The following is a 112,946-nucleotide window of genomic DNA, read 5'->3' as shown; positions in this document are numbered from 1 at the left end:
GACGGCTCCTTCAACCCGGACCGTCCGGCCATGCTGCTGCCCGTGACCCTCGGGCCGTTCACCCGCGTGGCGAAGATCCTTGAAGCCGACCCCAAGACCGCCGTGCTGATCCTCGGCCACGCCGATACCTCGGGCGCCGCACCTGCGAACCTGAAGCTCAGCCAGGAGCGTGCCCAGTCCGTTGCGGCGATTTTCCGTCTCAGCGGCCTGCAACGTGATCGCCTGATGCTGCGCGGCATGGGCGCAGTGGCGCCACGTGCGGCCAACGACAGTGTGGAAGGGCGTGCCTTGAACCGTCGCGTGGAACTGCTGGTCACGCCGGCCAACACCATGGTTGCGCTGCTGAGCAAATACAACATGCCGGCTCCCGCACCCGTGACGCTGGTGGCGGCCCAGGACGTGAAGCCCGTGGCCCCGGCCCCAGCGCCTGCGGCGAAAAAAGCCGTGACCCCGACCAGCAAAAAAGCACCGGCCAAAAAAGCCGTGGCCAAGGCGCCTGCGAAGAAAGCCCCTGCCAAGGCCACTACCCCGGCGAAGAAAACCCAACCGGCCAAAGCCGCCACCGATACCAAGAAAGTCGCGGCTGCCGATACCCCCAAGCAGTGATGGGCTAACCACAAGGAACGCGCCATGACCCAACCGCTGGCTGATATGCGCCGCGACTACACTCGCGATGGCTTGACCGAGGCACAAGCCCCGGCCGAGCCGTTTGCACTGTTCCACCAATGGTTCGCCGACGCGGTGAAAACCGAGCAGGCGCCGGTGGAGGCCAACGCCATGACCCTGGCGACGGTGGATGCAGAAGGGCGCCCGCACTGCCGGATCCTGCTGCTCAAGGGCCTGGATGCCCTGGGGTTCACGTTCTTCACCAACTACGACAGCGCCAAGGGGCAGCAACTGGCCGCGAATCCATTTGCGGCCATGACGTTTTTCTGGCCGGCCCTGGAGCGCCAGGTGCGCATCGAGGGCAAAGTGGTAAAGGTCACCGCGCAGGAGTCGGACGCCTATTACCAGGTTCGCCCGCTGGGCAGCCGTCTCGGCGCCTGGGCTTCACCCCAGAGCCGGGTAATTGCAGGGCGTGGTGAGCTGGACGACCTGCTCAAGGCCACCGAACAACGTTTCAGCGACAGCCAACCGCATTGCCCGGAGCATTGGGGCGGTTATCGTTTGCTGCCCGAGCGCATCGAGTTCTGGCAGGGGCGTCCGAGCCGCCTGCACGATCGCCTCAACTATCGCCTGCAAGGGGCGAACTGGACGCGCGAGCGTCTGGCGCCTTAGCGTCGGGGTAATATGCCGCAGCGGTTTCAAGCCATTGCGGCAAGTCCCGGCGTTTGACCCCTTGCTCCCGGGCGCGGGCCAATTGTTGCAGCATGTAGGTCTTTTTCTGCTCATCCTGCCCCGCCAGGGACAGCGCCAAGTCGCGGTCCATCCAGCGTTTGATTCGTACGTACAGCCACCAGTGGAAGTACAAACCGGCCACGGTGACCGCGACGATGATGAAATAATCCATGAAAATCCCCGGGTTGATGACGCAGGTTTCGGAAATTGGCGCTACTGTTTGGTGAATTTTTCGGGTGCGCCTGTATCCCACCTGAATGAAAACAATTTTATCCCGGCGAGGCCGTGACAGGCGTCAAGCTGCGGAGTTTAATGAATCCCTGTCTTTTGGAGTTTGATGCTATGCGTAAGTCTGTTTTGCTGGTTGCTTCCTTTTCCACGATGGCGATGTTGCTCACTGGCTGTCAGTCGAGCCTGACCGGTGACTCCTACTCCCGTGACGAAGCGCGTCGCGTGCAGACGATTCGCATGGGCACGATCGAAGCCTTGCGTCCGGTCAAGATCGAAGGCACCAAGACCCCTATCGGCGGTGCGGCCGGTGCTGTGGTCGGTGGTGTAGGCGGCAGTGCCATCGGTGGTGGCCGTGGCAGCATTGTCGCCGCTGTGATCGGCGCGGTGGCCGGTGGCCTGATTGGCTCCGCTACTGAAGAAGGCCTGACTCGTACCCAAGGCGTGGAAATCACTGTTCGTGAGGACGATGGCAGCATGCGTGCCTATGTGCAGCAGGTTCAGGAGAATGAGGTGTTCCGTGTGGGTGAGCGGGTTCGTATTTCTACTGTGGATGGTACGAGTCGCGTATCGCACTAATTTACGGGAGGGATTCTAGAGTTGTGTGTATATCCGTTGCTGGTGTAACGGCTACTTATGGTTCCGCTCTTACAGCGGCTCACTTTTGAAAAGCGCAAAAGTAAGCAAAACGCTCTTGCCCCACCACTCGGTGCCTCGCCTAGGCTCGGCATGCCCGAACGCAGGCATTGCTCCGTGGGCCGCCGCGAAGGGCCATCCATGGCCCTTCGCGGCGGGCCCACGGAGCAATGCCGGAGTGAGGGCACACCGAGCCTACGCGAGGTGCCAAGTGGTGGGGCAGAAGCGTTTGCTTACTTTCGCGCTTTTCGAAAGTGAGTCGCTGTAAAAGCGAAACCATAAGTGGCCGTTACCGCAGAAACGGATATACACACCATTCCTTAACCTCCCATGGCTCTCAAGACGCTAACGCAGAAGTAAGGATCAACCAGGCAATGCGGGCTGCTTGCGACTGGCCGCCGCCGTCACCGCATAACCCAACAACGCCGCCAGTATCGAACCAGTGAGAATCCCCATCCGGTCCATGCCCGCATAGTCGCTGACACCCGGCTCAAACGCGAGGGAGCCAACGAACAGGCTCATGGTGAACCCGATACCGCACAGGATCGCCACCCCCAATACCTGGCCCCAGTTAGCGCCAAGGGGCAGGCTGGCGATGCCGATTTTCACCGCCAGCCAGGTCAGGCCGAAGACGCCGACGGTCTTGCCCAGCAACAGGCCAATGGCGATACCCATTGGCACATGATGGGTGAAGCTTTCGACGGTGACGCCGCTCAGGGACAAGCCGGCGTTGGCGAAGGCGAACAGCGGCAGGATGCCATAGGCCACCCAGGGATGCAGGGCATGTTCCAGGGTTAGCAGCGGCGAAGTCTCGGCGTTTTTCGTGCGCAGCGGGATGCAGAACGCCAGGGTCACCCCGGCCAGGGTGGCATGGACACCGCTCTTGAGCACGCAGACCCACAGAATCAGGCCGACAACCATGTAGGGTCCGAGCTTGACCACGCCCATCCGGTTCATCGCCACCAGGGCGGCGATGCAGGTTGCCGCCAGTATGAGCGACAGGCTGGACAGGGCGCCGGAGTAAAAGATCGCGATGATGATAATGGCGCCCAGGTCGTCGATGATCGCCAGGGTCATCAGGAACAGCTTGAGCGACACCGGCACCCGCTTGCCCAGCAAGGCCAGCACGCCGAGGGCGAACGCGATGTCGGTGGCCGTCGGAATCGCCCAGCCGGCGAGGGCGGCCGGGTTGTCGCGGTTGAGGAACCAGTAGATCAGCGCCGGCACGACCATGCCGCCAATCGCCGCCGCACCCGGCAGGACGATTTGCGAGGGTTTGGACAGTTGCCCATCGAGTACCTCACGTTTGACTTCGAGGCCGATGAGCAGAAAGAACATCGCCATCAGGCCGTCGTTGATCCACAGCAACAGCGGCTTGGCGATCTTTAGCGCCCCGACCTGGGCCACTACCGGCGTGTCCAGCAGGCCGTTGTACAACCAGGAGAGCGGCGAATTATTGATGGCCAGGGCCAACACGGCGGCGGCGATCAACAGCAGGCCGCTGGCCGCTTCCAGTTGGAAGAAACGCGTCAAGGAATTACGTAGAGGCATGATCGCTCTCCCTATCGAATCAAAAAGATGGCACACCCTAACCCGTACTGTTAGTTGTTAAAACAAAAGTTATATTCTTTTTTGTTATATGTCGTTACGACGCGTGCGCCGCACAGTCGGGCAGTTGCGGCGCATATTGGACCTTAGCTGTACCTGTGCGTGATGTCGGTTTTTTCCTAAGCTTGCGCCTGGTTTTTCCGAGACCACGTCGCGCCTGCATGACCGTCAGGTTTCCCCGCGTCGAACCGAGCCAGTGAGAGGACACCATGAACGACCACCGCCAGTGGGCGCGCGAAGCGATTCGCATCATTGAGGCTGACTTCCAGCGCAGTGCCGATACACATCTGATTCCCCTGCCGCTGCCAGGCCTGCCGGGAATCGAGCTGTATTTCAAGGATGAGTCCAGCCATCCCACCGGCAGCCTCAAGCATCGGCTGGCTCGTTCGCTGTTCCTCTACGCATTGTGTAACGGCTGGCTCAAGCCCGGCGCGCCGGTGATCGAGGCTTCCAGCGGCTCGACAGCCATTTCGGAAGCGTACTTTGCAAGGCTGCTCGGCCTGCCCTTTATCGCGGTGATGCCGGCGACCACCTCCCGGGAAAAAATCGCACAGATCGCTTTCTATGGTGGCCAGAGCCACCTGGTGGACGACCCTACGCAGATCTACGCCGAATCCGAGCGTCTGGCCCGTGAGCATGATGGGCACTTCATCGACCAGTTCACCTACGCCGAGCGCGCCACGGACTGGCGGGCCAATAACAACATTGCCGAGTCGATCTTCCAGCAGATGCGCTTCGAGCGACATCCGGAGCCGAGCTGGCTGATTTCCAGCCCCGGCACCGGCGGTACCACAGCCACCTTGGGACGTTATGTTCGCTATCGCCAGCATGGTACCCGCGTGCTGTGTGCCGACGCCGAGCGGTCGGTGTTCTTCGATTACTACCGCAGCGGCGATGCCAGCCTGCGCCTGGATTGCGGCTCGCGAATCGAGGGTATCGGCCGGCCACGGGTCGAGGCGTCGTTCTTGCCGAAAGTCATCGATGCGATGGTCAAGGTGCCGGACGCCTTGTCGCTGGCGGCCATGCATTACCTGGCCGAGCGTCTGGGACGACGCGTCGGTGGGTCCAGCGGCACCAACCTGGTCGGCGCGCTCATGGCGGCCTGGCAGATGGCCGATGCGGGGGAGTCGGGGTCGATCGTGGCGATCTTGTGTGACGGCGGCGAGCGCTACGCCACGACCTATTACGATCCGGCATGGCTCAAGGCCCAAGGCTATGAGTTGAGCGGGTTGATGGACATCGTGGCGGCATGTGTGGAACGGGGCGAGGCGCTGCCGGAGAGTGTGTTGCGGGCCAATATCTGACCTTGAAGGCACTGAGGTCTTTTGTGGGAACGGGCTTGCTCGCGAAGGCGGTGAGTCAGTCAACTTATCGGTGAGTGATGTACCGCATTCGCGAGCAAGCCCGCTCCCACAGGGTCATGCTGTCTACTTAGGCTGAGTCATTAGCCCCTCAGGCCTCGAGGCCAAGGATATCCCGCGCCACGGCCTCGGCAATCCGGATCCCGTCCACCCCCGCCGACAGGATCCCCCCGGCATAACCGGCGCCTTCACCGGCCGGGAACAGGCCCTTGACGTTCAGGCTCTGCAGCGATTCGTTGCGGGTAATGCGCAGGGGCGATGAGGTGCGGGTTTCGATGCCGGTCAGCACGGCGTCGTGCAGCGAGTAACCGCGAATCTGTTTCTCGAACGCTGGCAGGGCCTCGCGGATGGCTTCGATGGCAAAGTCCGGCAGGGCCAGGGCCAAGTCGCCCAGGGATACCCCAGGCTTGTAGGAAGGTTCGACGCTGCCCAGTGCCGTGGACGGCTTGCCGGCGATGAAATCACCCACCAGTTGCGCCGGGGCCTCGTAGTTGCTGCCACCGAGCACAAACGCGTGGGATTCCAGACGTTCCTGCAACTCGATGCCGGCCAGCGGGCCACCGGGATAATCGACTTCCGGCGTGATGCCGACGACGATACCGGAGTTGGCGTTGCGCTCGTTGCGTGAATACTGGCTCATGCCGTTGGTCACGACGCGGTTCGGCTCGGACGTCGCGGCTACCACGGTGCCGCCCGGGCACATGCAGAAGCTGTACACCGAACGACCATTCTTGGCGTGGTGCACCAGTTTGTAGTCGGCGGCGCCAAGTTTCGGGTGACCGGCGTACTTGCCCAGGCGCGCGCTGTCGATCAGCGACTGCGGGTGTTCGATACGGAAACCCACCGAGAACGGCTTGGCTTCCATGTACACGCCGCGGCTGTGGAGCATGCGGAAGGTGTCCCGGGCGCTGTGGCCCAGGGCAAGGATCACATGTTTGGAATGAATCTGTTCGCCGCTGGCCAGTTCGACGCCGACCAGTTGGCCGTCCTCGATCAGCACATCCGTGACCCGCTGCTGGAAACGTACTTCGCCGCCCAGGGCACGAATCTGCTCGCGCATGGTTTCCACCACGCCTGTCAGGCGGAACGTGCCGATGTGCGGCTTGCTGACATAGAGGATTTCTTCCGGAGCCCCGGCCTTGACGAATTCGTGCAGAACCTTGCGGCCAAGGAATTTCGGGTCCTTGATCTGACTGTAGAGCTTGCCGTCGGAAAACGTCCCGGCGCCGCCTTCACCGAACTGCACGTTGGATTCGGGGTTGAGCACGCTTTTGCGCCACAGGCCCCAGGTGTCCTTGGTGCGCTGGCGCACTTCCGGGCCGCGCTCGAGGATGATCGGCTTGAAGCCCATCTGCGCCAGCAACAGGGCGGCGAAGATCCCGCACGGGCCGAAGCCGACCACGATCGGTCGCTCGCTCAGGTCGGCCGGTGCCTGGCCTACCACTTTGTAACTGATATCCGGCGCTTCGTTGACGTTACGGTCATCGGCGAACTTGCGCAGCAGGCTGGCTTCATCGCGCACCGTCAGGTCGATGGTGTAGATGAAGCACAGTTCGGAAGATTTCTTACGTGCGTCATAGCTGCGTTTGAACAGGGTTAAGTCGAGCAGGTCATCGCTGGCGATGCCCAGGCGCTGCACGATGGCAGGGCGCAGGTCTTCTTCGGGGTGGTCGATCGGCAGCTTGAGTTCGGTGATTCGTAACATGGCGGGGTCCGGTTCGCGGGGCGCACAACTGCGCCAAGGCGTTTGAAGCGGGCGATTATAAGCCGCAATCGCCGGTTCCCCTATAACGCTGTTCACTTAAAGCGGCTATGACGCTTTCGTGGCGAGGGAGCGGGGACGGTATGCTGCCGCGGATCGATCATTCCCACGCTCCGCATGGGAATGTCGCCAGGGACGCTCCGCGTTCCGCTTCTGGACGACGTGAAGCTGCGGTGACGCCACGCAGTCAGTCGTCGCGCGCGCCGCCGAAGTAGGCGCAGCCGCGTTGGACCTGGCCGTTGACCCGCAACTCGGCGCTCATGTGTTGCACGCTGTTGCTGACACTGTCGACACAACGCGCAGGTGTGACCCAGAGTTCGACTTTCTGGCCGTTGGCCTCGGTGCCCAGGTTGAAGCGGCCATCGCCCAATTGCTCCTCGACGTAAGGCACCGCCAGCGGCGGCTGGCCTTCGCGGTCCAGCACCAGGCCCTTGCCACTGGCCTTGAGGGTCCATTCCGGGCTGTGTCCTGCGGCGCGCAGGATCACTCGTTTGAAGTCAATGTCTTCGCAAGCCGTTCCCGAGCGTTCCAGGCGATACAGCTGTTCAACGTCCAACTGACTGTCGGTGCCGGCCGCTGCGCTGGAGACGATGCGACCGCGCACATCGGCAAACAGTTTGCCCTGGTCATCGGCCAGGCTGGCGGCCTGCTGCAGCACGCTGGTGCCGCCGCTGTCGTTGACGATGTAGCGGCGCTGTTCCTGGCATGGCTGGAACACCAGTTTGCCATCAGCTGCGGTGAGCTCACCCTGCATGCGAGTCTGGCCCGCATGGGACGCGCTCTGCCGTGGGGCTTCGAGCAATTGGCAGCCGGTGAAGATGGAGAGGAGGGCGACAAGCAACAGGGAACGGGCGGCACGCATCATTGGGTCTCCAGACAAGTGCCGCCACGTTACTCAGACTGATTCTACAGTACAAGCCATCAGGCAAACCTGGCGGGCCAGCAAGGTCTTCGCGGTTACATTGCGAATCATACCGATGGCCTGGGCAGGGGGCGGATGCAGTAGGCTTCGCGGGTTCCTGGCCTAGGGGTGGCATATGAAAAAGACACAGCGATTCATGTTCATAACCTTGGGGATGACCGCGGCGTTGCAATGCATGGCGGCTGATATCCATTTTTCGTCCGCTTCGGATTTCACGGAAATCGATTTGAATCTCAAGCGTGCGGATGGCATCGACCTGAGAAACGTGACGTTGAAGGTGGCGCTTGCCCCCGACGCCCAGCGCCGCATGGCAAGGGTTACTCGAGAGGAAATGAACAAGCCCCTGCGCTTGTACATCAATGGTGTGTTGGTCAGTACCGCGACAATCAAAGGGGTGATTGAAAGTCCCGAGGTCGTGATAGGCGTGCCGCGTGAGGTCGCCTCTTCATTGATACCCACATTGCTCGAGCCGTCGGCGCCCTGATGAAATCAGGCGCGCCTGCGGGCGTCCGTTTCTCAACCCACGTGATAGGTCTGGCCGGTCTGCAGGCCTTCGACGCTCTTGGCGTAGGCCAATGCAACATCGACGGCCGGCACCGGCTTGTAGCCCCGGAAGTAAGGTGCGTACTTGTCCATGGCTTCCAGCAATACGTTCGGGCTCACCGAGTTGACCCGCAAGCCCCGTGGCAACTCGATTGCCGCGGCGCGCACGAAACTGTCCAGGGCGCCGTTGACCAGGGCCGCCGAAGCACCGCTCTTGATCGGGTCGTGGCTGAGTACGCCGGTGGTGAAAGTGAAGGAGGCACCGTCGTTGGCGAATTCACGACCGATCAGCAGCAGGTTGACCTGGCCCATCAGCTTGTCTTTCAAGCCCAGGGCAAAACTGTCTTCGGTCATGTCAGCCAGGGGCGCAAAGGTGACGTTGCCGGCGGCGCAGACCAGGGCATCAAAACGGCCAGTCTTCTCGAACAGGGCGCGAATCGAGGTGCTGTCGCTGATGTCCACCTGCAGTTCACCGCTGTGGCGGCCGATCCGAATGATTTCGTGGCGCGGCGACAGTTCGTTATCGATGGCCGAGCCGATGGTGCCGTTGGCGCCGATCAACAGGATTTTCATGAGCTGTTCCTCAATGGGTTGAATGAGTTTTCAGTCTAGAGGGGTTCTTTCCATGGATAATCATGCTAATAGGCAACCTTTGGTTTTCAATTGGAAACAATCCAATGAGCGAAATGGATGACCTGGCGGCGTTTGCCGTATTGATGGAGGCCGGCAGTTTCACCCTGGCGGCCCAGCAGTTGGGGTGCAGCAAGGGCCAGTTGTCCAAGCGCATCAGCCTGCTGGAGAAGCGGTTTTCGGTGGTGTTGCTGCAACGCACCACGCGGCGCTTGAGCCTGACGGCGGCAGGGGCGGCGTTGCTGCCCCAGGCTCAGGCGTTGCTGGTGCAGGTGGAAAGGGCCCGTCAGGCATTGGCTCGGTTGAAGGACGATATTTCCGGGCCGGTGCGTATGACGGTGCCGGTTTCGTTGGGCGAAACGTTCTTCGAAGGCTTGCTGATGGAGTTCGCTCGTACGTATCCCAACGTGCAGATCGAGCTGGAGCTCAACAACGGTTACCGTGACCTGAGCCGCGATGGCTTCGACCTGGCGATCCGTTCCGACGCCGCCATCGATGAGCGATTGGTGGCCCGGCCACTGCTGGCGTGGCACGAAATGACCTGCGCCAGCCCGGTCTACCTCGAACACTATGGCGAACCCGAGACGCCCCAGACCCTGGCCGAACACCGTTGCCTGCTCAATAGCCATTACAGCGGGCGGGAAGAATGGTTGTATCACCAGCAACACGAACTGCTGCGGGTCCGAGTGTCGGGGCCGTTCGCCAGCAATCACTACAGCCTGCTGAAAAAAGCCGCCCTGGCCGGTGCCGGAATCGCCCGTCTGCCGTCGTATCTGCTGCATGAAGAGTTGGCTGACGGACGCCTGCATTGGCTGCTGCGCGATTACCAGACCCGGCGCATGCCAATGTACCTGGTGCATCCCTACCAGGGCGGCCTGCCCAAGCGCACCCAGGTGCTGGCTGATTATCTGATCGACTGGTTCAAACGCAGTGGCGAGGCTCTGGATCGGCTACAGCGATAAGCCAGCCATGGGACACCCCCTGTGGGAGCTAGCTTGCTCGCTCCTACAGGAGATTTTCAATCTCAGTCAGTGGGCGTAACGCTTGGCAATCAGGTGGTCGATGGACAGTACCCCCGGTCCGCGCGCCATCAGGTAGAGCAATACCGCCGCCCAGGTACCATGGGTCGGGTAGGCGTCCGGGTAGACGAACAGTTGGATGGTCAAGGTCATGCCCAGCAAGGCCAGCGCTGAAAAGCGCGTCGCCAGGCCAAGCAGGATCAGCACCGGAAATACATGCTCGGCAGAGGCCGCCAGGTGCGCAGCCAGTTCCGGCGACAGCAACGGCAGGGCGTATTCGCTTTTGAACAGGGGAATGGTCGAGTCCGCCAGCCGCGGCAGACCGATCTGGAAAGTGCCGTCGACCAGGTCGATGGCCAATCCTTCGATTTTGGTCTGGCCGGATTTCCAGAACACCGCGGCAATCGAGAAGCGTGCGATGAAGGCGATCAGGCTGTGGGGGATTTTCTCCAGCCATTGAATGAAACCGGCAATCAGGGCGTTCATGGGGATACCTGTTCAGCTAGGAGGTGAGTGATAGCGCTGTGACGAATGAGCCCCGCCAGGGTCTGTTCCAGGTCGAGGTCGATTGAGGCTTCAATGGCAGCGGCCAGGGACAGCCCCTGTTGCAGGGCGGTGATGAACCCGTGGGCCGCGTGATTGATCGCGAACACTTGCACCTCGAGGCCGTTGCGCAGCACCAAGGCGTTTTGCGCAGAAAACGCCTCGAACGGCACGGGTGTCTCGTGCTGATGGGCGGCCCAGATCGTCACCACGGCGAAGGGCGAGTGCAGCAGCCGCAGTGACGGGTGCAGACCGATCTTCAGGTGCTTTGTCTGTGTGGCGGACGACAGCACCTCGACGATCCGTTCTGCGGCCATGGGCTCGGCGTCGGCGGCATGCCAGGCCTGCACGTGCAGTCGCTCCAGTCGGGCGACATCCGCCAGGTACGGTACGCAGGCGGCGGGTTCGAAGCGTTCGATGAAGCCGGCGAAATCATCCCCGTAGTCGTTCATCACCGGGCTTCGCGGTGGCGCCGACTGGACGTAGACCCCAGCCATGCCTCGGAAAAATTCCTCGCCCACCAGTTGCGCCACCACCGGGTAATTGTCGGCCAGGGCGTTGATCAATGAGCTGAGCACGTTGTTGCGGTACACCGCGAAGCGACTCTGCGGGTCGGCGCCGTTGGCGCTGAGCAGGCCGGAGGGGCAAGCCTTGCGCGGGTCGAGCAGGGCGGCGGCGAATGTGCACTGGTCGCTCATGATCGGGCTCCAACGGCATTTAAAAGCTGATCGGCCTGGCGCGCTTCGGCCAGCAGCACTTCCCATGGGGGGATGTGGTTGTCGCGCTCGATCAAGGTGGCTACCGGCCCGGTCTGCGCCAGAACCTTGAGGTACAGTTGCCAGACTGCGTTATCGATTGGCGCGCCGTGGTCGTCTATCAACAGGCGCTCGCCAAGGCTGTCGGTGTCTTCGGCAAAACCGGCCAGGTGGATTTCGCCGGTCGCTTGCAGGGGCAGGGCGTCGAGGTAGGCCAGTGGATCGCGGCAGTGGTTGACGCACGAAACGTAGACGTTGTTCACATCCAGCAGCAGGCCGCAGCCGGTACGACGAATGACTTCGCTCATGAAGTGCGGCTCGTCGAGTGTCGAGGCTTCGAACGCCAGATAGGTCGCCGGATTCTCCAGCAGCAGCGTACGTTTGAGGCTGGATTGCACCTGGTCGACGTGTTCGCAGACGCGGTCGAGGGTTGCTTCGTCGTAGGCCAGGGGGAGCAGGTCATTGAGGAACACCGGGCCGTGGCTGGACCAGGCCAGGTGTTCGGAAAAGGATTGGGGCTGATAGCGGTCGATCAATGCAGCCAGGCGCTGCAAATGCGCGATATCCAGCGGCCCCTCCCCACCGATCGACAGGCCGACACCGTGCAGCGACAGCGGGTACTGTTCGCGTATCCGCCCCAGGAAGTGATGAAGCGGCCCGCCGGCCACCATGTAGTTTTCCGCGTGCACTTCGAAAAAGCCCAGGTCCGGTCGGGCCTGGAGTATCTCGCGAAAATGCTCGCTCTTGAGCCCCAGCCCTGCCCTTGGCGGCAGCCGGTTATCAGTGGCGAGGGATGGGGTATTCAACATGGTGGCAGAGGCCTCAGGCAGATGCGATCAGGACTTGGCCTTGAACGCTTCGAGCTGGCCGAAACCAGTCGGGGAGGTTTCGCTTTTGGTGGTGGTGCAAGTGCCTTTGGGGACCGATTTCCAGGCGTTGCCCTGATAGTCCATTTTTGCCGTACCGGCGCAGGTGGTGCCGGCGCCGGCGGCGCAGTCGTTCTTGCCTTTGAGGGCAACGCCGAAGCATTTTTCCATGGTGTCATCGGCTGCGTGGACGGTCGAGACGGCTGTCATGCTCAGGGCAGAACCCAGGGCCAGGATCAGGGCGGTGGCGGACAGGGTGCGGGTCGAAGCAGTCATGATGATTCTCCAGTCATTCAGGGAAATGAACCGGCGTCAGCGCCGGTCTGCTGTACTAGAGAAGGGAGGTGGGGGAGTGTTACAGCGGCTGTAGATTTTTTTTCGGTTGTCCCCAAAACTGTGGCGAGGGAGCTTGCTCCCGCTCGGTTGCGCAGCGACCGTAAAATCTTGGGGCCGCTGCGCGACCCAGCGGGAGCAAGCTCCCTCGCCACAGGGGATTGCGGCTGGCCCGGGCGAAAAAAAACGGCCCGAAGGCCGTTTTTTTACTGCGACAGACTCAACCGCCCAGGTACGCCTCACGCACTTTCGGGTCGGTCAGCAGGGCCTCACCGGTGCCTTGCATCACCACGCGACCGTTTTCCAGCACGTACGCCCGGTCGGCGATTTTCAGCGCCTGGTTGGCGTTCTGCTCCACCAGGAACACCGTTACGCCGTCCTTGCGCAGTTGTTCGATGATGTCGAAGATCTGCTGGATGATGATCGGTGCCAGACCCAGGGACGGTTCGTCGAGCAGCAGCAGCTTGGGTTTGCTCATCAGCGCACGACCGATGGCGAGCATTTGCTGTTCACCGCCGGACATGGTGCCGCCGCGCTGGGTGAAGCGTTCTTTCAGGCGTGGGAAAAGGTGCAGGACCTTGTCCATCTGTTCCTGATAGTCGCCCTTGTCGGTGAAGAATCCGCCCATGGCGAGGTTTTCTTCCACCGTCAGCCGGGCAAATACCCGACGACCTTCCGGCACCACCGCGATGCTCTTGCGCATGATGTGCGACGAGTCCTGGCCCACCAGTTCCTCACCCATGTAGCGGATGCTGCCGCTGTGGGCCTGGGGCGAACCGCAGAGCGTCATCAGCAGGGTGGATTTGCCGGCACCGTTGGCACCGATCAGCGTGACGATTTCGCCCTGGCGGACTTCGACGTTGACGCTGTGCAAGGCCTGGATCTTGCCGTAGAAGGTGGAAACGTTTTCGAATTGCAGCATTTACGCTTCCCCCAGGTAGGCTTTGATCACTTCAGGATTGTCGCGGATCTGTTCCGGCGTACCGTCGGCCAGGGGCGTGCCCTGGTTGATCACGACGATGTGGTCGGAAATGCTCATGACCAGCTTCATGTCGTGCTCGATCAGCAGCACGGTGACGTTGTGCTCTTCACGCAGCACGCCGATCAGGGCTTTCAGGTCTTCGGTTTCCTTGGGGTTCAGGCCGGCGGCCGGCTCGTCGAGCATGAGGATCCGCGGACGGGTCATCATGCAGCGGGCGATTTCCAGGCGCCGTTGCTGACCGTAGGCCAGGGTGCCGGCGGGACGGTTGGCAAACTCGGTGAGGTTGACCTTGTCCAGCCAGTACTCGGCGTACTCCATGGCCTCGCGTTCGCTTTTGCGGAACGCCGGGGTCTTGAACAGGCCGGCAAAGAAGTTGGTGTTCAAATGACGATGTTGGGCGATCAGCAGGTTCTCGACCGCCGTCATGTCCTTGAACAGCCGCACGTTCTGGAAGGTGCGTACCACACCCTTGCGGGCGATGTGGTGGCCGGGCAGGCCCTGGATCGGCTCGCCGTCCAGCAGGATGGTGCCGCCGGTGGGCTGGTAGAAGCCGGTCAGGCAGTTGAACACGGTGGTCTTGCCCGCGCCGTTCGGCCCGATCAGGGCAACCACTTGCTTCTCTTTCACGGTCAGGGCCACGCCGTTGACCGCCAGCAAACCGCCGAAGCGCATGCTCAAGTTTTCGACTTTCAGGATCTCGCGGCTCATTTGCGCAGCTCCATGTGGGGGCGTTGCATAGGCAGCAGACCTTGAGGACGCCAGATCATCATCAGCACCATCAGGGCACCGAACATCAACATGCGGTATTCGCTGAATTCACGCATCATTTCAGGCAGCAGGATCATCACGATGGCCGCCAGGATCACGCCCAACTGCGAGCCCATCCCACCCAGCACCACGATGGCGAGGATGATTGCCGACTCGATGAAGGTGAAGGATTCCGGCGTCACCAGGCCCTGGCGGGCGGCGAAGAAACTGCCGGCAAAACCGGCGAACGCAGCGCCGAGGGTAAACGCCGACAGTTTGATCACGGTTGGGTTGAGACCCAGGGCGCGGCAAGCGATTTCGTCTTCACGCAGTGCCTCCCAGGCGCGACCGATCGGCATGCGCAGCAGCCGGTTGATGACGAACAGCGCGGCCAGGGCCAGCAACAGGGCAACCAGGTAGAGGAAAATCACCTTGTTGATCGAGTTGTATTCCAGGCCGAAGTACTCGTGGAAGGTCTGCAGGCCTTCGGCGGCTTTACGTTCGAAGGTCAGGCCGAAGAACGTCGGTTTCTCGATGTTGCTGATGCCGTTCGGGCCACCGGTGATGTCGGTCAGGTTGCGCAGGAACAGACGGATGATCTCGCCAAAACCCAGGGTCACGATGGCCAGGTAGTCACCGCGCAAGCGCAGGACCGGGAACCCCAGCAGGAAACCGAAGGTGGCGGCCATCATCCCGGCGATCGGCAGGCAGATCCAGAAGCTCAGGCCGAAGTAGTGGGACAGCAGCGCATAGCTGTAGGCACCGACGGCGTAGAAGCCGACATAACCCAGGTCCAGCAGGCCGGCCAGGCCTACCACGATGTTCAGGCCAAGGCCGAGCATCACGTAGATCAGGATCAGCGTGGCGATGTCCACCGCGCCACGGGAGCCGAAGAATGGCCACACCAGTGCGCCAACGATCAGGGCCAGGACGATCCAGCGCTGGGTGGTCGGCAGGGTCAGGAAGTTGCTGGCCTTGGCCGGGATCACCGGCAGGCCGGGCGACGACTTCCACATGGCGCTGATCTGTGTGCTGAACAGCACCCGCAGGAACATCAGCAGCGAACACACGGCGATGGTCGCCAGGATGGCCGGGCTGGTGCCGTGCACTTCCAGGTTGATACCGACGATGGTCAGTTTAAGACCCAGTACCGGGTAGGCCACGGCCCAGACCAGCAGGGCGCTGAAGAGCGCCGATTTGAGATGCCTAGTCATACTTTCTCAACCTCCGGACGGCCCAGGATGCCGGTCGGCCGGAATAACAGAACCAGAACCAACAAGCCGAATGCCACGACGTCCTTGTACTGGTCGCCGAAGATGTCGGCGCCAAAGGCTTCCGCCACGCCCAGTACCAGCCCGCCGAGCATCGCGCCGGGAATGCTGCCGATGCCGCCCAGTACCGCGGCGGTGAAGGCTTTCAGGCCGACGAGGAAGCCGGCGTTGGGGTTGATCACGCCGTATTGCATGCTCAACAGCACCGCGGCGATGGCCGCCAGGGCCGCACCGATGACGAAGGTCAGGGCGATGATGTTGTTGGTGTTGATGCCCAGCAGGTTGGCCATCTTGATGTCCTCGGCACAGGCGCGACAGGCGCGGCCCAGGCGGGAACGGGAGATGAACAGCGTCAGGCCGAGCATGGCGACCAGGGTCACCACGAACACCACGATTTGCATGTAGGAAATCAGCACTTCATGTGCCCCACCTGGCCCGATGGCAAAGTTGCCGGGAATCAGGTTGGGTATGGATTTGTCCTTGGAGTCTTGCGAAAGCAGTACCGTGTTCTGCAGGAAGATCGACATGCCGATGGCAGAAATCAACGGGATCAGACGGTTGCTGCCGCGCAGGGGGCGGTAGGCGATCCGTTCGATGCTGTAGCCATAGGAGCTGGTGACGACGATGCTCGCGATGAAAGCCGCGGTCATCAACAGCGGGACACTGTCGAGTCCCATCATGGCCAGCCCGGCGATGGCGATGAACGCCACGTAGGAGCCGATCATGTACACCTCGCCGTGGGCGAAGTTGATCATTCCAATGATGCCGTAGACCATCGTATAGCCGATGGCGATCAGGGCATACGTGCTGCCAACGGTCAGGCCGTTAACCAGCTGCTGGAAGAAGTGATAGATGTCAGGCATTACAGCGCTCCTAAAAACCTGATACGCATTTCACTGGTGGAGTCATTTTCCCGCCCGGCCCCGTGGATCTGCATCCACTTCGAGCACGAGGTTTGCCAGCGAACCGCTGATGACGGTTTTGAGATTTTCAGGTGGGGAGACTGGCGGATCACGCCAGCGCGGCCCAATACATTTAAAACAAAGCCCACGGCACGCCGTGGGCTTTATTGGCAGTCAGTCAGGCCAGGCCTTACTGAGGCGAAGCTTCGGTTTTAGGTTTGCCGAAATGCCACTCGTAGACCACGAACTTGAAGTCTTTCAGGTCGCCGTTCTTGTCGAAGCTCAAGTCACCGGTAGGGGTCTTGAAGGTGCCGGCGTGGATGGCTTCAGCCACTTTGCCCGCGTCTTCACTCTTGGCAGCCTTGATGGCGTCGGCGATCACGGTCACGGCAGAGTAGGACGGGAACACGAACGGACCGCTCGGGTCTTCTTTCTTGGCCTTGAAGGCGTCAGCCAGGGCGATGTTGGCAGGGTCCTGGTCGAAAGATTTCGGCAGGGTTACCAGCAAGCCTTCGGAAGATTCCTTGGCGATCTGCGAGATGGAGTCGTTACCCACGCCTTCCGGACCCATGAACTTGGCTTTCAGGCCTTTTTCCTGGGATTGACGCAGGATCAGGCCCAGTTCCGGGTGGTAGCCGCCGTAGTAGACGAAGTCGACGTTGGCTTGCTTGAGCTTGGCGATCATCGAGGAGAAGTCTTTGTCGCCGGCGTTCACGCCTTCGAAGACGGCCACTTTCACGCCTTTGTCTTCGAGGGTTTTCTTCACGGCGCTGGCGATGCCTTCACCGTACTGCTGCTTGTCGTGCAGGACCGCAACGATCTTCGGCTTGACGTGGTCGGCGATGTAGTTGCCGGCCGCAGGGCCTTGGGCGCTGTCCAGGCCGATGGTGCGGAAGATCATCTTGTAGCCGCGAGCGGTGATGTCCGGGCTGGTAGCGGCCGGGGTGATCATGACCACGCCTTCGTCTTCATAGATGTCCGAAGCCGGCTGGGTGGAGCTGGAGCACAGGTGGCCGACCACGAACTTGATGCCGTCGTTGACGACTTTGTTCGCGACCGCGACCGCTTGTTTTGGATCGCAGGCGTCATCGTACTCAACGGCGACGAGTTGCTTGCCGTTGACGCCACCCTTGGCGTTGATCTGCTCGATGGCCATTTTGGAGCCACTGAATTGCATGTCGCCGTATTGGGCTACAGGGCCGGTTTTTGGGCCGGCAATGCCGATCTTGATGGTGTCGGCGGCGAACGAATGGCTGGCAACCCCGGCCAGAACCATAGCGGCAAACAGTTTGGAAATCTGCTTAGTAGCCTTAGTCATAGTGCTCCACTCATGCTGTTGTAGTTTTTATAGTCCTGGCGCCGTAGCAGCAGAACCGGGTCAGATATCTTGGATACCCTCGCGGAAAATGCCCCCGGCAACTGTACCGGTACAGTGTAGAGCGCCGATTGTTGGCAAGGGAAGCTGGCGCTTGGGGGCAAAACCTGAGGGTGTCGCTTAATTGAAAGAAAAAGACAGAATGGCGGCGGGGTTTGTCCGGTCATATCGGCAATCCTTGGCTTTCCTGCGCTTTTCAATCGGTACTGCAATTGCTACCGGGTTTTTCTGCCAGACCACCGACGTTATCATTCGCGCCGATTTCTTTTCCGGACAGGTCCCATGAATCAAGAACCTAGCACCCTCTATGCCAAGCTGCTTGGTGAAACCGCATCCATCACCTGGAAAGAGCTGGAGCCGTTCTTTGCCAAGGGTGCCCTATTGTGGGTCGATCCGGCACTGGATTTGATCGCCGCCGCCGAGGCCGTCGCCCAGGACGAAGGCGACAAAGTCGCCGCCTGGCTGGCCGCCGACCAGCTCGCCAAGCTGTCTGAAACGCGGGCGCTGGATTTTCTGGAACGCGATCCGCAACTTTGGGCGGTGGTGGTTTCGCCCTGGATTATGATCCAGGAAAGGGCGTCGAACTGATCAATGCACCAAGTTGGTTCGTGTTCGGGTAAGCAATAAAGTGTGTAGGTGAGTAGCGTGATGGCTTCCTGCCGTGGCGAAACGCCACAAGACAGGGTGACGTATACGTAACGGGAACAGTTCATGGAGCAGCCTTTGGGCTGCTCAATTGTTTCTGGATGTTGTCCCAGTGTGTGTTCAAGGCCGCCTTCGCGAGCAGGCTCGCCCCCACAGTGGGCCGCATTCCTTCTGAAGAAACGCGGTTCCATGTGTGCGAGCCTGCTAGCGAAAGGCGCGACGCAGTGCTGCGCCTGGCCTCAGTAAGTCCTGCCAGTATGGTTATTCAAGGAAATGACCTTGGTCTTGCCAATGCGGTGACGGTAGATCTCGCGCAGGTACTTGATGGCCTTTTTCACGCAGTCGCGGGACAGGCGGATATCGTTGATCGAGACGAACTTGTCCTTGTCACTGATCAGCTCGCGGTACTTCTTCTCGTACATCGGCTTGATCGCGTACCAGTTGGTGTCGAGGATCTTCGCCGGGTTTTCGAATTCGTTGAGCAGGTCGTCGATCCGTTCTTCGTCGAAATCTTCATTGATGATGAAGTCCAGGATCGAGTTGTCCAGGGTGTCGTCGAAGCGGTATGGCGTGCGGGCGAAGCAACGTTTGATGAAGGCCACGATCAGGGTCAGGAAATCATCCGACAGGCACGGGCTCTTGGCGATCAGGGTGGTCAGCGACAGGTTGGCCGACGCGCCGATCACCAACGCGTAACGCTTGAGGGTGGTGTTGGGGAACAGGCTGTTGAGGTGGGTCTTGAGCCGGTTCAGGTCCATGTAGGACAGCTTGTAGTCCTTGGGCAGGGAGACGATGGACACCACCGACGAGCAATTCTTGAAGAAGTGCAGGTCATGCAGGGCCGCGGCGTCGTAGCCGGAATTCTTGTACTGCTCCAGCGAGGCGCGGTAGCGCTTGGATTCGATCGGCAGCAGGCTGATGCCTTCGATGGCCTGGGTGACTTTGTTGAAGTGCGGCAGGTCGATGGAGCGGAAGAACAGGTCGTCGATGTTCAGGCGTGGCGGCTCTTTCTCGAACACTTTGAACTTGTCGCCACTGGGCGCCGGGGTTTCCGGGACGACGGATTCGGCGTAGGCAATCGCCACCGGCCCGGCCAGGCTCATGAACAGGTCGTTGGCGTCCAGGCGAATGGTTTCGCCGATGTCGATGCCGGCACGTCGGAAGTAGTTCTGGTCGTAGTCGGTCGTGACCGCCTGGGCCGTGAGGATGTTGAAGATCTGCTGGGAGATGTACTGGTTGGCGTGCTTCTCCATGGCATTGACGTCAATGTTCTGGATGTTGCCGTCATCGCTTTCTTCAGCGTAGCGCATGATGTCGTTGGAGATCAGCATCATCGCGTTCCAGGGGCGGATACGCCCCATCACGCTGGCTTCGCTGCTGTCTTCGTTGGCGAAGTTGTACGAGAAATCCCATTCTTCCGACAGGTACTTGCACAGCAGGCGTCCGGCGTTGATGTGCAAGGCCTCGGACATTTCGCTACGGTGATCGGAGATGTTCGGCAGCACGCAGATGCCGCTGGTGAAGATCGGCTCGAAGACGAAGGAATGACCGCTTTTGCTGTCGTGTTCGTCCATCGGCTTGGTGTCGAACGTCTTGTTCATGTACGAGTACTGCTGGGCCAGGCCGAATTCCGAGGCCATGCCCGAGCCGGTACCGCCGCCGGCACTGAAGATCGAGAAGTACAGGCGCGACTGGTTGGCCTTGATGCCGCAGCTGTCGATCAGGTACGAGTGGATCATTTTCCAGTCGGGGCTGGAGAAGCGCTGGGTGTCCTTGTTCAGGATGATCTTGGCCAGGTATTGGCCCAGGATCGGCGCGTTACCGGCGCCACCGGCGTGGACTTCCGAGAGGTCCATGATTTTCATCTTGCTGTAGTCGCGCAAAAAGCCGCTTTTCTCACCCTTGCGCGAGAAACGGATGCGCCCGGCGATGTCCTTGTCCAGGTCGCCGAGCATCACCAGCGGTTCCACCAGGAACACCGGTTTGCTGGCCTTGCTGGTGCCCAGGCGCAGATTGTTGCGGATCCACTGCGCGGGGCTGTAGCCCTTGTCGCTGTAGGCCTTGTCTTCAGCATTGAATTCGTTGAGGTAGAACTTGCGGGCGTTGTACACCAGCTCCGCCACGTCGAGGGCGATGTTGGAGCCGCAGCGGCCCAGGCCGATCAGGCAGACCGAGGGGAATTCCTGCTGAGTGCGGTCGCTCTCGTCCTCTACCAGATGGGGCGGTCGTGGGAACACCGCGTCGCGCAGGCCGTCGAGGTTGTCGAGGATGCGGTCGGTGTTGGTTTCGGTGAAATACAGATACTGCTGAGTCGACAGGGGACGCGAGCTGCTCGATGGTTTCGAGGCTTCAGGGCCATTGGCGGCTGGGCTCAGGGTCAGATCGGATACCGCAGTGGCTGTTTTTTTGGAAGTCATTGTGCGCCATTTGCCTGAACTGGTTGGCTCGACGAGCGCTGTCATCGAACCATCGCGGATGGGAGCTCGCGTCCTGGATGGCGCGAAGGTCGGCCCCGAGCGTCCAGGGCTATAGCCTGGGGGGCAGCTCGAGAGATTCTTTCCTGATAGGTTGAATCGGCCATCGGCAGACGATCTTTAATCAAGAATGGGCGAAATGATGGCAATTGTTACAGGAAATTGACCGTTATCAAGAAACGCGCCGCTCGCCATGGGTGGGTATCAGCCTTGCGAATGATTGGAGACAGCCCGCGCGCCGCTGTCTAGATTGCAGATTCCGCTAATGCTCCATAACAATAAAAGAGACGGACCCATGCAGAACTCGACCCAAGCGGCGAATGCCTGGCGCATTCTGCTCCTGTTGTTTTTGGCCAACCTGTTCAACTTCTTCGACCGCACCATCCCGGCGATCATCATCGAGCCGATCCGCATGGAGTGGAGTCTCAGCGACTTCCAGATCGGCATCATCGGCACCGCTTTCACCATCGTCTACGCCATTGCCGGGTTGCCATTGGGACGCTTGGCCGATACCGGTTCGCGCAGCAAGTTGATGGGCTGGGGCCTGGCGACCTGGAGCGCGCTGACGGCGGTCAACGGCCTGGTGGGCAGTTTCTGGGCGTTCCTGGTGGTGCGCATGGGCGTCGGGATCGGCGAGGCGAGTTATGCCCCAGCGGCCAACTCACTGATTGGCGATCTGTTCCCGGCCCATCGCCGGGCGCGGGCCATGGGCATCTTCATGCTGGGCCTGCCGATTGGCTTGCTGCTGGCGTTCTTCACCATCGGGGCGATGGTCAAGGCGTTCGACAGTTGGCGCGCGCCGTTCTTTATCGCGGCTGTGCCAGGCTTGGTGCTGGCGCTATTCATGTTCTTCATCAAGGAACCCAAGCGCGGTGCGGCGGAAACCGTGCAGGTGTCCCAGGAAAAGATCGACCGGCCGATCCGTCGGGTGCTGGCGATTCCCACGTTCCTGTGGTTGGTGTTGGCTGGGTTGTGCTTCAACTTCGCCACCTATGCCTGCAACTCCTTCCTGGTGCCGATGCTGCAACGCTATTTCCTGATGCCGTTGCACGAGGCGGCGGTGGCCACCGGGATCATGGTGGGCGTGACGGGGTTGTTCGGGCTCACCCTGGGCGGCTGGGTCGCGGACAAGATCCACCAGCGCGTGCCCAACGGCCGCCTGCTGTTTGCAGCGTTCAGCCTGGCGATTTCGACGGTCACCACAGCATGGGCCCTGCATGCCGGGCGCATTGAAATCGGCGTGTTCGTGGCGGTGTTCAGCGTGGGTTGGCTGTTTGCCTATAACTTCTACACCTGCGTCTACACCGCGATCCAGGACGTGGTGGAGCCGCGCCTGCGCGCCACGGCGATGGCGTTGTACTTTGCGGGGCTGTATTTGCTTGGCGGCGGCCTGGGGCCGGTGGTGGTGGGCGGCTTGTCCGACTACTTCGCCCGCACGGCCATGGCCGCAGCCGGAGTCGACCAGATGACAGAAGCGTTCAAGGCCATCGGCCTGCATGACGCGATGTACCTGATCCCGGTGGCGCTGTTCCTGACCATGGTGTTCCTGTTCCTGGCGTCACGTTGTTTTGTGCGCGATGCCAAGCGGATGAAGGAGGGGATGAGTGTGGTGGTGGTGCCGGGAAGTGTGGCGGCGACGGTTTGACTAAAGCCATACACCGTTCCCCTGTGGCGAGGGAGCTTGCTCCCGCTGGGGCGCGAAGCGGCCCTCTACTGTACCGGCGGACACTGAATTTTTGGGTCTGCTGCGCAGCCCAGCGGGAGCAAGCTCCCTCGCCACAGGGTTCTGTGTTGAACCACGGGGCTGGTTCGATCACAGGCCTGTGGGGCTGCGGCTCTATCTGCCTAGTGAACCTTATCCTCTCGCCCACGCAGCAGTTGATTGGGCATCACCACCGCCGCCGCCAGCCCCAGCAACGACACCGCCGCGCTGATCACCAGCAAATGGCGGAACGTCGCCTGCAATTCCTGGCGCAAGGCGTTCTGCGCCTCGCCCGGGGCGGCGTTCAGGCCGTCCAGCAAGACGCTGCCGGAATGCCCTTCACCGATCAACGACGAGCTGGCGAGCTGGGCGAAGCTGGAATCCTGCAGCAAGGCCAGCAGCAACGCTGACATCAGTGCCACGCCCACCGCGCCGCCAAGGGCGCGGAACAGGTTGGTGGTGCTGGTGGCGACGCCGATGTCCTGTTGGTGTACGGCGTTCTGCGCACCCACCAGTGACGTGGGAAACTGCATGCCGGAGGCGATGCCGCTGAGCAGCATGAACAGGCTGCTCAGCCAGAGCGCGGCGGGCGGGGTGAAGGCCATGCCGAGGATAGCGAACGGGAAGAGCAGGGCGCCGCCCAGGATCATCGGCTTGTAGCGCCCCGTGACCGAGGTCCGGCGACCGGCGAAATACGCGCCGACCGGCAGCCCTATCGCCAGCGGCAACAAGTGCAACGCCGCACTGTCGGCACCGGCGCCGGTCACGCTCTGGAAGCGCAACGGCACCAGCACCGTCAGGGAAATCGCCTGGAAGCTGGTGAAGAACACCGTACACCAGCACAGCACCGCATCGCGGTTGGCGAACAGGTGCATCGGCAACAACGGCTCCCGCGCCCGGCGCTCGTGCCAGGCGAACACCCCCAGCGCTGCGCCTGCGCAACCCAGCAACCCCAACACTTCACGGCTGTGCCAGGCATGACCCTGGCCGACCTGGGTAATCCCCAGCAGCAGCGCCGTCAGGCCGATGATCAGCAACACGGTGCCCAGGTAATCAATGATCGGCGTGCGTTGCGGCACCGGCAGCCCGACCAGGCTGCGTCGGGCGACCCACCAGGCCACCAGGCCCAGCGGCAGGTTGATCCAGAACACCCAGCGCCACGACAGGTACTCGGTCATGTAGCCGCCGAGCACCGGCCCGGCCACGCTGGCCACCGCGTACATGCTGCTGAAATAACCCTGGTAGCGACCGCGTTCGCGGGGCGGGATGATGTCGCCGATGATCGCCTGGCTCACCGAAATCATCCCGCCGGCGCCGATGCCCTGGAAAATCCGCGCCAGCACCAATTGCTCCATGTCTTGTGCCAGGCCGCAGAACAGCGAGGCCAGGGTGAACAAGCCCATGCCGAACAGCATCAGCGGCCGGCGACCGTAGAGGTCACCGAGCTTGCCGTAGATCGGCACCGCCACGGTCATGGCGACCATGTAGCCGGAAATCACCCAGGCCAGCAGGCTGACGTCGGCAAACTGTGCGGAGATGGCCGGCATCGAGACGGCGACGATGGTCTGGTCCAGCGCCCCCAGGAAAATCGCCAGCATCAGGGCTACCAGCACGCTGCGGATGGCCGGTTTTGGGGCTTGGAGCGTATTGAACCGAGTCAAGGCAGAACCTGCGGGCATCGCGCCGGAGAGGCAAAATGGACGAAACCCGCAGTTTAAGTCGATAGGCGACTATTCGATAGCCTCGTAAGGAAGTCCGACGTAATTTTCCGCGATGGTTTTTCGGCCGGCCTCGGAGTCGACGAAATACTCCAGCTCCGCTTCGCTGATACGCTGGTTGAAGGCGTCGTCGTCAAAGCGGTGCAGCATCGAGGTCATCCACCAGGAGAACCGTTCGGCTTTCCAGACGCGCCGCAGGCAGATGGCCGAATACTTCTGCAGCAGATCCACACGGCCGTCGCGATAGACCTTGAGCAGGATGTTGAACAGCGTGCTGACATCGCTGGCCGCCAGGTTCAGCCCTTTGGCGCCAGTGGGCGGGACGATGTGGGCCGCATCGCCCACCAGGAACATCCGCCCATACTGCATCGGCTCGACCACGAAGCTGCGCAGCGGGGCGATGCTTTTCTCGATGGACGGGCCGGTCACCAGGGCTGCGGCCAGGTCGGCGGGCAGGCGGTTTTTCAGTTCGCCCCAGAAACGCTCGTCCGGCCAGTCGGTCACTTGTTCCTCGGCCGGCACTTGCAGGTAATAACGGGTGCGGGTCTTGGAGCGCATGCTGCACAAGGCAAAACCGCGCGCGTGGCGAGCGTAGACCAGCTCTTCGTGGACCGGCGGGGTATCGGCCAGCACGCCGAGCCAGCCAAACGGGTAGACGCGTTCGAAGACCTTGAGTTTTTCCGCAGGAATGGACTGTCGCGCCACACCGTGGAAACCGTCGCAACCGGCAATGTAATCGCAGTCCAGGCGCCAGGTTTCTCCTTCATGCTCGAAGGTCACGAAAGGGGTTTGGGTTTGCATGTCGTGGGGTTGGGCGTTGCTGGCCAGGTACAGGGTCCGGGCGCCGGCGGCTTCACGGGCGGCCATCAAGTCACGGGTCACTTCGGTCTGACCGTAGACCATGACGTTTTTACCACCGGTCAGGCCCTTGAGATCGATGTGCACCCGTCGATCGTTGAGCACCAGTTCAAAACCATCATGGGGCAGGCCTTCGGCGTCCATGCGCTGGCCAACGCCGGCCTGGCGCAGCAGTTCGACCATGCCTTGCTCCAGCACGCCGGCGCGGATGCGGCTCAGTACGTATTCCGGGGTTTGGCGTTCGAGGATGACAGTGTCGATCCCGGCGTTGTGCAGCAACTGGCCGAGTAGCAGGCCAGAGGGGCCGGCACCGATAATAGCGACTTGGGTCTTGAGGGTTTTCATTGTTGTTATGACTCGCACGAAGCACGCGACCAGGGTCGGTGTTGATTATTAGAAATCGAGTGCCTACATTTTTCGCTTGCGGACCTGTCAGTTGAAGGGGAAAACTGAGCCGATACCTGTTCTTTTTGCCAATTGGTGCGATTATCGCCCGCAACCCCAGGCCCGGATCCACGTTATGAAAAAACCTGACCTGCCTTCGATCCCGGTGTTCAAGCTCTATGGCGAGAGCCAGGAATGGCCGACGCCGGACTTGTTGCACTGCGAGACCATCTCCAAGCGCAGCCGCGAGCATCAATGGGAAATCAAGCCCCATCGCCATGCCGATCTGTGCCAGTTGTTGTTTGTCTTCAAGGGCCAGGCGGAACTGGAAATCGAGGGCCGGCGCACGTTACTCACCGAGCCGGCCGTGCAGATCCTGCCGCCGCTGTCGGTCCATGGTTTTCGTTTTTCCGAGGATGTGGAAGGTTACGTGGTGACCCTGGCAGCGCCGCTGGTCACGCACCTGCAAGCGCAACTGGGGCATTCGGTCAACGTCCTGGCCCAGGCCGAAAGCTACCCCGCCCTCGAGAATGCCGAGTACCTCAACAGCCTGTTCAGCGCCTTGCAGAATGAATACGTGGGGCATCAACCGGCGCGGGAAATGCTGATGCATGCGCTGGTCAGCGTGATCATGGTCTGGGTCAGCCGCCAGGTGATGCAGCGACACACCCAGGCCCAGCGCCCGCAACGGGCCCGGGAATACCTCAATGGCTTCATCCAGTTGGTGGAAGAAACCTATCGCGAGCACGTCAAGGTCGAAGACCTGGCCCACCGCTTGGGCATTTCCGTGTCGCACCTCAACGGCACCTGCCGGGAACTGGCGGGGCAACCGGCGCTGCAGATCATGCATGAGCGCCAGTTGCTGGAAGCCAAGCGCCTGCTGACCTACACCGGCATGACCATCTACGAGATTTCCGAAATGCTCGGGTTTTCCGATCCGACCAACTTCACCCGGCTGTTTCGCCGACGCGTCGGCATCTCGCCCAAGACGTTCCGGGACCGGCTCAAGACCGATCAACAGGACGACTGAGCACGCCTCAGCGCAGGGCGTTCAGGGTTGCGCTGTGGGGGATGCACCGTTCGAAGTTGCAACTGGCGTATTCACGGGGCAGTTGCCTGGCCTGCTCGACCCGGTAGGCCGCAGTGCCGTACAGCGCGAGCGTGGCGGCGCAGGTGACAAAAATGGCGAGGCGTCTTCTTGTTTTAATGTTCATGGCGGTGACCTCTGAACGAATACCCGGGGGTACTACTTTCAGAATAGGTCAGCTGTGGCGAGTTGCCAGTCAGGCAGCGAGTATGTTTAACCCGATATTCAGAGCACTGATAACCCGGTGGGAACCCAGTTCCTTGGGGATCAATGCAGTGCTTTTTTGTGGCTAGGGAGCTTGCTCCCGCTCGGTTGCGCAGCGACCGCAATATTTTGGGGCCGCTGCGCGGGCCCAGCGGGAGCAAGCTCCCTCGCCACAGGTCCACTTCAGCAATGGAAGTGTTCTGAGCCTATTATTCCAGATGCTCTGGCTTCATCGGGTCGCCCGGCTTGACGTCCAGTTGCTTGCGCACGTCTTCGAACATTTTGTCGTAGTACTCGTGCATCGAGCCGATGCTGGCGGTCTTGGGCAAGCCATACTTCTGGGCGATGCGCGTGGCGTGGCGGGCGAAGTCGAAGGCCTGGTCCTTGGCCAGGAAGAATGTCTCGTCCATTGACTTGTCTTCGACGGTGCCATGCACCCGGAACGACATGCCCGTGCCTTCCTTGCCGTCCTGGTCGACCTTGTAGTCGATGCACAGGTTGTAGCTGAAATCATCCTTGTTCAGCGCATGGCGCTCCATGTGCAGGTGTCCGGGTTCGAACATGGCCATAAGCAACTCTCCTTTGAAGGCATGGGGAGTAGGGCAGACCCTGGATCCGCCCCCAAGTTTCCTGTTATCGATAAGCGATGCCAGGTGTCGCCGTGCTGATACGGGTGCCGGCCTTGCCCAGGACGATCGCGTCGATGTCCGAGAGTGAACCGATCACCGCGACCTTGCCAGTGTTGCGCGCGAATTCGCAGGCGGCCTGCACCTTCGGCCCCATGGAGCCGGCGGCGAAGCCGAGCTTTTCCATTTCGTCGGGGTGGGCCTGGGCGATGGCTTTCTGGGTCGGCTTGCCGAAGTCGATGAACGCGGCGTTGACGTCGGTGGCGATCACCAGCAGATCGCTTTCCAGCTGTTCGGCCAGCAGCGCCGAGCACAGGTCCTTGTCGATGACCGCTTCCACGCCTTGCAGCTTGCCGTCGGCGTCGTACATCGTCGGGATGCCGCCACCGCCGGCACAGATCACGATGCTGCCCTTTTCCAGCAGCCATTTGATCGGGCGGATTTCAAAGATGCGCTTGGGCCTGGGGCTTGCGACCACGCGACGGAACTTGTCGCCGTCCGGGGCGATGGCCCAGCCTTTTTCGGCGGCCAGTTTCTGCGCCTCTTCCTGGCTGTAGACCGGGCCGATGGGTTTGGTGGGTTTTTGGAAGGCCGGGTCGTTGCCGTCCACTTCAACCTGGGTCAGGAGCGTGGCGAAGGGGACTTCGAAGTCCAGCAGATTGCCCAGTTCCTGCTCAATGATGTAGCCGATCATGCCTTCGGTTTCGGCGCCGAGCACGTCCAGCGGATACGGCGTCACCGAGGTGTAGGCCGCTGCCTGCAACGACAGCAGGCCGACCTGCGGGCCGTTGCCGTGGGCGATGACCAGTTGGTTGCCGGGGTGGATTTTCGCGATCTGTTCGGTCGCGGTGCGGATGTTGATGCGTTGATTGTCTGCGGTCATGGGTTCACCCCGACGCAGGAGGGCGTTACCGCCCAGGGCAACGACGATACGCATGGTGTTGTCCTTCTAAAAAATGGACGAACAACGCGGTCCCTTGTGTGCGAGCTTGCTCGCGATAGCGGTGTGTCAGTCGACATCAATGTTGCCTGTTCCTGCGCCATCGCGAGCAAGCTCGCTCCCACAAGGGAACTGCGTTGGTTTCAGATATCCGCCAACGCCGAGACCAGGATCGCCTTGATGGTGTGCATGCGGTTTTCCGCTTGCTCGAAGGCGATGTTGGCCGGCGATTCGAAGACCTCCTCGGTCACTTCCACGCCATTGGCCAGGTTCGGGTAACGGGCGGCGATGTCCTTGCCGACCTTGGTTTCGCTGTTATGGAACGCTGGCAGGCAGTGCATGAATTTCACCCGCGGGTTGCCCGAGGCTTTCATCATTTGCGCATTGACCTGGTAGGGCAGCAATTGCTCGATGCGCTCATCCCAGGCTTCCACCGGCTCGCCCATGGACACCCAGATGTCGGTGTGGATGAAGTCCACGCCCTTGACGGCTTCCTTCGGGTCTTCAGTGATGGTGATGCGCGCGCCACTTTCGGCGGCGAAGGCCTGGCACTGGTCGATGAAGTCCTGATGCGGCCACAAGGCTTTCGGCGCGCCGATGCGCACGTCCATGCCCAGTTTGGCGCCGATCATCAGCAGCGAATTGCCCATGTTGTAGCGGGCATCGCCCAGGTAGGCGTAGCTGATGTCATGCAGCGGCTTGTCACTGTGTTCGCGCATGGTCAGGGTGTCGGCGATCATCTGGGTGGGGTGGAATTCGGCGGTCAGGCCGTTGAACACCGGCACGCCGGCGAACTTGGCCAGTTCCTCGACGATCTCTTGTTCGAAGCCCCGGTACTCGATGGCGTCGAACATCCGCCCCAGGACCCGGGCGGTGTCTTTCATGCTTTCCTTGTGACCGATCTGCGATGAAACCGGGTCGATGTAGGTGACGTGGGCGCCCTGGTCATGGGCTGCCACTTCAAAGGCGCAGCGGGTGCGGGTGGAGGTCTTTTCGAAGATCAGCGCGATGTTCTTGCCCTTGAGGTGCGGTTGTTCGGTGCCGGTGTACTTGGCACGCTTGAGGTCGCGGGACAGGTCCAGCAGAAAGTGCAGCTCGCGGTTGGTGTGGTGCATCAAGCTCAGCAGGCTGCGGTTGCGCATGTTGAACGCCATGATGTGGATCTCCTCAGGTGTAGGTTATCCCCTGGGCGGGTATCGGATCGATACCGGCCCAGGCTCAAAGGTCAGTAGTCGATCGGGTCGCGGATGATCGGGCAGGTCATGCAGTGACCACCGCCACGGCCCCGGCCCAGTTCGCTGGCGCTGATGGTGATGACTTCCACACCGGCCTTGCGCAGCAGGGTGTTGGTGTAGGTGTTTCGGTCGTAGCCGATCACTACGCCCGGCTCCACGGCCACTACGTTGTTACCGTCGTCCCATTGTTCGCGTTCGGCGGCGAAGCTGTTGCCGCCGGTTTCCACCACCCGCAGCGCCGGCAGCTTGAGGGCCGCGGCCACGGTATCGAGGAAGCTGCCGTCCTCGCGACGCACATCGATGCCGCCGGGCTTGCTCTCGTCAGGGCGCAGGGAGAAGGCGACGATCTGGCTCACCACTTCGGGGAAAATCGTGACCAGGTCGCGGTCGCAGAAGCTGAACACGGTGTCCAGGTGCATGGCCGCGCGGGATTTCGGCAAGCCGGCGACGATCACCCGCTCCACGGCCTTGTGCTTGAACAGGTTCAGCGCCAGTTGGCCGATGGCCTGGCGGGACGAACGTTCGCCCATGCCGATCAGCACCACGCCGTTGCCGATGGGCATCACGTCGCCGCCTTCAAGGGTGGCGTTGCCGTGCTCCTGGTCCGGGTCGCCGTACCAGACCTGGAAGTCGGCGTTCGTGAACTCGGGATGGAATTTGTAGATGGCGCTGGCCAGCAGGGTTTCCTGGCGCCGCGCCGGCCAATACATCGGGTTCAGGGTCACGCCGCCGTAGATCCAGCAGGTGGTGTCGCGGGTGAACTGGGTGTTGGGCAACGGCGGCAGGATGAAGCTGGAGTGCCCGAGGAAGTCGCGGAACATCTGAATGGTCTTGCCACCGAAGCTGTCCGGCAGGTCATCGGCCGAGACGCCGCCAATCAGGAATTCGGCGATATGGCGTGGCTCCAGGCTGCGCAGCCACGAACCGACTTCATTCACCAGGCCCAGGCCCACCGAGTTGGCGGTGATCTTGCGCTGCAGGATCCAGTCCAGGGCTTCGGGGATGGCGACGATGTCGGTCAGCAGGTTGTGCATTTCCAGCACGTCGATGTCGCGCTCGCGCATCTTGGTGACGAAATCGAAATGATCGCGCTTGGCCTGGTTGACCCAGATCACATCGTCGAACAGCAGCTCGTCGCAGTTGTTCGGGGTCAGCCGCTGGTGGGCCAGGCCTGGGGAACACACCATGACTTTACGTAATTTGCCGGCTTCGGAATGCACGCCGTATTTCACTTTTTCCGTGGTCATTACAAATCCTCCAGTTAGAACAATCAGCCAACTACAAGGTCAGGAAGCCGTCGTAGAGCCCGTAGGCCGCCACCAGGGCGCCTGCGATCACTGCGGCGAAAATCAGCTTCTCGACAGAGGTGAAAATCGGTTTGCCCAACTCGCGCTTGGCCTTGGCGAACAGGATCGCGCCGGGGGCATAGAGCAGGGCAGAGAGCAGCAAGTACTTGATCCCGCCGGCGTACAGCAGCCATACGGCGTAGATCAGGGCGACAGCGCCGATGATCAGGTCCTTGCGCCGCTCGGCCGCGAAGCCTTCGTAGGTCTCGCCGCGCACCGCCAGCAGCACGGCGTAGGCCGCCGACCACAGGTACGGCACCAGGATCATCGAAGTGGCGAGGTAGATCAGTGACAGGTAGGTGCTGGCCGAGAACAGGGTGATGACCAGAAACAGCTGGACCATTGCGTTGGTCAGCCACAGGGCGTTGGCCGGTACGTGGTTGGCGTTTTCCCGGCGCAGGAACTCGGGCATGGTGTGGTCTTTGGCGGCGGCGAACATGATCTCGGCGCACAGCAATACCCAGGACAGCAGGGCGCCGAGCAGCGAGATGATCAGGCCGACGCTGATCAGCACCGCGCCCCAGTGCCCTACGACATGCTCCAGCACGGCGGCCATGGACGGGTTCTGCAACTTCGCCAGTTCAGGCTGGGTCATGATGCCCAGGGACAGCACGTTCACCAGTACCAGGAACAGCAGTACGGTGATGAAGCCGATGACGGTGGCCTTGCCCACGTCGGTACGTTTCTCTGCGCGGGCGGAAAAAATACTCGCGCCCTCGATGCCGATGAACACCCACACGGTGACCAGCATCATGTGCCGCACCTGGTTCATCACGCTGCCCAGGTCCGGATTCTTCAAGCCCCAGATGTCGGCGGTGAAGATATCGAGCTTGAAGGCGAACACCGCGATCAGCACGAACAACACCAGCGGCACGACCTTGGCCACGGTGGTGACGAGGTTGATGAACGCGGCTTCCTTGATGCCGCGCAGCACCAGCCAGTGCACTGCCCACAACAACACCGAGGCGCCGATTACCGCCGCAACGGTGTTGCCTTCACCAAAGATTGGGAAGAAGTAGCCCAGGGTGCTGAACAGCAGCACGAAGTAGCCGACGTTGCCCAGCCAGGCGCTGATCCAGTAACCCCAGGCGGAGGAGAAACCCATGTAGTCGCCGAAGCCGGCCTTGGCGTAGGCATACACGCCGCCGTCCAGATCGGGTTTGCGGTTGGCCAGGGTCTGGAACACGAAGGCCAGGGTCAGCATGCCGACGGCGGTGATGGCCCAGCCGATCAGCACCGCACCGACGTCGGCGCTGGCGGCCATGTTTTGTGGCAGGGAAAAGATCCCGCCGCCGATCATGGAGCCGACAACCAGTGCAACCAACGCACCTAATCGAAGTTTTCCGGGCGTATCAGACATTTGCGAGACTCCAGTGCAGGAGAAGAGAGCCAACAGACTAAGTCGATTTGAAAGTTGAATAGCTGATCTGGATCAGTGCATGGCAACATTCCATTGTTAATGAAGGAGTTAACACCGTCCGTTGGCGTCTTGAAGTTGCTCGAAAGGCCCGTTTCAGGGCCTTTGGCAAAGGCTTTGTGAAGGTTTTCTTGCCGCAGGATTATTCACGCTAGTTGATTTCCACTGAGTCGCAACTATTTTGTAGGCTGCGTTCGTGACAATAATGATGGGGTGTCATGGTCTTTTTAATTAGGGCCTTGGAGAATGGCCGGGTCATAAGTCTTTGGACTTTGTGTGGATGACGTTATTCAAAAACGTTATGTCGCTTTATTTACTTAATTTAATAGTGAGAGAAGATGCCGCAGCCGATTGAAAAGTTGCCACTGGGTGCACTGATCGCACTGGTGGTGGGGTCAATGATCGGCGGCGGGATTTTTTCCCTGCCGCAAAACATGGCGGCCCGGGCCGACGTCGGAGCGGTGCTGATCGGCTGGGCCATCACCGCCATCGGCATGCTGACCCTGGCCTTCGTGTTCCAGACCCTGGCCAATCGCAAGCCGGAATTGAATTCGGGCGTGTACGCCTATGCCAAGGCCGGCTTCGGTGACTATATGGGCTTCTCGTCTGCCTGGGGCTACTGGATCAGTGCCTGGCTGGGCAATGTCGGTTACTTCGTGCTGCTGTTCAGTACCTTGGGCTACTTCTTCCCGGTGTTCGGCCAAGGCAATACGCCGGTGGCCATCGGCTGTGCGTCGTTGTTGCTGTGGGCGGTGCATTTCCTGGTGCTGCGCGGGATCCAGGAGGCGGCCTTCATCAATCTAGTGACCACCGTGGCCAAGGTCGTGCCGCTGTTGATGTTCGTCGTCATGGCCGCCGTGGCCTTCAAGGCCGAGGTTTTCACCCGCGATATCTGGGGCGCGATGAATCCGGACCTGGGCAGTGTGATGGACCAGGTGCGCAACATGATGCTGGTGACGGTGTTCGTGTTTATCGGCATCGAAGGCGCCAGCGTCTATTCGGCACGGGCAGAAAGACGTGCGGACGTAGGGCGTGCGACGGTGATCGGGTTTCTCGGGGTATTGGCGCTGCTGGTGCTGGTGAATGTGTTGTCCCTGGGGGTCATGAGCCAGCGGGAACTGGCACAGTTGCAGAACCCATCCTTGGCCGGTGTGCTGGAGCACATTGTCGGGCCCTGGGGCGCGTTGCTGATCAGCCTGGGGCTGGCGGTTTCACTGCTGGGAGCCCTGCTGTCCTGGGCGCTGTTGTGCGCTGAAATCCTCTACGCCACCGCCCGGGACAAGACCATGCCGGCGTTCCTGACCAAGGAGAATGCCAACCGTGCGCCGGTCAACGCGCTGTGGCTGACCAGTGGCATGATCCAGCTGTTTTTGCTGATCACTCTGTTTTCCGCAGGCACCTACACCAGCCTGATCTACCTCGCCTCGTCGATGATCCTGGTGCCGTACCTGTGGTCGGCGGCTTATGCGGTGCTGCTTTGCGCCCGGGGGGAAACCTACGAACAGGGCTCGGCACGGCGCATGAAAGACCTGTGCATCGGTGGTGTCGCGCTGTGCTACGCGGTGTGGCTGCTGTACGCCGGAGGCGTGAAATACCTGCTGCTGTCGGCGCTGTTGTATGCGCCCGGGGTGATCCTGTTTGCCCAGGCCAAGCGCGAGCAGGGACAGCCCTTGTTCACCCATGTGGAAAAGGGAATATTTGCTTGCGTGATGTCAGGGGCGGGCATCGCGGCTTATGGGTTGTACAGTGGGTTTTTGGAGTTGTGAGGCTACCACGTTGTCGAGGCGGACTCTTGTGGCGAGGGAGCTTGCTCCCGCTGGGGCGCGCAGCGGCCCCGAGGCCCGACGACGCGGTGTTTCAAGCTGATTGTAGTGGCTTTTGGAGGGGGCTGCTGCGCAGCCCAGCGGGAGCAAGCTCCCTCGCCACAAAGGGCATTTTTTAACCGGTAGTGAGCGTCACCACCGTGCCCGATGCGCGCCCAGTTCCGCCGCTGGCAAGGTCCATTGCAGCGGCGTCCCAGTGATTTTCAAGGGCACGTGCAAGCGATGGGCCGGTCCCCATGGCGTCTGTTCGACCACCAGGCCCTGATCATCCTCAGCCTCGGCTCGCAATAGGGTCGAATCCCCTGCGCCACGTTCGATCAACAGCTTCGCCGTGCGTGCCAGTGACAGGCGTGCCGAGCCGCCCTGACCGCTTGCCAGGCGCCGGGACAACAGCACCAGGGCGCTGGCCGCCAGCAGATAGCCGGTGCCATGATCCAGCGCCTGCACCGGCAGCGGTGTCGGTTTGTCGGTGTGTTTCCAGCCCATGGCGGCTTCGGCAATGCCGCTGCTCATTTGCACCAGGCTGTCGAAGCCGCGCCGGTTCTGCCACGGGCCGCTCCAGCCATAGGCATTGAGGCTGACGTCGATCAGGCCCGGGGCCATCTGCCGGCGCTGCTCGGCGCCGTAGCCCAGGCGTTCCAGGGCGTCGGCACGGTAGCCGTGCAAAAGGATGTCGGTGTCCTTGAGCAGTGCCTCGAATGCCGCGCGATCATCGGCCCGATGCAGGTCGAGGCGGGCGCAGCGTTTGCCCAGGGTGACTTCCGGCACCACGCCGGGTTCGTTCCAGGTCGGCGGGTCGATGCGCAGCACGTCGGCCCCCAGGCCGGCGAGGAAGCGGCTGGCGACGGGGCCGGCCAGCACGCGGGTCAAATCCAGCACCTTGAGGCCCGCCAGTGGCTGGGTCACGGAGCCGAGCCAGGGTTTGCGCCGCTCTCCAGTCGTTTCACTCAGGTGCACCAGCGGCTCGGCGTTCACCGCCAGCCCTTGGGGATGGGCCTGCCACGCTTGCCATGAACGCATCTCGGCGGCACAACCGCCTGCGTCGACCACGGCCTGTTCCAGCTCGGCCTTGTTCCATCGGGCCACCCTGGCCGCCATGTCGGCGCGGTCGGTGCAGGTGCCGAGGACTTTTTCCGCCGCAAGGCGATGATGCGGTGCGTTGGTGTGCAGGCGAATCCAGCCGTCGGCGCTGGCGTAGTCGCCGGCCACCGGGTCCCACATCGGCGGCACGCTCCAGCCGATGGGGCGCAGGGAGGTGGAGAACCAGAACGACGCCAGGCGTCGGTCGACCTCGACAGGTGGCAGGCGAGTGGTTTGTTGCTGGATGAGTTCGGCGGTCGCCTGGCCGGCCACGGCGATGCTGGCGCTGGCCAGCTCCGTGACGGCGAAGGCCGAGGGCAGCGCGCCATCGCCAGCGAAGGTGATCGGGGTCGTGGGCAAGTCGAGTGCGGTTTGCATGGACGTGAGCAGATCTGACATCGAAAGCCCTCCAGTACGAGAGGGCGATCATAGATCAAAAATCCGTTGGGGGCCGCTTTGCGGCCCAGCGGGAGCAAGCTCCCTCGCCACAAGAGCCCCGTGCCTGTTCCGGGCGCGACCAGATCCACAGATTGCCCAGGCCCATGCCGGCGAGCGCGAGGTAAAGCGGCCAGGCGTGGTCGAGCAGCACCAGCATCAAGCCTGCGCAGAGCAGCATGCTGGTAGTGGCACCGACCTTGGCCCGGCGCGGGATAACCTTGCCGTTGCGCCAGTTGTGCAGAATCGGCCCGAACAGACGATGGTTCTCCAGCCAGGCGCTCAGGCGCGGCGAACTGCGGGTCGCGGCCCAGGCGGCCAGCAGGATGAACTCGGTCGTCGGCAGGCCAGGCACGACGATGGCGACCAGGCCAATGCCCAGGCTAGCGTAGGCGAGCAGGGCGAAGAGCAGTTGGGTGAGTTTCGAGGGGCGGTTCATCAGCGTTTTTCAGTCATGCACAATCTCTGTGGGAGCGAGCAAGCCCGCTCCCACACTGGTTTCTGGGGGGCTGAAGATAGGCATCCACCCTAAATCTCCTGCGGGAGCTGTATGAGTCAGGCCAGGTCGGCTGCATAAGCTTGTTCCAGCAACACCGTAAACCGGTTGAACGCATCCAGCGCACCTTTGTCCGCCTCGGCTTCCTGCTGTTCGGTAAAGGCCAGGCTGTCGAGGGTGCGGGTGAAGGTTTTCCAGCCTTCGGCGCGCCCACCGGCAGGTTCTGCCAGGTGCCGGGCGCCGAAGGTCTCGCTCAACCCCAGGCCCTCGGCACGCTTGATCAAGAACGCGGCGCCGAGCTTGGAGCCTTCGGAGACGAACAGCCAGCCCAGGGCTTCGGCCCGGGTCGGTTTTTTCACCGCACCGGCCACTGGCGCAGGGATTTCGGTGTCCAGGTCTGCCAGATCCGCCTTGGCCGCTTCCGCCCTGCATCGGGCCGGGAGGTCGGGAATCAGGGCGGACAGTTCGGCGTCGTTGTACAGCGCCACCAGTTCCGACTGGAACAAGTACTGGGCAACGACGAAACGGGCGAAGCTGGCCGGGGTTTCGAACGGGGCGTGGGCCTTGACCAGGGCGTCGAGCTTGCTGTGAGGCTCGTGGGTGATCTGGTTCAGGCGTTGGGAGCGTGAAGTGGGGCGCAGGGTATTCATGAAAAAGTCCTTTGAGTGAGCACATTGTGTGGCGAGGGAGCTTGCTCCCGCTTGAGTGCGAAGCACTCACAAAAATGGGCCTGCTGCGCAGCCCAGCGGGAGCGAGCTCCCTCGCCACAGGGGAAATCCTTGGGCCTGGGTCAGATATCCCAGATCAGGTTCACCGCGAAGTTACGCCCCGGCGCCGTCAGACGATCGAGGTTGGCGGGGCTCAATACCGCCGCTTCGCCGACGCTGTCGTAGCCGCGCACGTCGTCCCACAGCCAGTACTTCTTGTCTGTGAGGTTGTAGAGGCCGCCACTGACGGTGACGTCGTCGGTCACCTTGTAGAAACCGCTCAGGTCGAGGATGCCGAAGCCTGGTGTCTTGAACTGGCTGCTCACGCCATCAGGCGAGTTGAAGTTGCTGTCGTCGACCCGGTCCTTTTTCTTGACCAAAGTCCAACTGAGCAAAGTGCCGTAGCGGTCTTGGTCGTAGCCCAGGCCGAACACTCCGGTCAGCGGGTTGATGCTGTTGAGCGGCTCGCCCGTGTCGTTGTTGCGACCGTACGCGTAGGCCACCGAGCCTTGGGTGTACAAGCCCTTCGGTGCGCCAAACACCTCCAGCTCCAAGCGTCCCCTGGCCTCGGCACCCTTGATGGTGGCGTGCTTGATGTTGTTGCTCCGGAAGGTCAACTGATCGGCGCCAGGGGTGATGGCGTCTTCGTTGATGAAGTCGCGGTACTTGTTGTAGAACACCGCCACGTCGAACGAGCCGGAATCGAAACGGCCGCGCAGGCCGGTCTCGTAGCTCTTGCTTTTTTCCGGTTCCAGATCGGGGTTGGGTTCTACGCTATAGCCGGCGTCGGTGTTCTCGAAACGACCGTACAGGGCCTTGGCGGTCGGGGTGCGGAAACCTTCGGCGTACTGGCCGTACCAGGTGTACTCATCGCTCAGGGCGTAGGTCAGGCCGAACTTCGGTGAGACGCGATGCCAGGTCTTGTTCTTGCCGCTGACTGTACCGCCGCCGGTAGGGTCCACGGTGTTGAGGAATTCCTCGGTCAGGTGCGGCTTGAGCCGGGTGTAGTCGTAGCGCAGGCCTGGCATGAAGGTCCAGCGCTCCCAACTGATCTGGTCCTGGGCGAACAGGCTGTAGGTGTTGATGGTCGGGTCCGGGAAGTCGCTGGCTTTTGCCAACACGTCCCGGGTGCTGATGGCGCCTACCGCGGAGCAACCGACGCCAACCGCCAGGCACACACCATTGCCGCTGCGCGAGCCGGTGACTTTCTGTTGCTTGAGGGTGGTGCCGTAAGTCAGCGCGTGATCGGTGTCGGCGACGCTGAAGGCCTTTTCCAGTTGCGCGTCGAAGACCCACTGTTTCTCTTCATAGAGGGTCTCCCGGGTGCGCAGGACCTGGCGGGTGATGGGGAAGTAGAATTCGGCGGTGCTCTGGTCGGTCTTGGCGACCTGGTGATTCAGGCTCCACTTCATGTGATCGGCCAGCAGGCTGTCGAGGGCGAAGCTGTGTTCCAGGCCGAAACGCTCGCGGCTGATGGTGTCGTTGCCGGTGCGCCACTGGTACATGCCGCCGGGCAGTACAAAGTCGGGGATCGCCGGCTGGCCGTTGGCGTAGGGGCCGCCGTAGGCGCTTTTCAGGTCGCTGTCGCGGTCGTCCTTGTACTTCTCGTAGACCAGGCCAAGGCGTGCGTCATCGCTGTAGTTCCAGCCGAGCTTGGCCAGCACGTTGTTGGCGCGCACGTCTTGGGGGTTGGCCGCGGTGCGGTCCAGGCCGGTGCCGTTGTGGTTGCCGTAGGATTCGGTTTCATGACCGTCGCGCTGGCTGTAGTGCAACAGGCCGTCGAACTGCCCGCTACGGCCAGCGACGGTGGCGGACTTGAGCCAGCTCTCGTCGGCGGAGCTGTAGCCGGTCTTCAGGCGGGCGCCAACATCCTCGCCTGGCTTGATGATGTCGTCCGGATCCAGGGTGAAGTAGCTGACGGCACCGCCGATGGCATTGCTGCCGTACAACACCGAGGCCGGACCGCGCAGGATTTCCGCGCGCTTGATGATTTCCGGGTCGACGTAGTTGCGCTGGGTCTTGGCGTAGGGGCCATTGAAGAAGCCGCCGGGAATTTCCACGCCGTCGACCTGGGTCAGGATCCGGTTGCCGTCGATGCCGCGGATGTTGTAGCCGCTGATATCGCCGCGCTGGCCCGCGCCGCCCACCGATACGCCTGGTTCATAGCGCACCAGATCCTTGAGGGTATTGACGTTGTTGCGATCCAGTTCCTGGCGGTCGTGGACCGTGACCGTGCTCGGTACGCTGGTGATGTCCTGTTCCTGGCGGGTGGCGCTGATGGTTACTTGTTGCAACTCCAGCGCGCCGCCGGCACTGCGTTTTTCCAGGACGATGCTGTTGTCGCCCAGCTTGCGGTAGCTCAGGTGGGTCCCCACCAACAGGCGCTCCAGGGCTTTTTCAGGTGACAGCGAGCCGTTCACCCCTGGCGAGGCGACGCCTGCGGCCAGTTCCGCGGGCATCCCGATTTGCCAGCCGGTGACCGCAGTGAATGCATTCAGGGCCGAAACCAGGGGCTGCCGGGCGATGGCAAAGGTGTAGTCGCCCATGTTGCGTGCAGCGGGTTGCACGGCGGTGGCGGCCAGGGCGAGCGGCGCTGTGCCGGCCATCAGGAGGGCGGCGGTGAGCAGTGACAGCGTGCAAGAGGGGGCAAGAAACCGGCAAGTAAGGCGAGAGGACATCGATAGCGCTCCGTGTCGCATCTGTTATAGGTGCAGATCCACATCGTTGGATGCGAATCAATTGCATTGGCTATAACGAGACGAATCAGCGGAGCCTATCGAGTAAAAATAATTCTCATTTAGTTCAGGATCACCAGCGCCGGGAACTCCTGAAGCCGCGCCGAGGTGATATGGGCCAGCGAACGGACCACGTCCAGCGGCTGGTCTAGGCGGTAGTTGCCGGTCACAGCCACGTTGGCCAATTGTTCGTTACTGTTGATGATCCAGCCGGGGTAATAGCGTCGCAGCTCGGCCAGTACCTGGCTCAGGGGCCGGTTTTCGAACACCAGCCGACCCTGGACCCAGGCCAGGTCGGTGTTGGCATCGAGCCGGGCCGGGCGGTCGAAGCCGTTGGGGCCGATGCGGATGCTTTCGCCAGCCGACAGCCGCACATGGGTGTCGTTGCGGGTGGCCCGCAGGTCCACGTCGCCACGCTGCACCTGGACCTGGGCCACGCCGTCGAGGTAGCGCACGGCGAACGCGGTGTCGCTGACGCTGGCCATGACCGGGCCGGCATCGATTTCCAGCGGCAGGTTACGGTTGCCCGGGACTTCGAAAAACGCCTCGCCCTTGTACAGGCGCGCCACATGTCGCTGCTCGTTGAACGTGCTGGAGAAGGCCGAATCGGTGTTGAGCAAGACCTTGGAGCCGTCCTCCAACTGTAGGCGCTGGCGCTCACCGACCACGGTCAGGTGGTCGGCCTGCAGGCGCAGGGGCAGGTCGCTGAAGTTGAACAGACCGAGAAACAGCACGGCGGCAGTGGCCAGGGGTTTCCAGTGGGCGCGCAGGCGCGACAGCGCGGTAACCTTGGGCGCGGCTTCAAGCTGGCGGGCACTTTCCATCACCTGCGGGCCGTTCCAGATCGCCTGGGCTCGGGCGAACGCCTCGCCGTGGCGCGGATCGGCCGCCAGCCAGGCGTGGAACTGCCGCGTCTGTTCCTCACTGGGGGTGTCCAGCAGGATCAGCCAGTCCAGCGCCTGCTCCATGGCATGGGCGGTTTCCGGCGTCGCAGTGGGCTCGGCAGAGCGGAGATTGTCCGTCACAGTGGGGTCTCGGTATTAGCGGCATGGGCTCAAGCTACAAGCTGTACGCAGCAAGTGGCAAGCGTGTACGCAGCTTATGGCCTGGCGCGTGGGGGCGGGTCACTGCTCGCCGTGGCTACGTTCAGCCACACCCACACAGATCGCCATGATCAGTTTCAGTTCCTTTTGCACGGTGCTCAGGGAGACGCCCAGGCGTTCGGCGATCTGCTGGTAACTGTGGCCATGCAGGCGGCTGAGAATGAAGATCTGCTGTTGTCGCGAACTCAGGGCCTGGAGGCTGACGTTCAGGCGCTCGAGCAGTTGCTGGGCATGGGCGGCGTCCTCGGCACTGCTCTGGGGGGCGACGACGTTGTGGACGACTTCCGGCGGTACGTCATCCAGCAAGGTCCGCGACTGGATGCGCCGGGCACGCAGATGGTCCAGCGCCAGGTTGCGGGCGGTCTGGAAAACAAAGGGTTCGAGGTGCTCGACCGTGCGTTCGGCCAATGCACGGGTGACACGCAGGTAGGTTTCCTGGAGCAGGTCTTCGGCGGTACTGGGGTTGCTGACCATGCGCTCGAGAGTGCGCAGCAGCGGTGTGCGTTGGGCGAGGAAAACGTGATGAAAGCGCGATTGACTCACGGTAGGGCCCGATCCGGTTCGAGTTGATGATAATGCTTATCATCTACGTTGCGGGTCAAGCCTTCATTTCATCACGCCAAGCCATGCGGGGAGCGCAACCTGTGGGAGCAAAGCTTGCTCGCGATAGCGTTCTCAAAGCCTGCACAGGTGCTGCATGCGACGGTGTCATCGCGAGCAGGCTTTGCTCCCACAGGCCTGCTCCCAAGGTTTGCTCTTACAGGCCCGCTCCACATTGGCCAGCAATGAGTTACTCGGCGTTACACAACGCCAGGCAGTTATCCAGCATACGGTTGGAGAAGCCCCATTCGTTGTCATACCAGGCCAGCACCTTGAGCAGCTTGCCGCTGGCCTTGGTGTGGTTGGCGTCGAAGATCGACGACAGCGGGTTGTGGTTGAAATCGCTGGAGACCAGCGGCAGGGTGTTGTAGCCGAGGATCTTCGAATGCTGGCTGGCGTGGCGCAGCAGTTCGTTGACTTCTTCGGCCGACGCTTCGCGCTTGAGTTGCACGGTCAGGTCCACCAGGGACACGTTGATCACCGGTACGCGCACCGCCATGCCGGTCAGCTTGCCTGCCAGTTCCGGCAGCACCAGGCCCACCGCTTCGGCGGCGCCGGTCTTGCTCGGGATCATGTTCTGGGTGGCCGAGCGGGCGCGGTACGGATCGCTGTGGTAGACGTCGGTCAGGTTCTGGTCGTTGGTGTAGGCATGGATGGTGGTCATCAGGCCGCTTTCGATGCCCAGCTCACGGTGCAGCACCTGGGCCACCGGGGCCAGGCAGTTGGTGGTGCACGAAGCGTTGGAGATGATCTGGTGGGACTGGCGCAGGATGTCGTGGTTCACGCCATACACCACGGTGGCGTCGGCGCCCTTGGCCGGGGCCGAGATGATCACCTTGCGGGCGCCGGCGCTGATATGCGCGGCTGCCTTGGCACGGTCGGTGAACAGGCCGGTGCATTCGAACACGACGTCGATTTTTTCAGCGGCCCAAGGCAGTTCGGCCGGGTTGCGGATGGCGCTGACCGAGATGCGGTCGCCATTGACCGTCAGGCTTTCGTGATCGTGTTGCACGTCGGCATCGAAGGTGCCGTGGACCGTGTCGAACTTGAGCAGATGAGCGTTGATCGCACTGTCGCCCAGGTCATTGATGGCGACGATCTGCAGGTCGCGACGATAGCCTTGGGTACACAGTGCACGAAGAACGTTGCGGCCGATGCGGCCAAAACCATTGATTGCGATTCGAAGAGTCATTAACGGCGCCGCCATCGATTTGTTGTTGGAATTACAAGATTATTCGCATAAAAATAGAAAACAAGCCTTTTTAGTGGCAATATTTTGTTTTATCTACAACGAGTGACCTGAATCAACTGGTCCGAATGGTCAATAAACCGCCTGTCGCCCAACGCCAGGGGGCTTTTGACCAGCATAGACAATCAGGTCGCCACACCCGTTAGCCTGGAGTTCTACACATGCATCCCCGCGTCCTTGAGGTCACCGAACGGCTTATCGCCCGCAGCCGCGCCACGCGTCAGGCTTACCTTGCATTGATCCGTGGTGCAGCCAGCGACGGGCCGACGCGCGGCAAGCTGCAATGCGCCAACTTCGCCCACGGCGTGGCCGGTTGCGGCACCGAAGACAAGCATCACCTGCGGATGATGAACGCCGCCAACATCGCCATCGTGTCTTCCTATAACGACATGCTCTCGGCCCACCAGCCTTACGAAACCTTCCCGGAACAGATCAAGAAAGCCCTGCGCGAGATCGGCTCGGTCGGCCAGTTCGCCGGTGGCACGCCAGCGATGTGCGACGGCGTGACCCAGGGCGAGGCGGGGATGGAACTGAGCCTGCCGAGTCGCGAAGTGATCGCGCTGTCCACGGCGGTGGCGTTGTCCCACAACATGTTCGATGGCGCGCTGATGCTCGGTATCTGCGACAAGATCGTCCCGGGCCTGATGATGGGCGCGCTGCGCTTCGGTCACTTGCCGACGATCTTTGTACCCGGCGGACCGATGGTGTCCGGAATCTCCAACAAGGAAAAAGCCGACGTTCGCCAGCGCTACGCCGAAGGCAAGGCCACCCGCGAAGAGCTGCTGGAATCGGAGATGAAGTCCTACCACAGCCCGGGCACCTGCACCTTCTACGGCACGGCCAATACCAACCAGTTGCTGATGGAAGTGATGGGCCTGCATTTGCCGGGCGCCTCGTTCGTCAACCCGAACACTCCACTGCGCGATGCCCTGACCCGTGAAGCGGCGTTCCAGGTCACGCGCATGACCAAGCAGAGCGGCAACTTCATGCCCATCGGCGAGATCGTCGACGAACGCTCGCTGGTCAACTCCATCGTTGCGCTGCACGCCACCGGCGGCTCTACCAACCACACCCTGCACATGCCGGCCATCGCCATGGCGGCGGGTATCCAGCTGACCTGGCAGGACATGGCCGACCTCTCCGAGGTGGTGCCGACCCTGAGTCATGTCTACCCGAACGGCAAGGCCGACATCAACCACTTCCAGGCGGCGGGCGGCATGTCGTTCCTGATCCGTGAATTGCTGGAAGCCGGTTTGCTCCACGAAAACGTCAACACCGTGCTCGGTCACGGCCTGAGCCGTTACACCCAGGAGCCGTTCCTCGAGGACGGCGAGCTAGTGTGGCGCGACGGCCCGATCGAAAGCCTCGACGAAAACATCCTGCGCCCGGTGGCCCGCGCGTTCTCGCCGGAAGGCGGCCTGCGGGTGATGGAAGGCAACCTGGGCCGTGGCGTGATGAAGGTCTCGGCTGTGGCCCTGGAAAACCAGGTCGTCGAAGCCCCGGCCATGGTCTTCCAGGATCAGCAGGACCTGGCTGATGCATTCAAGGCCGGCCTGCTGGAGAAAGACTTCGTCGCGGTGATGCGCTTCCAGGGCCCGCGCTCCAACGGCATGCCCGAGCTGCACAAGATGACGCCGTTCCTCGGCGTATTGCAGGACCGTGGCTTCAAAGTGGCGCTGGTGACCGACGGGCGCATGTCCGGTGCGTCGGGGAAAATCCCGGCGGCCATTCATGTCAGCCCCGAAGCTTATGTCGGTGGTGCGTTGGCCCGGGTGCAGGAGGGCGATATCATCCGCGTCGATGGCGTCAAAGGCACCTTGGAATTGAAGGTGGACGCCGAGGAATTCGCCGCGCGCACGCCGGCCAAGGGCCTGTTGGGCAACAACATCGGCACCGGCCGCGAGCTGTTCGGTTTCATGCGCATGGCCTTCAGCTCGGCGGAGCAGGGCGCCAGCGCCTTCACTTCTGCCCTGGAGACGCTTAATTGAAACTGGCTTTGGTCGGTGACATCGGTGGGACCAACGCACGCTTTGCGCTGTGGAAAAACCACGCCCTGGAAAACATCCAGGTGCTGGCAACAGCGGATTATGCCTGCCCGGAAGATGCCATCCAGGTGTACCTGAGTGGCCTGGGCCTGAAACCGGGCGCCATCGGTTCGGTGTGCCTGTCGGTGGCCGGTCCCGTGAGCGGCGATGAGTTTCGCTTTACCAACAATCACTGGCGCCTGAGCAACCTGGCGTTCTGCCAGACCTTGCAGGTGGAGAAGCTGTTGCTGGTCAACGATTTCTCGGCCATGGCCCTGGGCATGACTTGCTTGCGTCCCGATGAGTACCGGGTCGTATGCGAAGGCACTCCGGAGCCGTTGCGCCCGGCAGTGGTGATCGGCCCGGGTACCGGGCTGGGCGTTGGTACGTTGCTGGACTTGGGCGAAGGCCGTTTCGCCGCGTTGCCGGGGGAGGGCGGCCATGTCGACCTGCCCCTGAGCAGCCCGCGGGAAACCCAACTGTGGCAGCACATCTACAACGAGATCGGTCACGTCAGCGCCGAAACCGCCCTGAGCGGCAGCGGTTTGCCTCGGGTGTACCGGGCCATTTGCGCGGTGGACGGCCATGTGCCGGTGCTTGACACCCCCGAATCCATCACCGCCGCCGGCCTGGCTGGCGACCCCATTGCCCTGGAAGTGCTCGAGCAGTTCTGCCGCTGGCTGGGGCGCGTGGCCGGCAACAATGTGTTGACGTTGGGCGGGCGCGGCGGTGTCTACATCGTCGGTGGCGTGGTCCCGCGGTTTGCCGATTTCTTCCTCGAAAGCGGTTTCGCCCGTTGCTTCGCCGACAAGGGCTGCATGAGCGATTACTTCAAGGGCATTCCGGTCTGGCTGGTGACCGCGCCGTACCCCGGCCTGATGGGGGCGGGTGTGGCGTTGGAGCAATCCGCCGCCGCTTAAGGTTCGGTAGGTACTGTACTGTGGGAGCGAGCTTGCTCGCGATGACGGAGTGTCAGTCGCCATTGAGGTTGGCTGTTGCACCGCTATCGCGAGCAAGCCCGCTCCCACAGAGTTTTTGCAGTGTATTTGTAGGCCTTGTCCATCAGGCATAATCGCCCCAATCCAAACAACAAGGACGAGGCCCGTGAGTTCAGTAAACAAATCGATTTTGTTGGTCGACGACGACCAGGAAATTCGCGAACTGCTGGACACCTACCTCAGCCGTGCGGGGTTCCAGGTGCGGACCACGCCTGATGGCGCCGGGTTTCGCCAGGCGCTGAACGATGCGCCGAGCGACCTGGTGATCCTCGATGTGATGCTGCCCGATGAAGACGGCTTCAGCCTATGCCGCTGGGTTCGCCAACACCCACGCCAGGCTCATGTGCCCATCATCATGCTCACCGCCAGTTCCGACGAAGCCGACCGGGTCATCGGTCTTGAGCTGGGCGCCGATGATTACCTGGGCAAGCCTTTCAGCCCGCGTGAATTGCAGGCGCGCATCAAGGCACTGCTGCGCCGGGCGCAATTCGGCCAGGAACGCTCCGGCGGTGAAGTGCTGGCCTTCGATGAATGGCGGCTGGACATGGTCAGCCATCGGCTGTTCCACACCGACGGTGAAGAAGTGATTCTCTCCGGCGCCGACTTCGCCCTGCTCAAGCTGTTTCTCGATCATCCCCAGGAAATCCTCGACCGCGACACCATCGGCAATGCGACCCGTGGCCGTGAGCTGATGCCCCTGGACCGGATCGTCGACATGGCGGTCAGTCGTCTGCGTCAGCGCTTGCGTGACACCGATAAGCCGCCGCGGCTGATTCGCACGGTGCGTGGCAGCGGTTATCAGCTGGCGGCCAGTGTGGTTGCCAGCAATGGTCATTGACTGGATCAAAAAAGTCGCCCGACGGGTGCCGGTACCGCGCTCGCTGCTGGGACGGATGCTGCTGCTGACCTTGCTGGTGGTGCTGTTCGCCCAGACCTTGTCCAGCCTGATCTGGGTCTCGCAGTTGCGCGCCACCCAGCTCGAAGGCCTGGTCACCAGTGCCCGCAGCCTGGCCCATTCGATGACCGCCAGCGTCAGTTATTTGCGTTCGCTGCCGGTGGCTTACCGGCCGCTGGTGCTGGATCAGTTGCGCAGCATGGGCGGTACGCGATTTGTCGTCACGCTCAACGACAAGCCCCTGGGCATGGACGTGTTGCCGATCACGCCGCGCAAACTGGCGGTGCTCAAGGCGGTGGACGATGTGTTGCGCCGGTCGTTGGGCAGTAACGCCGACATATCGGTGAATTTTGTCAGCCCCGACGACCTGCGAATTTTCAACGCTGGGCTCAAACTCGATGAACTGCCCCGTTCGTGGGCTCACTACGCCTTGACCCTGGAACCGGTGAACCCGCCGGTGCTGGTCACGCAGATCCAGATGGCGCCGGGGGAGTGGTTGTACATCGCCTCGCTGCTGCCCGAACCTTACACCAGCCTCGAAGAGCAGGACCTGCCTACGCAACAGGTGGGTTTCATCGTGCTTACCAGCAGCTTGTTATTGCTGTTCATCGGCTTGCTGGTGCACTGGCAGAGCCGACCGCTCAAGCGTTTGGCCCGGGCCGCGCGGGACATGTCCCTGGGTGCCGAAGTGGAGCCGGTGGCCGAGGGCGGCGGCAGCGAAGTGGTGGAAGTGGGGCGGGCGTTCAATGCCATGCGCGAACGCATCAGCCGTTACCTGACCGAACGCAGCCAGTTATTCAGCGCGATTTCCCACGACTTGCGCACACCGATCACCCGCTTGCGCTTGCGGGTCGAGCTGTTGGAAGACGAAAACCTGCAGGCCAAGTTTGGTCGTGACCTGGATGAGTTGGAGTTGTTGGTCAAAGGCGCGCTGCAATGCGTCAAGGACACCGACATCCACGAAAACATCGAACCGGTGGACCTCAATCATGTGCTCGATTGCCTGGTCGAACCTTACCTGGCGCCCAACGGCAACGGTCGGGTGACCCAGGATGGCCGGGCGCTGGCGCCGTATCCGGGCAAGCCACTGGCGCTCAAGCGCTGCATCGGCAACCTGATCGACAATGCCTTGAAATACGGACAGAACGCCCACCTGCACATCGATGACGATGAAACCGCCTTCATCCTGCACGTCGACGATGAAGGCCCCGGCGTGCCGGAACAGCGCCTGGAGCAAGTCTTCGAACCGCACTTTCGCCTGGCCGGGCAACAGCAGGGCTATGGCTTGGGCCTGGGCATCGCCCGCAATATCGCCCACAGCCATGGCGGCGAAGTGAGCCTGCAGAACCTGCGTGAAGGGGGGTTGCGGGTGACCCTGCAATTGCCTCGTTCAACTGACTGATCGTTCCCACGCTCTGCGTGGGGATGCCTCAACGGACGCTCTGCGTTCGGCTTTAAAGGGGATGCAGAGCGTCCCGGGCGGCATTCCCACGCGGGGGGAACGATCATCAATGTCACAAGTCGGTGACATAACTCGCGCCTTTCGTTACCTGCCACTCCTCATCCCTTGTTTAGACTCCCTGCGTCAAAACAACAAAAAAGGTACCACCCAATGGACACCTTCCAACCGGCCTTCAGCAGTTGGCTGAACGCCCCTGCCCACCAGCAATGGCTTGCCGACGAAGGCTTGCGGCTGCTGGCGTTCGCCAAGGCATCGAAGCTGCCGGACGGCTTTGGCAACCTGGACGAGCTGGGGCGCCTGCCGGCCAATGCACGGGCCGAAACCATGAACACCGCGCGCATGACCCACAGCTTTGCCATGGCCCACATCCAGGGGCTGCCGGGGTTTGCCGAGCTGGTGGATCACGGTGTCCAGGCGTTGAGCGGCCCCTTGCGCGACGCCGAGCACGGTGGCTGGTTTGCCACGACACGGCCTGATGAAGATGGCGCGGGCAAGGCGGCCTACTTGCATGCATTCGTTGCCCTGGCGGCCAGTTCCGCGGTGGTGGCCCAGCGGCCCGGCGCTGCGGCATTGCTGGACGAAGCGGTGCGAATCATCGATGAGCATTTCTGGAGCGAAGAAGAGGGGGCACTGCGCGAATCCTTCAACCGCGACTGGACTGAGGAAGAGGCCTATCGCGGCGCCAACAGCAACATGCACGCCACCGAAGCGTTCCTGGCCCTGGCCGATGCCACCGACGACCCGCGCTGGCTGGCTCGCGCCCTGCACATCGTCGAACGGGTGATCCACGGCCATGCCGCCGCCAACGACTACCTGGTGGTGGAGCATTTCGATCGCCACTGGCAGCCGCTGCGCGAATATAACCAGGACAATCCTGCCGATGGTTTCCGTCCCTACGGCACCACCCCTGGCCACGGTTTCGAATGGGCGCGACTGCTGCTGCACCTTGAGGCGGCGCGCGTCCAGATCGGCATGCTGACCCCGGGTTGGCTGGCCCAGGACGCACAAAAACTCTTCGATCAGAACTGCCGCCACGGTTGGGGCGTCGACGGTGCGCCGGGCATTGTCTACACCCTGGATTGGGACAACCGCGCGGTGGTTCGCCATCGACTGCATTGGGTCCACGCCGAAGCGGCGGCCGCTGCCAGCGCCTTGCTCAAGCGCACCGACGAGGCGAAGTACGAAGCCTGGTACCGGCGCTTCTGGGAGTTCTGTGACAAACATTTCATCGACCGCTGCAACGGCAGCTGGCATCACGAACTCGATCCGCAAAACCGCCCCAGCGCCGACATCTGGCCAGGCAAGCCGGACCTGTATCACGCCTGGCAGGCGGTGTTGATTCCGCGCCTGCCCTTGGCACCGAGCATGGCGTCAGCCCTGGCGCGGTTATCCAGTCCTTCGCCTGTGTAACCATGTCGTGACATTTGCACGTCCCTTCGTTACCTGCGAAGGGATTCCCTCTGATTAGAATCCATGCAGCGCAAGCACCAGACTTGCATGCATAACAACAAGAAAGGTAATTCTAGATGAATGCGATTTCTCGCCTCGCTACTGTCATTTCTCTTGCTTCCCTGCTTCCCGTCGCAGCCTTCCCTGTCAGCACCCTTGCCGCCGAATCCAAAGGTTCCGTGGAAGTCGTCCACTGGTGGACGTCGGGTGGTGAAAAAGCCGCGGTCGATGTGCTCAAGGCCCAGGTAGAAAAAGACGGCTTTACCTGGAAGGACGGCGCTGTCGCCGGTGGTGGCGGTTCCACTGCCATGACCGTGCTCAAGAGCCGTGCCGTGGCTGGTAACCCGCCTGGCGTCGCCCAGATCAAGGGCCCGGACATCCAGGAATGGGCGTCCACCGGGCTGCTCGACACCGACATCCTGAAAGATGTTGCCAAGGCCGAGAAGTGGGACAGCCTGCTCGACAAGAAAGTCTCCGATACCGTGAAGTACGACGGTGACTACGTCGCCGTGCCGGTGAACATCCACCGCGTCAACTGGCTGTGGATCAACCCGGAAGTCTTCAAGAAAGCCGGCATCACCAAGAACCCAACCACCCTCGAAGAGTTCTACGCAGCCGGAGACAAGCTCAAGGCCGCGGGCTTTATTCCGCTCGCCCACGGTGGCCAGCCTTGGCAGGACAGCACCGTATTCGAAGCCGTGGTGCTCTCGGTCATGGGCGCCGATGGCTACAAAAAGGCCCTGGTCGACCTGGACGATGAGGCCCTGACCGGTCCGGAAATGATCAAGGCGCTGACCGAGCTGAAGAAAGTCGCGACCTACATGGACGCCGACGGCAAAGGCCAGGACTGGAACCTGGAAGCGGCCAAGGTCATCAACGGCAAGGCCGGCATGCAGATCATGGGTGACTGGGCCAAGAGCGAGTGGACCGCGGCGAAGAAAGTCGCCGGCAAGGACTACGAGTGCGTGGCCTTCCCGGGCACCGACAAGGCCTTCACCTACAACATCGACTCCCTGGCGGTGTTCAAGCAGAAAGACAAAGGCACTGCGGCCGGTCAGCAGGATATCGCCAAGGTCGTGTTGGGCGAGAACTTCCAGAAAGTCTTCAGCATCAACAAAGGCTCGATCCCGGTTCGTAACGACATGCTGGCCGACATGGCCAAGTACGGTTTCGATTCCTGCGCCCAGACCGCGGCCAAGGACTTCCTGACGGACGCCAAGTCTGGCGGCCTGCAACCGAGCATGGCGCACAACATGGCGACCACGTTGGCGGTACAGGGTGCGTTCTTTGACGTGGTGACCAACTACATCAACGACCCGAAAGCCGACCCGGCCGATGCCGCCAAGAAACTCGGCGCTGCGGTTCAGTCTGCGAAGTAATTAGCGCCGCTTCCCTTGTGGGAGCTTTTGTGGTGAGGGGATTTAGCGAAACGTCGCACCGCCCCGATGGGTCGCGCAGCGGCCCCGAAAAGTCGCAATGGCGGAGTGTCAGAAACACCGCATGCAATGGCTTTGCGGCTGCTTCGCAGCCGATCGGGGATAAATCCCCTCGCCACAGAGCTCGCTCCCACAAAGGGATGCCCTTGTAACCTTGTTTTGGATCTTCCCATGAGTTCTGTTGCTGTGTTCAGCAAGGCCTCGCCGTTCGATGCATTGCAGCGTTGGCTCCCGAAACTGGTGCTGGCGCCGAGCATGTTCATCGTCCTGGTGGGCTTCTATGGCTATATCTTGTGGACGTTCGTCCTGTCGTTCACCACTTCGACGTTCCTGCCGAACTACAAATGGGCAGGCCTGGCGCAATATGCCCGGCTGATGGACAACGATCGCTGGTGGGTGGCGAGCAAGAACCTGGCATTGTTCGGCGGCCTGTTCATCGGTATCACCCTGGTGATCGGCGTGTTGCTGGCGGTGTTCCTTGACCAGCGCATTCGTCGCGAAGGTTTTATCCGCACGATTTACCTGTACCCGATGGCGCTCTCGATGATCGTCACCGGTACAGCCTGGAAATGGTTGCTCAACCCGGGCATGGGCCTGGACAAATTGTTGCGTGACTGGGGTTGGGAAGGCTTCCGCCTGGATTGGCTGATCGACCCGGATCGCGTGGTGTACTGCCTGGTGATCGCTGCGGTGTGGCAGGCCTCGGGCTTCATCATGGCGATGTTCCTGGCCGGCCTGCGGGGTGTCGATCAATCGATCATCCGTGCCGCGCAGATCGATGGCGCGAGCATGCCGCGCATCTACTGGAAAGTGGTGCTACCGAGCCTGCGCCCGGTGTTCTTCAGTGCCGTGATGATCCTGGCGCATATCGCGATCAAGAGCTTCGACCTGGTGGCCGCGATGACGGCCGGTGGCCCGGGTTATTCCTCCGACCTGCCAGCGATGTTCATGTACTCCTTCACCTTCAGTCGCGGCCAGATGGGCATGGGCTCGGCCAGTGCAATCCTGATGCTCGGTGCGATCCTCGCAATCATCGTGCCTTACCTGTACTCCGAGCTGAGGACCAAGCGTCATGACTAGTCTCGCTGCCAAACCTTCCATCAGCCTGAGTCGCATCGCCATCTACGCGGTGCTGATCCTCGCCGTATTGCTTTACCTGGTGCCGTTGGTGGTCATGCTGTTGACCAGCTTCAAGACGCCGGAAGACATCAGCACCGGCAACCTGCTGAGCTGGCCGACCGTGGTCAGCGGCATCGGCTGGGTCAAGGCCTGGGCCACGGTGGACGGCTACTTCTGGAACTCGATCAAGATCACCGTCCCGGCGGTGCTGATCTCCACCGCCATCGGTGCCTTGAACGGCTACGTGTTGTCGATGTGGCGTTTTCGCGGTTCGCAGTTGTTCTTCGGTCTGTTGCTGTTCGGGTGCTTCCTGCCGTTCCAGACCGTCCTGCTGCCGGCCTCGTTCACCCTCGGCAAGATGGGCCTGGCCAGCACCACCACGGGCCTGGTGTTCGTGCATGTGGTCTACGGCCTGGCATTCACCACGCTGTTCTTCCGCAACTACTACGTCAGCATTCCCGACGCGCTGGTCAAGGCTGCGCGGTTGGACGGTGCGGGGTTCTTCACCATTTTCCGGCGGATCATCCTGCCAATGTCCACCCCGATCATCATGGTCTGCCTGATCTGGCAGTTCACGCAGATCTGGAACGACTTCCTGTTCGGCGTGGTGTTCTCCAGCGGTGATTCGCAACCCATCACGGTAGCGCTGAACAACTTGGTCAACACCAGTACCGGGGCCAAGGAATACAACGTGGACATGGCGGCGGCGATGATCGCCGGGCTGCCGACCCTGCTGGTCTATGTGGTCGCAGGCAAGTATTTCGTGCGCGGCCTGACGGCCGGCGCAGTCAAGGGGTAATCATGGCAACGCTTGAACTTCGCAACGTAAACAAGACTTATGGTGCCGGCCTGCCGGACACCCTGAAGAACATCGAGTTGTCGATCAAGGACGGTGAGTTCCTGATCCTGGTCGGACCTTCGGGCTGTGGCAAGTCGACGCTGATGAACTGCATCGCCGGCCTCGAGACCATCACTGGCGGCGCGATCATGATCGGCGACCAGGATGTCAGCGGCATGAGCCCGAAAGATCGCGACATCGCCATGGTGTTCCAGTCCTACGCGCTGTACCCGACCATGAGCGTGCGCGAGAACATCGAGTTCGGTCTGAAAATCCGCAAGATGAACCAGGCCGCCATCGACGAAGAAGTCACCCGCGTGGCCAAGCTGCTGCAGATCGAACACCTGCTCAATCGCAAGCCCGGCCAGCTTTCCGGCGGCCAGCAACAGCGCGTGGCCATGGGCCGGGCGCTGGCGCGGCGGCCGAAGATCTACCTGTTCGACGAACCACTGTCCAACCTCGACGCCAAGCTGCGGGTCGAGATGCGCACCGAAATGAAACTGATGCACCAGCGCCTGAAGACCACCACGGTCTACGTGACCCACGACCAGATCGAAGCCATGACCCTGGGCGACAAAGTGGCGGTGATGAAGGACGGGATCATCCAGCAGTTCGGTACGCCGAAAGACATCTACACCAACCCGGCCAACCTGTTCGTGGCGAGCTTCATCGGTTCGCCACCGATGAACTTCATCCCGCTGCGCCTGCAACGCAAGGACGGTCGCCTGCTGGCGCTGCTCGACAGCGGCCAGGCCCGTTGCGAGTTGCCAATGGGTATGCAGGACGCCGGCCTGGAAGACCGCGAAGTGATCCTGGGCATGCGTCCGGAGCAGATCATGCTGGCAGGCAGCGAGCCCAACGGTTTGCCGACCATTCGCGCCGAAGTCCAGGTCACCGAGCCCACCGGGCCGGACACCCTGGTGTTCGTCAATCTCAACGACACCAAGGTCTGCTGCCGCCTGGCGCCGGACGTGGCACCGCAGCCGGGGGAAACCCTGACGCTGCAATTCGATCCGTCGAAGGTGCTGCTGTTCGACGCGCAGTCCGGTGAACGCCTGGGCGTGGCTGGCCAGCCGCAAGCCGATGCTCGGTCGGCGAACGTGGCGCAGTTCAAAGGCCGATGAAGAACAAATGAGGGAGTCAACGTGCTCCCACAAAGAAGGAGTATGCGGTGAGTGGGGGACCACCCGCCGCAATCGTTGTAAACCGCGTTAGATAAAAACAGTTAATAACAATAAAGACGAGGATGTAGGGATGAAGAAGAAAAATAACGCCCAGCTTATCTGCCAGTTGTCAGCCGTTGCGGCGATGATGCTGGCCGGTAGCGCACAGGCTGCCGACGCCTTCAGCGCCGATTCGCCGTGGATGACGGGTGACTGGGGTGGTAAGCGTACCGAGCTGATCGAGCAGGGTATCGACATCAAGGCCGACTACGTCGGTGAAGTCGGTGGCAACCTGCATGGCGGCTACAACAACGACAAGACCGCGCGTTATTCCGACCAGTTTGGCCTGGGCGTGGCGCTGGACCTGGAAAAGCTGTGGGGTTGGGATAACACCCAGGCCAAGATCCAGCTCACCAACCGTAACGGTGAAAACATTTCCAACGACCGTGTCGGCGACCCGCGTGCCGGCACCTTGAGTTCTTCCCAGGAAGTCTACGGCCGTGGCCACATGGTCCGTCTGACCCAGTTGTGGATCAAGCACCAGTTCCTCGACGGCAAGCTGGACGTCAAGGCCGGTTACTTCGGCGAAGGCGAAGACTTCAACACCTTCCCTTGTGAATTCCAGAACCTGGCCTTCTGCGGTTCCCAAGTGGGTAACTGGGCGACCGGCATCTGGTACAACTGGCCCGTCAGCCAGGCCGCGATCCGCGTGAAGTACAACCTCACGCCTGAGTTCTATGCGCAGATCGGCGCATACAACCAGAACCCCTCGCAACTGGAACACGGCAACGGCTTCAAACTCAGCGGCAGTGGTACCAAGGGCACCGTGATTCCGGTCGAATTGGTCTGGTCGCCGAAGGTCAACAACCTGCCGGGTGAGTACCGTGTGGGTTACTACAAGAGCACGGCCGATGCCAATGACGTCCGTGAAGACGACAACGGTGACGATGCCGCGACCACCCTTAACGCCTATCGCAGCCACGATAGCAAGCACGGCTACTGGTTCGTGGCACAGCAACAACTGACCACGCACAACGGTGACGCGTCCCGCGGCCTGAACATCGCCGCCAACGCGACCTTCCACGATAAGGACACCAACATCGTCGACAACTACCAGTCGCTGATGTTCGTGTACAAGGGGCCCTTCGATGCGCGTCCAAAAGATGACATCGGCATCGGTTTTTCCCGCATCCATGTCAACGAAGACGTGAAGAAAAACGCCGAGCTGACCAACGCGGCCAATGGTGTCACCGATTACAACGATCCGCTGTTCGCACCGTTGCGTAGCACTGAGTACAACTACGAACTCAACTACGGTGTCCACGTTACCAACTGGCTGACCGTGCGTCCTAACCTGCAATACATCACTCACCCGGGCGGTGTGGATGAAGTCGACAACGCGCTGGTGGCCGGCCTGAAAATTCAGTCGGTGTTCTAACGCTGTTGCGATAAGCTCCTCTCTATGTGCGCATATTTGCGGACGGCCATGGCTGTCCGCTTTTTTTTGGGGAGCATAGGGTCAGTGCGAAGCCTGTGGCGAGGGAGCTTGCTCCCGCTGGGTTGCGAAGCGACCCCAAAACCATTCACTGCGGTGCGTCAGCCAGACCGCATTTGCCTCGTTTACGACTGCTTCGCAGTCGAGCGGGAGCAAGCTCCCTCGCCACAAAATAGTGTCGTACATAGTTGAGTATTCAATGATCTCCAGGACCGCGGCCCATGCATGAGCATCCGCTACAACGCTTTTTCAGATCCTTGCGCGAACGCCCGGTGTTCGCGTGGGAGCGCTATCGGCAGCGCGATGTGTTGGTGATCGATCACCCGTTGTGCCAGGCGGTGTTCAGTCGCCAGGGCGCACAGTTGCTGCATTTTCAGCCCAAAGGCCAGAAGCCCTGGTTGTGGTGCGCGGCCAAGTGGCCGCAAGTCGGTGCGATACGCGGCGGGGTGCCGGTGTGCTGGCCTTGGTATGGTCGGCATCCCAGCGAAAATGCCTGGCCGTCCCATGGTTGGGCGCGGCTGATCGATTGGAAACTGCTCGACAGCCGCAGTGATGACGAGGGCGTACACCTGCATTGGCAGTTGCAACTGTGCGACTGGCAGGTGGACCTGCATGCCGATCTGGGTGAAAGGATGGAACTGCGCTTGAGCACCGAGCACCAGGACAGCCTGCCATGCCAGTTGAGCCAGGCCTTGCACGCCTATTGGCGTATTGGTGATGTCGGCGAGGTAGCGCTGTCTGGCCTGGAGGGCGCACAGGGCTACGACCAGTTGAGCCGTGCGGTTTGCCAGCAGGAAGGCGAGTTGCGGGTCGAGGGCGGTTGCCAGCGGGTGTTCCAGCATGAGGGGGAATTGCAGCTCAAGGACCACGCCTGGCAGCGCGAACTGCGCATCGACACCGGCGACAGCGCCGACACCGTGGTCTGGCATCCCGGCGCGCGACCGTTGCTGGGGGTGAGTTGGGATGAAGTCAGTGAATTCGTCTGCGTCGAAGCGGCCAGTGGCGGCACCGACAGCCTGTGCCTGGCGCCGGGGGAGCGGGCGCACCTGAGTTTGCAGGCACGGATGGGGGCTTAACTCTGGATCGTTCCCACGCGGAGTGGGAACGATCAGGCAGCGAGGCTTCTGGATCGGTTCAGTTGAACTCATCCCCCACCGGATACCGGCTGGCATTCAGACTTTCCTTGATCTTGCGCAGATGCGGCTGGAAGTCCACGCCCCGACGCAGGGTCATGCCGGTGGCGAGCACGTCCAGTACGGTGAGTTGGATGATCCGCGAGGTCATCGGCATATAGATATCAGTGTCTTCGGGCAGGGGGATGTTCAGGCTCAAGGTGCTGGCCTTGGCCAGTGGCGAGCCTTCGGCGGTCAGGCCCAGCACCGACGCGCCGTTTTCCCGGGCGATGCGCGCCACTTCCACCAGCTCACGGGTACGACCGGTGTAGGAAATGATCACGAACAGTTCACCGGTATGGGCCACGGACGCGATCATGCGCTGCATCAGTACGTCGGCGTGCGCGGTCACTGCCAGGTTGAAGCGGAAAAACTTGTGCTGGGCATCCAACGCTACCGGGGCGGAGGCGCCGAGACCGAAGAAGTGGATCTGCCGGGCCTGGATCAGCAGGTCCACGGCGCGACTGATCAAATTGGGATCAAGGGCCTGGCAGGCGCTGTCCAATGAGGCAATGGCACTGCCAAAGATTTTCCGGGTATAGGCTTCCGGGTTGTCGTCGGCTTCCACCGCACGGCTCACATAAGCAGCGCCGCTGGCCAGGCTTTGGGCCAGTTGCAGCTTGAGTTCCGGGTAACCGCTGACGCCGAACGAGCGGCAGAAACGGTTGACGGTCGGTTCACTGACCGAGGCCGCCTGGGCGAGGGCGGCGATGCTGAAGCGGGTCGCCTGCTGCGGGTTGAGCAGGATGATCTCGGCCACCTTGCGTTCGGCCTTGTTCAGGTCTTCAAGGCGACTCTGGATCTGTTCCAGTAAATTTCGCACGCGGTCCATACAAGATTCCTAGGAAGACGGGTCTTTGATACGACCCTTTGCGGTGGCCTATCCTACTGATGGCTCCGACGGACCACCACTCGGAATCGGTGTTTTCGAAAAATGTTGTGGTTATTACTACATTTTTCCTTGAGTGATACCTTGAAAAAAGGTATTTGTAGTTTAACTTGATAAAAGAACAAACATCATGCCTTCGATTACGGTTGAACCGTGCACCTTTGCCTTGTTCGGCGCGTTGGGCGATCTGGCCTTGCGCAAGCTCTTTCCTGCCCTGTATCAGCTCGATGGCGCCCAATTGTTGCACGAGGACACGCGAATCATTGCGCTGGCTCGTGAACCCGGCGGCGAGCAGCAGCACCTGGCGTTCATCGCCGCCGAACTGCGTCGCTACGTCGGTGAAAAAGACCTGGACGAAGCCGTACTCGAGCGCTTCCTGGCACGATTGACCTACCTGCACGTGGATTTCCTCAAGGCCGACGATTACGTCGCCTTGGCCGAAGCAGCCGGTTCGACCCAACAGGTCATTGCCTATTTCGCCACCCCAGCGGCGGTGTATGGGGCGATCTGCGAGAACCTGGCGAAGGTTGGCTTGAGCGAAAACACCCGTGTCGTGCTGGAGAAACCCATCGGCTCGGACCTGGAGTCTTCGCGCAAGGTCAACGACGCCGTGGCGCAGTTCTTCCCGGAAAACCGTACCTATCGCATCGACCATTACCTGGGCAAAGAGACAGTCCAGAACCTGATCGCGCTGCGGTTTGCCAACAGCCTGTTCGAAACCCAGTGGAACCAGAATTACATTTCCCACGTGGAAATCACCGTGGCCGAGAAGGTCGGTATCGAAGGCCGCTGGGGCTATTTCGACAAGGCTGGCCAACTGCGGGACATGATCCAGAACCACCTGTTGCAGTTGCTGTGCCTGATCGCCATGGACCCACCGGCCGACTTGTCCGCCGACAGCATCCGTGACGAGAAGGTCAAGGTGCTCAAGGCACTGGCGCCGATCAGCCCGGAAGGCCTGACCACCCAGGTGGTGCGCGGCCAGTACATCGCCGGCCACAGCGAGGGCAAGTCGGTGCCTGGCTACCTCGAAGAACCCAACTCCAACACCCAGAGCGACACCGAGACGTTCGTCGCCCTGCGCGCCGACATCCGCAACTGGCGCTGGGCCGGGGTGCCATTTTACCTGCGTACCGGCAAGCGCATGCCGCAAAAGCTGTCGCAGATCGTCATTCACTTCAAGGAACCGTCCCACTACATCTTCGCGCCCGAGCAGCGCTTGCAGATCAGCAACAAGCTGATCATCCGCCTGCAACCGGACGAAGGGATTTCCTTGCGCGTGATGACCAAGGAGCAAGGCCTGGACAAGGGCATGCAATTGCGCAGCGGTCCGTTGCAACTCAACTTCTCCGATACCTATCGCAGCGCACGTATTCCCGATGCCTACGAGCGGTTGTTACTGGAAGTCATGAACGGCAATCAGAACCTGTTTGTCCGTAAAGATGAAATTGAAGCCGCGTGGACGTGGTGTGACCAGTTGATCGCCGGATGGAAGAAATCCGGCGATGCGCCCAAGCCGTATGCGGCTGGGTCCTGGGGGCCGATGAGCTCCATTGCACTGATCACGCGGGATGGGAGGTCATGGTATGGCGATATCTGAAGTGAAACTGCCGCAGGGCGTTAGCGCCCATGAGTTCAAGAACCCGGTGGTGCTGGCCGAAGGGCTGGCGCTGAACGTGGCCGAGCAATTGCGCAATGCAATCGACGCACGCGGTGAGGCGACCCTGGTGGTCTCCGGTGGCCGCAGCCCGGTGGCGTTTTTCCAGCACCTGGCCAAGCAGGCGCTGGACTGGTCCAAAGTGGTGGTCAGCCTGGCCGATGAGCGCTGGGTTCCGGTTGAACACGCCGACAGCAACGCCGGCCTGCTCAAGCGTTACCTGCTGCAAGGCGCGGCGGCCAAGGCCCAGTTCCTGAGCCTCTACAGCGCCAGCAGCAACCTGGAAGCGGCTGCCGAACAGGCGGATCGCTTGCTGGCCGAGCTGCCGCCCATCGACGTGCTGGTCTTGGGCATGGGCGATGACGGACACACCGCCTCGCTGTTCCCTGGCAGCCCGAACCTGGCCCAGGCGCTGGACGCCAATGGCACACGTCGCTGCTGGCCGATGCTGGCGCCGACCGTGCCGCACCAGCGCTTGACCATGAGCCGCGCCTTGCTGGCTTCGGCGCAACACAAAGTGTTGTCGATTTCCGGTCAGTCGAAATTGACCACCTTGAACGCTGCGGTGGCAGGTGACGATGTCGCCAAAATGCCGATCCGCGCGTTCTTGCAACCTACGTTAGAGATTTACTGGTGCCCATGAACCAAGGATCAGCCGCTATGACAAACCCATCCCCGACCGTTTCCATGGCGGACAAAGTTGCCCTGATCGACAGCCTCTGCGCCAAGGCGCGGATCCTGCCGGTGATCACCATCGCCCGTGAACAGGACATCCTGCCACTGGCCGATGCCCTGGCTGCCGGTGGCCTGACGGCGCTGGAAGTGACACTGCGTTCCCAATACGGCCTCAAGGCCATCCAGGTGCTGCGTGAGCAGCGTCCGGAACTGGTGACCGGTGCCGGCACGGTGCTTGACCGTCACATGCTGGACGCCGCCGAGGCCGCCGGTTCGCAGTTCATCGTCACTCCGGGCATCACCCGTGATCTGCTCGAGGCCAGCGTCTACAGCCCTATCCCGCTGCTGCCCGGCATCAGCAACGCCTCGGGCATCATGGAAGGCTACAGCCTGGGTTATCGCCGCTTCAAACTGTTCCCGGCCGAAGTCAGCGGCGGCGTCGCGGCCATCAAGGCCTTGGGTGGCCCGTTTGGCGAAGTGAAATTCTGCCCGACCGGCGGCGTGAGCCCGGCCAACATCAAGAGCTACATGGCGTTGAAAAACGTGATGTGCGTGGGCGGAAGCTGGATGCTTGATCCTGAATGGATCAAGAACGGCGACTGGGCCCGCATTCAGGAATGCACTGCCGAGGCCTTGGCACTGCTGGACTGATTGTTTTACCGAACCTCGTTGGGTGTTCTACGGTTTTACGGTGCGCTTGGTCGGCGCGCCGTTTTTTTTTGCCCGGGTTTTTATGGCAGCACAAAATTCCGGTGGCGAGGGAGCTTGCTCCCGCTGGGGCGCGCAGCGGCCCTGGAGTCCGGCGACGCGGTGGATCAGGTTGATTGAGTGAGCTTGAGAGGGGGCTGCTGCGCAGCCCAGCGGGAGCAAGCTCCCTCGCCACAAAAGCTCAAAAGCTCAACTATGTTCGGCTCAGATGGATCAGTGCCTGGGTCAACCGCTCGATATCACTCGCCAAGGTCATCAATCCTGGGGTAATGCGGATGCACGGTCCGACGCTGGTATTGCGTACCACGGTGAAGATCCCATGGTCGTTGAGCAATCGATCGGCCATCGCCCGTTGATCGGCCTGGGCGGTGAAGCGCATCGCGGTGATCCCGCAATAGAGACGCCGGTCATCCGGAGTCATGACTTCGATGCCCGGCACATCGCGCACGGCGCTCACCCACAGGTCACGCAGATAACAGAGGCGCGCGCCTTTGGCCGAAGCGCCACCCAGGGCCTGGTGTTCTTCGAAGACCAGCGGCAGGGTGAGCAAGGCAGGGATGTTGGGTGTGCTGTGGGGCGTGCGCGAGCGGACGTCGGTGGCGGGGTAGCTGTCTTCGTCCATGTCCGGGTCGATGTCGGCCAAGCGCTGCGGGGCGATGTACAGAAACCCCTGGGAGAGGGGCCCGCCGATCCACTTCTGCAGGTTGAAACCGGCGAATTCGATCCCGAGCTTCTTCAGGTCGAAATCGATCTGGCCCAGGGCATGGGCACCGTCGAGGATGATATCGACGGCGAACTCGCGGGCACTCTCGGCAATGGCCTGGACCGGCATCACCAGTCCGGTGAGGTGGTTGACGTAAGTCAGCGCCATCAACTTGATGCGAGGGTAGCGAATGAACGCTTCGCGATAAGTGCCCACCAGGCTTTCGAAACTGGCAGGGTGCTGGTGGACGATCTCGATTACCTCCACGCCACGCTGGCGGGCCAGCCAGCGCACTGCGCTCTTGACCGAGGCATATTCCAGGTCACAGATCAGCACTTGATCGCCTGGCTTGAGGCCGTTGTAGTTGCGAATCAGCGTCTGCAAGGCATCCACCGCGCTACCGGCCAATGCCACGCTCTGGGGGGATGCGTGGATCAGCCGGGCCACCTGTCGACGAATGGCTTCGCCGTGTTCACGGTCGAAATGCTGGCGCACGTACACCGAGTTGCCCCGGTTGATGAACTCGATGTTGCGCTGGTACTCCTCCACCACGGTGCGGGACATACGCCCGAAGTAACCGTTTTCCAGGTTGAGCGGCCCGGCGGGATCGATGTCGTAGCGGCCGACAAACGTCTGCCAAAAGGCTTCATCATGGGCGCGTAGCGTGTTTTCGGGCATGACAGGGGCTCAACTGGTCAGGGGCGAGGCTTGGGTTTGCCGTGTTTGGCACGCAAGGGATCGAGCAGGTCCGACAGCCCGTTGTGATCGATTTCCTGCATCAGTGCCAGCAACCCCCCCAGTTCACCGTGAGGAAAACCCTCGCGGGCGAACCAGTTCAGGTATTGACCGGGCAGGTCAGCCAGGATTCGACCCTTGTATTTGCCGAACGGCATTTGACGCGTGATGAGCAATTCGAGCTTTTCCGGGTTCATGGCAATCGTCTGATTCAAATCTGCCTCGAAAATACAGGCATTCTGCATGCAGGCCAAATGACAGATCATGCAAATAACGCGGATAGAGTTTTCTTGTTTTTTGTTAACTGACTGATTTTAAAGGAAATTAACGAGATTCTTTGACTGGCATGGCCGATGCAACATCCCTTGCAGGTTTTTTATTCACCAAGCAAAGGAACTGAAAAATGACTGACATCAACAAAGAATCCATCTCCGTCTTGAACGACCTGATCGAGACCAGCAAAGATGGCCAGGAAGGCTTCAAGACCTGCGCTGAAGACATCAAGCATCCAGAACTCAAGGATCTGTTCGTCAAGCGTGCCGCCGATTGCGCGACTGCGGCAGCCGAGCTGCAAGCGGCCGTACGTTCCTTGGGCGGCGATCCGGAAACCTCCACCAGCGTTGCCGGTGACCTGCACCGTCGTTGGGTCGACGTGAAATCCATGTTCACCGGCAAGGATGAAGAAGCCGTGCTCAACGAAGCCGAGCGTGGCGAAGACCATGCGCTCAAGGCTTACAAAGAGGCGCTGGAAAAAATCACCAAGCACAACCTGGTCGGTATTCGTGACCTGGTCGAGCGTCAGTACCATGGCGTTCAACGCAACCATGATCAGGTCAAGGCCCTGCGTAACCAGGCGCGCGCCAGCTAAACACGGGTCCTGACCTGAAAAAACGCCAGCTTGCCTGGCGTTTTTTTATGGCAAGAATTTTATCCCGTGGCGAGGGAGCTTGCTCCCGCTGGACTGCGGAGCAGGCCCAAAAAGAGGGTCGCTTCGCAACCCAGCGGGAGCAAGCTCCCTCGCCACAAAAGCGCTTAGGTTTATGTCTTGGCAAACAGCTCTGGACTCGCATAGTTAGCTAGCTAATAATTGGCGCCTGCCAACCACCCCATATTGCATCTATCGTTATTGCGTCCCCCCAGAAGAGCCTCTTACGTGCCCATTACCTTCCAGGCCTTGTTTGCCCCCGACCGTCTCGCTTTGCAGTTCGCTATCAAGACGGTGCTTGGCGCTGGGCTGGCGTTGTGGCTGGCGCTGCGCTGGGGGCTGGAGCAGCCGTCATGGGCGCTGATGACCGCGATCATCGTCGCCCAGCCACTGTCCGGGATGGTGGTGCAGAAGGGGTTGGCACGATTGGTCGGCACGCTGGTAGGCACCGTCATGTCGGTGGTGTTCATGGGCCTGTTTGCCCAGGCGCCCTGGTTGTTCCTGCTGGCCTTGGCGCTCTGGCTGGGGTTGTGCACAGCCTGTTCGACGTTGCTGCGCAGCGCCTGGTCGTATTCGTTCGTGCTGGCCGGTTACACGGTGGCGATCATTGCCTTGCCGGCCATTTCCCATCCGCTGGGTGTGTTCGACCAGGCGGTGGCGCGTTGCACCGAGATCAGCCTGGGCATTGTCTGCGCCACGGCGGCCAGTGCCTTGCTCTGGCCGTTGCGGGTCGAGCGGCAACTGGCCGGTCAGGCCCTTGCTGCCTGGCAGAGCGGCATGCAGGCCGCCCGTGCGACCCTGGCTGGTGATGTCCAGGCGCGAAAAGGGTTGCTGGAAATTCTGGGCAGGATCGTCGCGGTGGATGCCCAGCGCGAACATGCCTGGTTCGAAGGCAGCCGTGGCCGACAGCGAGCCCGGGCCATCAGCGGCTTGAGCCAGAAATTGCTGATGCTGCTGCGCCTTTCGCGCTCGGTGCGGCGGCAGTGGAAACAGCTCGATCCCGAGGAGGCCGAGGCTCTCCAGCCATGGATGAACGAGGTACAGCAGGCCCTCGACGCCGACAGTGCGACCCTGCAAGCCTTGCGCCCCCGGGTATGGAATGCGTCTCACGATTCGCAGATCAGCTCGGCGCAAAGCTACTGCCTGGCGCGGTTCGCCTTGTTGCTCGATACCGCCCTGGCCGCCTGCGCAGCCCTGACGGCGGTGCAGGAGGGCCGGGAGGCGGCGGATCCACCGCGAACCCTGGCGCCTCATCGTGATCTGTCCCTGGCCATGGTCTTTGGTGCTCGCAGCGCGCTGGCGTTCCTGGCGGTGGCCTGTTTCTGGCTGGCGACAGCCTGGCCCGCCGCTTCGGGCGCGTTGGTGCTGACGTGCGTGGTGTGCAGCCTGTTTGCCAGTCGCGAAAACGGCGCGCAGATCGGCATGAGTTTTCTACGGGGCATTCTGTTGGCCGTGCCGACGGCGTTCGTGATCGGTGAGCTCCTGCTCCCGCAATGGAGCAGTTTCGCGATGCTCTGCATGGCCATGGGCGTGCCGTTGTTTTTCGGCGCGCTGGGTATGGCCAAGCCGCAGATATTCGCCACGGCGACGTCGTTCTGCCTGCATTTCGTGGTGTTGATCTCACCGCTCAATGCCATGAAGTACGACGTCGCGGCGTTCTTCAACAACGCCCAGGCCATGATGATTGGCGTGGGCGCTGCGGTACTGGCCTTCAATCTGCTGATTTTGCGCAACCCGGCCTGGCACAGCCGCCGCCTGCTGGCCGCGACCCTCCACGATCTGGTGCGCCTGACCCATCGCAGCCTGCGTGGCGCCGAGAGCTGGTTCGGCGGGCGCATGGCCGACCGGCTGCTGCAACTGGCGCGGCATTACCCTGAATTGCCGGTGCAGGCGCGCAGCCGCTGGGATGATGGTTTGCTTGGCCTGGACATTGGCGATGAACTGTTGCATTTGCGCCTGAGCCTGGCCGTCGCCCAAGTGCCTGATACCCGGGCTCAGCGTCGTTATTTCGAAGCGCTGGAACAGGTGCTCGAACACGGCCCGACCGGTGACCAGGCCGATGCGCTGGCCCCAGCGAGCGCCGAGTTCCTGAAAGTCTTGTCGACCCAGCCGCCCGGTGATGCATTGAAGCTGGCCCAGGGCGCGGTGGTGCAATTGCAAAACAGCTGGCGCGCCTGGTGCCACCAGCACGAACCTGAACGACGGGAGCACAGCCATGGGCTTGCGTGAGTGGTCGATTGGCGGGGTGTTGCTTAGCCCGTTCCTGATTTATGTGGTGCTGGCGTTGCTGGTGACCGGTGCGTTGCGCCTGTTGCTCAGCCTGGTGCCGGCCGGGCGCTGGATCTGGCATGAAGCCTTGTTCGACTGCGCCCTGTATGTCTGTGTCCTGACCGTTATTACCGTGGTCCTCGGGCCGCTATAGGAGTTGAACATGCGTACATCCGTACGTGTCGCCGTCACGCTGTGCATGGTGGCCGTGGCGATCTTCGCCGGGTTTCACTTGTGGCAGTACTACATGCTCACACCCTGGACCCGCGATGCGCGGATCCGCGCCGACGTAGTGGTGATTGCACCCGACGTGTCGGGTTGGGTGCGCGAGCTCAAGGCGGTGGATAACCAGCAGGTCAAGGCCGGCGATGTGTTGCTGAATATCGACCGTGAGCGTTTCGAGGCGGCCCTGGAGAAGGCTCGGGCGGTGGTGCAGACGCGTCAGCAGCAACTGAGCTTGCGCGAGCACGAAGCCAGCCGCCGCGCCGCCCTTGGGCCTCAGGCCATCAGCGCCGAGCTGCGGGAAAACGCCCAGATCAACGCCGGCATCGCCCGAGGCGAACTGCGCGAAGCCCAGGCCGAGGCCAAGGTCGCCGAACTGAACCTGGCGCGCAGCCAGGTCCTGGCCCCACGCAACGGCCACATCACCAACCTGCGCCTGGCCGAAGGCAACTACGTGAATGCCGGGCAGCCGGTGATGGCGCTGATCGACGACTCGACGTTCTATGTGCAGGCCTATTTCGAAGAAACCAAGCTGCCGAGGATCCGCGTAGGCGATCCGGTCAAGATCTGGCTGATGAGCGCCGGCCATGCACTGGAGGGCCATGTCGAGAGCATCAGCCGTGGCATTACCGACCGCAACACCAATCCCGATGCGCAGTTGCTGGCGGAGGTTGAGCCGACCTTCAACTGGGTGCGCCTGGCTCAGCGGATACCGGTGCGGATCAAGTTGGACAAGGTGCCGGAGGGGGTGAACCTGAGCGCCGGGATGACGGCGAGCGTGCAGGTGCGTGAAGACCATCAGTAATTGCCGCGCCGCGTTCCCTGTGGCGAGGGAGCTTGCTCCCGCTGGGGGCGAAGCCCCCCAAAAAAGCCACCGCATTTGAACTGCTCAAACGCGGTCGCTTTTTTTACGACGGCTTCGCCGCCGAGCGGGAGCAAGCTCCCTCGCCACAAGTGAGTTTGAATCAACCGACGGTGATCGCCGGCAACGTCGGCAAGGTCACGGTCTGCTGCTTGCGCGGTGCGAGGATTTCGGCCTCGCCGTCCACCACCAGCTCGTCGCGCTGGTTGAACACACGTGTGGCGATGCGCACACGGAATTTCGGCAGTTTTTCCAGGATCTCCAGGCGCACGGTCAGGGTGTCGCCGATTTTCACCGGTTTCTGGAAGCTCATCTGCTGGCCGATGTAGATAGTGCCCGGCCCAGGCAACTCGCAGGCTACCGCCGCGCTGATCAGCGCACCGCTGAACATGCCATGGGCGATGCGCTCCTTGAACATGCTCGCGGCGGCGAACTCGGCGTCCAGGTGCACCGGGTTGTGATCGCCCGACATCGCGGCGAACAGCTGGATGTCACGCTCTTCGACAGTCTTGCTGTAGCTGGCGGTCTGGCCGATTTCGAGGGCTTCGTAAGGGGTGTTGGTAACCTGGGTCATCTGTTTCAAATCCTGTGAAGGAGTAAAGGATAAATGCTGCAAGCCTACTCGCTGCGTGGCGGCCGCTTGTGGCTCAGGGCCTGGGCAATCCAGGCCAGCACGTCGGCGGTCACTTCATCGCGGTTGGTTTCATTGAACAGTTCGTGTCGGGCCTGCGGATAAATCGTCAATTGCAGGTGCCGGATGCCGGCGTCACGCAAGGCGTCGGCCAGATCCTTCAGACGCTTGCCTTCGCTCACCGGATCACATTCGCCACCGATCACCAGCAGGGGCAGGCCCGGATCGATCTGGGCGAGATTGGACGCTTTGCTGATTTGCTGCAACCCGCCGAGCAGGTCGACCCACAGTTGATTGGTGCAGCGAAAGCCACACAGCGGGTCGTGGACGTACTTGTCGACTTCGACCGGGTCACGGCTGAGCCAGTCGAAGGGGGTGCGCGTGGGTTTGAATTTCTTGTTGAAGCTGCCGAACGACAGCCACTCGATCAACGCGCTGCGCCCCGTGGCACCCTGGCGCCAGCGTTCGAAGCGGGCGATCAGGCGAGCGCTGCGGTAGAGCGTCACCGGCTGAAAGTTCGAGCCGCTGAGAATCGCCCCGTGCAGGCTGGCGCTGTGATGCAATAGGTAACCCTGGGCGATGTAGCTGCCCATGCTGTGGCCCAGCAGCAGGATGGGGGTATCGGGATATTGCTGGACGATATGGTGGTTGAGGCTGGCCAGGTCGCCCACGACCTTGGTCCAGCCGTCCTCGTCGGCAAAATGGCCGAGAATCGCTTCCTCGCCGCTCTTGCCATGGCCGCGCAGGTCCACAGCGCAGACACCATAGCCTTCGTCGCACAGTGCCTGGGCCAGGCGGGCGTAGCGGCCGCTGTGTTCGGCCATGCCGTGAGCCAGCATGATCACCGCCAAAGGGGCGGTTTCGGGCAGCCACTGGTTGACGAACAGGCGGCTGTGGTCGGTCGCGGTCAGCCAGAACGTTTGGTGGATCATGGCGATTCCTTTGCACAAAGTCAGACGCAGCGTCGCTGCATTGTATAGCGCATCCGCTGCGTCTCGCCTGATCAGGCTATGCCATGGCAAGAAGATTCACACAATCTATGACGCAGGTTGCCATATTTGCCTGATTGGCCATAGCTGCTAGTGTCCCAGGAGCTCCGCCTCTGCAAGCGATACAGAGGCGGCCCGGACATGCTCAGGTAAAGAGGACAAAAACAATGCAGCCTGATTTCTGGAATGACAAACGCCCGGCCGGGGTGCCCCTGGATGTTGACCTTGGGGCCTACAAGTCGGTGATCGAGGTGTTCGAACGTTCCTGCAAGAAATTTGCCGACCGTCCGGCGTTCAGCAACATGGGGGTGACCCTCACCTATGCCGAGCTGGAGCGCTACAGCGCGGCTTTCGCCGGCTACCTGCAAGCCCATACCGACCTGGCGCCAGGTGATCGAATCGCGGTGCAGATGCCCAACATCCTGCAATACCCGATCGCCGTGTTCGGTGCCTTGCGCGCCGGGCTGATCGTGGTCAACACCAACCCTTTGTACACCGCGCGGGAAATGCGTCATCAGTTCAAGGACTCCGGTGCCCGGGCGCTGGTGTACCTGAACATGTTCGGGCAGAAAGTCCAGGAGGTGTTGCCCGATACGGACCTGCAGTACCTGATCGAAGCGAAGATGGGCGACCTGATGCCCACCGCCAAGGGCTGGCTGGTCAACACGATGGTGAGCAAGGTCAAGAAAATGGTCCCGGCCTATTCGCTGCCCCAGGCCATTTCCTTCAAGAGCGCCTTGCGCCTGGGACGCGGCCAGGGCATCAAGCCGCTGAAAGTCAGCCTCGACGATATTGCGGTGTTGCAATACACCGGCGGCACCACCGGGTTGGCGAAGGGCGCGATGCTGACCCACGGTAACCTGGTGGCCAACATGCAACAGGCCCGGGCCTGCCTGGGGCAGCTCGGCGATGACGGCCATCCGCTGTTGCGCGAGGGCCAGGAGGTCATGATCGCACCGCTGCCGCTTTACCATATCTATGCGTTCACGGCGAACTGCATGTGCATGATGGTGACCGGCAACCACAACGTGCTGATCACCAATCCGCGGGACATCGGTGGTTTCATCAAGGAACTGAAGAACTGGCGTTTCTCGCTGCTGCTGGGGCTCAACACGTTGTTCGTGGCCTTGATGGACCATCCGGATTTCAAGACCCTGGATTTTTCCAACCTCAAGGTCACCAACTCAGGTGGCACGGCGCTGATCAAGGCCACCGCCGAGCGTTGGGAGCAGATCACCGGGTGCGGTATCACCGAAGGTTATGGCCTGACCGAAACCTCACCGGTGGCCAGTGCCAATCCTTACGGCGGCAAGTCCCGGCTGGGCACGGTGGGGATGCCGGTGCCGGGCACGCTGATGAAAGTGATCAACGACGATGGCGTCGAGCAGCCCCTGGGCGAGCGCGGCGAGCTGTGCATCAAGGGCCCGCAGATCATGAAAGGCTACTGGAACAAGCCTGAGGCCACGGCCGAAGTGCTGGACCACGAGGGCTGGTTCAGGTCCGGCGATATTGCGGTGATCGACCCGGACGGTTTCGTGCGCATCGTCGACCGCAAGAAGGACATGATCATTGTCTCGGGCTTCAATGTGTACCCCAACGAGATCGAAGACGTGGTGATGGCCCATCCCAAGGTGGCCAACTGTGCGGTGATCGGCGTGCCGGACGAACGCTCGGGGGAGGCGGTGAAGCTGTTCGTGGTGGCGCGCGAAACCGGCGTCAGCCTGGAAGAACTCAAGGCCTACTGCAAGGAGAACTTCACCGGCTACAAGATACCCAAGCACATCGTGTTGCGGGACTCATTGCCGATGACCCCGGTGGGCAAGATCCTGCGGCGGGAGCTGCGGGATATCGCCTGAGGCCAGAGAGGTCCAGTAGAACCCCCTGTGGGAGCGAGCTTGCTCGCTCCCACAGTTTTTTGGGTATCCAGGGCGATTCAGATGAGGTTTGGTATTTTTACTCTAAAAATGACTATGAGGTATTCATGAGTCATGTTTGTGACTGTGGGGGCTGCTTTTGGCTCTAGTCGGCCCCCGGCAAAGCTGCTACTCTCGGCGCGCTTTTGTGACTTCTCGGCCTTGATTCAAGCCAGATTCACCAATAAACACACACCAATAATAATCGCATCAAATGCGGTGAGAATTCGCGTTGCTGAGGAGTGGGCTTCCATGATTGAAGACTTTTGGAAGGATAAGTACCCAGCTGGGATTGCTGCCGACATCAATCCAGACGAGTATCCGAATATTCAGGCGGTGTTGAAGCAGTCCTGCCAACGCTTTGCCAACAAGCCGGCATTCAGCAACCTCGGCAAGACAATCACCTACGGTGAACTCTACGAGTTGTCCGGTGCCTTTGCCGCGTACCTGCAACAGCATACCGATTTACAGCCCGGCGATCGAATCGCCGTGCAGTTGCCCAACGTTCTCCAGTACCCGGTGGCCGTGTTTGGTGCGATCCGCGCCGGGCTGATCGTGGTCAACACCAACCCGCTGTACACCGCGCGGGAAATGGAACACCAGTTCAATGACTCCGGGGCCAAGGCGCTGGTGTGTTTGGCGAACATGGCGCACCTGGCCGAGGCCGTGGTGCCCAAGACGAGCGTCAAGCACGTCATCGTCACCGAAGTCGCCGACCTGCTGCCGCCGCTCAAGCGCCTGTTGATCAATAGCGTGATCAAGTACGTCAAGAAGATGGTCCCGGCCTATCACTTGCCCAAGGCCGTCAAGTTCAACGACGTGCTGAGCAAAGGCCACGACCAACCCGTGAGCGAAGCCAACCCCACCAGCGACGATGTCGCCGTGCTGCAATACACCGGTGGCACCACCGGCGTGGCCAAGGGCGCGATGCTCACCCACCGCAACCTGGTGGCGAACATGTTGCAGTGCAAGGCGCTGATGGGCTCCAACCTCAATGAAGGTTGCGAGATCCTGATCACGCCGCTGCCGCTGTACCACATCTATGCTTTCACCTTTCATTGCATGGCAATGATGCTGATCGGCAACCACAACATCCTGATCAGCAACCCGCGTGACCTGCCGGCGATGGTCAAGGAGCTGTCGAAGTGGAAGTTCAGCGGTTTCGTCGGCCTCAATACGCTGTTCGTGGCCCTGTGCAACAACGAAGCCTTTCGCAAGCTGGATTTCTCGGCCCTGAAAGTCACCCTGTCTGGCGGCATGGCCCTGCAACTGGCAGCTGCCGAGCGCTGGAAAGCGGTGACCGGCTGCCCGATCTGCGAAGGTTATGGCATGACCGAAACCAGCCCGGTGGCCACCGTCAACCCGATCCAGAACATCCAGATCGGTACCATCGGCATCCCGGTGCCGTCGACGCTGTGCAAGGTGATCAATGACGCGGGCGTCGAACAGCCGTTGGGCGAAATCGGTGAACTGTGTGTGAAAGGGCCGCAGGTCATGAAGGGCTACTGGCAGCGCCAGGACGCCACCGACGAGATCCTCGACAGCGAAGGCTGGCTCAAGACCGGCGACATCGCGGTGATCCAGCCGGACGGCTACATGCGTATCGTCGATCGCAAGAAAGACATGATCCTGATCTCCGGTTTCAACGTGTACCCCAACGAACTGGAAGACGTGCTGGCAACCCTGCCGGGCGTGCTGCAGTGCGCGGCCATCGGCATACCGGACGAGAAGTCCGGCGAGGCGATCAAGATCTTCATCGTCGCACGACCGGGTGTCACGTTGACCAAGGAGCAGGTGATGGAACACATGCGTGCCAACGTCACCGGCTACAAGGTGCCCAAGGCCGTGGAGTTCCGTGATGCCTTGCCGACCACCAACGTGGGCAAGATCCTGCGGCGCGAGTTGCGGGATGAAGAGCTCAGGAAGCTGGGGCTGAAAAAGTAAAAGCTTCTAGACGAAAGCCCCGCAGAAGCGGGGCTTTTTGTTGGGCGATGACCTGAAGCGATACCGCCTTTGTGGCGAGGGAGCTTGCTCCCGCTGGACGCGCAGCGGCCCCTTGTGGAGTGTCAGTTGGATCGAAGGGGGCCGCTGCGCAGCCCAGCGGGAGCAAGCTCCCTCGCCACAGGTGATCTGGTGCTTCTCGGGTCCGGTTACAACCGGAACTGCGCAAAATCCAGGTTAGTACCACCTGGTCGCATGTCCTGCAGGTAGGAATCCTTGTCGGCGCTCAGCTCCAGGCTCAGGGCCGCCTTGCGCTTGCCCTGGTTGCGCACTTCCAAGCCTTCCATTTTCTCGCGCATGAACACGGTCGGCACCTTCAGGTGCAGCAGCTCATCGGTGGCCGGCGTGTGCAGCAGCAGGTGAATCCATTCGTATTGACCGATGGCCAGGCGCGCCACCGGGATATCGAACCAGAAGATGTTGCGGTTGCGGTTCAATTCGCTGAAGTGGCAGTTGTTGACGCCCAGTACGGCGCCGCCCAGTTCCTGGTTTCTGCGGGCGATGGCCTGCTTTTTATCGAGTTTCATAACGTTCCTACGGGGTTGGAGCTTCAGGCCGCAGCCTGAATACGTGGGGCATTCTCGGTGGTTGCCGGGCAAACATAAAGCCCCGCCTGTAGGAACAATGAAACTTGGCTTGGCAATCGCCGGTCAATTCAGCGTCGGGCATGAAAGACGAAATTGATCCAACGTCGCCAAACAGGCTACTTTGTTGTGATAACGGCCCCCTGAGTCGCCAAGCGACCCCCTTTTTTTGCGGCGAAAGGAGACGCACATGATGTTCCCGGCCTTGAAAGGCTTACCCTTGCATCGTGTGATGATGCGCACCGTGACCGAGTTTCTCGACGACGAGATGTCGACCTACGCCTCGGCATTGGCCTACCAGATGCTGTTTTCGCTGTTTCCTTTCATTCTCTTTTTAATCGCGTTGATCGGCTTCCTGCACCTGCCGGACTTCTTCTCCTGGCTGCGCCTGCAATCGGAACTGGTGCTGCCACCCCAGGCCCTGGAGCAGGTCAACCCGGTGATCGACCAGCTCCAGCAATCCAAGGGTGGATTGTTGTCGGTGGGTATCGTCATTGCGTTGTGGACCGCCTCGGCAGGCGTGCGACTGATGATGAGCGCGATGAACGCCGCCTACGATGTGGTGGAGGGCCGCCCGGCCTGGAAGCGTTTTCCGCTGTCGATCTTCTACACCGTCGGTATCGCCGGCATGCTGCTGGCCGCTGCGGCGTTGATGGTGCTCGGGCCACAGGTAATGGGCTGGATTGCGGCCCAGGTCGGCTTGGAGGAGTTCATCGTCACGCTCTGGACGATCGTGCGCTGGCCGGTGATCGTGATCTTGCTGATGGTGGCCGTGGCGCTGATCTATTACGTGATGCCCGACGTCAAGCAGGAGTTTCGCTTCATCACGCCGGGGTCGGTGCTGGCAGTGGTGGTATGGATCATTGCCTCCCTGGGCTTTGCGTTTTACGTCAAGACCTTTGCCAACTACAACGCCATGTATGGCAGCATCGGTGCGATCATCGTGTTGTTGCTGTATTTCTATATTTCTTCGGCAGTGCTGCTGCTTGGTGCGGAGATGAATGCGGTGATCGAGCACATGTCCACCGAGGGCAAGAACCCGGGGGAAAAGAGCGCCGGCGAGCACGAAAAACAGCATGTGTCGGGCCTGGGCCGCGACCATTCCATCCCTCATCCCCACCCTGACGAAGCCCGACCATGATCCGTGACATCCTGAAAATGGGCGACGAACGCCTGCTGCGCATCGCCCCGCCGGTGCCCACCGAAATGTTCGACAGCCCAGAATTGTGGCAACTGATCGACGACATGTTCCAGACCATGGAAAGCGTCGGCGGCGTCGGCCTGGCGGCGCCACAGATCGGCGTGGACTTGCAACTGGTGATCTTCGGCTTCGAGCACAGCGAGCGTTACCCCGACGCCGAGGCGGTGCCCCAGACCATCCTGATCAACCCGCTGATCACCCCACTGGGCCCGCAGATGGAAGAGGGGTTCGAAGGTTGCCTGTCTGTGCCGGGCCTGCGCGGGGCGGTCGAGCGCTACCAGGACATCCGCTACGAAGGCTTCGATCCCAAGGGCGAGCCGATCGTGCGTTACGCGTCGGGCTTTCATGCGCGGGTGGTGCAGCATGAATGTGATCACCTGATCGGACGCTTGTACCCGTCGCGTATCAGTGATTTCAGCAAGTTCGGGTTTACCGAGGTGATGTTCCCGGACCTGGACCCCGCGGCCGACGATTGATACCCCACCGAACCCTGTGGGAGCTTGCTCGCGATTGCAGTGTGTCAGTGGGCATTGATGCAACAGACCTGACGCTATCGCGAGCAAGCTCGCTCCCACATTGGATCTATGTCAGGAAGGGCGCGAAGGCTCCCACCCCATCGCAATCATCGGCTTGCTACGCGCATATCGGCTCAGGCGCTCAGCCATCGCATAGGGCAGTTCAGGGTCGAAGCTGAACCCGCGCCGCTCATAAAAGCCGCGCAAATCCGGGTGGCAGAACAGCCACACCGGCCCTTCAACGTCTTTCACCGCTTCAGCGATCAACCGTGCCGCGATCCCTTGTACGCGGTACGCCGGGTCGACGAACAACCCCGTCAACCAATGCCCGCCCGACACCGGTCGCAGGCACAGGGCGGCGACGATCTCATCCCGCCGCGCCACCCAAAGCTGCGCGTCACGCACCGCTTTCATCGAGGATTGGTGGGCGCGATAAAACTTATTCATCAGCGGCCAAAGCGATTCTTCGAGCGCTGCGTAATGGATTTCGGACATGACAGGGTCGTGGGCGATAAGGGGAGGGCGATTATAAAAGAACGCAGGGGCGGCGATAGGTGTATACCTGACTTCACATCCCGTATGAGTGGAGTACGTATCATGGCCAAAGGCATGGATTCAAAAAAAGCGGCAAAGAAAAAACCGGCGAAGACTGCCGATGAAAAGCGCGCCGACAAAAAAACCAAGAAGGTGAACCTGTTCGGTCATTGAGCCGACACTGCCTCGGTTGGCCTCAGGTTTGAGCTGGGGCGCTAACCCCAGCTCAAACGCTCCGCCATGTGCCGAGGCTCAAAGCGAGGCGAGAAACATGTCAGTGGCCGAGGCTTTGTCGTCGGTGCGGCTCTGCTGGGCCTTTTCCACTTGTGCCATCGCCGACTTGTCCTGCATGCGCTGGGCAATCTCCTGGCTGACCGCCATCTGCTTCTCGGGCGGCATCGCCTCGAACTCTTCCTCAGTAATGCCCATCTCTTCGAGAATGCTGTCGCGCAGGCGCTCTTCGGGCGTCTTGCTCATGTAGTCCTTGAATTCTGCTGTCGCAGAACCTCCAAGCGTCGTGGTTTCTTCGGATGCGGGTGAAGCAACAGTCTGCAATTGCACGCGGGTCTTGGCGAATGCCTCGTCGACGTTGTCGCTGATGGCGGTGCTCGCATTGACCTGTTGCGTGGCTCGTTTGGTGAAGGAGTCCTGGACTTGGGCAGCGCCCTGGCTGGCCTGGACCTGGACGTTATCGCGCAAGGCCTGCAACGCGGCACTTTGCAGGCCGCTGGCGGCTTCGGCGGTGGGATCTTCGCCCGGGCGTTTGAGCGGTAAGACCATCGCTTGCTGTTTTGCACTGACCAACATGATGAACACCTGTGGGTAATGGCTGAGCGATGGGCAGGAGCAATTCCCATGCCGCCCTCGCAAGGTCCGTATTCCAAGGGGTGTGGACGAGCGCGCGACGAGCGGGGCGGCCAACCCTTGCCGTCGGACGGCATGGATCGACCGCTTGAACGTGGCGCCTCAGGTGCTTTCGCGAACCTTGAGTTCGAAACCCAGGTCCACCACCGGCTGCGCGATGCGGTTGCCGGCCATCAGCGTCAGCATTTGCTCGGCGGCGCGGCGGCCGATGGCTTCCCGTGGGGTGCTGATGCTGCTCAGGCGCGGCACCATGTGGGCCGAGGCAGGCAGGTCGTTGAAACCGAGGATCGACACCTGCTCGGGAATCTTGATGCCGCAGCGCAATGCTTCGAGCAGGGCGCCGTGGGCCAGGTCGTCGTTGCCGAAGAAGATTGCGTCAACGTCCGGATGACTGGCCAGCAATTGCAGGAACAGCTCGCCGCCCAGGCCTACCGATGACGGACGCGGGGTCAGCAGTTCCAGGTCCGGGTCATAGCGGCCGGCTTTCTGCAGGGCGCGGCGAAAACCTTCGCCACGCAGCAGGGTGCGTTGATCCAGTTGCGCGCCGATGTAGGCCAGGCGCTTGCGGCCTTTGGAAATCAGGTGCTCAGCCGCCGTTTCGCCGGCCTTGAGCTGGGAAAAACCGACGCAGTTGAGCCCCGCGCCGGGGTCCAGTTCCATCATGTACACGCAGGGAATGTTGCTGGCCTCGATCATGCGTCGGGCGCTTTCGGTGCGGTCGAAACCGGTCAGCAGCAAACCACGCGGCTGATAGGCCATGTAGTTGCGCAGCAGGTCTTCTTCTTCGTCCCGGGAGTAGTGATAGTTGCCGATCACCACTTCGAAACCCTTGGGGCGCAGCACCCGATGAATGGCTTCCAGGGTGTCGATGAACAACAGGTTGGACAACGACGGCACCAGCACCACCACCGAATGGCTCTGGGCCGAAGCCAGGGCGCGGGCGGCGGGGTTGACGACGTAGTTGAGCTCCGAGGCGGCCTGGCGGACTTTTTCCACCAGATCGACGGCTACGGTGCTGACGCCGCGAAGGGCACGGGAGGCGGTGATGGGGCTGACACCGGCCAGGCGTGCGACTTCGTTGAGCGTAGGGCGACCGGTGGTGCGAGTATTTTTATCGTTTTTAGGGGCGGTCATCAGGGCGGCTTGCCAAACAAAAATCAAGGCACTAAGGTAGCGCTGTCTCGACGCGGCTGCAATTGCGTAAGTGGGGTTTGCCTGATCCCCCGTGTGCCGGTGTCGTGAACGAACATGCTGCAACCACAAAAATGACAAGAAGGCGTCGGCAACTTCTGCTTTTGCTGCGGTGTCATAACTGGCAAAGGTAGCGCTGTCTGCGCGCTGAGGTGTTACATGAATAATCCCATCACCGCCCTGGTCATCATGGGCGTTGCCGGTTGCGGCAAAACTTGCGTCAGCCAGGCGCTATGCGAGTTGAGCGGCGCCACTGCCATTGAAGGCGACACTTTCCATCCTGCGGCCAACATCCAGAAGATGAGCGCCGGTATTCCCTTGAACGACGACGACCGTGCCGGCTGGCTCGACAGTCTGTGCGATGAGTTGCGCCGTGTCGATGCCATGGGCGAGCGCCCGGTGCTGACCTGCTCGGCCCTCAAGCACAGTTATCGCGAGCGTCTGCGCAGTGCCTTGCCAGGCCTCGGCTTCGTGTTCCTTGAATTGACCCCTGAAGTGGCCGCCGACCGGGTTTCCCATCGTCCCGGCCATTTCATGCCGTCGACGTTGATCGACAGCCAGTTTGCCACCCTGCAATCCCCTGTCGGCGAGCCCCTGACCCTGGCTCTGGATGCGTCCAGCCACAGCGTTGAAGAGTTGGCACATCAGGCTTACGTCTGGTGGTTGGACCATGGTTTGAAGCTTGCTGGCTGAGTTTCAAAAAATTTGCGTCAGAAAGATAGCGCTACCCCGACGGCTAACCAATAACTGCTTCAATAACAACAACAAATCAGGAGACACCTCCCATGTTTGGCATGTCCCACGAGACGTTCCTGCTGCTCGATGCAGTGGTCACGGTGATCGGACTCATCATCCTCATCACCAAGTTCAAATTCCACCCGTTCATCGCACTGACCATCGCCGCCGCGTTCCTCGGCCTGACGTCGGGCATGCCGACCGGCACCATCATCAAGGCGTTCCAGGACGGCTTCGGTGGCGTGCTGGGCTTTGTCGGCATCATCCTGGCGCTGGGCACGATGCTCGGCAAAATGATGGCCGAGTCGGGCGGGGCCGACCAGATCGCCCAGACCCTGATCCGCGCCTTCGGCAAGGACAAGGTGCAGTGGGCCATGATGTTCGCCGCGTTCCTGGTGGGCATTCCGCTGTTCTTCGAAATCGGCTTCGTGCTGCTGATCCCGCTGGTGTTCATCGTTGCACGTCGCACCGGCGTGTCGATCATCAAGATCGGTATCCCGTTGCTGGCCGGTCTTTCCGCCGTCCACGGCCTGGTGCCGCCGCACCCGGGGCCGCTGCTGGCGATTGGCGTGTTTGGCGCCGACATTGGCAAGACCATTCTCTATGGCCTGATCGTAGCGCTGCCGACGGCCATTATTGCCGGGCCGATTTTCGGTACGTTCATTGCCAAGCACATCCCCGGCCATCCGAATCAGGAACTGGTGGACCAACTGGCGCGCGAGACGGACTCCACAGAACTGCCAAGCTTCAGCATCACCCTGATCACCGTGCTGTCGCCGGTATTCCTGATGCTGCTCAAGACCTTCGCTGACGTGGCGCTGCCCGATGGCAACCTCTTCCGCGCCTGGATGGACATGATCGGCCACCCGATCTCGGCGTTGCTGCTGGCGTTGCTGCTGTCGCTGTACACCTTCGGCTACAAGCAGGGCATCGGTTCCAGCCAGATGCTCAAATGGCTGGACGCCAGCCTGGCGCCGACCGCCGCGATTATCCTGATCATCGGTGCGGGCGGTGGCTTCAAGCAGATGCTGGTGACCAGTGGTGTGGGTGACGTGATCGGCCACATGGCGGTGAGTGCGCAGATCTCGCCGATCCTGCTGGCGTGGCTGGTGGCTGCGGTGATCCGCATTGCCACAGGCTCGGCGACAGTGGCGACCATTACCGGTGCCGGGATCGTGGTGCCGGTGGTGGGGATGATGCCGGGTGTGAACCGTGAGCTGCTGGTGCTGGCGACCGGTGCCGGTTCGTTGATCCTGTCCCACGTCAACGACGCGGGCTTCTGGTTGGTCAAGCAGTACTTCAACATGACCGTGGCCGAGACCTTCAAGACCTGGACCGCGATGGAAACCATCCTGTCGGTGGTGGGATTGATCTTTATCCTGTTGCTGTCGCTGGTGGTCTAACCGCAACACACCATGTGTGGCGAGGAGCTTGCTCCCGCTCGACTGCGAAGCAGTCGCAAACGGCTACCGCGATTCATTGGAATGCAGCGGTGGCCGCATTGGGGCCGCTTCGCGGCCCAGCGGGAGCAAGCTCCCTCGCCACAACGGGTTCTTGTCTCAGCCGTTGGTTTTGTGAACCAAGCCATCGGCCCTGAACATCCCACGGATCCCACGTACCGCCTGGCGAATCCGGTCCTGGTTTTCGATCAGCGCGAAGCGCACGTGATCATCCCCATATTCCCCGAACCCCACCCCCGGCGAGACGCAGACCTTGGCTTCGGCCAACAGCTTCTTGGCAAATTCCAGTGAGCCCAGGTGGGCATAGGCTTCGGGAATCTTGGCCCAGACGTACATCGACGCCTTGGGGTTTTCCACCATCCAGCCCAGTTCATGCAGCCCCTTGACCAGTACGTTGCGGCGCTGGCGGTACTGCTCGGCGATGTCGCGCACGCATTGCTGGTCGCCTTCAAGGGCGGCGATGGCAGCCACTTGCAGCGGCGTGAAGGTGCCGTAGTCGTGGTAGCTCTTGATCCGCGCCAGGGCGTTGACCAGTTCCGGGTTGCCCACCATGAAACCGATGCGCCAGCCAGCCATGTTGTAGCTCTTGGACAGCGTGAAGAACTCCACCGCGATGTCTTTCGCGCCGGGCACCTGCATGATCGACGGGGCTTTCCAGCCGTCGTAGACGATGTCGGCGTAGGCCAGGTCGTGGATCACCAGGACGTCGTACTGTTTGGCCAGGGCGATGACCCGTTCGAAGAAATCCAGCTCCACGCACTGGGCGGTGGGGTTGGAGGGGAAGCCGAGGATCATCATCTTCGGCTTGGGAATCGAGCCGCGGATGGCCCGCTCCAGTTCAGCGAAGAAATCCACCCCTGGCACCAGCGGCACCGAACGGACTTGGGCGCCGGCGATCACCGCGCCGTAGATGTGTATCGGATAGCTGGGGTTGGGCACCAGCACCGTGTCGCCCTGGTCCAGGGTGGCCAGCATCAGGTGGGCCAGGCCTTCCTTGGAACCGATGGTGACAATGGCTTCGGTTTCCGGGTCGATGTCCACCTCGTAGCGATCCTTGTACCAGCGCGAAATGGCGCGGCGCAGGCGCGGGATGCCTTTGGAGGTGGAATAGCCGTGGGTGTCTTCCCGCTGGGCGACGGTGACCAGTTTTTCCACGATGTGCGGGGGTGTGGCGCCGTCGGGGTTACCCATGCTCAAGTCGATGATGTCTTCGCCGCGCCGACGCGCAGCCATCTTCAGCTCGGCAGTGATATTGAATACGTAAGGGGGGAGTCGATCGATGCGCGCAAAGCGGCGCGGCGAACCTTGTTCGGCCATTGTTGCCTCGAGATACGTGAGCGCCCGGAACCGTCCGAGCGACGTTGGCCACTGCGGTGGCCTGCGGCGCAAGATAATCGGGCGGATGTCGGATTGTCCAGTAGCCGCGCGCAACTATTTTCGACGACACTGTCGACCTTGCCACGCAGCCATCAACGCCGGCTGCGGGCCGTTGAATTCGCTGTAGCCCAATCGAACGGAATGAATAATGGAATTTTCCAGCGGTTTCCTGCTGAGTCTCTCCCTGTGCCTGGACATAGGCGTGGCCAATATCGCAATGATCACCCTGGCGATGCAGCGCGGTTACTTCCAGGGTTTCGCCTTGGGCCTGGGCACCTGCGTGGGCGACCTGATCTACGCCGTCCTGGCCTTGGCGGGCATGACAGTCCTGCTGCAATACGAGGCGGTGCGTTGGGTGCTGTGGCTCGGTGGCTCGGTGCTGTTGCTGTATTTCGCGGCGAAGATGATCCATTCGGCGATTTATCACAGCGCCGTGCTCGCCGAGGCCGGGGAGGTGCAGGGCAGTTCCTCGCGCCAGGAGTTCTTTCGCGGGATTTTCCTGGCCATGTCGTCGCCCAGTGCCATCCTCTGGTTCGCTGCGGTGGGCGGTACACTTATCGCGCGTTCGGGTGGTGGCACCTTGCTCAGCTCGGCGCTGTTCCTCAGTGGTTTTCTCTGCGCCGGATTGTTGTGGTGCGCGGCCCTGTGCCTGGCGGCAACCCAGGGTGGCAAATTGTTGGGGGATAAACTGCTGCGTTACTCCTATTGGGCATCCGCCGCGATCTTCTGCTATTTCGCGGTGTACGTGATCGTTTCTGGCTACAACGAGTTTGTAGGAAAAGCTGTCGCCAACGCCTTGCCTGGAATCTGACAGGCGAAACGACCCTGGTAATCACGGTTTGGCTTCTATACTGCCAAACCCGACTTCACGTTTTGCTGGAGTGTTGCCGCATGGAAAAGCACAAACGCGATTACACAGCCCAACCACGCTTTGAACAGGGACGTTTTCAGCTTATCGCCGGCTTTGGTGCTCGGTTTACCCAGGACACTGCCCAGGACATCCCTTTGCTCTGGGAAAAGTTCCTGCCCTGGCTCGGCAAGGTGCCAGGGCAGCAAGATGAAGTGACCTACGGCGTGTGTTGCAACCCGGACGGGAAGGGTGGGTTCGAATACATCGCTGGCGTGGAAATCAGCCGGCTCGACGATCTGCCGGAACAATACCGCTGGGTCGAAATCCAGCCTGGGTATTACGCCGTCTTCGAACACAAGGGGCCGTTGAAACAACTACCGGACACGTTCCAATACATCTGGAACGAGTGGCTGCCACATTCCGGTCATACAGCGGCCGAGCTGCCGGAGTTCGAGCGCTACAGCGAGGATTTCAACCCCAGGACCGGCGAAGGCACCCTGGAGATCTGGATCCCGCTCAAGCCAAGCTGACCGTCGCCAGCTTCAGTACAGGCTGGCCTGCACCCGCGCAGGTGCTTCACGGTCATGAGTGTCTATGGGGCAAGGTCCATCAGAACGCCAACCCCATCCGCCGCTCGTAACCGATGCGGCCCTTGTAGGCCTCGCCACTATCGACCCAGCCCAGCCGGGAATACAGGCCGATGGCCGAGTCGTTATCGGCGTCAACCGACAGTTCCAGCCCGCGGATTTCCGGCCAGGCGGCTCGCGCCACGGCGGGTAGCGCCTGTAGGCAGGCCTTGCCATAACCTTTGCCCTGGGCCCGGTGATCGACTTGCAGGGCATGCAGGGTGGCGCTGTGTTCATTGGCCCAGGCGGGCAGTACCGGTGGGCGCTTGAGCAGCAGGAAGGCCACTGGCACCTCTTCAGCCAATAGCGCAAACCCTTTGACCCCGGGGCCTGGCTTGGACAGCAGCGTGTGCAGGGCGCCGTGGATATCGCCAGCGAACTTGATCTGTTCGGGGTGGATTTCGATGGCACCGACCTGTTCGCGTTGCAGCGGGGTCAGGTCTTCGTAGGGTACAAGCTCAGCGGTCACAAGAACGTCCGTTGTTTGCCAGCAGAATAGAACCTGGATTCTAGCGAATTTTTTCTTTGAATCATTTTTGTTGGGTTGTCGATTTGCTGTTTCTCCAAACGACAAAGGGTGTCCTCAACAAAAAACTGCGGAGAATCACCATGAATACCCAAGCCACTGAAACCGAAATCCAGGTCCTGATCGACACCTATCGCCAAGCGGTCATGGCCAAGGACGTTGAAAAGGTCATGGCACTCTATGACGAAGACATCGTCTCGTTCGATGCCATCCAGGCCTTGCAATTCAAGGGCAAGACCGCTTACCGGGCCCATTGGCAAGCCTGCATGGAAATGTGCCCCGGCCCGCACAAGTTCGACTTCCATCAGGTCAAGATTACCCCGGCAGAGAACATCGCCTTCGCCCACTGGCTGGCCTATTGTGGCGGCACCAATGACAAGGGCGAGGAACAGGCCTGCTGGATGCGTGTGACGGCCTGCTACCGGCGTGTAGCCGGGCAATGGCGGATCGTCCATGAACATTGGTCCGCGCCGTTCGACCCGATGGCCGGTACGACGTTGTTCGACCTGCAACCCTGATCGTCGGTTTTTTTGCCGAGCCACATTCTACCGTCCATAGTTGATCAGTCCGATCGTGGAGCCTTCCATGAAGTACCTATGCCTGGTGTATAGCAACGAACACACGCTGCACAACTCGCCCGACAGCCCGGAGGACGCCGAGTGCATGGCCTATGCCGAATCGATCCAGGGCAGTGGGCGGATGCTGGCCGCCGAGGCCCTGGAGTCGGTGCAGACAGCCACCACGGTGCGCATGCGCGGCGGCAAGCTGTCGATCATCGACGGCCCGTTCGCCGAAACCAAGGAGCAACTGGCCGGCTTCTACCTGATCGATGCCAAGGACCTCAACGAAGCCATCCAGGTCGCCGGCAATATCCCGGCGGCCCGGGTCGGCTGCGTCGAAGTGCGACCGGTACGCCAACTGAACCCCTGAACAATAAATACAAACAGGACTTCATTCATGAACCTTGCAACTGCCCCCCACGCGTTCATCAGCCGAACGATCGACGCCCCGCGTCAGAAGATTTTCCGTCCCCGGAGCGAGCCAGCCTTGGTGATCCAAGGGTGGGGCCCCCAAGGCATGCCCGACTGATGCCGGTCGAAGCGGTCAAGGCGCGGGTCGAGCAGGTTTATCGGCAAGACTCGCGGAGGATCCTGGCGACGTTGATTCGCCTGCTGGGGGACTTCGACCTCGCCGAAGAAGCCTTGCACGAGGCCTTCTTCATTGCGGTCGAGCGCTGGCAGCGCGACGGGGTGCCGGACAACCCGCGGGCCTGGCTGGTGTCTGCCGGGCGTTTCAAGGCCATCGACAGTTTGCGCCGGCGCGCGCGTTTCGCCGCGTCCCGGCCGATGTTGATCGCCCAGCTCGAAGAGCTGGAGCAGGGCCAGTGGAGTGACGAAGACGTGGAAGATGATCGCCTGCGGCTGATTTTTACCTGTTGCCACCCGGCCCTGGCGGCGGATGCCCAAGTGCCCCTGACGCTGCGGGAAGTCTGCGACCTGACCACCGAGCAAATCGCCCGGGCATTCCTCGCCGCCCCGGCGGCCATTGCCCAGCGTATCGTGCGGGCCAAGGCGAAAATCCGCGATGCCAGGATCCCCTACCAGGTGCCGTCCCGCGCGGAACTGCCGGAACGGCTGGACAGCGTGCTGCGGGTGATCTACCTGGTGTTCAACGAGGGTTATTCGGCCTCGATGGGCGCCGAGCTGACCCGCGAAGACCTGACGCGCGAAGCCATCCGCCTCGGGCGCCTGCTGATGGAGTTGCTGCCCGACGCGGAGGTCATGGGGTTGCTGGCATTGATGCTGCTGCACGAATCCCGGCGCCCGGCACGGACGTCATCGACCGGTGAACTGATCCTGCTGGATGAACAGGCACGATTCTTGTGGGATGCCGAGCTGATCGCCGAGGGCTGTGCATTGGTGGAGGCTGCGCTGAAGACCCGGCGGTTCGGGCCGTACTGCCTGCAGGCGGCGATTGCGGCGGTGCATGCCGAAGCACCGACGGCAGAGCAGACCGACTGGCCGCAGATCGTCGGGCTTTATGATGAGTTGCTGCGCGCCGTGCCGTCGCCGGTGATCGAACTCAACCGCGCCGCTGCCCTGGCCAAGCGCGACGGACCGGAAGTCGGCTTGCGCCTGGTCGAGGCGATCCTGGAGCGTGGGGAATTACTCGACTATCACCTGGCCTATTCGGCGCAGGCGGAATTCTGTCGTCAACTGGGACGATTGGACGAGGCGAGGGCGGCGTACCGCCGAGCGCTCGAACTGACGCAGCAACTGCCGGAACGGCGGTTTATCGAGGGGCGACTTGCGGGGTTGCAGTGACAGGGTCCCGCCGAACGCAAGACTCCTGTGGCGAGGGAGCTTGCTCCCGCTGGGCTGCGCAGCAGCCCCAAAACAGGGCCGCTACGCGCCCCAGCGGGAGCAAGCTCCCTCGCCACAGGGTTGTCGTTCGAATTTTTTTTCAACTGACCTGCATCAGATAAAAAAAAGCGACCCGAAGGTCGCTTTTTTCAGCCAGCCGGCGTTGATCAGAACTCGTGATCAGCGTTGTCCGGGTTCAGGTCGCTGATACCCAGTTTGCCCGCGGCCTGTTCGATCGAACCGGTCTGCTTGACCAGTGCGGCGATGGCGTCGCGCACGATCTGGTTGCCCGCGGTGTTGCCGGCGGCGATCAGTTGGTCGTAGTGCTCACCCTTGTTGGCGTGATCGACCATGACCTGGATCTTGGCCTCGGTGTCGGCCAGGTCGGCCTTGAGCGCCGTATCCGCGGCTGGATCGGCCTTGGCGACCAGGGACGACAGGCTCGCGCCGGTCATCTTGGTGCCGTCGACGCGGGTGTATTCGCCCAAGTACACGTTACGCACGCCCTTGGCATCGTAGAAGTGCGAGTTGTGGGTGTTGTCGCTGAAGCAATCCTGCTCGTCTTCTGGCGAGTTGGCTTCCAGGGACACCTTCATGCGCTCGCCCGCCAGTTCACCCAAGGACAGGCTGCCCATGCCGAACAGCATCTTGCGCAGGCCGCTTTCGGCCGGTTCGGCTTCCAGGGTGGCGCGGTAGTTGTCGGCCACGTTCGGCTTCCAGTTGCCGACCATCTCTTCGAGGTCGTTGACCAGCAATTGGGTCACGGACTTGAGGTAGGCACGACGACGGTCGTTGTGACCACCGGTGGCGCCAGTACCTTGCAGGTAGTCCGATGCCGGGCGGTTGCCCGCACCAGGGCCGGTGCCGTTGAGGTCCTGGCCCCACAGCAGGAATTCGATGGCGTGGTAGCCGGTGGCGACGTTGGCCTCGGAACCGCCCAGCTCGTTGAGGCTGGCGAGTTTTTCCGGGGTGATGTCCTTCACGTCGACCTTGTCTTCGCCAACCTGGACTTCGGTATTGGCGATGATGTTGGCGGTGGCGCCAGGGTTACCCAAGGCGTGCTCGTAGGATTTGTCGACGTAGTCGATCAGGCCTTCATCCAGGGGCCAGGCGTTCACTTGGCCTTCCCAGTCGTCGATGATGGTGTTGCCGAAGCGGAACACTTCACTTTGCAGGTAAGGCACGCGTGCGGCGACCCAGGCAGCCTTGGCGGCCTTCAGGGTCTCGGCGTTCGGCTTGGCCAGGAACGCGTCGACGGCGGTTTGCAGGGTTTTTGCAGTGGATTCGGCATCGCTGTAGACGGCATAGACGATGTCGGCATAGTGCGCGACGACGGCCTTGGCGGCCGCTTCGTCGATTTTGCCGGCGGCAGCAGGGGCGACCGGTGCCGCGGTGCTGGCGGCAGGCGTTGGCGCTTGCGGGGCGGCGGCCTTGTCTTTGCCTTCGCCGCAACCGGCGAGGGAAATAGCGATAGCCAGCAGACTGGCGGTAGCCAGGGGCATACGAATCATGGCAAACATCCTGCTTCGATGATGGATGGGACAGGCGCGAGGGTGCGCAAAACTGCGACATAATGCGAAAGATTTGCATTATGTGTAAAGGGTTGCAGGTGTAAATATTTCTTATTTAATGATGAAAGATTGCCGCCTTCGATAGTGTCTGTAGGAACTGCCTCGCAAAGCGAGGCTTGGCGCCCAGGGGCAGGAATCAGATGATGGACGCCTTGCTGCGCTCGGCCTGCTTCAAGTAAAGGCCCAATTCCCGTGCCGGCAGCGGTTTGCTGTAGTAATACCCCTGACCTTCGTGGCAACCCTCGGCGATGATGTAGGCTTCCTGCTCGACTGTTTCGACGCCTTCGGCAATGACCTGCATCCCCAGGCTCTTGCCCAACTGGATGATGGCCCGGACGATGGTTGCATCGTCCTCGTCGTCGAGCAGGTCCTGGACGAAGCTCTTGTCGATCTTGATCTTGTCCAGCGGCAGGCTCTTGAGGTAGCTCAGGGACGAATAGCCGGTCCCGAAGTCATCGATGGCAATCAGCGCCCCGGAGCGGCGCAGGCTCAGCAAATGCTGGGCAGCGGTGGTGATGTCTTCCATCAGGCCGGTCTCGGTAACCTCCAGCTCCAGGCTGCGCGGCGGCAGCCGGTACATTTGCAGGAGATTGTTCACCACCCGCGGCAGTTCGGCGTGGTGCAGTTGCACCGTCGACAGGTTGACCGCCATGCGCAGGTCGACGAAGCCCTGGTCGTGCCAGTCGCGCAATTGCCTGCAAGCCTGGTCCAGCACCCATTCACCGATGGCGATAATGGTGCCGTTCTGCTCGGCCAGGGGAATGAACAGATCCGGCGGCACCAGGCCGTGTTCGGGATGGTGCCAGCGGATCAGGGCTTCAGTGCCCACCACCCGCAGGTCGCGGTAGCTGATCTGCGGCTGGTACACCAGGGTGAACTGCTCGCGGGCCAGGGCCTCGCGCAAGTCTTTCTCCAGTTCGCGACGACGGCGCATCTCGCTGTCGACGCTGGCGATGTAGAACTGGTAGCGATTGCGCGAGCGGCTCTTGGCCAGGGTCATGGTCTGCTCGGCTTTCTGCAACAGTTTCTCGGTGCTGTCGCCGTCTTCGGGGAAGAGGGTGATGCCGATGGTGGCCCGCAGGCGGATTTGTTGATCGTCGATGGCGAACGGCGCTTCCAGGTCGTCGAGGATGCTTTGAGCCAGTTCGGCCGCCTCGTAAGGCTGTTCGATGTCGGCCTGGACCAGCGCGAACTGATCGCCCCCCAGCCGCGCCAGTGCGCCGAGCCGCCCGCTGTGGGCCCGCAGCCGATCGGCCAGAGCCAGCAGCAACTGGTCGCCGGTCTGATAGCTGAACTGTTCGTTGATGCCCTTGAAATCATCCAGCCCTACACACAACACCGCCACCCGGCGTTGCAGGCGTCCGGCGTCCACCAGGATCTTGTCCAGTTGCTGTTGAAGTTGCTGGCGGTTGGGCAGACCGGTGAGAAAGTCGTACTGGGCCATGCGCAGCAGGCTGTTTTCCGCTTCGTGACGCAGGTGCGTGTTGCGCTCGATGGATTCGAGCAGTTGGTTGGCCGTATTGATCCACAGGCCCAGTTCGTTTTGCTCGTGACCGCGCAGCTGCGGGATCTTGTGGGCGCTGGGGCGATCGGGGTTGATCTCGGTCAGGTGCTCGATGATCCGCGACAACGGTTTGGTCAGCAGCCAGTGATAGACCAGGTACAGCACCAGGCCCATGGCCAGGGCCCGCAGCATTCCGGAGATGAAGATGATCACCGAGCTGACGATGAAACCCTCGCCGTAGGTGGCGGTGTCGAGGGTAATGCTCAGGTCGCCGTAATATTCGCTATAGGGGCCGCGTCCCACCAGTTGCGTGGTGAAGGTGCGCTCCTTGCCCAGGATCAGGTCGGTCAGCCAGCGGCTTTCGGAGCGCTGCAAGGGCCGGGTTTTTTCGGCGAGCATGGTTTCGCGTGGATGGCCGATGGAAGCCATGCGTACGGCTTCGTCCTGGAACAGGCCCTCGATCACTTGCATGCCCATCTCCCGGTCCAGGCTGTAGACGGCCTGGGTCGAAGGATCGCGGAACATGTCGAGGATCCGTTGGGCGTCACTGGCGACGGCCTGGTTGGTTTTGTAGGCATCGAACACGATCTGGGCGCAGCTCAAGACCATGCCAACGATCAATGCCGAGAGGAGCACGACCCGGAGCAACTTCACAGACAAGCTGTTCTTGAGTTCCAGCTTCAAAGAGTGGTTCCTTGTTCCGTGCGGGTAGCGTCAAGTTGCCATGAGTATTGGCAATCCTGTGATGTCAGTCAAAGGGACAATCAAACACAAGGTTTTTCGCTTGAAACCTTACCGGTGTACGTTTTTTCCAGAGTGATTGCTCTACGACCATTGTGTCGGTTGGAAGGGGCCGCAACTTGAGGCCTCCAGGGATTTTTTCTTGGGGTTCCAGACGCGAGGTAGCTTGCCTGCGGTCATTTTTTCCGGCAAAAAAAACCCGGCACGACGCCGGGTTTTCTTGTCTGGCATTGGCGCTTAGGCGGTGAAGGCTTTGCCTTCGAACTGCTCGGCGACGAATTTCCAGTTGACCAGGTTCCAGAACGCTTCGACGTATTTCGGGCGAAGGTTGCGGTAGTCGATGTAGTAAGCGTGTTCCCACACGTCGCAGGTCAGCAGCGGGGTGTCACCGCTGGTCAGCGGGTTGCCGGCACCAATGGTGCTGGCCAGGGCCAGGGAACCGTCGGCCTTTTTCACCAGCCAGCCCCAGCCGGAACCGAAGGTGCCGATGGAGGTTTTGCTGAACTCTTCCTTGAACTTGTCGAACGAACCGAAGGCCTTGTTGATGGCTTCAGCCAGCGCGCCGGTTGGTTGACCGCCGGCGTTCGGTGCCAGGCAGTTCCAGTAGAAGGTGTGGTTCCAGACCTGAGCGGCGTTGTTGAAGATACCGCCCGAGGAGGTCTTGACGATTTCTTCCAGGGTCTTGCCTTCGAACTCGGTGCCAGGCACCAGGTTGTTCAGGTTTACGACATAGGTGTTGTGGTGCTTGTCGTGGTGGTATTCCAGTGTTTCCTTGGAAATGTGTGGCGCCAGTGCGTCGTGTGGATAGGGCAGCGGCGGCAATTCGAAAGCCATGGTGATTCTCCTAATCAGGTCAGTTGCGGTGAGCGCAAGGCCGATCACGGGCGGCCAGACTAGCGCCGGGGAGTTTGTACTCTTTGCGGCGCAGGAGTCGGATCATAGCACCGGGGGTGCGGCATAACCACGCAACAACTGTGTGGAATAGAGGTTCCAGAGCGGTTTGGAATAATCAGCCGTTGACGATCAATTGCACCGCCACGGTAAACATCATCACCGCCACGAGCAGGTCGAGGATCCGCCAGGTGCTTGGACGAGCCAGCCAGGGTGCCAGCCACGCAGCGCCGAAGGCCAGGGTGAAGAACCACAGCAGCGAGGCACTGGCCGCGCCCACGACATAGGCGCCAGGCACGCTCTGCTGGGCACCAAGGGAGCCGATCAGCAGTACGGTGTCGAGGTAGACGTGGGGGTTGAGCAACGTCACCGCCAGGGCGCTGAGCAGCACCGCCCGCAGCGAGCGTGCAGCCTGGTTTCCCCCCTGTTGCAGGCTTTGCTTCGAGCAGGCCCGGCGCAGGGCCAGGCTGGCGTACCAGAGCAGGAACGCCGCACCGCCCCAGCGGGCAATCGACAGCAGCAACGGACTCTGGGCCAGCAAGGTCGCCAAGCCGAAAACCCCGGCGGCGACCAGCAGCGCATCGAACGTGACGCACAGCGCCGCCACGGGCAGATGATGTTCGCGGCGCAGGCTCTGGGCCAGCACAAATGCGTTCTGGGCGCCGATGGCCATGATCAGCCCAAAGGCCACCAGCAGGCCGTTCATATAACTTTGCCACATAGGTTTGATCCCCGGTTTGTGTATCAATGCTGGCCATTCTCCGGGGAAGGGCTGTATAAGAAAAACCAATCCTGCTGATTGCTCATTAGGAAAACTGATGTTCGATTACAAATTGCTTTCTGCCCTGGCTGCCGTGGTCGAGCAGGCCGGTTTCGAGCGCGCGGCCCAAGTGTTGGGTTTGTCGCAATCGGCCATTTCCCAACGAATCAAACTGCTGGAAGCACGCGTCGGCCAGCCCGTGTTGGTACGTGCCACGCCGCCAGCGCCCACGGAGATCGGCCGACGGCTGCTCAATCACGTGCAACAGGTGCGTCTGCTTGAGCGCGACCTGCAAAGCCTGGTGCCGGCCCTGGATGAAGAGGGTTTGCCGGAGCGTTTGCGCATCGCCTTGAACGCCGACAGCCTGGCAACCTGGTGGGCGGCGGCCGTGGGCGATTTCTGCGCCGAGCAGCACCTGTTGCTCGACCTGGTGGTGGAGGACCAGACCGTTGGTCTCAAGCGCATGCGCGCCGGTGAAGTGGCGGCGTGTGTCTGCGCCAGCGAACGCCCGGTGGCGGGCGCCCGCAGTGTGTTGCTGGGGGCGATGCGCTACCGGGCGCTGGCCAGCCCAGCGTTCATCGCCCGGCATTTCCCCGACGGGGTGCGGGCCGATCAACTGGCCCGTACGCCGGCATTGGTGTTTGGCCCGGATGATTTCCTGCAGCACCGCTACCTCGCGTCCGTAGGCGTGGAGGGCGGCTTCGAGCACCATCTGTGCCCCTCGTCCGAAGGTTTTATCCGTCTTGCTGAAGTCGGGCTGGGCTGGGGGCTCGTGCCGGAGCTGCAAGTGCGCGAACAGCTGGAGCGAGGCGTGCTGGTGGAATTGCTGGCAGATAAACCGATCGATGTGCCGCTGTACTGGCATCATTGGCGCAATGGCGGGCAGTTGCTCGGCTTGTTGACCGAACAGTTGATCCGCTCCTCCCGGCAGTGGCTGGTGCCTTGGGAGGCGCAGTAGACGTCAAGCTGCTGGTAAAAGCGGCGCACAGATAAAATTGCAGGTTGTAGCGCAAGGCTCGTAACCGCATTTCTTAGGAGCATTCATGAAAATTCTGGTCACCGGCGCGAGCGGCTTCATTGGCGGACGCTTCGCGCGTTTCGCCCTGGAGCAAGGCCTGGATGTACGGGTCAATGGTCGCCGGGCCGAGAGCGTGGAACACCTGGTGCGTCGCGGTGCACAGTTTGTCCAAGGGGATCTGAGCGACCCACTGCTGGCCCGGGATTTGTGCCTGGATGTCGAAGCCGTCGTGCATTGCGCCGGTTCCGTGGGACTTTGGGGCCGCTACCAGGATTTCCACCAGGGCAATGTCCAGGTCACGGAAAATGTCGTCGAGGCCTGCCTCAAGCAAAAGGTTCGCCGGCTGGTTCATCTGTCCTCGCCGTCCATCTACTTCGACGGTCGTGACCACCTCGGGTTGACCGAAGAACAGGTGCCCAAGCGCTTCAAGCACCCTTACGCGGCCACCAAGTACCTGGCCGAGCAGAAAGTCTTCGGCGCCCAGGAGTTTGGCCTCGAAGTGTTGGCCCTGCGCCCGCGTTTCGTGACCGGTGCCGGTGACATGAGCATTTTTCCGCGGCTGTTGAAAATGCAGCGCAAGGGGCGCCTGGCGATTGTCGGCAACGGGCTGAACAAAGTGGATTTCACCAGCGTGCAAAACCTCAACGAAGCGCTGCTCAGCAGCCTGCTGGCTACCGATTCAGCATTGGGCAAGGCCTATAACATCAGCAATGGGGCACCGGTTCCACTGTGGGATGTGGTCAATTATGTGATGCGCCAGATGGAAGTCCCGCAGGTCCGGCGTTATCGTTCCTACGGCTTGGCTTATAGTGTCGCGGCCCTGAATGAAGGTTTCTGCAAATTGTGGCCGGGCCGCCCCGAACCGACGCTGTCGCGCCTGGGCATGCAGGTCATGAACAAAAATTTCACCCTGGACATCAGCCGGGCCCGGCATTATCTCGATTATGATCCGCAGGTCAGCCTGTGGACCGCCCTCGATGAGTTTTGTGCCTGGTGGAAGGTACAGCAGCCTGTATGACTAGCCATACAGCCCACCCGAGTACCCGCTGATCGGCCCGTCATGAACCGACTGCCAGGTTCGGGGTCAATCGGTGCGGCGGGCGAGGGGGTTATACTCGCCGCATCAAGCCATCACCGGTTTCCCAAAGGTTGAACCATGCCCATGCGTAACGATGCCAACGACGACTTCGATGATGTACCGAGCCTGCGGATGCGGGCCGACATTCCCGATGACGATGATTTCCTGCCCAACCGCCAGCCTCATGTGCAAGCACGCCCGGCGCCCGTTGCCGCGGCCAAGGTCAAGGGGCCCAGCACCGGGCCGCTGTGGGCATTGGTCGGCGCGCTGCTGTGTGCGTTCGGTTTCCTGGCCTGGTGGAGCTTCCAGCAGATTTCCCTGATGGAGCAGCAACTGGTGGCCACCCAGGAGAGCTTCGCGCGGATCAGTGAAGATGCGGCGGGGCGACTGCAGGAGTTTTCCGGCAAGGTCGTCGCCGGCCAGTCCAATGTGATGAGCGACAGTGAGGCCTTGAAACTGCAGATCAAGCAGTTGGAAAGCAAGCTGCAGGATCAGGGCAAGCAATTCGACAACAAACTGTTGGAGCAGTATAAGCAACAGCAAGCTACCTTCGGTCCGTCCGCCGACTTGGACAAGGAACTGGCCCAGCTCATTGCCCAGGCCACTGAACAGCAGAACACCAACGCCCAGTTGCAAGCGTCCAACAAGGAACTCCAAGCCCAGGTCAAGACGCTGGTGGCTGAAGTTAACGCCCTGAAAAGCCAAGGCGAGGGTGGTGCCCTGGATGCTCAGCTCAAGAGCATCGGAGCCGACATCACCGCCCTGAAAAGAGCCACCTCCAACTCGGCCATCGATCGCCTGGAGCAGGACGTGATCGTGCTCAAGAGCCAGCAGGACAAGGGCGGCAACACTGCCGAGTTCGACGCCTTCCGTGGCCAAGTCACCCGTAACATCAACACCTTGCAAGCGCAGATCCAGAACTTGCAGCAGCAACTCCGCGCTGGGGCTCAATAAACCTGTGGGCGTTTGTTCGCGATAGCGATTGTGAATGTGCCGCCGCTATCGCGAGCAAGCTCGCTCTCACAGGAAACGCTGTCCAGCGTACAAGCGAGCTTGCTCGCGATGGCACCGCCTCTGTCAGTAACCATACCCGCTGACGCCCCCGGCTCCCCAGCAATTCCCTGAATACTCCAACATCACCCCACGCCGTCTACGCTCTTGAAACACCAACAAGAACGAGGGGCGCGCATATGGGGTTTTTTCACAGGATGGCCTGGCTGGGTGCAATGCTTGTGCTGGGGCTGGCACCGGTTCATGCAGCGACACCGGATGACGGCCAGGCGGCCCGTTCGCTGCTGGAAAAGGCCTTGGCTTACTACCACGACAATGGCGACAAAGCCTTTGCCGCCTTCAGTCGCCAGGGGGAATTCGTCGACAAGGATCGCTATGTATTCGTGGTGGATACCCAGGGTGTGATGCTCGCCAGCGGCGGGCCTTCCTCGGCGCTGATCGGGCGGGATGTGTCTGAAGTGCTGGGCCCGGACCTGCGCAAAGCCTTCAAGGACGCCTTGAAGACTCCCGAGGCCAGTGGCATCCAGCAAGCCGAGTACCGTTGGCAGAACTGGTCGGACGGCAAGGTCGAGCGCAAGCATGTGTATTTCCAGCGTGTCGGCGAACGGATTCTGGCTGTCGGCTACTACCTGCCCCGGGCTTCCGCCGAACAGGCCAGGGCGCTGCTGGACAAGGCTTCAAGCGACCTGTTGAAAAATGAGAAGGCCACGCTGACGGCGGTTAACTCCCTCAAGGGAGGTTATCTGCAGGATGACTTGTACGTCTTTGTCGTCGACCTCAATACCCGGCGCTATGTCGGTCACGGCACCAACCTGCGGTTGATCAATACCGACTTCGCCAAGGTCAAGGACCCCGATGGCAAACCGGTGGGCGAGCCGATCCTGGCCATGATCGGCAAGCAGGACGTGGGGGAGTATGAATATCGGTGGAAGAACCCGGTGACCGGCAAGGTCGAGGACAAGCACGCGTACCTGAAGAAGGTCGGGCACTTCCTGGTGGCGGTGGGGTATTACAGTCCTTGAAACGAGGCGCTGGACATCGTGGCGAGGGAGCTTGCTCCCGCTGGACCGGGCTGGCGCTCCAGTGCGCAGCGCTCCCCAAAAAAGGGGCCGCTGCGCAGCCCAGCGGGAGCAAGCTCCCTCGCCACAGTTGAATCCAGATCAGCCCGCCACCAACACCCGAATCGCCTCCAAACGCAACGCCGCTTTCTCAAGCATCGCCAGCCCTTGCTCGCGCTGTTGGCGCAGGGCTACCAGTTCGCTGTCGCGCACGGTCGGGTTGACCGCTTGCAGGGCGGTCAGGCGCGCCAGTTCTTCGTCGGTATCGGCGGCCAGGCGACGCTGGGCCTCGGCCACGCGTTCGGCGTGACGCGGGGCGATCTTTTCTTCGCCTGCATTGATCCGAGGCGTGAGCTGGTCGCGCTGGGCCTGGATGAATTTGTTGGCGCTGGCACGTGGCACGCTTTCGAGCTGGTCGTTCAAGGTTTCGAACGAAACCCGGGCGGCCAGGTCGTTGCCGTTGGCGTCAAGCAGGCAGCGCAGGGCGGCCGGCGGCAGGTAGCGGCCCAGTTGCAGCGAACGCGGGGCCACTACTTCACTGACGTAGAGCAGTTCCAGCAACACGGTGCCGGGCTTGAGGGCCTTGTTCTTGATCAGCGCCACGGCGGTGTTGCCCATGGAACCGGACAGCACCAGATCCATGCCGCCTTGCACCATCGGGTGCTCCCAGGTGATGAACTGCATGTCTTCGCGCGACAGCGCCTGGTTGCGGTCGTAGGTGATGGTCACGCCTTCGTCGTCGCCCAGCGGGAAGCTGGCGTCGAGCATTTTTTCGCTCGGCTTGAGGATCAGCGCGTTTTCCGAATGATCCTCACTGTCGATGCCAAAGGCGTCGAACAGGGTTTCCATGTAGATCGGCAGGGCGAACTGGTCGTCCTGCTCGAGAATGGCTTCCACCAGCGCATCGCCTTCACCGGCGCCGCCGGAGTTGAGCTCCAGCAAACGGTCTCGACCGGTGTGCAGCTCGGCCTCCAGGCGTTCGCGTTCGGTGCGGGCTTCGTCGATCAGTGCTTGCCACTGGCCATCGTCGGCTTCTTCCAGCAATGGCAGCAGGCGCGGGCCGAACTGATGCTGCAAGGCGTTGCCAGTCGGGCAAGTGTTGAGGAAGGCATTCAGGGCTTCGTGATACCACTGGAACAGCCGTGCCTGTGGGCTGGTTTCCAGGTACGGCGCGTGCAGCTCGATGGTGTGCTTCTGGCCGATCCGGTCCAGACGGCCGATACGTTGCTCGAGCAGGTCCGGGTGCGCTGGCAGATCGAACAGTACCAGGTGATGGGCGAACTGGAAGTTGCGCCCCTCACTGCCGATTTCCGAACAGATCAGCACCTGGGCACCAAACTCTTCGTCGGCGAAATAGGCCGCCGCGCGGTCGCGCTCCAGGATGTTCATGCCTTCGTGGAACACCGTGGCCGGAATGCCGGAACGTACGCGCAGGGCGTCTTCCAGGTCCATGGCGGTTTCGGCGTGGGCACAGATCACCAGTACTTTGGTGCGCTTGAGCATCTTCAGGGTGTCGATCAGCCACTCGACCCGCGGGTCGAAACGCCACCAGCGTTCTTCTTCGCTGGCGTCCGGCTGGGCTTGGAAGCTGACTTCCGGGTACAGCTCGGGATGATCGCCCAGCGGCAATTCGAGGTATTCGGCCGGGCACGGCAGCGGATAGGCGTGCAGCTTGCGCTCAGGGAAACCCTGCACGGCGGCGCGGGTGTTGCGAAACAGCACGCGGCCAGTGCCGTGGCGGTCCAGCAGTTCACGCACCAGGCGGGCACTGGCTTCGACATCGCCATCATTGACGGCGGTCAGCAACGCTTCGCCTTCGTTACCCAGGAAGCCGTGGATGGTCTTGTGGGCTTCGGGCGAGAGGCGGCCTTTGTCCAGCAGCTCCTGCACGGCTTCGGCCACCGGGCGATAGTTTTCGCTCTCGGCACGGAAGGCCTTGAGGTCGTGGAAGCGATTCGGGTCCAGCAGGCGCAGGCGAGCAAAGTGGCTGTCCTGGCCCAGTTGTTCCGGGGTCGCGGTCAGCAGCAGCACGCCCGGGATCGTCTCGGCGAGTTGTTCGACCAGCGCGTACTGCGGGCTGACCTGATCTTCGTGCCACACCAGGTGATGGGCCTCGTCGACCACCATCAGGTCCCAGCCGGCGGCGAACAGCGCGTCCTGGGCCTTCTCGTCGTCCACCAGCCACTCCAGCGCCACCAGGGCCAGTTGAGTGTCTTCGAACGGGTTGCTGGCATCGCTTTCGATGAAGCGTTCTTCGTCGAACAGCGCGACTTGCAGGTTGAAACGTCGACGCATTTCCACCAGCCATTGGTGCTGGAGGTTTTCCGGTACCAGGATCAGGACGCGGTTGGCGCGGCCGGACAGCAGTTGACGATGGATGACCAGGCCGGCCTCGATGGTCTTGCCCAGGCCCACTTCGTCCGCCAGCAACACCCGCGGCGCAATGCGGTCGGCTACTTCACGGGCAATGTGCAATTGGTGGGCGATAGGCTGGGCACGGACGCCGCCCAGGCCCCAAAGCGAAGACTGCAACTGGCGGCTGGTGTGTTCCAGGGTGTGGTAGCGCAGGGAGAACCAGGCCAATGGGTCGATCTGGCCGGCGAACAGACGGTCGCTCGCCAGGCGGAACTGGATAAAGTTCGACAGTTGGGTTTCCGGCAGGGTGACGACTTCGTTCTGTCCGTTGAGGCCGTGGTAGACCAGCAGCCCGTCGATGTCATCGACTTCGCGCACGGTCATTTTCCAGCCTTCGAAGTGAGTGATCACATCGCCCGGCGAAAACCGTACCCGGGTGAGCGGCGCGTTCCGTAGCGCGTACTGGCGAGTGTCGCCAGTGGCCGGATAGAGCACGGTCAACAAGCGGCCGTCCTGTGCCAGAACGGTGCCTAAACCCAGCTCGGCTTCGCTGTCACTGATCCAGCGTTGCCCCGGTTGATACTGCTGCGCCATGCTGCCTGACTCCCGCCTTGAAAAAGCCGGTTATCTTAACGGAAGGATCCCTCAGACCAAAGGATTTACGTACGTTGATTAGTGAGCGATGGCACGGAACTTACGCTTGTCCAGCGATCAAACAAGCTCGGCCCTGGGAATCGCTGCAATGCCAACTGGGTCACAAGTTTCAGACCGGCGGTTCAAGCTGCCACTTTCCCAGCCGACAACCTGAAGACAGGAGACCTTTATGTTGCCACCCATGCTCCCTTTGAGCGCCGTACCTATCACTGCTCAACAGGATCCGGTTCGCCAGCGACCGGACATACCGCCCGTGGTCCCGGTGCAGCAAAGCTCCAACGAAAGCACCATCGACCTGCAGAGCCGCGACCCGGAAGAGGCCGCGCTGCTGTTGCGCGAGGAACAGCGTCGCCGGCAGGAGCGCGACAAGCGCCACCGCGAGGCCAATGAAGATCCTGAAGAACACCTGGCCGTACCGGGTACCGAACTCAACGCCGACAACACCGTGCCGGTGGTGCCGCTGATAGACGAAGAGTCGCGCCAGGGCTTGTGGGTCGATATCCAGATCTGATTCAGGCGTTTGCCGACGTACGCAGGCTGGTCAACGCCGTCAACACCCCGCATCATGGGCGCATCCGCAATTCACTGCACGATGCCCACACGCCATGAGCCAAGACGACAAGCTGATCGACCTCAGTGCCGAGCGCGCCAAGCGCGTTCACGACCTCAACGAAAAGCGCCTCAATGAAGTCCGCCAGGCTTTCGAGCAGGCCATGCCGTTGGGCAAGCCCAAGAAAAAGTCGAAAAACAAACCGAAAAAGCGCTGAACCCCCTCGATCCATTGATGCAGATCAGTTATTTCCCCACCTTTTCGCCCCGTTGCGGGCGTTATTGACCCCGGTCAATTTTCATCCAGGCCTGATTGGTTAACTTGAACCCATCGCAACAGGGGCAAGACCAGGAGGCCAGTCATGTTTTTCGATAATGTGGTGTTTGCCGGTGTGTTGACGGTCGGCCTCATGTTCGTATTTTTCGCAGGCTTTGGATTATTCATCTGGAAAGACGCACACAAGCGGAAAAAACCGTAGGTCTTTCCGGCTAAAACGAGCACGCAAGGCATTTTGGGCGACTTCGGTCGCCCTTTTTTTTACCGATTTTCCGGTATATACAAATCAAAATGCGGGAGCGGGCTTGCTCGCGAAGGCGGTGTGTCAGTCAATGTATGAGTAACTGACACGACGCCTTTGCGAGCAAGCCCGCTCCCACAATGGTTCTGGTGGTATAAAAAAAGGTGCGACCTGTCAGGATCGCACCTTTTTTGTGGCTGCGGGAATCAGCTGCCCAAGGCCTTGGACGCCAACCAGAACAGCCCGGCCGACAGCGCCACCGTTGCCGGCAGGGTCAGCACCCAGGCCAGCAGGATGTTGCGCACGGTGCCACCTTGCAGGCCGCTCTTGTTCGCGACCATGGTACCGGCCACGCCCGAAGACAGTACGTGGGTGGTGGAAACCGGCAGGCTGAAAATGTTCGCCGCGCCGATCATGCACGCGGTGGTGATCTGCGCCGACATGCCCTGGGCATAGGTCATGCCTTGCTTGCCGATCTTCTCGCCGATGGTCAGTACCACACGCTTCCAGCCGACCATGGTGCCCAGGCCCAGTGCCAGGGCGACCGCCAGGATCACCCAGAATGGGGCGTACTCGGTGGTGCCGGTCAGGTCCTTGCGCAGTTTGTTCAGGTCGTCTTTCTCACGGGCTGCCAGACCTGGCAGTTTGCCAACCTTCTTCGCTGTGTCGTCCAGGCAGAGCAAGTAGCGACGCACTTCGATACGGCTTTCCGACGGCAGCGAATGGTAGTCAGCCACGCCCTTGAGGGTGTTGAGCAGGGCATCGATGGTGGGTTCGGTCTGCTGCGGGTTGCAACGGAATTTTTCCGGCAGATCGCCTTCCACGCTCTTGCCCAGCGCCAGGTATTCACCCAGGGATTCGCTGTTGCGCTGGTAGAACTGGCTCAGGTGCAGGGTCGCGTCGCGGGTCCGCTCGATCTGATACGTGGTGCTGCTCAGGTCGAGCACGAACTGCGAAGGCACGATACCGATCAGCACCAGCATGATCAGGCCGATGCCTTTCTGGCCATCGTTGGAGCCATGGACAAAACTGACGGCCATGGCCGAAATCACCAGTACCAGGCGATTCCAGAACGGCGGGTGCTTCTTGTCATCGATCTTGCGGCGCTGTTCCGGTGTCTTGTGCATCTTCGACAGCGGACGCCACCATTTCAGGCCGATCAGCACCAGGGCAGCGATCAGGAAGCCGGCCATGGGCGAGAACACCAGGGAGGCGCCGATATCGATCGCCTTCTGCCAGTTCACCCCATCGGCCAACGGGATATCGTTGATCAACGCATTGGCCAGGCCCACGCCGAGGATCGAGCCGATCAACGTGTGGGAGCTGGACGCCGGGATACCGAAGTACCAGGTGCCCAGGTTCCAGGTAATGGCCGCTGCGAGCAGCGAAAACACCATGGCGAGCCCGTGTCCGGTGTTCACATTGATCAGCAGCTCTACGGGCAGCAAGTGAACGATGGCGTACGCCACCCCCACACCACCCAGCAGCACGCCGAGGAAATTGAACACACCGGAAAAGAACACCGCCAGATGAGGCGGCATGGCTTTGGTGTAGATAACAGTGGCAACCGCGTTAGCGGTGTCATGAAAGCCGTTGATGAACTCGAAGGCGAGGACAAAAGCCAGGGCGAGCAAGAGGCTCACAAGCACCCAAGCATCCAGTCCGCTGAATAAATCGATCATGAAGGTTTTCTGACCCGGTCATAAGGGGGCGCGATTATGCCAGAAAACCATGGCAATCGATGCATTGCCTGCTCATCGGCAACATTCTTCAACGAAATAATTTGTAGGAATGGCTCTGGCGCGAGGTTTTCCGTGGGGCGCGTAACCCTTTGATTCAGGGGCGCAAAGCGTCCTGGAACCTGACCGCCGCCCCGTGTAGAGCACTTCGAGCGGTTGCATGAAATATCTGAAAAGAAGGTCGGCCATGAGCCTTCCCGGCCGTCGGGCGGGAGCGGATGGCGGCCCGCTCATGGCGGGCGTGCGCTGTGGTTTCCGGCCTGGATGGCGGCCGGAGACCTCTTCACAAGAACATCATGCCCAGCGCGTCACTGCTCTTCGGCTTTGAGTTCTTTTTCCATTTTCTGGAGTTCCTGGGTGAAGGCCTGGTCCTGAACGGTGGCGCGCTTACGCCAGGGTTTGCGTTCCGGTTCAGGTTGTGCGGCGTAGGTGGTGATTTCCCCGCCGTAAACTTCCTTGTAACGTTGTTCCTGGCGCTCAAGTTCCGCGCGCAGTTCGTCTTTCGTCACAGTTGTACCTAATTAATTGAAATTGAATCTGGTGATACGCACTGCATGTAGACATGCAGACGGCCACGGCACCAGAGCTGACAGCTGACGTAGCATCAGGGCTTCGTGTTGTTGCCAATACAGGGGAAGCGACCTAAAGGTGCTTCGGGCGCCAGGGTATTACCAAGGTGCCTGCGTACGGGAGCGGTCGATTGGCCGTACCGTCGCTGAGTTGCATTATAGCGGTCCAGCTGAATAACACTATCGGGAAATATTTAAAGGGGCCTGTTGTTGTGTGAATCGATGTTTGTATGTGCAAACTTGTGTCAATCAGGTTTCAGAAGATGTCTGCTAGTGCCGATATCCTGATGCCGTTCAAGGCGACAAGTTCAATATCGCCCGCGCCTTCACGTCAAATCGCTTGTCACTCTCGCTCAACTTGTTATCGGGCGTTCGACGGCTGTCGAACTCATGATACCGGGCAGGATTGCGATTATCGGTTGCTGGTTCGATAATCGAACACTGTTGGCGGTCCGGCCCTTGTCTGTCCGTCAGACAGCCGCTTGTAATAGCCGTCATTCCCCGGGAAGGACCAGACATGAACGACCAATTGCGCAATGCTTTCACTTCAGTCGCGCCACCGATCGTCGCCTCGCCGGCCAAGCGGATCCAGGCCCTGACCGGCGATCCCGATTTCATGACCTCCCTGGCCCGCGGGTTGGCCGTGGTCCAGGCCTTCCAGGAGCGCAAGCGGCACCTGACCATTGCCCAGATCAGCCATCGTACGGAAATCCCTCGCGCCGCCGTCAGACGTTGCCTGCATACCTTGATCAAGCTGGGCTACGCCACTACGGATGGACGGACCTATTCGCTGCTGCCCAAAGTGCTGACCCTGGGGCACGCCTATCTGTCCTCGACGCCGCTGGCCGTTTCTGCCCAGCCGTACCTGGACCGCATGAGCGAGCAATTGCACGAAGCCTGCAACATGGCGACGCTCGAAGGCGACGATATCCTCTATATCGCCCGGTCAGCCACCACCCAGCGCCTGATTTCGGTCGATCTGTCGGTCGGCGGGCGTCTTCCAGCCTATTGCACTTCGATGGGCAGGATTCTCCTGGCGGCCCTGGATGACGCTTCGCTGCGCGACTACCTGGACCATGCCGACCTGCAAGCCAAGACCAGCCGCACCTTGCACACCCCCGAGGCATTGCTTGAATGCCTGGAACAGGTGCGGCAGCAAGGCTGGTGCATCGTCGACCAGGAGCTGGAACAGGGCCTGCGTTCGATTGCCGTGCCGGTGTACGACGCTTCCGGTCAAGTAGTGGCCGCGCTCAACGTCAGCACCCATGCCGGGCGGGTCAGCCGCAATGAGCTGGAACAGCGCTTCCTGCCAGGCCTGCTGGGGGCCAGCCGCGACTTGAGCGCGCAGCTGTTCACTTAAGCTGTTCGATAAACGCACAGAGTCGGCGGCGATGAATTGACGGTATTTGCCTGCCCTCATTAATGTCGCGCAGCGTCATCCGGCGTGTTTCGCCGGTCCCTGATCGTTCGCCTGCGTTTATCACGTGGAATAAAAATAAAATGAACCAGCCCCAGACCTCCGTAGGCAACTGCCTCGATGTGCAGTCCTTTATCAATGCCCAACCTATTTCGCGCTACCAGTGGCGGGTGGTGATTCTCTGTTTCCTGATTGTTTTCCTCGACGGCCTTGATACAGCGGCCATGGGCTTCATCGCCCCGGCGCTGTCCCAGGATTGGGGCATCGATCGCGCCAGCCTTGGCCCGGTGATGAGCGCCGCGCTGATCGGCATGGTGTTCGGCGCACTGGGTTCAGGGCCGCTGGCTGACCGCTTCGGGCGAAAAGTCGTACTGGTGGGCGCGGTTTTGCTGTTCGGCGCGTTCAGCCTGGCCTCGGCCTACAGCACCAACGTCGATCAATTGCTGGTGCTGCGTTTCCTGACGGGCCTGGGACTGGGCGCCGGGATGCCAAACGCCACCACGTTGCTGTCGGAATACACCCCGGAGCGCAAGAAGTCCCTGCTGGTGACCAGCATGTTCTGCGGTTTCAACCTGGGCATGGCCGGCGGTGGGTTCATCTCCGCCAAGCTGATACCGGCGTTCGGTTGGCATAGCCTGCTGCTGATTGGTGGGATCCTGCCGTTGATCCTGGCAGTGGTGTTGCTGTTCTGGCTGCCGGAGTCGGCGCGTTACCTGGTGGTGCGCAATCGCGGCACCGACAAGGTGCGCAAGACCCTGGCACCGATCGAACCGAACACGGTGGCCCAAGCGGCGAGCTTCAGTGTGCCGGAACAGAAAACCGTGAAAGCCCGCAATGTGCTGGCGGTGATTTTCTCCGGCACCTACAGCGCTGGCACCTTGCTTCTGTGGCTGACCTATTTCATGGGCCTGGTGATCGTCTACCTGTTGACCAGTTGGCTGCCGACCCTGATGCGCGACAGCGGCGCGAGCATGGAGCAGGCAGCGTTTATCGGTGCGCTGTTCCAATTCGGCGGCGTGTTGAGCGCTGTCGGGGTGGGTTGGGCGATGGACCGGTTCAATCCGCACAAGGTCATCGGCCTTTTCTACCTGATGGCGGGGGTGTTTGCCTACGCGGTAGGGCAGAGCCTGGGCAACATTACCTTGCTCGCCACCCTGGTGCTGGTGGCGGGCATGTGTGTCAACGGCGCGCAATCGGCGATGCCTTCGCTGGCGGCGCGTTTCTACCCGACCCAGGGTAGGGCCACCGGTGTCTCGTGGATGCTGGGCATCGGTCGTTTCGGCGCGATTCTCGGCGCCTGGATGGGCGCGACCCTGTTGGGCCTGGGCTGGAACTTCGAACAGGTCCTGACCGCCCTGGTGATCCCGGCGGCCCTGGCGACCACGGCGGTGGTGATCAAAGGCATGGTCAGCCATGCGGATGCCACCTGAAACCCCGAACCTACACCCCTGTGGCGAGGGAGCTTGCTCCCGCTGGGCTGCGTAGCAGCCCCAAAAACAGGGCCGCTTCGTACTGGAGCGCCAGCCCGGCCCAGCGGGAGCAAGCGCCCTCGCCACGGTTCTCGTTTTCGCTGTGTGGATAAATCGATAGCCAAACAACAATCCGTTCGATAAACGAACACTCAGTCGATTATCGGATTGTTTGGCTTTTCCCCCAGGCTTAATCTTCAGTCACTTCGGCGCTTAACCTCGCGCCTTTTCCTTCATGTCGGTCTACTGGAAAACGGGAGCCTGCCCCATGGCTGAAATCCTTTCGCTGCACGACGCGGTGAAGCAATTCGTCAACGACGGCGATACCGTCGCGCTCGAAGGCTTCACTCACCTGATTCCTACGGCGGCGGGTCATGAAATCATTCGTCAGGGAAAGAAAGATCTGACCTTGGTGCGCATGACACCTGACCTGATCTATGACCAGTTGATCGGCGCCGGTTGTGCTCGCAAGTTGATTTTCTCCTGGGGCGGCAACCCTGGCGTGGGGTCGTTGCACCGCTTGCGCGATGCCGTGGAGAAACAATGGCCGCGCCCGCTGGAGATCGAGGAACACAGCCACGCCGATCTGGCCAACGCCTACGTGGCCGGCGCCTCCGGCCTGCCATTCGCGGTGTTGCGGGCCTACGCCGGCTCCGACCTGCCGAAGGTCAACCCGCTGATCAAGAGCGTAACCTGTCCCTTCACCGGTGAAGTATTGGCCGCCGTGCCTTCGGTGCGCCCTGATATCACGGTGATCCACGCCCAGAAAGCCGACCGCAAGGGCAACGTGCTGCTGTGGGGCATTCTCGGTGTGCAGAAAGAAGCCGCCCTGGCCGCCAAGCGTTGCATCGTCACCGTGGAAGAAATCGTCGACGACCTGAATGCGCCGATGAACGCCTGCGTCCTGCCGACCTGGGCATTGAGCGCCGTGTGCCTCGTGCCGGGTGGCGCTCATCCGTCCTACGCCCACGGCTATACCGAGCGTGATAACCGTTTCTACCAGGTGTGGGATCCGATCGCCCGGGACCGTGAGACCTTCACCGCATGGATCAACGAATACATCCATGGCACTAAAGACTTCAGTGAATTCCAGGCCAGACTGGCAGCCGCTTCGCAGGTGAAACCATGACTTACTCCACCAACGAAATGATGACCGTCGCCGCGGCGCGTCGCTTGAAGAACAATGCCGTATGCTTCGTGGGCATCGGCCTGCCGTCGAAAGCGGCCAACCTGGCACGGCTGACCTCATCGCCGGACGTCGTACTGATCTACGAATCCGGCCCGATCGGTGCCAAGCCCAGCGTACTGCCACTGTCCATCGGCGACGGCGAGCTGGCGGAAACCGCCGATACCGTCGTACCGACCGGTGAGATTTTTCGCTACTGGCTGCAGGGCGGGCGTATCGACGTCGGGTTCCTGGGCGCGGCCCAGGTCGACCGTTTCGGCAACATCAACACTACGGTGGTGGGCGATTACCATCAGCCGAAAGTCCGCCTGCCGGGTGCGGGTGGCGCGCCGGAAATCGCCGGCTCGGCCAAGAGCGTGTTGATCATCCTCAAGCAGTCGGCGCGTTCGTTTGTCGACAAGCTGGATTTCATCACTTCGGTCGGCCACGGTGAAGGCGGCGATTCGCGCAAGCGCCTGGGCCTGCCGGGCGCCGGTCCTGTGGGGATTATCACCGACCTGTGCATCATGGAGCCGGAAGCCGGCACCCATGAATTCGTGGTCACCGCGCTGCACCCCGGCGTGACCCGCGAGCAAGTCATTGCCGCCACCGGATGGGCGATCCGTTTCGCCGACCAGGTGCAAACCACCGCCGAACCGACCGAGGTAGAGCTGCGCGCACTGCGCGATCTGGAAGCTCGCACCGCGGCCGCCCATGGCCAGGCACCGGGAGAAGCCTGATGCGCGACGTTTATATCTGTGATGCGATTCGAACCCCCATCGGTCGGTTTGGCGGCGGTTTGTCCGCCGTGCGTGCCGATGACTTGGCGGCGGTGCCGATCAAGGCGCTGATGGAGCGCAACCCATCGGTGGACTGGAGCGCGGTGGACGAAGTGTTTCTCGGCTGCGCCAACCAGGCCGGCGAAGACAACCGCAACGTGGCGCGCATGGCGCTGCTGTTGGCAGGCCTGCCGGATAGCATTCCCGGTGTGACCCTCAACCGTTTATGCGCCTCGGGCATGGACGCCATCGGCACCGCGTTCCGCGCCATCGCCAGCGGTGAGATGGAACTGGCCATCGCCGGTGGGGTGGAGTCGATGTCCCGTGCGCCGTTCGTGATGGGCAAGGCCGACGCGGCGTTTTCCCGCAGCATGAAGCTGGAAGACACCACCATCGGCTGGCGTTTTATCAACCCATTGATGAAGGCCCAGTACGGCGTGGATGCGATGCCGCAGACCGCTGATAACGTGGCTGATGACTATGCCGTGTCCCGCGCCGACCAGGACGCTTTCGCCTTGCGCAGCCAACAGCGCACGGCAGCGGCCCAGGCGGCAGGTTTTTTCGCCGAAGAAATCGTGGCGGTGCGCATTGCCCATAAAAAAGGTGAAACCGTGGTCGAGCAGGACGAGCATCCTCGCGCCGACACCACGCTGGAGACCTTGGGCAAACTCAAACCGGTCAACGGCCCCGACAAGACCGTCACTGCCGGCAACGCCTCGGGTGTCAACGATGGCGCGGCGGCACTGATCCTGGCCTCGGCCGAAGCGGTGAAGAAACATGGCCTGACGCCGCGCGGCAAAGTGTTGGGCATGGCCAGTGCCGGCGTGGCGCCCCGAGTGATGGGCATCGGTCCGGTGCCGGCGGTGCGCAAGCTCACTGAGCGCCTGGGCCTGGCGGTCGCGGATTTCGATGTGATCGAACTCAATGAAGCCTTTGCCAGCCAGGGCCTGGCCGTGCTGCGTGAGTTGGGGGTGGCGGACGATGCGCCCCAGGTCAACCCGAACGGCGGTGCCATCGCCCTCGGCCATCCACTGGGCATGAGCGGGGCGCGTCTGGTGTTGACGGCGTTGCACCACCTGGAAAAGACCGGCGGCAAGAAAGGCCTGGCGACCATGTGCGTTGGCGTCGGCCAAGGCCTGGCACTGGCAATCGAACGCGTCTGACGCGTCGTTCTACTAATAAGAAACCGAGGAACGCTCCATGACTGACAAGCCTGGTTATCGTCGCCCCCAAGCGGGCACCCAGCCGGAGTATCTGCACCCGCCGTACCAGTCCACCAACCTGCGCTCGCCGTCCAAGCCGTTGGTGTTCCTGCCGCATTCGCTGTCGGAAATTACCGGCCCGACTGTCGGTGCCGACCGCGTGCAAGAGAAGGACCACGACCTGACCGCCCAGCATGCCGGCGAGCCGCTGGGGGAGCGGATCATCATTCACGGGCGCGTGCTGGATGAGCACGGCCAGCCGGTGCCGGGCATCCTTGTGGAGATCTGGCAGGCCAACGCCGCCGGTCGCTACAACCACGATCGCGATAACCATGACGCGCCGCTGGACCCGAATTTCACCGGCACCGGTCGCACCGTCACCGACGCCGATGGCTGGTATCAGTTCCAGACCATCAAGCCCGGCGCCTATCCGTGGGGCAACCACCACAACGCCTGGCGCCCGGCGCATATCCATTTCTCACTGTTCGGGCCGAGCATTCTGACGCGCCTGGTGACGCAGATGTACTTCCCTGGCGATCCGTTGCTGGAATACGACCCGATCTACAACTGCGTGCCGGACACGAGTGCCAAGGAACGCCTGATCGCCCGTTTCGACCTGGAAAAAACTGTCCCTCACTACGCCCTCGGTTACCGCTGGGACATCGTCTTGCGCGGCCGCGATGCCACGCCGATGGAGAAATAAGATGACGCTCACTGCCACCACATCCCACACCGTTGGCCCGTACTACCACATCGGCCTGACCTGGCTGAACCGCGAAGACCTGACCGTCGCCGAAACCCTCGGCCAACGCGTGGCGATCACCGGGCAGGTGGTCGACGGCAACGGCCAGTTCGTCAACGACGCGATGCTGGAAGTCTGGCAGGCCAACGCCGCCGGCAAATACGCCCACCCGGAAGACGACCAGGACAAACCCCTGGACCCGCATTTCGAAGGCTTTGGCCGGGTGCCGGTGGATGCCGAAGGGCGTTTTCGCTTCACCACCATCAAGCCGGGCACTGTGCCGGGATTGGGGGGCACAACCCAGGCACCGCACTTGGTGGTGCTGGTGTTCGCTCGCGGGTTGGTCAAGCACTTGCTGACGCGCATCTATTTCGACGGCGAACAGGCCAACGAAACCGACCCGCTGCTGGCCTGCGTGCCCGAAGAACGTCGCGGCACAATCGTGGCCAAGCCTGATGCGTCGGGCGTGTACCAGTGGAACGTGATCCTTCAGGGCACGGATGCCGAGACGGTGTTCTTCGATTACTGATTCATGATTTTCCCGTGGCGAGGGAGCTTGCTCCCGCTCGGCTGCGAAGCAGTCGCAAAACCAGGCACTGAGGTCATCCTGATACACCGGGTCGCCGGCTTTGGGCTTGCTGCGCAAGCCAGCGGGAGCAAGCTCCCTCGCCACAGGGGATATGAGCCCAGCCCAGAAGTGTATGAACCCATAGGGCCACAGCAAGGGTATGAACCCAGTGAGGGCGAGCTTGCTCGCGATGGCGTCAATACAGGTGCTATCGCTTCAACGTCTGTTTGTGGAACGGGACTGTTACTAAGTGTGTCTAGACTTCGTCAGTCCCCAACGAGTGAATAATCCATGGCCACCCCAATCATCAGCCACTACACCGGCGAAGAACGCAGCAAGCGCATCTTCGCCATCGTCGGTGCTTCATCCGGCAACCTGGTCGAATGGTTTGACTTCTATGTCTATGCGTTCTGCGCAATTTATTTCGCCCCGGCGTTCTTCCCGTCCGACAACCCCACGGTGCAATTGGTCAACACGGCTGGTGTATTCGCCGCCGGGTTCCTGATGCGGCCCATCGGCGGCTGGATTTTCGGCCGGGTGGCGGACCGTCACGGACGTAAGAATTCGATGATGATTTCGGTGCTGATGATGTGCTTCGGCTCATTGCTCATCGCCTGCCTGCCCACCTACAAGGACATCGGCGTCTGGGCGCCGCTGCTGCTGTTGTTCGCGCGCTTGTTGCAAGGCCTGTCAGTGGGCGGCGAATACGGCACCACCGCCACCTATATGAGCGAAGTCGCCCTCAAGGGGCAGCGCGGTTTTTTTGCTTCGTTCCAATACGTGACGCTGATCGGCGGGCAACTGCTGGCGGTGTCGTTGGTGGTGATCCTGCAGCAGTTTCTCAACGAAGACGAACTGCGCGCCTATGGCTGGCGGATTCCATTTGTGGTGGGGGCCGTGGCTGCATTGATTTCTCTGTTCCTGCGGCGCTCCCTGAAGGAAACCAGTAGCAAGGAAATGCGCGAGAACAAGGACGCTGGCAGCATCATGGCGCTGTTTCGCGACCACAAGGCCGCGTTCATCACCGTGCTGGGCTACACCGCCGGCGGCTCGCTGATTTTCTACACCTTCACCACCTACATGCAGAAATACCTGGTGAACACCGCCGGCCTGCACGCCAAGACCGCCAGCTACATCATGACCGGCGCGCTGTTCCTGTACATGTGCATGCAGCCGCTGTTCGGCATGCTGGCGGACAAGATCGGCCGGCGTAACTCCATGCTCTGGTTCGGTGGCCTGGGGGCGTTGTGCACCGTGCCGATCCTGCTGACCCTGAAAAGCATCAGCAGCCCGTTCCTGGCGTTTGTCCTGATCACGTTGGCGCTGGCGATCGTCAGCTTCTACACCTCCATCAGCGGCCTGGTGAAAGCGGAAATGTTTCCACCTGAAGTCCGGGCGCTGGGGGTAGGGTTGGCGTACGCGGTGGCGAATGCGATTTTTGGCGGATCGGCGGAGTACGTTGCCCTGAGCCTGAAGGCCCAGGGCATGGAAAACGCTTTTTATTGGTATGTCACGGTGATGATGGTGGTGGCGTTCCTGTTCAGCCTGCGCCTGCCCAAGCAGCCGGCGTATTTGCACCATGACCTTTGAATCCACCTGATCATTTGAGGCTTGTTTGAGTCATTGTGGCGAGGGAGCTTGCTCCCGCTGGGCTGCGTAGCAGCCCTCTCTTGTGAGCGCTTCGCACTCAAGCGGGAGCAAGCTCCCTCGCCACGGGACATCTACCTTCCCAAGGACTGTTTATGAGCGAACGACCGGGCAATCAACTATTCGATGTCTACTTCACCGCCCGCGACATGCGCGAGGTGTTCTGCGATGCGGGTCGGGTCCAGGCCATGCTGGACGTCGAAGCCGCCTTGGCCCGGGCCGAGGCGCGGGTCGGGGTGATTCCGCAAAGTGCCGTGGCGCCGATCGAGCAGGCTTGTCGTGCGCAGCTGTACGATTTTTCGGCACTGAGCGAAGCGATCGCCAGCGCTGGCAATTCGGCAATCCCGTTGGTCAAGGCGTTGGGCAAGCGCATCGCCGCCGAGGATGCCGAAGCCGAGCGCTACGTGCATCTGGGCGCCACCAGCCAGGACGTGATGGACAGTGGGCTGGTGCTGCAACTGCGCCTGGCCTTGGGGCTGATCGAAGGCGAGCTGGCGCAGTTGGCCGCCACCCTGGCCCGACAAGCCGAACACTACGCCGCCACGCCGCTGGCCGGACGCACCTGGCTGCAGCACGCCACGCCGGTGACCCTGGGCATGAAGATCGCTGGTTGGCTGGGGGCGATCACCCGCAGTCGCCAACGTTTGAAAGAACTCAAGCCGCGCTTGCTGGTGCTCCAATTCGGCGGCGCCTCCGGAACCCTCGCCGCCTTGGGTGAACACGCTTTGCCCATCGCCGAAGCCTTAGCCGCCGAATTGCAACTGAACCTGCCCGAGCAGCCGTGGCACACCCAGCGCGATCGCCTGGTGGAATTCGGTTCAGTGCTGGGCCTGATCGCCGGTAGCCTGGGCAAGCTGGGCCGCGACATCAGCCTGTTGATGCAGACCGAGGCCGGCGAAGCGTTCGAGCCCTCGGCGCCGGGCAAGGGTGGTTCGTCCACCATGCCGCACAAGCGCAACCCGGTGGGCGCGGCAGTGCTGATCGGCGCGGCGACGCGAGTGCCTGGCTTGTTGTCGACGCTGTTCAGCGCCATGCCCCAGGAACACGAGCGCAGCCTGGGCCTGTGGCACGCCGAATGGGAAACCCTGCCGGAGATCTGCTGCCTGGTGTCCGGTGCCTTGCAGCAGGCGCGGCTGCTGGCCGAAGGATTGGAAGTGGACGCGGCGCGCATGGCCCGCAACCTGGAACTGACCCAGGGGCTGGTGCTGGCCGAAGCGGTGAGCATCGTCCTGGCCCAGCGTGTGGGACGCGACGCGGCGCATCATCTGCTGGAGCAATGCTGCAAGCGCGCCGTGGCCGAACAACGGCATTTGCGTGATGTGCTGGGGGATGAACCTCAGGTCACTGCGCAGCTATCCGCGACCGAGCTTGATCATCTGCTCGACCCGGCGCACTACCTCGGACAAGCCCAGACTTGGGTCGCCCGGGCCGTGGCCGAACACCTTGCCTTGAACGCCTGAAAGGAGATTGTTGTGGGATTCGTCAAACTCGCCGAGGGCGATCTGAACTATCGTTTTGATGGGCCGCAAGACGCCCCTGTGCTGGTGCTCTCCAACTCCCTGGGCACCGATCTGCACATGTGGGACGAGCAGGTCGCGGCTTTCAGCGAACACTTTCGCGTGCTGCGCTTCGACACGCGCGGCCATGGCCAGTCGCTGGTCACGGAAGGGCCGTACAGCATCGAGCAACTGGGCCGCGATGTGCTGGCGATGCTTGATCAGTTGAACCTCGACAAGGTGCATTTCTGCGGCTTGTCCATGGGCGGGTTGATCGGCCAATGGCTGGGCATCAACGCCGGCGAGCGCCTGTACAAACTGGTGGTGTGCAACACCGCGGCCAAGATCGGCGATCCGTCGGTGTGGAACCCGCGCATCGAAACCGTGCTGCGCGACGGCAAGGATGCGATGGTGGCGTTGCGCGATGCTTCGATCGCCCGCTGGTTTACTGCGGATTTTTCCGAGGCTCATCCTGCGAAGGTGAAGAAAATCACCGACATGCTCGCTGCCACATCGCCCCAAGGCTACGCGGCCAACTGCGCGGCCGTGCGTGATGCCGATTTCCGCGAGCAGTTGTCGTCGATTCGCGTGCCGCTGCTGGTGATCGCCGGCACCGAAGATGCCGTGACACCGCCGTCGGGTGGGCACTTTATCCAGGAGCGGGTCAGTGGCGCGGAGTACGCCGAGTTCTACGCCGCGCACCTGTCCAACGTCCAGGCCGGCGCCGCCTTCAGCGCGCGGGTGCTGGATTTCCTGCTTGATTCTGGCCGTGCCTGAGGAGTTTTTTGTGGACGAGAAACAACGTTACGACGAAGGCATGCAAGTACGCCGCGCGGTGCTGGGCGATGCCCACGTCGATCGCAGCCTCAATGCCCTGACCGAGTTCAACAGCGAATTCCAGGAGATGATCACCCGCCACGCCTGGGGCGACATCTGGACTCGCCCGGGCCTGCCGCGCCATACCCGTAGCCTGATTACCATCGCCATGCTGATCGGTATGAACCGCAACGAAGAACTCAAGCTGCACCTGCGCGCCGCCGCCAACAATGGCGTGAGCCGCAGCGAGATCAAGGAAGTGATCATGCAGAGCGCCATCTACTGCGGCATCCCGGCGGCCAACGCCACGTTCCATCTGGCCGAGTCGGTGTGGGACGAACTGGGCGTCGAATCGCGGGCTTAAGGGGTTACCTCATTTCCTGTGGGAGCGAGCTTGCCCGCGATAGCGGTGGTTCAATTGATGGGGGATGTTGAATGTGATGACGCCATCGCGAGCAAGCTCGCTCCCACACTGGATCTTCAGTGAGCGCTGATTTTGTGCTCGGCACCGATTCCCTGTGGAAGCTAGCCTGCTCGCGATGACGGTGGTACAGCCTCCATCCATGTTTGGCTTTTACAGCAAGCTGAGCGGATAGCTGATGATCAACCGGTTCTCATCGAACTCATTGGTACTGTAATCCCGGCGTATCGTCGAGTTACGCCACTTCACGTTGAGACTCTTCAACGCGCCGCTCTGCACGGTGTAGGCCAGCTCACTTTCCCGACCCCATTCCTTGCCGTCGTCAACGGTGGCGGTGTGCACGTTGTCACCGCTGATGTAGCGGTTCATCAACGTCAGGCCCGGCACGCCAACGGCGGCGAAGTTGAAGTCGTGGCGCAGTTGCCAGGATTTTTCCTTGGCGTTGTCGTAGCTGGAGTTGTAGCTGTC

Annotated in this window: 107 protein-coding genes and 1 pseudogene (1 of these 108 running past the window's edge); 59 read left to right on the top strand and 49 right to left on the bottom strand. The window is 61.4% G+C overall.

Annotated features, from left to right (window positions below):
• On the top strand, positions 1 to 606 hold the 3' portion of the coding sequence (locus tag BLT00_RS12175; protein ID WP_092144185.1) for an OmpA family protein. The gene continues 507 nt to the left of window position 1, outside the view; the window shows 606 of its 1,113 coding nt (coding positions 508–1,113); the start codon falls outside the window, past its left edge; it ends in the stop codon at positions 604 to 606.
• A 24-nt stretch (positions 607 to 630) separates the two neighbouring features.
• On the top strand, positions 631 to 1,278 hold the full coding sequence (gene pdxH / locus BLT00_RS12170) for a pyridoxamine 5'-phosphate oxidase (protein WP_072343206.1): 648 nt from the start codon (positions 631 to 633) through the stop codon (positions 1,276 to 1,278).
• On the opposite strand, the gene BLT00_RS12165 is transcribed toward pdxH, so the two are convergent.
• A complete protein-coding gene (locus tag BLT00_RS12165) occupies positions 1,226 to 1,510 on the bottom strand; it encodes a hypothetical protein (protein ID WP_092144187.1) in 285 nt (94 codons plus the stop codon). The genes pdxH and BLT00_RS12165 overlap by 53 nt on opposite strands.
• Before the next feature lie 170 nt (positions 1,511 to 1,680).
• On the opposite strand from BLT00_RS12165, the gene BLT00_RS12160 reads away from it, so the two are divergent.
• Positions 1,681 to 2,145, top strand: coding sequence for an outer membrane lipoprotein (locus tag BLT00_RS12160; RefSeq protein ID WP_047228399.1), 465 nt, complete (start codon positions 1,681 to 1,683; stop codon positions 2,143 to 2,145).
• A 420-nt stretch (positions 2,146 to 2,565) separates the two neighbouring features.
• Here BLT00_RS12160 and nhaA read toward each other — a convergent pair whose 3' ends face one another.
• Positions 2,566 to 3,753, bottom strand: coding sequence for a Na+/H+ antiporter NhaA (gene nhaA / locus BLT00_RS12150; RefSeq protein ID WP_063322673.1), 1,188 nt, complete (start codon positions 3,751 to 3,753; stop codon positions 2,566 to 2,568).
• A gap of 266 nt (positions 3,754 to 4,019) precedes the next feature.
• Between nhaA and BLT00_RS12145 the strand changes: the two genes are divergently transcribed.
• Entirely contained in the window at positions 4,020 to 5,114 is a 1,095-nt protein-coding gene (locus tag BLT00_RS12145; protein WP_092144191.1) for a PLP-dependent cysteine synthase family protein, read from the top strand.
• 148 nt (positions 5,115 to 5,262) lie between these two features.
• Here BLT00_RS12145 and BLT00_RS12140 read toward each other — a convergent pair whose 3' ends face one another.
• Both BLT00_RS12140 and BLT00_RS12135 read right to left on the bottom strand, forming a co-directional pair.
• The gene (locus BLT00_RS12140) at positions 5,263 to 6,876 is read right to left on the bottom strand and encodes an NAD(P)/FAD-dependent oxidoreductase (RefSeq protein ID WP_092144193.1); all 1,614 of its coding nucleotides are present in this window, start codon (positions 6,874 to 6,876) and stop codon (positions 5,263 to 5,265) included.
• A 244-nt stretch (positions 6,877 to 7,120) separates the two neighbouring features.
• Positions 7,121 to 7,795, bottom strand: a complete 675-nt coding sequence (locus BLT00_RS12135) for a COG3650 family protein (RefSeq protein ID WP_092144308.1) — start codon at positions 7,793 to 7,795, stop codon at positions 7,121 to 7,123.
• Positions 7,796 to 7,970: 175 nt separating this feature from the next.
• Here BLT00_RS12135 and BLT00_RS12130 point away from each other — a divergent pair, with 175 nt between their 5' ends.
• Positions 7,971 to 8,339, top strand: a complete 369-nt coding sequence (locus tag BLT00_RS12130; protein ID WP_092144195.1) for a hypothetical protein — start codon at positions 7,971 to 7,973, stop codon at positions 8,337 to 8,339.
• Positions 8,340 to 8,371: 32 nt separating this feature from the next.
• Here BLT00_RS12130 and BLT00_RS12125 read toward each other — a convergent pair whose 3' ends face one another.
• Positions 8,372 to 8,971, bottom strand: a complete 600-nt coding sequence (locus tag BLT00_RS12125; RefSeq protein WP_092144197.1) for a short chain dehydrogenase — start codon at positions 8,969 to 8,971, stop codon at positions 8,372 to 8,374.
• A 104-nt stretch (positions 8,972 to 9,075) separates the two neighbouring features.
• Between BLT00_RS12125 and BLT00_RS12120 the strand changes: the two genes are divergently transcribed.
• Positions 9,076 to 9,990 carry a LysR family transcriptional regulator gene (locus BLT00_RS12120; RefSeq protein WP_092144199.1) on the top strand — a complete coding sequence of 305 codons (915 nt, stop codon included), beginning with the start codon at positions 9,076 to 9,078 and terminating at the stop codon, positions 9,988 to 9,990.
• A gap of 66 nt (positions 9,991 to 10,056) precedes the next feature.
• On the opposite strand, the gene BLT00_RS12115 is transcribed toward BLT00_RS12120, so the two are convergent.
• From BLT00_RS12115 to BLT00_RS12075, 9 genes are all read right to left on the bottom strand, one after another.
• Complete coding sequence (locus BLT00_RS12115; RefSeq protein WP_072349329.1) at positions 10,057 to 10,533, bottom strand: DoxX family protein; 477 nt, start codon at positions 10,531 to 10,533, stop codon at positions 10,057 to 10,059.
• Complete coding sequence (locus BLT00_RS12110; protein ID WP_092144201.1) at positions 10,530 to 11,288, bottom strand: HvfC/BufC N-terminal domain-containing protein; 759 nt, start codon at positions 11,286 to 11,288, stop codon at positions 10,530 to 10,532. The genes BLT00_RS12115 and BLT00_RS12110 overlap by 4 nt, the downstream gene beginning before the upstream one ends.
• A complete protein-coding gene (locus BLT00_RS12105) occupies positions 11,285 to 12,154 on the bottom strand; it encodes an MNIO family bufferin maturase (RefSeq protein WP_092144203.1) in 870 nt (289 codons plus the stop codon). The genes BLT00_RS12110 and BLT00_RS12105 overlap by 4 nt, the downstream gene beginning before the upstream one ends.
• A 27-nt stretch (positions 12,155 to 12,181) precedes the next feature.
• The gene (locus BLT00_RS12100; RefSeq protein WP_063322664.1) at positions 12,182 to 12,487 is read right to left on the bottom strand and encodes a BufA1 family periplasmic bufferin-type metallophore; all 306 of its coding nucleotides are present in this window, start codon (positions 12,485 to 12,487) and stop codon (positions 12,182 to 12,184) included.
• 277 nt (positions 12,488 to 12,764) lie between these two features.
• Complete coding sequence (locus tag BLT00_RS12095; RefSeq protein ID WP_063322663.1) at positions 12,765 to 13,466, bottom strand: ABC transporter ATP-binding protein; 702 nt, start codon at positions 13,464 to 13,466, stop codon at positions 12,765 to 12,767.
• A complete protein-coding gene (livG, locus tag BLT00_RS12090) occupies positions 13,467 to 14,234 on the bottom strand; it encodes a high-affinity branched-chain amino acid ABC transporter ATP-binding protein LivG (protein WP_063322662.1) in 768 nt (255 codons plus the stop codon). It abuts the gene before it with no gap.
• Positions 14,231 to 15,487 carry a high-affinity branched-chain amino acid ABC transporter permease LivM gene (locus BLT00_RS12085; RefSeq protein WP_063322661.1) on the bottom strand — a complete coding sequence of 419 codons (1,257 nt, stop codon included), beginning with the start codon at positions 15,485 to 15,487 and terminating at the stop codon, positions 14,231 to 14,233. Before BLT00_RS12085 ends, livG begins: the two co-directional genes overlap by 4 nt.
• Positions 15,484 to 16,407: a high-affinity branched-chain amino acid ABC transporter permease LivH gene (livH, locus tag BLT00_RS12080; RefSeq protein ID WP_014336891.1), complete on the bottom strand. Its 924-nt coding sequence runs from the start codon at positions 16,405 to 16,407 to the stop codon at positions 15,484 to 15,486. Before livH ends, BLT00_RS12085 begins: the two co-directional genes overlap by 4 nt.
• Before the next feature lie 229 nt (positions 16,408 to 16,636).
• Complete coding sequence (locus BLT00_RS12075; protein WP_063322660.1) at positions 16,637 to 17,764, bottom strand: branched-chain amino acid ABC transporter substrate-binding protein; 1,128 nt, start codon at positions 17,762 to 17,764, stop codon at positions 16,637 to 16,639.
• 181 nt (positions 17,765 to 17,945) lie between these two features.
• On the opposite strand from BLT00_RS12075, the gene BLT00_RS31870 reads away from it, so the two are divergent.
• Positions 17,946 to 18,107: a hypothetical protein gene (locus tag BLT00_RS31870; protein WP_158265818.1), complete on the top strand. Its 162-nt coding sequence runs from the start codon at positions 17,946 to 17,948 to the stop codon at positions 18,105 to 18,107.
• Entirely contained in the window at positions 18,104 to 18,409 is a 306-nt protein-coding gene (locus BLT00_RS12070; RefSeq protein ID WP_072349093.1) for a DUF2288 domain-containing protein, read from the top strand. Before BLT00_RS31870 ends, BLT00_RS12070 begins: the two co-directional genes overlap by 4 nt.
• 296 nt (positions 18,410 to 18,705) lie before the next feature.
• On the opposite strand, the gene BLT00_RS12065 is transcribed toward BLT00_RS12070, so the two are convergent.
• Positions 18,706 to 20,883, bottom strand: coding sequence for a hypothetical protein (locus BLT00_RS12065; RefSeq protein ID WP_092144205.1), 2,178 nt, complete (start codon positions 20,881 to 20,883; stop codon positions 18,706 to 18,708).
• Positions 20,884 to 21,235: 352 nt separating this feature from the next.
• On the opposite strand from BLT00_RS12065, the gene BLT00_RS12060 reads away from it, so the two are divergent.
• Complete coding sequence (locus BLT00_RS12060) at positions 21,236 to 22,585, top strand: spinster family MFS transporter (RefSeq protein WP_092144207.1); 1,350 nt, start codon at positions 21,236 to 21,238, stop codon at positions 22,583 to 22,585.
• 200 nt (positions 22,586 to 22,785) lie between these two features.
• Here BLT00_RS12060 and BLT00_RS12055 read toward each other — a convergent pair whose 3' ends face one another.
• Both BLT00_RS12055 and pobA read right to left on the bottom strand, forming a co-directional pair.
• Positions 22,786 to 24,321, bottom strand: coding sequence for an MDR family MFS transporter (locus BLT00_RS12055; protein WP_092144209.1), 1,536 nt, complete (start codon positions 24,319 to 24,321; stop codon positions 22,786 to 22,788).
• A 51-nt stretch (positions 24,322 to 24,372) separates the two neighbouring features.
• Positions 24,373 to 25,563 carry a 4-hydroxybenzoate 3-monooxygenase gene (pobA, locus tag BLT00_RS12050; RefSeq protein ID WP_092144211.1) on the bottom strand — a complete coding sequence of 397 codons (1,191 nt, stop codon included), beginning with the start codon at positions 25,561 to 25,563 and terminating at the stop codon, positions 24,373 to 24,375.
• Positions 25,564 to 25,738: 175 nt separating this feature from the next.
• On the opposite strand from pobA, the gene BLT00_RS12045 reads away from it, so the two are divergent.
• Positions 25,739 to 26,632, top strand: a complete 894-nt coding sequence (locus tag BLT00_RS12045) for a helix-turn-helix domain-containing protein (RefSeq protein WP_063322654.1) — start codon at positions 25,739 to 25,741, stop codon at positions 26,630 to 26,632.
• A gap of 7 nt (positions 26,633 to 26,639) precedes the next feature.
• Here the strand turns inward: BLT00_RS12045 and BLT00_RS31865 are convergent, their stop codons facing one another.
• The 6 genes from BLT00_RS31865 to arcD (BLT00_RS12020) form a co-directional block, all read right to left on the bottom strand.
• Positions 26,640 to 26,816, bottom strand: a complete 177-nt coding sequence (locus BLT00_RS31865) for a hypothetical protein (RefSeq protein ID WP_162843733.1) — start codon at positions 26,814 to 26,816, stop codon at positions 26,640 to 26,642.
• Between the two features lie 286 nt (positions 26,817 to 27,102).
• A complete protein-coding gene (locus tag BLT00_RS12040) occupies positions 27,103 to 27,462 on the bottom strand; it encodes a DUF5064 family protein (RefSeq protein ID WP_092144213.1) in 360 nt (119 codons plus the stop codon).
• A gap of 64 nt (positions 27,463 to 27,526) precedes the next feature.
• Complete coding sequence (arcC, locus tag BLT00_RS12035; protein ID WP_063322652.1) at positions 27,527 to 28,456, bottom strand: carbamate kinase; 930 nt, start codon at positions 28,454 to 28,456, stop codon at positions 27,527 to 27,529.
• A gap of 146 nt (positions 28,457 to 28,602) precedes the next feature.
• Positions 28,603 to 29,613, bottom strand: coding sequence for an ornithine carbamoyltransferase (locus BLT00_RS12030; RefSeq protein ID WP_092144215.1), 1,011 nt, complete (start codon positions 29,611 to 29,613; stop codon positions 28,603 to 28,605).
• 71 nt (positions 29,614 to 29,684) lie between these two features.
• Positions 29,685 to 30,941: an arginine deiminase gene (gene arcA / locus BLT00_RS12025; protein ID WP_092144217.1), complete on the bottom strand. Its 1,257-nt coding sequence runs from the start codon at positions 30,939 to 30,941 to the stop codon at positions 29,685 to 29,687.
• A gap of 31 nt (positions 30,942 to 30,972) precedes the next feature.
• Positions 30,973 to 32,400 (bottom strand): arginine-ornithine antiporter, encoded by a 1,428-nt coding sequence (gene arcD / locus BLT00_RS12020; protein WP_092144219.1) that lies wholly within the window; start codon positions 32,398 to 32,400, stop codon positions 30,973 to 30,975.
• A gap of 395 nt (positions 32,401 to 32,795) precedes the next feature.
• Here arcD (BLT00_RS12020) and arcD (BLT00_RS12015) point away from each other — a divergent pair, with 395 nt between their 5' ends.
• Entirely contained in the window at positions 32,796 to 34,223 is a 1,428-nt protein-coding gene (arcD, locus tag BLT00_RS12015; RefSeq protein ID WP_092144221.1) for an arginine-ornithine antiporter, read from the top strand.
• A gap of 189 nt (positions 34,224 to 34,412) precedes the next feature.
• Here the strand turns inward: arcD (BLT00_RS12015) and BLT00_RS12010 are convergent, their stop codons facing one another.
• The 7 genes from BLT00_RS12010 to gap form a co-directional block, all read right to left on the bottom strand.
• Entirely contained in the window at positions 34,413 to 35,759 is a 1,347-nt protein-coding gene (locus tag BLT00_RS12010) for a CoA transferase (RefSeq protein ID WP_092144223.1), read from the bottom strand.
• 34 nt (positions 35,760 to 35,793) lie between these two features.
• Positions 35,794 to 36,234, bottom strand: coding sequence for a YbaN family protein (locus tag BLT00_RS12005; protein ID WP_092144225.1), 441 nt, complete (start codon positions 36,232 to 36,234; stop codon positions 35,794 to 35,796).
• A gap of 116 nt (positions 36,235 to 36,350) precedes the next feature.
• Positions 36,351 to 36,941, bottom strand: a complete 591-nt coding sequence (locus BLT00_RS12000) for a biliverdin-producing heme oxygenase (protein WP_092144227.1) — start codon at positions 36,939 to 36,941, stop codon at positions 36,351 to 36,353.
• A 140-nt stretch (positions 36,942 to 37,081) separates the two neighbouring features.
• Positions 37,082 to 39,676 (bottom strand): TonB-dependent receptor, encoded by a 2,595-nt coding sequence (locus tag BLT00_RS11995; protein ID WP_092144229.1) that lies wholly within the window; start codon positions 39,674 to 39,676, stop codon positions 37,082 to 37,084.
• Positions 39,677 to 39,795: 119 nt separating this feature from the next.
• The gene (locus BLT00_RS11990; RefSeq protein WP_092144231.1) at positions 39,796 to 40,758 is read right to left on the bottom strand and encodes a FecR family protein; all 963 of its coding nucleotides are present in this window, start codon (positions 40,756 to 40,758) and stop codon (positions 39,796 to 39,798) included.
• A gap of 99 nt (positions 40,759 to 40,857) precedes the next feature.
• Entirely contained in the window at positions 40,858 to 41,379 is a 522-nt protein-coding gene (locus BLT00_RS11985; RefSeq protein WP_063322642.1) for an RNA polymerase sigma factor, read from the bottom strand.
• 247 nt (positions 41,380 to 41,626) lie between these two features.
• Positions 41,627 to 42,628 (bottom strand): type I glyceraldehyde-3-phosphate dehydrogenase, encoded by a 1,002-nt coding sequence (gap, locus tag BLT00_RS11980; protein WP_092144233.1) that lies wholly within the window; start codon positions 42,626 to 42,628, stop codon positions 41,627 to 41,629.
• Positions 42,629 to 42,846: 218 nt separating this feature from the next.
• Between gap and edd the strand changes: the two genes are divergently transcribed.
• The 11 genes from edd (at position 42,847) to BLT00_RS11925 (ending at position 56,640) form a co-directional block, all read left to right on the top strand.
• A complete protein-coding gene (gene edd, locus BLT00_RS11975; RefSeq protein WP_063322641.1) occupies positions 42,847 to 44,673 on the top strand; it encodes a phosphogluconate dehydratase in 1,827 nt (608 codons plus the stop codon).
• On the top strand, positions 44,670 to 45,629 hold the full coding sequence (locus BLT00_RS11970) for a glucokinase (RefSeq protein ID WP_092144235.1): 960 nt from the start codon (positions 44,670 to 44,672) through the stop codon (positions 45,627 to 45,629). Before edd ends, BLT00_RS11970 begins: the two co-directional genes overlap by 4 nt.
• Positions 45,630 to 45,813: 184 nt before the next feature.
• On the top strand, positions 45,814 to 46,545 hold the full coding sequence (locus BLT00_RS11965) for a response regulator (RefSeq protein ID WP_003184616.1): 732 nt from the start codon (positions 45,814 to 45,816) through the stop codon (positions 46,543 to 46,545).
• A complete protein-coding gene (locus BLT00_RS11960) occupies positions 46,535 to 48,004 on the top strand; it encodes an ATP-binding protein (protein ID WP_092144238.1) in 1,470 nt (489 codons plus the stop codon). Before BLT00_RS11965 ends, BLT00_RS11960 begins: the two co-directional genes overlap by 11 nt.
• Positions 48,005 to 48,214: 210 nt before the next feature.
• A complete protein-coding gene (locus tag BLT00_RS11955; protein WP_092144240.1) occupies positions 48,215 to 49,474 on the top strand; it encodes a D-mannose isomerase in 1,260 nt (419 codons plus the stop codon).
• Positions 49,475 to 49,590: 116 nt separating this feature from the next.
• The gene (locus BLT00_RS11950; protein WP_092144242.1) at positions 49,591 to 50,892 is read left to right on the top strand and encodes an ABC transporter substrate-binding protein; all 1,302 of its coding nucleotides are present in this window, start codon (positions 49,591 to 49,593) and stop codon (positions 50,890 to 50,892) included.
• 228 nt (positions 50,893 to 51,120) lie between these two features.
• Positions 51,121 to 52,029 carry a carbohydrate ABC transporter permease gene (locus BLT00_RS11945; protein WP_003198535.1) on the top strand — a complete coding sequence of 303 codons (909 nt, stop codon included), beginning with the start codon at positions 51,121 to 51,123 and terminating at the stop codon, positions 52,027 to 52,029.
• Positions 52,022 to 52,867: a carbohydrate ABC transporter permease gene (locus BLT00_RS11940; protein ID WP_003198539.1), complete on the top strand. Its 846-nt coding sequence runs from the start codon at positions 52,022 to 52,024 to the stop codon at positions 52,865 to 52,867. The genes BLT00_RS11945 and BLT00_RS11940 overlap by 8 nt, the downstream gene beginning before the upstream one ends.
• A gap of 2 nt (positions 52,868 to 52,869) precedes the next feature.
• Positions 52,870 to 54,030, top strand: a complete 1,161-nt coding sequence (locus BLT00_RS11935) for an ABC transporter ATP-binding protein (protein ID WP_072348860.1) — start codon at positions 52,870 to 52,872, stop codon at positions 54,028 to 54,030.
• Between the two features lie 130 nt (positions 54,031 to 54,160).
• On the top strand, positions 54,161 to 55,507 hold the full coding sequence (locus BLT00_RS11930) for a carbohydrate porin (RefSeq protein ID WP_092144244.1): 1,347 nt from the start codon (positions 54,161 to 54,163) through the stop codon (positions 55,505 to 55,507).
• Positions 55,508 to 55,785: 278 nt separating this feature from the next.
• Positions 55,786 to 56,640, top strand: coding sequence for a D-hexose-6-phosphate mutarotase (locus tag BLT00_RS11925; RefSeq protein WP_092144246.1), 855 nt, complete (start codon positions 55,786 to 55,788; stop codon positions 56,638 to 56,640).
• Between the two features lie 58 nt (positions 56,641 to 56,698).
• On the opposite strand, the gene BLT00_RS11920 is transcribed toward BLT00_RS11925, so the two are convergent.
• Entirely contained in the window at positions 56,699 to 57,559 is an 861-nt protein-coding gene (locus BLT00_RS11920) for a MurR/RpiR family transcriptional regulator (RefSeq protein ID WP_170842276.1), read from the bottom strand.
• Between the two features lie 196 nt (positions 57,560 to 57,755).
• On the opposite strand from BLT00_RS11920, the gene zwf reads away from it, so the two are divergent.
• The 3 genes from zwf to BLT00_RS11905 are packed head-to-tail and all read left to right on the top strand — an operon-like array spanning position 57,756 to position 60,608.
• Complete coding sequence (zwf, locus tag BLT00_RS11915; RefSeq protein WP_060738865.1) at positions 57,756 to 59,225, top strand: glucose-6-phosphate dehydrogenase; 1,470 nt, start codon at positions 57,756 to 57,758, stop codon at positions 59,223 to 59,225.
• On the top strand, positions 59,212 to 59,925 hold the full coding sequence (pgl, locus tag BLT00_RS11910; protein WP_092144248.1) for a 6-phosphogluconolactonase: 714 nt from the start codon (positions 59,212 to 59,214) through the stop codon (positions 59,923 to 59,925). The genes zwf and pgl overlap by 14 nt, the downstream gene beginning before the upstream one ends.
• 17 nt (positions 59,926 to 59,942) lie before the next feature.
• Positions 59,943 to 60,608 carry a bifunctional 4-hydroxy-2-oxoglutarate aldolase/2-dehydro-3-deoxy-phosphogluconate aldolase gene (locus BLT00_RS11905; RefSeq protein WP_013692437.1) on the top strand — a complete coding sequence of 222 codons (666 nt, stop codon included), beginning with the start codon at positions 59,943 to 59,945 and terminating at the stop codon, positions 60,606 to 60,608.
• A 250-nt stretch (positions 60,609 to 60,858) separates the two neighbouring features.
• On the opposite strand, the gene BLT00_RS11900 is transcribed toward BLT00_RS11905, so the two are convergent.
• A complete protein-coding gene (locus BLT00_RS11900; protein WP_092144250.1) occupies positions 60,859 to 62,046 on the bottom strand; it encodes an aminotransferase class V-fold PLP-dependent enzyme in 1,188 nt (395 codons plus the stop codon).
• Between the two features lie 17 nt (positions 62,047 to 62,063).
• A complete protein-coding gene (locus BLT00_RS11895; RefSeq protein WP_014336924.1) occupies positions 62,064 to 62,300 on the bottom strand; it encodes a DUF3820 family protein in 237 nt (78 codons plus the stop codon).
• A 206-nt stretch (positions 62,301 to 62,506) separates the two neighbouring features.
• Between BLT00_RS11895 and BLT00_RS11890 the strand changes: the two genes are divergently transcribed.
• The 4 genes from BLT00_RS11890 (at position 62,507) to BLT00_RS11875 (ending at position 66,323) form a co-directional block, all read left to right on the top strand.
• On the top strand, positions 62,507 to 62,971 hold the full coding sequence (locus BLT00_RS11890) for a PA2169 family four-helix-bundle protein (protein ID WP_063322630.1): 465 nt from the start codon (positions 62,507 to 62,509) through the stop codon (positions 62,969 to 62,971).
• Positions 62,972 to 63,256: 285 nt separating this feature from the next.
• Positions 63,257 to 65,257, top strand: coding sequence for an FUSC family protein (locus BLT00_RS11885; protein ID WP_092144252.1), 2,001 nt, complete (start codon positions 63,257 to 63,259; stop codon positions 65,255 to 65,257).
• The gene (locus BLT00_RS11880; protein WP_003198565.1) at positions 65,244 to 65,450 is read left to right on the top strand and encodes a DUF1656 domain-containing protein; all 207 of its coding nucleotides are present in this window, start codon (positions 65,244 to 65,246) and stop codon (positions 65,448 to 65,450) included. Before BLT00_RS11885 ends, BLT00_RS11880 begins: the two co-directional genes overlap by 14 nt.
• Positions 65,451 to 65,459: 9 nt before the next feature.
• Entirely contained in the window at positions 65,460 to 66,323 is an 864-nt protein-coding gene (locus tag BLT00_RS11875; protein WP_092144254.1) for an efflux RND transporter periplasmic adaptor subunit, read from the top strand.
• Positions 66,324 to 66,483: 160 nt separating this feature from the next.
• Here the strand turns inward: BLT00_RS11875 and BLT00_RS11870 are convergent, their stop codons facing one another.
• Entirely contained in the window at positions 66,484 to 66,954 is a 471-nt protein-coding gene (locus BLT00_RS11870) for a MaoC family dehydratase (RefSeq protein WP_014336929.1), read from the bottom strand.
• 44 nt (positions 66,955 to 66,998) lie between these two features.
• Entirely contained in the window at positions 66,999 to 67,943 is a 945-nt protein-coding gene (locus BLT00_RS11865) for an alpha/beta hydrolase (protein WP_092144256.1), read from the bottom strand.
• Positions 67,944 to 68,167: 224 nt separating this feature from the next.
• On the opposite strand from BLT00_RS11865, the gene fadD2 reads away from it, so the two are divergent.
• Positions 68,168 to 69,856 carry a long-chain-fatty-acid--CoA ligase FadD2 gene (fadD2, locus tag BLT00_RS11860; RefSeq protein WP_063322625.1) on the top strand — a complete coding sequence of 563 codons (1,689 nt, stop codon included), beginning with the start codon at positions 68,168 to 68,170 and terminating at the stop codon, positions 69,854 to 69,856.
• Between the two features lie 309 nt (positions 69,857 to 70,165).
• Positions 70,166 to 71,857, top strand: a complete 1,692-nt coding sequence (fadD1, locus tag BLT00_RS11855) for a long-chain-fatty-acid--CoA ligase FadD1 (RefSeq protein ID WP_092144258.1) — start codon at positions 70,166 to 70,168, stop codon at positions 71,855 to 71,857.
• Between the two features lie 206 nt (positions 71,858 to 72,063).
• On the opposite strand, the gene BLT00_RS11850 is transcribed toward fadD1, so the two are convergent.
• On the bottom strand, positions 72,064 to 72,441 hold the full coding sequence (locus BLT00_RS11850; RefSeq protein WP_092144260.1) for a hypothetical protein: 378 nt from the start codon (positions 72,439 to 72,441) through the stop codon (positions 72,064 to 72,066).
• Between the two features lie 247 nt (positions 72,442 to 72,688).
• Here BLT00_RS11850 and BLT00_RS11845 point away from each other — a divergent pair, with 247 nt between their 5' ends.
• The gene (locus tag BLT00_RS11845) at positions 72,689 to 73,639 is read left to right on the top strand and encodes a YihY/virulence factor BrkB family protein (RefSeq protein WP_057448927.1); all 951 of its coding nucleotides are present in this window, start codon (positions 72,689 to 72,691) and stop codon (positions 73,637 to 73,639) included.
• Positions 73,636 to 74,175, top strand: coding sequence for a peptide deformylase (gene def, locus BLT00_RS11840; RefSeq protein ID WP_063322623.1), 540 nt, complete (start codon positions 73,636 to 73,638; stop codon positions 74,173 to 74,175). The genes BLT00_RS11845 and def overlap by 4 nt, the downstream gene beginning before the upstream one ends.
• A gap of 111 nt (positions 74,176 to 74,286) precedes the next feature.
• Here the strand turns inward: def and BLT00_RS11835 are convergent, their stop codons facing one another.
• The 3 genes from BLT00_RS11835 to BLT00_RS11825 all read right to left on the bottom strand — a co-directional run bounded on the left by BLT00_RS11835 (position 74,287) and on the right by BLT00_RS11825 (position 76,746).
• Positions 74,287 to 74,709: a GNAT family N-acetyltransferase gene (locus BLT00_RS11835; protein WP_092144262.1), complete on the bottom strand. Its 423-nt coding sequence runs from the start codon at positions 74,707 to 74,709 to the stop codon at positions 74,287 to 74,289.
• Between the two features lie 291 nt (positions 74,710 to 75,000).
• Entirely contained in the window at positions 75,001 to 75,555 is a 555-nt protein-coding gene (locus tag BLT00_RS11830; RefSeq protein WP_092144264.1) for a hypothetical protein, read from the bottom strand.
• 159 nt (positions 75,556 to 75,714) lie between these two features.
• Complete coding sequence (locus BLT00_RS11825; protein WP_063322620.1) at positions 75,715 to 76,746, bottom strand: HTH-type transcriptional regulator GntR; 1,032 nt, start codon at positions 76,744 to 76,746, stop codon at positions 75,715 to 75,717.
• Positions 76,747 to 76,962: 216 nt separating this feature from the next.
• Here BLT00_RS11825 and BLT00_RS11820 point away from each other — a divergent pair, with 216 nt between their 5' ends.
• Positions 76,963 to 77,496, top strand: a complete 534-nt coding sequence (locus BLT00_RS11820; protein WP_063322619.1) for a gluconokinase — start codon at positions 76,963 to 76,965, stop codon at positions 77,494 to 77,496.
• A gap of 92 nt (positions 77,497 to 77,588) precedes the next feature.
• A complete protein-coding gene (locus tag BLT00_RS11815; protein WP_092144266.1) occupies positions 77,589 to 78,941 on the top strand; it encodes a GntP family permease in 1,353 nt (450 codons plus the stop codon).
• Positions 78,942 to 79,097: 156 nt separating this feature from the next.
• On the opposite strand, the gene alaC is transcribed toward BLT00_RS11815, so the two are convergent.
• Positions 79,098 to 80,315: an alanine transaminase gene (gene alaC / locus BLT00_RS11810; RefSeq protein ID WP_063322617.1), complete on the bottom strand. Its 1,218-nt coding sequence runs from the start codon at positions 80,313 to 80,315 to the stop codon at positions 79,098 to 79,100.
• Positions 80,316 to 80,523: 208 nt separating this feature from the next.
• On the opposite strand from alaC, the gene BLT00_RS11805 reads away from it, so the two are divergent.
• Together BLT00_RS11805 and BLT00_RS11800 are read left to right on the top strand one after the other, a co-directional pair.
• On the top strand, positions 80,524 to 81,186 hold the full coding sequence (locus BLT00_RS11805; RefSeq protein ID WP_063322616.1) for a LysE family translocator: 663 nt from the start codon (positions 80,524 to 80,526) through the stop codon (positions 81,184 to 81,186).
• Between the two features lie 80 nt (positions 81,187 to 81,266).
• Entirely contained in the window at positions 81,267 to 81,755 is a 489-nt protein-coding gene (locus BLT00_RS11800; protein WP_063322615.1) for a GyrI-like domain-containing protein, read from the top strand.
• A 79-nt stretch (positions 81,756 to 81,834) separates the two neighbouring features.
• Here BLT00_RS11800 and BLT00_RS11795 read toward each other — a convergent pair whose 3' ends face one another.
• Entirely contained in the window at positions 81,835 to 82,320 is a 486-nt protein-coding gene (locus BLT00_RS11795; protein WP_092144268.1) for a GNAT family N-acetyltransferase, read from the bottom strand.
• A gap of 140 nt (positions 82,321 to 82,460) precedes the next feature.
• On the opposite strand from BLT00_RS11795, the gene BLT00_RS11790 reads away from it, so the two are divergent.
• The 4 genes and pseudogenes from BLT00_RS11790 to BLT00_RS11775 all read left to right on the top strand — a co-directional run bounded on the left by BLT00_RS11790 (position 82,461) and on the right by BLT00_RS11775 (position 84,701).
• The gene (locus BLT00_RS11790; protein WP_072342082.1) at positions 82,461 to 82,895 is read left to right on the top strand and encodes a YybH family protein; all 435 of its coding nucleotides are present in this window, start codon (positions 82,461 to 82,463) and stop codon (positions 82,893 to 82,895) included.
• A 67-nt stretch (positions 82,896 to 82,962) separates the two neighbouring features.
• Positions 82,963 to 83,307 (top strand): YciI family protein, encoded by a 345-nt coding sequence (locus tag BLT00_RS11785; protein WP_063322612.1) that lies wholly within the window; start codon positions 82,963 to 82,965, stop codon positions 83,305 to 83,307.
• 27 nt (positions 83,308 to 83,334) lie between these two features.
• Positions 83,335 to 83,457, top strand: a pseudogene (locus BLT00_RS11780) (polyketide cyclase); the annotation flags it as partial.
• Positions 83,458 to 83,465: 8 nt separating this feature from the next.
• A complete protein-coding gene (locus BLT00_RS11775) occupies positions 83,466 to 84,701 on the top strand; it encodes an RNA polymerase sigma factor (RefSeq protein WP_092144272.1) in 1,236 nt (411 codons plus the stop codon).
• Positions 84,702 to 84,907: 206 nt separating this feature from the next.
• On the opposite strand, the gene BLT00_RS11770 is transcribed toward BLT00_RS11775, so the two are convergent.
• From BLT00_RS11770 to BLT00_RS11755, 4 genes are all read right to left on the bottom strand, one after another.
• Positions 84,908 to 86,251 (bottom strand): imelysin family protein, encoded by a 1,344-nt coding sequence (locus BLT00_RS11770; protein ID WP_063322609.1) that lies wholly within the window; start codon positions 86,249 to 86,251, stop codon positions 84,908 to 84,910.
• A gap of 196 nt (positions 86,252 to 86,447) precedes the next feature.
• A complete protein-coding gene (locus tag BLT00_RS11765; RefSeq protein ID WP_092144274.1) occupies positions 86,448 to 88,499 on the bottom strand; it encodes a putative bifunctional diguanylate cyclase/phosphodiesterase in 2,052 nt (683 codons plus the stop codon).
• Between the two features lie 294 nt (positions 88,500 to 88,793).
• Positions 88,794 to 89,390 (bottom strand): superoxide dismutase, encoded by a 597-nt coding sequence (locus BLT00_RS11760; protein ID WP_063322607.1) that lies wholly within the window; start codon positions 89,388 to 89,390, stop codon positions 88,794 to 88,796.
• A gap of 175 nt (positions 89,391 to 89,565) precedes the next feature.
• Positions 89,566 to 90,168 carry a LysE/ArgO family amino acid transporter gene (locus BLT00_RS11755; protein ID WP_092144276.1) on the bottom strand — a complete coding sequence of 201 codons (603 nt, stop codon included), beginning with the start codon at positions 90,166 to 90,168 and terminating at the stop codon, positions 89,566 to 89,568.
• A 97-nt stretch (positions 90,169 to 90,265) separates the two neighbouring features.
• Here BLT00_RS11755 and BLT00_RS11750 point away from each other — a divergent pair, with 97 nt between their 5' ends.
• The 4 genes from BLT00_RS11750 to BLT00_RS11735 all read left to right on the top strand — a co-directional run bounded on the left by BLT00_RS11750 (position 90,266) and on the right by BLT00_RS11735 (position 94,336).
• Positions 90,266 to 91,165: a LysR family transcriptional regulator ArgP gene (locus BLT00_RS11750; protein WP_072342064.1), complete on the top strand. Its 900-nt coding sequence runs from the start codon at positions 90,266 to 90,268 to the stop codon at positions 91,163 to 91,165.
• A gap of 85 nt (positions 91,166 to 91,250) precedes the next feature.
• Positions 91,251 to 92,243, top strand: coding sequence for an NAD-dependent epimerase/dehydratase family protein (locus BLT00_RS11745; RefSeq protein WP_063322604.1), 993 nt, complete (start codon positions 91,251 to 91,253; stop codon positions 92,241 to 92,243).
• Positions 92,244 to 92,381: 138 nt separating this feature from the next.
• The gene (locus BLT00_RS11740; RefSeq protein WP_092144278.1) at positions 92,382 to 93,257 is read left to right on the top strand and encodes an ATPase; all 876 of its coding nucleotides are present in this window, start codon (positions 92,382 to 92,384) and stop codon (positions 93,255 to 93,257) included.
• 236 nt (positions 93,258 to 93,493) lie between these two features.
• The gene (locus BLT00_RS11735; protein ID WP_092144280.1) at positions 93,494 to 94,336 is read left to right on the top strand and encodes a cache domain-containing protein; all 843 of its coding nucleotides are present in this window, start codon (positions 93,494 to 93,496) and stop codon (positions 94,334 to 94,336) included.
• A 138-nt stretch (positions 94,337 to 94,474) separates the two neighbouring features.
• On the opposite strand, the gene rapA is transcribed toward BLT00_RS11735, so the two are convergent.
• A complete protein-coding gene (gene rapA / locus BLT00_RS11730) occupies positions 94,475 to 97,321 on the bottom strand; it encodes an RNA polymerase-associated protein RapA (RefSeq protein ID WP_072342053.1) in 2,847 nt (948 codons plus the stop codon).
• A gap of 229 nt (positions 97,322 to 97,550) precedes the next feature.
• Here rapA and BLT00_RS11725 point away from each other — a divergent pair, with 229 nt between their 5' ends.
• From BLT00_RS11725 to ccoM, 3 genes are all read left to right on the top strand, one after another.
• The gene (locus BLT00_RS11725) at positions 97,551 to 97,892 is read left to right on the top strand and encodes an aspartate-semialdehyde dehydrogenase (protein WP_092144282.1); all 342 of its coding nucleotides are present in this window, start codon (positions 97,551 to 97,553) and stop codon (positions 97,890 to 97,892) included.
• Between the two features lie 94 nt (positions 97,893 to 97,986).
• A complete protein-coding gene (locus BLT00_RS31860; protein ID WP_003198631.1) occupies positions 97,987 to 98,148 on the top strand; it encodes a hypothetical protein in 162 nt (53 codons plus the stop codon).
• Between the two features lie 144 nt (positions 98,149 to 98,292).
• Positions 98,293 to 98,409, top strand: a complete 117-nt coding sequence (gene ccoM, locus BLT00_RS32340; protein ID WP_025212288.1) for a cytochrome c oxidase subunit CcoM — start codon at positions 98,293 to 98,295, stop codon at positions 98,407 to 98,409.
• 245 nt (positions 98,410 to 98,654) lie between these two features.
• On the opposite strand, the gene BLT00_RS11715 is transcribed toward ccoM, so the two are convergent.
• Entirely contained in the window at positions 98,655 to 100,130 is a 1,476-nt protein-coding gene (locus tag BLT00_RS11715; RefSeq protein ID WP_063322599.1) for an inorganic phosphate transporter, read from the bottom strand.
• 365 nt (positions 100,131 to 100,495) lie between these two features.
• Complete coding sequence (locus BLT00_RS11710; RefSeq protein WP_003198635.1) at positions 100,496 to 100,696, bottom strand: hypothetical protein; 201 nt, start codon at positions 100,694 to 100,696, stop codon at positions 100,496 to 100,498.
• 577 nt (positions 100,697 to 101,273) lie between these two features.
• Between BLT00_RS11710 and pcaR the strand changes: the two genes are divergently transcribed.
• From pcaR to pcaC, 11 genes are all read left to right on the top strand, one after another.
• Positions 101,274 to 102,116 (top strand): pca regulon transcriptional regulator PcaR, encoded by an 843-nt coding sequence (pcaR, locus tag BLT00_RS11705; RefSeq protein WP_014336961.1) that lies wholly within the window; start codon positions 101,274 to 101,276, stop codon positions 102,114 to 102,116.
• 140 nt (positions 102,117 to 102,256) lie between these two features.
• Complete coding sequence (locus BLT00_RS11700; protein WP_072342041.1) at positions 102,257 to 103,603, top strand: 4-hydroxybenzoate transporter PcaK; 1,347 nt, start codon at positions 102,257 to 102,259, stop codon at positions 103,601 to 103,603.
• Between the two features lie 307 nt (positions 103,604 to 103,910).
• Positions 103,911 to 104,771 (top strand): CoA transferase subunit A, encoded by an 861-nt coding sequence (locus BLT00_RS11695; RefSeq protein WP_092144284.1) that lies wholly within the window; start codon positions 103,911 to 103,913, stop codon positions 104,769 to 104,771.
• Positions 104,768 to 105,547: a CoA-transferase subunit beta gene (locus BLT00_RS11690; RefSeq protein WP_053178376.1), complete on the top strand. Its 780-nt coding sequence runs from the start codon at positions 104,768 to 104,770 to the stop codon at positions 105,545 to 105,547. Before BLT00_RS11695 ends, BLT00_RS11690 begins: the two co-directional genes overlap by 4 nt.
• Complete coding sequence (pcaF, locus tag BLT00_RS11685) at positions 105,544 to 106,749, top strand: 3-oxoadipyl-CoA thiolase (RefSeq protein ID WP_175456216.1); 1,206 nt, start codon at positions 105,544 to 105,546, stop codon at positions 106,747 to 106,749. Before BLT00_RS11690 ends, pcaF begins: the two co-directional genes overlap by 4 nt.
• A gap of 37 nt (positions 106,750 to 106,786) precedes the next feature.
• Positions 106,787 to 107,491, top strand: coding sequence for a protocatechuate 3,4-dioxygenase subunit beta (gene pcaH / locus BLT00_RS11680; RefSeq protein WP_092144292.1), 705 nt, complete (start codon positions 106,787 to 106,789; stop codon positions 107,489 to 107,491).
• A 1-nt stretch (position 107,492) separates the two neighbouring features.
• Positions 107,493 to 108,059 carry a protocatechuate 3,4-dioxygenase subunit alpha gene (pcaG, locus tag BLT00_RS11675; protein WP_072409768.1) on the top strand — a complete coding sequence of 189 codons (567 nt, stop codon included), beginning with the start codon at positions 107,493 to 107,495 and terminating at the stop codon, positions 108,057 to 108,059.
• Between the two features lie 330 nt (positions 108,060 to 108,389).
• A complete protein-coding gene (locus tag BLT00_RS11670; protein WP_063322593.1) occupies positions 108,390 to 109,688 on the top strand; it encodes an MFS family transporter in 1,299 nt (432 codons plus the stop codon).
• A gap of 152 nt (positions 109,689 to 109,840) precedes the next feature.
• Positions 109,841 to 111,205 (top strand): 3-carboxy-cis,cis-muconate cycloisomerase, encoded by a 1,365-nt coding sequence (locus BLT00_RS11665; protein WP_092144294.1) that lies wholly within the window; start codon positions 109,841 to 109,843, stop codon positions 111,203 to 111,205.
• A gap of 12 nt (positions 111,206 to 111,217) precedes the next feature.
• On the top strand, positions 111,218 to 112,018 hold the full coding sequence (gene pcaD, locus BLT00_RS11660) for a 3-oxoadipate enol-lactonase (RefSeq protein WP_092144296.1): 801 nt from the start codon (positions 111,218 to 111,220) through the stop codon (positions 112,016 to 112,018).
• Between the two features lie 10 nt (positions 112,019 to 112,028).
• The gene (gene pcaC / locus BLT00_RS11655) at positions 112,029 to 112,421 is read left to right on the top strand and encodes a 4-carboxymuconolactone decarboxylase (RefSeq protein WP_014336968.1); all 393 of its coding nucleotides are present in this window, start codon (positions 112,029 to 112,031) and stop codon (positions 112,419 to 112,421) included.
• A 210-nt stretch (positions 112,422 to 112,631) separates the two neighbouring features.
• On the opposite strand, the gene BLT00_RS11650 is transcribed toward pcaC, so the two are convergent.
• Positions 112,632 to 112,946, bottom strand: a 315-nt coding sequence (locus BLT00_RS11650) for an OprD family outer membrane porin (RefSeq protein WP_139209640.1), incomplete at its 5' end; no start/stop codon positions are given.

It is taken from the genome of Pseudomonas sp. NFACC51, assembly GCF_900103575.1.
In the GTDB taxonomy this organism is placed as follows: domain Bacteria; phylum Pseudomonadota; class Gammaproteobacteria; order Pseudomonadales; family Pseudomonadaceae; genus Aquipseudomonas; species Aquipseudomonas fluorescens_Q.
Note: the sequence above shows the minus strand (reverse complement) of the source record. Positions and strands in the feature narration are given on the sequence as shown.

Bases quoted from the DNA above. Each gene is read 5' to 3' on its own strand.
- pdxH (WP_072343206.1), top strand. From the start codon at position 631: ATGACCCAACCGCTGGCTGATATGCGCCGCGACTACACTCGCGATGGC.
- BLT00_RS12165 (WP_092144187.1), bottom strand. From the start codon at position 1,510: ATGGATTATTTCATCATCGTCGCGGTCACCGTGGCCGGTTTGTACTTC.
- BLT00_RS12160 (WP_047228399.1), top strand. From the start codon at position 1,681: ATGCGTAAGTCTGTTTTGCTGGTTGCTTCCTTTTCCACGATGGCGATG.
- nhaA (WP_063322673.1), bottom strand. From the start codon at position 3,753: ATGCCTCTACGTAATTCCTTGACGCGTTTCTTCCAACTGGAAGCGGCC.
- BLT00_RS12145 (WP_092144191.1), top strand. From the start codon at position 4,020: ATGAACGACCACCGCCAGTGGGCGCGCGAAGCGATTCGCATCATTGAG.
- BLT00_RS12140 (WP_092144193.1), bottom strand. From the start codon at position 6,876: ATGTTACGAATCACCGAACTCAAGCTGCCGATCGACCACCCCGAAGAA.
- BLT00_RS12135 (WP_092144308.1), bottom strand. From the start codon at position 7,795: ATGCGTGCCGCCCGTTCCCTGTTGCTTGTCGCCCTCCTCTCCATCTTC.
- BLT00_RS12130 (WP_092144195.1), top strand. From the start codon at position 7,971: ATGAAAAAGACACAGCGATTCATGTTCATAACCTTGGGGATGACCGCG.
- BLT00_RS12125 (WP_092144197.1), bottom strand. From the start codon at position 8,971: ATGAAAATCCTGTTGATCGGCGCCAACGGCACCATCGGCTCGGCCATC.
- BLT00_RS12120 (WP_092144199.1), top strand. From the start codon at position 9,076: ATGAGCGAAATGGATGACCTGGCGGCGTTTGCCGTATTGATGGAGGCC.
- BLT00_RS12115 (WP_072349329.1), bottom strand. From the start codon at position 10,533: ATGAACGCCCTGATTGCCGGTTTCATTCAATGGCTGGAGAAAATCCCC.
- BLT00_RS12110 (WP_092144201.1), bottom strand. From the start codon at position 11,288: ATGAGCGACCAGTGCACATTCGCCGCCGCCCTGCTCGACCCGCGCAAG.
- BLT00_RS12105 (WP_092144203.1), bottom strand. From the start codon at position 12,154: ATGTTGAATACCCCATCCCTCGCCACTGATAACCGGCTGCCGCCAAGG.
- BLT00_RS12100 (WP_063322664.1), bottom strand. From the start codon at position 12,487: ATGACTGCTTCGACCCGCACCCTGTCCGCCACCGCCCTGATCCTGGCC.
- BLT00_RS12095 (WP_063322663.1), bottom strand. From the start codon at position 13,466: ATGCTGCAATTCGAAAACGTTTCCACCTTCTACGGCAAGATCCAGGCC.
- livG (WP_063322662.1), bottom strand. From the start codon at position 14,234: ATGAGCCGCGAGATCCTGAAAGTCGAAAACTTGAGCATGCGCTTCGGC.
- BLT00_RS12085 (WP_063322661.1), bottom strand. From the start codon at position 15,487: ATGACTAGGCATCTCAAATCGGCGCTCTTCAGCGCCCTGCTGGTCTGG.
- livH (WP_014336891.1), bottom strand. From the start codon at position 16,407: ATGCCTGACATCTATCACTTCTTCCAGCAGCTGGTTAACGGCCTGACC.
- BLT00_RS12075 (WP_063322660.1), bottom strand. From the start codon at position 17,764: ATGACTAAGGCTACTAAGCAGATTTCCAAACTGTTTGCCGCTATGGTT.
- BLT00_RS12070 (WP_072349093.1), top strand. From the start codon at position 18,104: ATGAATCAAGAACCTAGCACCCTCTATGCCAAGCTGCTTGGTGAAACC.
- BLT00_RS12065 (WP_092144205.1), bottom strand. From the start codon at position 20,883: ATGACTTCCAAAAAAACAGCCACTGCGGTATCCGATCTGACCCTGAGC.
- BLT00_RS12060 (WP_092144207.1), top strand. From the start codon at position 21,236: ATGCAGAACTCGACCCAAGCGGCGAATGCCTGGCGCATTCTGCTCCTG.
- BLT00_RS12055 (WP_092144209.1), bottom strand. From the start codon at position 24,321: ATGCCCGCAGGTTCTGCCTTGACTCGGTTCAATACGCTCCAAGCCCCA.
- pobA (WP_092144211.1), bottom strand. From the start codon at position 25,563: ATGAAAACCCTCAAGACCCAAGTCGCTATTATCGGTGCCGGCCCCTCT.
- BLT00_RS12045 (WP_063322654.1), top strand. From the start codon at position 25,739: ATGAAAAAACCTGACCTGCCTTCGATCCCGGTGTTCAAGCTCTATGGC.
- BLT00_RS31865 (WP_162843733.1), bottom strand. From the start codon at position 26,816: ATGAACATTAAAACAAGAAGACGCCTCGCCATTTTTGTCACCTGCGCC.
- BLT00_RS12040 (WP_092144213.1), bottom strand. From the start codon at position 27,462: ATGGCCATGTTCGAACCCGGACACCTGCACATGGAGCGCCATGCGCTG.
- arcC (WP_063322652.1), bottom strand. From the start codon at position 28,456: ATGCGTATCGTCGTTGCCCTGGGCGGTAACGCCCTCCTGCGTCGGGGT.
- BLT00_RS12030 (WP_092144215.1), bottom strand. From the start codon at position 29,613: ATGGCGTTCAACATGCGCAACCGCAGCCTGCTGAGCTTGATGCACCAC.
- arcA (WP_092144217.1), bottom strand. From the start codon at position 30,941: ATGACCACGGAAAAAGTGAAATACGGCGTGCATTCCGAAGCCGGCAAA.
- arcD (WP_092144219.1), bottom strand. From the start codon at position 32,400: ATGTCTGATACGCCCGGAAAACTTCGATTAGGTGCGTTGGTTGCACTG.
- arcD (WP_092144221.1), top strand. From the start codon at position 32,796: ATGCCGCAGCCGATTGAAAAGTTGCCACTGGGTGCACTGATCGCACTG.
- BLT00_RS12010 (WP_092144223.1), bottom strand. From the start codon at position 35,759: ATGTCAGATCTGCTCACGTCCATGCAAACCGCACTCGACTTGCCCACG.
- BLT00_RS12005 (WP_092144225.1), bottom strand. From the start codon at position 36,234: ATGAACCGCCCCTCGAAACTCACCCAACTGCTCTTCGCCCTGCTCGCC.
- BLT00_RS12000 (WP_092144227.1), bottom strand. From the start codon at position 36,941: ATGAATACCCTGCGCCCCACTTCACGCTCCCAACGCCTGAACCAGATC.
- BLT00_RS11995 (WP_092144229.1), bottom strand. From the start codon at position 39,676: ATGTCCTCTCGCCTTACTTGCCGGTTTCTTGCCCCCTCTTGCACGCTG.
- gap (WP_092144233.1), bottom strand. From the start codon at position 42,628: ATGACTCTTCGAATCGCAATCAATGGTTTTGGCCGCATCGGCCGCAAC.
- edd (WP_063322641.1), top strand. From the start codon at position 42,847: ATGCATCCCCGCGTCCTTGAGGTCACCGAACGGCTTATCGCCCGCAGC.
- BLT00_RS11960 (WP_092144238.1), top strand. From the start codon at position 46,535: ATGGTCATTGACTGGATCAAAAAAGTCGCCCGACGGGTGCCGGTACCG.
- BLT00_RS11955 (WP_092144240.1), top strand. From the start codon at position 48,215: ATGGACACCTTCCAACCGGCCTTCAGCAGTTGGCTGAACGCCCCTGCC.
- BLT00_RS11950 (WP_092144242.1), top strand. From the start codon at position 49,591: ATGAATGCGATTTCTCGCCTCGCTACTGTCATTTCTCTTGCTTCCCTG.
- BLT00_RS11945 (WP_003198535.1), top strand. From the start codon at position 51,121: ATGAGTTCTGTTGCTGTGTTCAGCAAGGCCTCGCCGTTCGATGCATTG.
- BLT00_RS11940 (WP_003198539.1), top strand. From the start codon at position 52,022: ATGACTAGTCTCGCTGCCAAACCTTCCATCAGCCTGAGTCGCATCGCC.
- BLT00_RS11935 (WP_072348860.1), top strand. From the start codon at position 52,870: ATGGCAACGCTTGAACTTCGCAACGTAAACAAGACTTATGGTGCCGGC.
- BLT00_RS11930 (WP_092144244.1), top strand. From the start codon at position 54,161: ATGAAGAAGAAAAATAACGCCCAGCTTATCTGCCAGTTGTCAGCCGTT.
- BLT00_RS11925 (WP_092144246.1), top strand. From the start codon at position 55,786: ATGCATGAGCATCCGCTACAACGCTTTTTCAGATCCTTGCGCGAACGC.
- zwf (WP_060738865.1), top strand. From the start codon at position 57,756: ATGCCTTCGATTACGGTTGAACCGTGCACCTTTGCCTTGTTCGGCGCG.
- pgl (WP_092144248.1), top strand. From the start codon at position 59,212: ATGGCGATATCTGAAGTGAAACTGCCGCAGGGCGTTAGCGCCCATGAG.
- BLT00_RS11905 (WP_013692437.1), top strand. From the start codon at position 59,943: ATGACAAACCCATCCCCGACCGTTTCCATGGCGGACAAAGTTGCCCTG.
- BLT00_RS11900 (WP_092144250.1), bottom strand. From the start codon at position 62,046: ATGCCCGAAAACACGCTACGCGCCCATGATGAAGCCTTTTGGCAGACG.
- BLT00_RS11895 (WP_014336924.1), bottom strand. From the start codon at position 62,300: ATGAACCCGGAAAAGCTCGAATTGCTCATCACGCGTCAAATGCCGTTC.
- BLT00_RS11890 (WP_063322630.1), top strand. From the start codon at position 62,507: ATGACTGACATCAACAAAGAATCCATCTCCGTCTTGAACGACCTGATC.
- BLT00_RS11880 (WP_003198565.1), top strand. From the start codon at position 65,244: ATGGGCTTGCGTGAGTGGTCGATTGGCGGGGTGTTGCTTAGCCCGTTC.
- BLT00_RS11875 (WP_092144254.1), top strand. From the start codon at position 65,460: ATGCGTACATCCGTACGTGTCGCCGTCACGCTGTGCATGGTGGCCGTG.
- BLT00_RS11870 (WP_014336929.1), bottom strand. From the start codon at position 66,954: ATGACCCAGGTTACCAACACCCCTTACGAAGCCCTCGAAATCGGCCAG.
- BLT00_RS11865 (WP_092144256.1), bottom strand. From the start codon at position 67,943: ATGATCCACCAAACGTTCTGGCTGACCGCGACCGACCACAGCCGCCTG.
- fadD2 (WP_063322625.1), top strand. From the start codon at position 68,168: ATGCAGCCTGATTTCTGGAATGACAAACGCCCGGCCGGGGTGCCCCTG.
- fadD1 (WP_092144258.1), top strand. From the start codon at position 70,166: ATGATTGAAGACTTTTGGAAGGATAAGTACCCAGCTGGGATTGCTGCC.
- BLT00_RS11850 (WP_092144260.1), bottom strand. From the start codon at position 72,441: ATGAAACTCGATAAAAAGCAGGCCATCGCCCGCAGAAACCAGGAACTG.
- BLT00_RS11845 (WP_057448927.1), top strand. From the start codon at position 72,689: ATGATGTTCCCGGCCTTGAAAGGCTTACCCTTGCATCGTGTGATGATG.
- def (WP_063322623.1), top strand. From the start codon at position 73,636: ATGATCCGTGACATCCTGAAAATGGGCGACGAACGCCTGCTGCGCATC.
- BLT00_RS11835 (WP_092144262.1), bottom strand. From the start codon at position 74,709: ATGTCCGAAATCCATTACGCAGCGCTCGAAGAATCGCTTTGGCCGCTG.
- BLT00_RS11830 (WP_092144264.1), bottom strand. From the start codon at position 75,555: ATGTTGGTCAGTGCAAAACAGCAAGCGATGGTCTTACCGCTCAAACGC.
- BLT00_RS11825 (WP_063322620.1), bottom strand. From the start codon at position 76,746: ATGACCGCCCCTAAAAACGATAAAAATACTCGCACCACCGGTCGCCCT.
- BLT00_RS11820 (WP_063322619.1), top strand. From the start codon at position 76,963: ATGAATAATCCCATCACCGCCCTGGTCATCATGGGCGTTGCCGGTTGC.
- BLT00_RS11815 (WP_092144266.1), top strand. From the start codon at position 77,589: ATGTTTGGCATGTCCCACGAGACGTTCCTGCTGCTCGATGCAGTGGTC.
- alaC (WP_063322617.1), bottom strand. From the start codon at position 80,315: ATGGCCGAACAAGGTTCGCCGCGCCGCTTTGCGCGCATCGATCGACTC.
- BLT00_RS11805 (WP_063322616.1), top strand. From the start codon at position 80,524: ATGGAATTTTCCAGCGGTTTCCTGCTGAGTCTCTCCCTGTGCCTGGAC.
- BLT00_RS11800 (WP_063322615.1), top strand. From the start codon at position 81,267: ATGGAAAAGCACAAACGCGATTACACAGCCCAACCACGCTTTGAACAG.
- BLT00_RS11790 (WP_072342082.1), top strand. From the start codon at position 82,461: ATGAATACCCAAGCCACTGAAACCGAAATCCAGGTCCTGATCGACACC.
- BLT00_RS11785 (WP_063322612.1), top strand. From the start codon at position 82,963: ATGAAGTACCTATGCCTGGTGTATAGCAACGAACACACGCTGCACAAC.
- BLT00_RS11775 (WP_092144272.1), top strand. From the start codon at position 83,466: ATGCCGGTCGAAGCGGTCAAGGCGCGGGTCGAGCAGGTTTATCGGCAA.
- BLT00_RS11770 (WP_063322609.1), bottom strand. From the start codon at position 86,251: ATGATTCGTATGCCCCTGGCTACCGCCAGTCTGCTGGCTATCGCTATT.
- BLT00_RS11760 (WP_063322607.1), bottom strand. From the start codon at position 89,390: ATGGCTTTCGAATTGCCGCCGCTGCCCTATCCACACGACGCACTGGCG.
- BLT00_RS11755 (WP_092144276.1), bottom strand. From the start codon at position 90,168: ATGTGGCAAAGTTATATGAACGGCCTGCTGGTGGCCTTTGGGCTGATC.
- BLT00_RS11750 (WP_072342064.1), top strand. From the start codon at position 90,266: ATGTTCGATTACAAATTGCTTTCTGCCCTGGCTGCCGTGGTCGAGCAG.
- BLT00_RS11745 (WP_063322604.1), top strand. From the start codon at position 91,251: ATGAAAATTCTGGTCACCGGCGCGAGCGGCTTCATTGGCGGACGCTTC.
- BLT00_RS11740 (WP_092144278.1), top strand. From the start codon at position 92,382: ATGCCCATGCGTAACGATGCCAACGACGACTTCGATGATGTACCGAGC.
- BLT00_RS11735 (WP_092144280.1), top strand. From the start codon at position 93,494: ATGGGGTTTTTTCACAGGATGGCCTGGCTGGGTGCAATGCTTGTGCTG.
- rapA (WP_072342053.1), bottom strand. From the start codon at position 97,321: ATGGCGCAGCAGTATCAACCGGGGCAACGCTGGATCAGTGACAGCGAA.
- BLT00_RS11725 (WP_092144282.1), top strand. From the start codon at position 97,551: ATGTTGCCACCCATGCTCCCTTTGAGCGCCGTACCTATCACTGCTCAA.
- BLT00_RS31860 (WP_003198631.1), top strand. From the start codon at position 97,987: ATGAGCCAAGACGACAAGCTGATCGACCTCAGTGCCGAGCGCGCCAAG.
- ccoM (WP_025212288.1), top strand. From the start codon at position 98,293: ATGTTTTTCGATAATGTGGTGTTTGCCGGTGTGTTGACGGTCGGCCTC.
- BLT00_RS11715 (WP_063322599.1), bottom strand. From the start codon at position 100,130: ATGATCGATTTATTCAGCGGACTGGATGCTTGGGTGCTTGTGAGCCTC.
- pcaR (WP_014336961.1), top strand. From the start codon at position 101,274: ATGAACGACCAATTGCGCAATGCTTTCACTTCAGTCGCGCCACCGATC.
- BLT00_RS11700 (WP_072342041.1), top strand. From the start codon at position 102,257: ATGAACCAGCCCCAGACCTCCGTAGGCAACTGCCTCGATGTGCAGTCC.
- BLT00_RS11695 (WP_092144284.1), top strand. From the start codon at position 103,911: ATGGCTGAAATCCTTTCGCTGCACGACGCGGTGAAGCAATTCGTCAAC.
- BLT00_RS11690 (WP_053178376.1), top strand. From the start codon at position 104,768: ATGACTTACTCCACCAACGAAATGATGACCGTCGCCGCGGCGCGTCGC.
- pcaH (WP_092144292.1), top strand. From the start codon at position 106,787: ATGACTGACAAGCCTGGTTATCGTCGCCCCCAAGCGGGCACCCAGCCG.
- pcaG (WP_072409768.1), top strand. From the start codon at position 107,493: ATGACGCTCACTGCCACCACATCCCACACCGTTGGCCCGTACTACCAC.
- BLT00_RS11670 (WP_063322593.1), top strand. From the start codon at position 108,390: ATGGCCACCCCAATCATCAGCCACTACACCGGCGAAGAACGCAGCAAG.
- BLT00_RS11665 (WP_092144294.1), top strand. From the start codon at position 109,841: ATGAGCGAACGACCGGGCAATCAACTATTCGATGTCTACTTCACCGCC.